Genomic DNA, 115,343 nt, shown 5'->3' on the forward strand with positions numbered 1-115,343 from the left:
GGCAAGCGATATGCTGTTCCCGATATTTTCTTCAATGTAGTCAATGAGCAGCCTGCGTTGCGCCCGCGACAGTCCGTCATTGCGATCCTGTTGGCGGAAACTGACAGTGGCATAGCTGCGCAGGATGTGGACGGATATCTGGCAACGCAAGGCTTCCACGTAGAGACAGCCACCGAGGCTTTTTGCTCTGGTTTCTTCGGCGAGGCGAAAGGCCGCTTCCGTGAGGATCGAGTCATCTATTGCAAGAAAATTCTTGAGCTCTATGTCTTCAATATCCCGGTCGAAGACATCTTGGGCTGTTCCGGCGAGTGCTTCAAATGGCAGGTAGATGTGGGACGCCTCGATCGCGCCATCCCATCGCCAATCAGAAACGTCGGATCGTGTTACAACAGATACGGAACCGGGGCCTACAGCTTCAGTTTGCCAAGGGCCATCCTGGCGTCGCCGGTTGATCACCCCGCGGTTGAGATAGACGACGACCGAGAAGTCCGTGAGTGCCGGGGCGCTGATTTCTTGAGGTGGGGTACGGTATCGCCTGAACTTGATGCCGCTCCAGCCCAACGGAATGCTATCGAGAACCAGAGAGCCGGCCATCCATTGTGGCAGGCTGTCTGGAGATATCATGTCCTTCACATTGCCCTCCCATGTTCGCAGACAGTATGGTTCATGACTGTGACGTTGGTGGACTTTCTCGAAGTGTTTCCTTGGGCTGGGGTGCATGAAATGCCCAGGTAAAGAAGGCCTCTTCACGGATGGTTCCGAGAAGGGCGGCAATGCCCGCCGAGGCGATCACTGCGAAAACAAGGCGTCCAATCAGAATGCCACCAACATCTGCGCCAAGTGCGATGAAAATCAGTGTGTCTTCAACGATGCTGTGCGCGAAGCCCATGAATACGCAGGAGATGAAAATCTGACGCGGGGATATTGATCCCGAGCGCGCTTCGCGGATCAATAGTCCCGCACCGTAGGAAATACCGAGAAACAAACCAACCGCAGTGAAATGCTGTGCTTCTCCCTTGATGCCCGAAAGGCGCAGAAACGGCGCGAGCAGGCTCATCATCAGCTTCAGGATGCCGGTGACCTTCAGGATCTCAAGCCCCCAGGACAAAAACAGCAGGGTGAAAAGCATGACCACCATCGTCTCCAGAAGGCCTATGAAAAAGCCGACCCAGTCGCTTGTCGCATTCATGGGGGTCCAGACAGGTTCGATAGGTGACGAAAGCCACCCCGTGGCAGTGAAGAGATGGTGGAGAAGGAAGGCATAGAGCAGGCCACCGGCAATACGCAGAAGCGTGGTCAGGATCATGCTTGGCCCTGCCTTCTGGATGATTTTCTGCTCAATCGGCAGACCATGTGCGAAAAGGAGCAGCGCCGAGAGAATGGTGATGTCCGCCACGCTCAAAGAGGATGCCGGCACAAGGGTAAAGACGAGGGGAACTGCTCCCCATATCCCGACGAGCATGCCGCTCAACCATGCCAACGCCAGCTCCGGTGGCAAGCCGACGAACCCCATCAAGGGTGCAAAGGCGGGTGCAATCGCTTCGATGACACCTATTCGCGAAAGACACTCTGCGAGAATCGTAATGGGCACCATGATTCGTGCAAGTACCCAATAGATTTCGATCGTTTCCCGGGCGTTGCGCAACGCGGATACGAAGACTGACATCACAATTCTCTCTGATAGAACCTCATTCTGACATCCCGATCCAGTTCGCAGATTTGGTCAGAGGTCGCGAGGAATCAGCCTTGGACGCCCGACGCGATGTCACCAGTGATTCCAAGGGGTGGTAGATGCCGGTTCGAGTAGGGTCTGATGTCGAGACGCGACGAAGGGTCAGGGCAATGAACCCGACAATCCTCCATCGGCATGAACTCGTTCGGGCCCGAGTGAATAGAGCCCAAGACGTCGGCGACCTGGCTATCATGAGTGTTGATCACCGAGATCATCTGACCGCGCTTTAGGGGAAACGCCGAGGCCGTCTTGGACTCAAGGTGCCTCATTGCATCGGGCCTGAAGACGCCAGCAGAACTGTGTAGAGGCTGCTGCTGGCGGTGATGTAGAGCCGGTTGCGCTTCGGCCCGCCGAATGTCAGGTTCGAGACCTCTTCCGGAACGAATATCTTGCCGAGCAGGGTCCCGTCCGGGTGGTAGACGTGCACGCCTTCTCCGGTCGATGTCCAGATGCGCCCCTGCGCATCCAGCCGGAACCCGTCGAACACACCGGCCTCACAGGTGGCGAAGACGTCGCCTCCTTTAAGTTTGTCACCTTCGACTTCGAAGGCGCGGATGTGGCGCGGACCATCGGGAGAACGCGTGCCGCCGGAATCGACGACATAGAGAATGCTCTCGTCCAGCGAGAAGGCGAGACCGTTGGGGCAGACGAAATCGGTCGCGACGCACGACACCTGTCCGGTCGGGGAGATGCGGTAGACATGCTGTCCATCCAGCTCGGGTTCGGCTGCGAAGCCTTCATAGTCGGTCTCGATGCCATAGGTTGGGTCTGTGAACCAGATGGAGCCGTCGGACCTCACCACCACGTCGTTGGGTGAATTGAAGCGCTTGCCTTCATAGCGATCAGCCAAGACGGTCAGACGACCGTCATGCTCGATCCTGGTTACCGCGCGCGTGCCGTGATTACACATGACCAAACGGCCTTCCCGGTCGAGCGTGCTTCCATTGGTGTATGCGCCAAGGCCGGAGCGGTGGTCGCCCACTGCTCCGGTCAATTCGTCATAGCGCAGCCGCCGGTCATTCGGAATGTCGCTGAAGATCACCGACCGCCAAAGCGCTGAATAGACCGGCCCTTCCGTCCAGCGCCCGCCGGTCCAGATGTTTTCCACCGGTTCAGCAAGCTGCACCGATCGTTTGAATCGCGCATCGCAGATCTCATAGCTGCTGTCATTCATGGTCTGTTCCTGTCACTGAAAAGTGTGCTACAAAATAAATAGCACACCATCCGAATAATTGCTATGGAATTTGTAGCATGCAGCAGAAAACCAGAACACCCATTCCCAAGCCCGGTCAGCCCGTGCGCGGATCGCGATCCGGCGCGCCGGTGATGGCCCTGTTCGACCTTCTTGGCCGACGCTGGGCCATGGGGGCCTTGTGGTCTCTGGCAGAAGGCGGTCCGACAACGTTTCGTGGCCTGCAGGAGCGGTGCGAAACCATTTCGCCCGCGGCGCTGAACCAGCGGCTGAAGGAGTTGCAGGAGGCGATGCTGGTGCATCGGGTGCCGGAGGGCTATGCGGTAACGCCACTCGGCCTTGCCATCTATGACAAGCTCGTGCCGTTGGGGGCTCTGGCCAAGGAATGGGGCAGGGCGCTTGAAGTTGGGGGAGGCGATGAGGCACATGATTGAGCTCTCGGTCAGTTCGCCTCCCGCAAGTGATCATTTTCCGACGGAGACAATGGTTCCTTGCCCCAGCGCGCAGAGAATTTTTTGCGCACTTTCGATCGAATAGATCTCGCAACGGCAGACAGCTTGGCGCCGCCCGACGCTTTGGGCTTCCGCCCTTGCTTCAAGACGGCTGCCCTTCGCGGGCTTGAGGTAGTTCAGCTTGAATTCGGACGTTAGCGCATCACCACCCAATGCCAGCCCGCCGGCAAAGGTGAGTGAATTGTCAGCGAGAAAACTGATAACGCCGCCATGAACATATCCATGCTGCTGCTTGTGATGATCTGCGACAGTCAGACTCAGGGTAACACCATCCGATGATGCCCGTGTAAGCTCGGCGCCGAGAAACATGGAGAAGGGCTGTGCTTCAAACACTTGCCGCGAGAGTTGGTACAAATCATCCATGATCTTTCCCAAGTGTCATTGCGCGTTCAAGCCAGTTCCTGAACAATTCTGTCGCCGGGGTGAATGCACACCATCTGAAGCGGCTCGGTGCCGATGTTAATGTAACGGTGAGGAACATTCGATGGGGCGATGATGATGTCGCCCGCCGAACCGACAATCCGTTCCGCCCCCACAGTGAACTCGGCGGTTCCGGAACGCAGAACCCATGTTTCGGCATAGGGATGTGTGTGCAGATCCGACCCCTTTCCGGGATCGGTGTCGATCAGAAAGAAGGAGACCGGGCTGCCATGGTCGCGCCCTTCAAAGCGGATGGAGCGACTTTCTGGCGACAGGGTGGGGAATGAGCGAAGTATTGTCGTCATCGATGAACTCCGTTGACCAAGCTCATGTCGGGTGCCGCATCAGGCTTCCTTACCCGACCTGACTGGGTGGATCGCGTGGAAGGCTATGCAAAGCCGATTGAAGATGTTCATCATCCCCAGAGCAATCGTGAGCTTTGTCAGCTCGCCTTTGCTGAAATGGCTGAGTGCTTCTTCAAACAAGGCATCGGGAACGCCGCCTTCCGAGATCAGTGTCACCTGCTCTGTCCAGGCGAGTGCTGCGCGTTCGCGCGCCGAAAACAGCGGGGACTCTTTCCACGCGGAGACAAGAAACACCCGTTGCTCGCTTTCGCCGTCTTCGCGGGCTTCCCGGCTGTGCATGTCGACGCAATAGGAGCAGCCATTGATCTGCGAGGTGCGCAGATTGATCAGATGAATCAGTCCTTTCTCCAGCCCGCAATCGTCTACGGCCTTCTTCAGCTCCATCTGAGTGTTCATCAATTCAGGGGCTTCTTTGTAGAAATTGAGCCTGGGTTCCACGGGGTGGTCCTCTTCGTTTGCTGCTATGGATCGGGCGTGCTGTCTGATCGATGCACTGTCTGCAAAGACGTAGAAGGTGGCCCGCCTGTGACAGCCCGCCCTAAATTTTTTGACAAGTGCGGAAGATTGGGATGCAGACAAAACGAAGAAATCGAAAAGCTGCGACTGCGCTGACTTCGATCTGTCGGGAGCACTCCTGATGATTCTGCAAAGGCTGTCTCTCCCTGAAAGCTTGTTTGACTGTGATGCGATGGGAGGCGGCAGCCTCAGTTCGGCCCTGGTGCGCAACATGCAGTCGTCAACCGGCTGGCCGTGTCCGCGGCGCTGGTTGGCGGCTTTCTGGGTGGCTCCGTTGGCCTCGGCATCACGCCGATCAACGCCATCGTGATAACCTTCATACTGTATGCAGGCGGCTCGGTCATGCTGCACAGTGCAGGGTTCGATCCAAAGATTGGCAAGACCGTTGAGGACCAGGCGGGTTTTTAGCAAGCGCCGTTCAGTGTCGAAACTATTCTCAGCGCTGCGCCGGTAACCTCAACTTACCCGGCGCAATTGCCTGCATGTTTTAAAATTGTGCGGAGGCAGAGCAAGAGAATTAAAGCAGCAAATTCAGTTGCTTGTACGGGTGGTCACAGAATGATTCCGACAAAAATCAAGGAGCGTTGATACGGCTTTCCCGTTGGGCTGAACCGAAGCTGGATCCGTGCCGATGAGGGTAATCGCGCATTGAGCCTCACCCTGCCAGTCCAGGACCGGCGCTGCTATTGCCACCAGCCCCGGTATGAAGCGTCCGTCGACAGATGCGTAGCCGGCCGCCCGGATGCTTTCACGCAGGGCCAGAACAGACGCTTCGTTGAAATCTTCCCGGTGAGCAAGCGTTGGGTTTGATTTGGCAAGCTCAAGTTCCTTTGCAAGCCGTTCCCTGATGGCACTGGGGGGCGACCATCCGATGAAGACACGCCCCGATGCAGACGTCAGAAGTGGCAGGGTGGTTCCAAGCCCCATCGAGGTTATGACTGGTGCCGGTGCGCGCTCCCAGCGCACAACGGTCGCGCCGTCGGTACCCCATACGGAGAGAAGTGCTGTCATGCCGGTTGCATCGCGGAGCTCGGGCAGCGAGTCGGCTGAGCGGTTGACAAAGTCATGGCGTGCGAGTGCGGCGAGACCAATATCCATTGCCGCCGGACCGAGGTCGTATTTTCCTGAGCGTCCGGCCTGCACCACCAGCCCCGCAGCGATGAAAGACGCCAGATAGCGGTGGGCCTTGCTCGGTGGCATTCCGGCGCGCCGCGCTAGATCGGAAAGGGTAACCGGGCCATCACAGCGCGCAAGTTCCCCTACGAGATGAAGTGCAATGTCGACGGACTGGATGCCGCCGGCAACGCCCGCGGTCTTCGCCTTTTTATCCAGCATCCATCAATTCCTTCAGTCTCAGTATGTCGCCGGCAACGATGCGCTTGCCATTTTGCAGAAAGAGCCTGCGCTGTTCAATGCCCGATGCAATGAGTCTGTCGCCACAGTGAACCTGATAGTCAAGCGAAAGCTGACGGGCATTCCACTCGGCGATGGCTAGCGAGATTGTGAGCAGGTCTCCTTCCCGGGCCGGACTTTGGAAGCGCGCATCTGCAGCCGTCAGCCCGAACCCCACTGCATTCAGGCGCACGCACAGGGCCCGATGTCCACCATGAACCAAAAGCCAGTCATGAAAGGCTCTGTCGAACCAGACGAAGAACCGCGGATAATAGACGATCCCAGCGGGATCGCAGTCGCCGAAAAGCACACGATAGGCGTATCGATGAGGCATCTTGGTTTATTCCTTAATATAAAATCTATTGCATAATACGTAAAATTTAGGTTAGGGTCCAGATGTCGGGTTTCGTTTCGACCGGGAGGAAAAATGGGAACGCTTCGAAATGTCGAGATTGTTGGTGGTGGACCGGCAGGCCTTTACACCGCCATCTTGCTCCGTCGCCGGATGCCGCAAACGCATGTTCGTGTGACGGAGCAGAATCCGATGGGCGCGACATTCGGCTTTGGCGTAGTGTTTTCGGATCAGGCGCTCGATTTTCTGCGTGCCGACGACCCTGAAACCTACGAAGTCATCACCCCCAATATGGAGCGGTGGCGGAACATGACGCTAAACCATCCCGCAGAACGTGTGGTTCTGGACGGGATCGGGTTTTCCGCAATCGGCCGCCTTGAACTGATCGAGATCCTGCGCAAGCGCGCACAGTCGCTCGGTGCCGAGATTCGTTTTGAAACGCGGCTCAAAGGCCTGGATCCGACGCTGGAAGAAAATGCCGATCTTGTAATCGGGGCTGACGGACTGAACTCGGTTGTACGCGCAAGCGATCCTGCGGGTTTTGGCGAAAGGCTCGACCATTTCGGCAACCGCTTCGCGTGGTTCGGTGCCGAACGGACGTTCGAAACGCTGACGCAGACCTTTATCCGCACCATCGCCGGCCCAATGAACGCTCATCACTATCGTTACGCGCCGGGGCGCAGCACCTTCATCGTCGAATGCGGGGAGGAAGCGTATCGTGCGGCCGGCTTCGACGAGATGGGCGAGGAGGATAGCCGCCGTGCCTGCGAGGCGTATTTCGCCGGAGTTCTGGAAGGTGCCAATCTCATAACCAATAAATCGAACTGGCGCCGGTTTCCCAAACTCTGGTGCGATAACTGGGTCTCGGGCCGCAAGGTTCTGCTTGGCGACGCCGCACATACAGCGCACTTCTCCGTGGGGTCTGGAACAAGGCTTGCCATGGAAGATGCAATCGCCCTTGTCGCGGCGCTTGTCGATCATTCCGATGTGGATGCCGCGCTTGCAGCGTTTGAAGCGGCGCGCAAACCTATCGCAAAAAAGATTGTCGACGCTGCCAATGTATCGGCGCTGTGGTACGAAGGTTTTGGCAGGAAGATAGAGCATGCGCCCCTCGATTTTGCCTTCGACTACATCACTCGCTCAGGCCGCGTTGATATGGACAGGCTGCGCAGGATGTCTCCTGAGTTCATGGCGCGCTACGAAGCCGCGAATGACACTCCACGGATCGTTGACCCGGTGGCAAGGGAAGTGGATGGAGCCGCCGAAATCGGCTTCGATCCAGATGCGCATCCAAATTGTTCAGAGATTCTCTGGGGCAATCTTCCGCACAATGCTGATCGGCTTGCGGTTACGGGCCCGGCCGGCGATCGCACCTACGGCGAACTCGTCCGCGAAGCGGCGCGCTGGGGCAATGCCTTCGTCGCGGCGGGGCTTGAGCGCGGCGCGCGCATACCCTTCTTCCTGGACGACACGCCCGCCTATCCGGCTGCGTTCTTCGGTGCAGTGCGCGCGGGTTTTGTTCCCGTTCTGCTCAACGTCCAGACCAACGCCGATACACTCAATTTTTTCCTGAAAGACACGGGTGCTGCCATCGCCCTGTGCGAGGCAGATCTGGCTGAAAAGTTCTCCCGTGAGGTGTTGAAGGATACACAGATTGGCAGGGTCGTGCTGGTCAATGCCGGAAATGGCGGGCCGCGGGAGGGTGTTTTTGAACCCTCCACCGAATTTCTGGAGAGTCAGCCAGAAACCTTGGAATGCGCGGATACGAGCACCTACGACATGGCGTTCTGGATGTATTCCTCGGGTTCCACCGGCCGACCCAAGGGTATCGTGCATCTGCATCACGATATGGCCTTTTCGCAACAGAGCTTCGGACGCCATATCCTCGATCTGACGGCAGACGATGTCTGCTTCTCCGTTCCGAAGATGTATTTCGCCTACGGCTTCGGAAACTCAATCACCTTTCCATTCTCTGTCGGGGCCACCGCGGTGCTGATGCCGGGGCAGCCGCGCGCCGAAGCAGTGCTCGACACGATCGAGACTTACCGACCCACTGTGCTCTTTGGGCTGCCCACGCTCTACACCGCCCTTTGTCGCAGCGCCCGTATTGAGGAGCGCGATATGGCCTCCCTGCGACAGTCAATGTCGGCCGCCGAGATACTGTCGGAGGATGTCTACAATGGCTGGAAGGCGCTGACCGGCCACGGTCCGACGGAAGGTCTGGGCTCGACCGAAATGCTCCATATCTACCTCTCCAACCGGTTGGACGACCATCGTCTGGGCGCCGCTGGTGCCCGGGTGCCGGGCTATGAAATTCGCCTGGAAACGCCGGAAGGAAAGCTCGCTGAGCCAGGTGAGGAAGGGGTGATGCTCGTGCGCGGCCATTCCTCCGCCCCGTGCTATTGGAACCGTCCGGACAAGACCCGGGAAACCATGAGAGGCGACTGGCTCTATACCGGAGACCGGTTCATCGAGCGCGACGGTTATTACTATTTCCAGGGCCGGGCCGATGAACTCATCAAGGTGTCCGGTCAATGGGTCTGGCCGCTTGAGGTGGAACGCTGCCTCAACGACCATCCCGACGTGCATGAATGCGCGGTTCTGGCCCACGAACTACCGGATCGCCGAGTAACTCTGCGAGCTGTCGTGCGGTTGCGCTCCGGCAGCGGCAATGACGAAGAGCGCGCTCGGCTTCAAGCGCATGTGAAGACTGTTCTGCAACCCCACAAATATCCGCGCATCGTCGAGTTTGTGAGTGAATTGCCAAAGACGGGAACAGGAAAGATCGACCGGCAGGCTTTGATGACACCACAAAAGGTTGCCTGACCGGGCCGGGAAACCACGCGATCCAGATCGACGATAGACGGGTGGCAGCCGCCACCTGTTTGGCCGAACGCGGCCTTGTGCAAGGGGGCAAGGCCAGAGAAATGCCGGCCATCGGCCGGAACCAGAAAACAAACGGGAGGAAGCAGATGAACCGCTTACTTATTGCAGCAATCGCTGCCCTTGGCATGTCAGTCCCGGCTGCCGCGCAGGTCAGTTCCATCTCCACACCGCCGCAGGGCTCTGTATGGAACACGATGGCATCGGTGATGGCGGGCGAGGTCCGCAACACCACCAAGATGCGGGTGGTGGTGCAGCCCTATGGCGGCAATGCGCAGATGATGCAGGCGCTTGACCAGCAGCTTGCAGAATTCTCGCTGAATGACGTCAACGATGTGATCTCGGCGGTCGAGGGCAGCGGCGAATACGACCAGCCAATGCCCAATCTGCGCGCGGTGGCCAGGATAAATCCGTTCCCCGTCGGGCTTTATGTGAAAGCTACGTCGGGACTGGAAAACGTCTCCGATCTTTCGGGCCGCTCGGTGCCCTCCGGCTGGGATGCCTTCCCCATAGCGCGCTCGCATATTAGCGCCATCCTTGCCGCTGGTGGCCTCGACTGGAACGACGTCACGCAGGTGCCGGTGCCGGAACTCATTCGCGGATCGGACGACATGGCCTCGGGTCGGGTCGACAGCGCCTTCTTTGCGGTCGGCGGACCGAAGGTTGCAGAGGTCGATGCTTCCGTGGGCGGTGTGCGCTTCCTGAAAGTGAATGCGAGTGAAGAGACGCTGGCGAAGATCCAGGCCGTCCGTCCGGCCTTCTACTTCTCCAAGGTGGAGCCGGCGCCGGTGCGTGTCGGTGTAGAGGAGCCGATGATGTTTGTCACCTGGGACAACATTCTGGTCGTCGGAAGTCATGTCTCCGACGATGTGGTCGAGCGCTTTCTGGCAGCGATATTCGATGGTCGCGAAGCCATCGGCGAAGCCTATCCGCCATTGCGCGCGCTCAATCTCGAAACCGCATACAAGGCCTATCCCGGTCTGGAATATCACCCTGGCGCTGTTTCGTTCTTCGCCGATCGCGGAGTTTCTCTGCAACCGGCTGAGTGAGTTCTGAAGGCGCGGACCATGTCCGCGCCATTCTGCTGCAAGCACTGCAATGCGTGAGAACGAAATGGCACAACCAGAACGTCCTGCACACAGCGAAATTACGCTGGTCGACGAGAGCGCCGAAACTCTGCCCGCTCCGGTCTGGCAACGCACCATCATGGCGGCGCTCGCCGGTGGGCTGACGCTGATCTCCATCGCCCAGGCCGCCGATCTGCCTTCACGGCTCGGCTATTCTTATTACACCGAGCAGTTCCTGGCGATTGTACTCGGATTGAGTCTCGGTCTCGTTTTCCTGGTGCGCAGGACGGGGCCGCAGGCCGCAGGTCTGCTCGATCTTGCGTTTTCCGGCCTGGGCCTCGGTCTGTCCCTCTATGTGGCGTGGGCTTACCCGACGCTCGTTTCCTCGGCGATGATGCTGCCCTGGGATGCGATGATTGCCGGCATTGCGCTGTTTCTGCTGGTTCTCGAAGGATTGCGTCGCACTGTTGGCTGGACGCTTGTTGTGGTCGTTCTCGCCATCTGCGGCTACGGGCTGGTCGGCCATCTCGTCCCCGGCGTGCTGCAGACGCGCGCAGTCGCCGCGGACCGGATGGTGGTCTATCTCTCCTTCGATCCCAACGGCCTGTTGGGTGTCACGCTCAACGTTGCGGCAACGGTGGTCGTCGCCTTCGTGTTCTTTGGGCAATTGCTGCTGCGTTCGGGTGGCGGCGATTTCTTCAACGATATTGCGCTCGCCACCATGGGGCGCAGGCGGGGCGGGGCGTCAAAAATCTCGATCGTCGCCTCGGGGCTTTTCGGCTCGATCTCTGGCGTGGTTGTTTCCAACATCGTTGCGACCGGCATCGTCACTATCCGGTTGATGATCAATTCCGGTTTCCGCCGGACCACGGCCGCTGCGATCGAGGCGGTGGCATCTACCGGCGGACAGATTGCGCCTCCGGTCATGGGGGCCGTCGCCTTCCTGATGGCCGATATCCTGCAAAAACCCTATTCCGAGATCGTCGTCGCCGCACTCGTTCCGGCACTGCTCTACTATGTCTCATTGTTCGTGCAAGCCGATCTTCTGGCAGCGAAGCAGAACATACGCCCCGTGGAACGCGAGGATGTCCCGCCTGTTGCTGGCGTCATGCGTCGTGGCTGGGTGTTTGTCGTGCCCTTTGCCGCAATCGTTGTGGCGCTGTTCTGGTTCAACCAGCGTGCGGAGACTGCTGCGCTCTGGGGTGGGCTAGCAACAATCGTGATCGGCTTCATCGCCGGTTATGGCAAGGTCCGCATGCGGCTCGGCGACCTGTGGCGCTGCGCGGTCGAGACAGGGCAGTCGATCACCGAAATCATCATGATCTCGGCCGCTGCCGGTTTCATCATCGGTGTTCTGAACGTCACCGGGCTCGGGTTTGCGGTCACCTTTGCCCTGGTCGATCTTGGGCAGGGCAGCCTCTTCCTGCTGTTGCTGATTTCGGCCGCCGTCTGCCTCATCCTCGGCATGGGCATGCCCACGGTCGGTGTCTATTTGCTGCTCGCCGTCCTAGTCGCGCCGTCGCTGGTGGAAACGGGCGTCGAACCCATCGCGGCGCATCTGTTCATTTTCTATCTCGGCATGATGTCGATGGTGACACCTCCGATCGGTATCGGCGCGTTCTTTGCTGCATCGATCGCCAAGGCATCGCCCCTGCCAACAGCGCTGGAAGCCATGCGCTTCGGCTGGACTGCATACATCGTCCCGTTCCTGTTCGTCTTTTCGCCGGCTCTGCTTCTGATCGGCGATCCGCTGGACATCGCACTGGCGGTTATCACCGCAGTGCTGGGTGTTTACGCGATCTCGGCAGCGTTTATCGGCTGGTTCGCTGGTCCTGCGAGCGCGCCGCGGCGAATCCTCATTGGCGTTGCCGGTGTTGCGCTGCTTCTGCCACCGGGTATCGGCGGTGGATCGACACTCTGGGTGAACGCGGCTGGCTTTCTGCTGCTCCTTGTCCAGTGGCTGGCCGCCATCAGGCCTTCCGGCATCGCGCCACACCCGCACACACGAGAAATGGAGAGTTGAATGAGTTTTGTTTTTCCCCCAGTCGCGATCCCGGGTCTTGCGGTCGCCGATCGAGAGGAGCGGATACCCGTACGCCGCATCTTCTGCGTCGGACGCAATTATGCCGCCCATGCACGTGAGATGGGAAAGGACCCTGAGCGAGACCCACCCTTTTTCTTCATGAAGCCGGCCGATGCGGTGGTGGATGATGGTGAAACGGTGACCTATCCGCCCCTGACGGAAAACCTCCACTTTGAGGCGGAACTCGTGGTGGTGATCGGCAGGGAGGCGGCGGGAATCGACCGGGCCGCAGCCAATGATTGCATATGGGGTTACGCTGTTGGCAACGATCTCACCCGTCGCGACCTGCAACTGGAGGCACGCGACAGGGGCCGGCCATGGGACATGGGCAAGGGTTTCGACCGCTCGGCGGTAATCGGCCCGGTCCATCCGGCAAGCGCGGTCGGGCATCCGTCATCCGGGACTATCCGCCTCACGGTGAACGGCGAGACGAAGCAGGATGCCGACCTTTCCGAATTGATCTGGTCCGTTCCCGAGATCGTGTCGATCCTGTCGAGCTCCGTGACCCTCAAGCCCGGCGATGTCATCATGACCGGCACACCCGCCGGTGTTGGCCCTCTGGTAGAGGGTGACGAGTGCGTGGTTTCCATTGAGGGGTTGGGGCAGATCAGCACCTGGATCGGGCCTCGGGTATGACCTTTCGTCTGCACAATTTCTTTCGCTCGTCCACCTCGATCAGATTGCGCACGGCTCTCAACCTCAAGGGGCTGGGCTACGACTATGTCGCCTATGCGCTGCGGAAAGGCGAAACACGGACGCCGGCTTATCGTTCAATCAATCCGGCTGGTCTTGTTCCCGCCCTTGAGCGTGAGGACGGGCAGGCAATGACCCAGTCGCTCGCCATCATGGAATGGCTGGATGAGACACATCCCGAACCGCCGCTTCTGCCGGTCGATCCCGATGGCCGGGCACGTGTGCGGGCGCTGGCACTCATGATCGCGTGCGAAATCCATCCGCTCAACAATCTGCGGGTGCTGAACTATCTGGGCGAAACATTCGGTGCCGATGAGGGCGCGCTGAAGACGTGGTTCACACATTGGGTACGCACTACGTTCGATGCACTTGAAACCGCGCTTGCGCGCGATGCGGCCACGGTACGCTTTTGTCATGGCGACACACCCGGCCTTGCCGACATCTGTCTCTACGCTCAGGTATTGAACAACCGCCGCTTCGATATCAACACACAGGATTGGCCGACGATCGCCGCGATTTTCGGTGAACTGGAGGCCCTGCCGGCCTTTTCGGATGCAGCGCCGCACAATCAGCCGGATGCGGCTTGAATGGTATCAAAGGACCCTCCCATGCACGATATGGACCTCAAGGACGCCCTGCCTGAAGGAACGGGACAGCCGGAAGAATCGGCGGAACTGCGTGATCTCTATGCGGCGTTCGAGCGCGAGCATATCATGCCGTTGTGGACCCAGCGCGACGACCTGATGCCGTTCACACCGCAACCCAAAGCAGTGCCGCATGTCTGGAGGTGGGCCGATATACTGCCGATGGCCGAACGATCGGGCGAACTTGTGCCGGTCGGTCGCGGCGGCGAGCGCCGGGCGTTGGGACTGGCCAATCCCGGCCTGGGCGGCAACGCCTATGTCGCGCCCACCCTTTGGGCGGCGATCCAGTATCTGGGGCCACGCGAGACCGCACCTGAACATCGTCATTCGCAAAACGCCTTTCGTTTCGTGGTCGAGGGCGAGGGGGTGTGGACGGTCGTTAATGGTGACCCGGTGCGGATGAGCCGCGGCGACCTGTTGCTCACGCCCGGCTGGCACTTTCATGGGCATCACAACGATACGGATCATCCGATGGCATGGATCGACGGGCTCGATATCCCGTTCTGCCAACAGAACGACGTGGGCTTTTTCGAGTTCGGTTCAGATCGCGTCACCGACTATGCGACACCGCGCTTCTCACGTTCGGAGCGGCTTTGGGCACATCCGGGACTACGCCCGCTTTCGGGATTGCGCGATACGGTCAGTTCGCCGATTGGGGCTTATCGCTGGGAGTACACGGACCGGGCGCTGACCGAGCAATTGCTTCTGGAGGAGGAGGGGCAGCCAGCGACAGCGGAGCCGGGGCACGCGGCTGTCCGCTTCGTCAATCCGACAACCGGCGGCGACGTCATGTCCACCATTCGCTGCGAGTTTCACCGGCTGCGCGCGGGGACAAAAACACCGGATCGGCAGGAAGTGGGCTCCAGCGTTTTCCAGGTATTCGAGGGACGGGGGAGTGTCGTCCTAAACGGTAAGGCTCACAGGCTTGAGAAAGGCGATCTTTTCGTCGTTCCGTCCTGGGTCGCGTGGTCTCTGGAAGCTGAGAGCGAGTTCGATCTTTTCCGCTTTTCGGATGCGCCCATCATCGAGCGGCTCGATTTCGCAAGGACCTTTATCGGAGGCCGTGAGGCGTGAGCGATCTCGATCTTCGCAGGCGCGAACTGCGCGAGCGTCAGGGGGCTGGCGCGCGCTACGATGCGCCGGAGGCTCCCGCGGAAGCGCTCGACCTCATGCGCCGCGGCACCGCCAATTTCGCGCGCATACTCAATGACCTGCCGGATGCAGCGCTGTATGAGACAGTACCGCGATGGTCGACCCGTGCCCATATCGTGGCGATAGTCGGCCTTCAGGCGCGCCGCATGAGTACCGCGCTAGCGGCCCTCCAGCGCGGCGGGAATGCGTCGGGCGACAATGCCTGGAGCGTTGCCCGGTCAGCGGTTGACGTTACGGCCTCCCTGCCGCCACGCGCGCTGCGCAATCTGTTCGCACATTCGCAGATACATCTGAATGTGGTGCTTCGCGATCTCCGAGGGGAAGATTGGGGGATTGCATTGGAGAATGAAGCCGGCCAGTCATGGACGATTGCGGATATTCCGCATCACCGGGCCACTACCCTGTGGCAGGCTGCTGCGGATTTGGAGAATAGCGGAGTGCTTGGGCGTGATCGTTCACCCTGGTCGTGAGAAGGCAATGCGCACTGCGCTATGATGTTTCTGATGCCTTATCTGGGATCTGGCCCCTGCTCAAAGCTGCGAAGCCAATTGCGGTATTCAGAAACATCCGTTATGGAACCAGCCAAAATCTGATTAACTGGTGTTCGTAATGGAAAGCTCCAAGTCAGCAGATAGATAAGCCGCAACGACATTCTTGTTGTTGCGGCGCTGGTCAAACCTAAAATCTGGAAACACTGACGAGCTGCCGCCGCCCTTCATCTCCTGAAAGAGCGGTATATTCTCATGACTATAAAACACCCTCGGTGGGCTCTTACGCTGCCGGCGGCACTGTTGCTGTTGGCGCCTTTCGATATTCTGGCCTCTTTGGCAATGGATATCTATCTTCCCATCGTGCCGGCCATGCCGGCGATCCTGAAGACGACCCCAGCCATCATCCAGCTCACCTTGAGCCTTTACATGGTTATGCTCGGTCTCGGGCAGGTGATCTTCGGTCCGATTTCCGACCGCATTGGTCGACGGCCGGTCTTGTTGGCCGGTGCCGTGGTTTTCGTTTTCGCCTCATTCGTTGCGGCATTGGCGGAGACTGCGCTCGTCTTCGTCGCGCTCCGTGCAGCGCAGGCGATTGGGGCTTCGGCCATGCTTGTGGCGATGTTCGCCACAGTTCGCGATGTCTATGCCCAGAAGCCGGAGGGAGCCGTAATCTATGGCCTCTTGAGTTCAATGCTGGCCTTTGTGCCGGCGATTGGCCCCATTGCCGGAGCGCTTATCGACAGGCAGTTCGGCTGGCGGGCAATCTTCATCACGCTTGGCTTGTTGGCGCTGCTCGCCACGTTCCAGGCGGCTTGGCGATGGCAGGAAACACGGCCCAACGATCAGGCTCAAATACGGCGTTCGGCCATGCCCATACTCCGCAGTCTGCCCTTCTGGGTCTATACGCTGGGGTTCAGTGCAGGCATGGGGAGTTTCTTCGTGTTCTTTTCGACAGCACCCCGGGTTCTTATCGGTCAAGCCGGCTATTCCGAGCTTTCCTTCAGTCTTGTCTTTTCAAGTGTTGCGCTCGTCATGATCGCGACGACCCGGTTTGCAAGGCGCTTCATCGAGACATGGGGTGTCGCGGGATGTGTTGCGCGGGGCATGGCTTTGCTCGCGGCCGGATCGCTTCTTCTGGGAATAGGTCAGATCTTCGCGCCGCCATCCTTCGCCAGTTTCATCGTACCGATGTGGGTTGTCGCCGTGGGGATCGTCTTTACGGTGTCGGTCACTGCAAACGGGGCGCTTGCCGAGTTCGACGATATCGCCGGCTCGGCGGTCGCGTTCTACTTCTGCGTTCAAAGCCTCATCGTCAGTGTGTTTGGCACGCTGGTTGTCGCGGTGTTGAATGGTGATACGGCTTGGCCGGTGATTTGCTACGCAGCAACAATGGCGGTTCTTGTCTCTGCTGGTCTGTTCCTGCTTTGGGTTCGGCGTGACGCTGAATCACAGGTGAAGGAGTCCTGACCGGTATAGATCAGACACTCAGCGGCACCCGTTTTGCTGGGTGCCGCCACCCGACCTCATTCGTCTTCATGCATCGGGTGACAACACGCGTGACATCCCCAGGAATACAAGTGCCGTGAGGCTGAACCCGGCACCGAGCATCGACACGGCCGTCCAGCCGAACGCCTCGTAAATGGTGGTGGAAGCGATGGCGCCGACCGCGCTGCCAAGGGAATAGAATGCCATATAGCCGCCCACCAGCCGACTGTGCGAGCCGGCATGGGCGGCAAAGATGAGGCTCTGGTTGGTAACGTGAACAGCCTGCACCGTAAGGTCCAGAAGCACAACGCCCAGAGCCAGCAGGACCAGGGACGACGACAAGAGACTGATTGGAAGCCATGACACAGTGAGAAGCACAAGCGCTGCCACAGTTGTCCAGTTCCTCAATCCACGGTCGGCCAGCCGCCCGGCGCCGCTCGCTGCCAGCGCGCCGGCGAGCCCCGCAAAACCGAAGAGCCCGATCTGTGTGTGTGACAGTGATTGCGCGCTCAAGGGCAGAACCATCGCTGTCCAGAGCGTGCTGAAGCTGGCGAAGACAAGGAAGGCCAGAATGGCGCGGCTTCTCAACAACGGGTCGCGGAGAAAAAGTCCGGGCATCGACCTCAGGATTGCGAGATAGTTCTCCGAGTGAGCACGCTGGACGTGCCTTGGGAGAACCCGCATGAGGAGCAGGGAGAGGCAGAGCATGAGCCCCGCTGACACCAGATAGACGAGACGCCAGCCGCCCATATCCGCCAGCGCGCCCGAGATGAATCGGGCTCCGAGAATACCAGTGATCACCCCAGCCGTTACAAAGCCCACAGACTGCCCGCGCTCGTGCGGTGAGGCCAGCGTTGCGGTCAAGGCCACCAGAGACTGGACGACGACGCTAAGCAGGCCGACCGCGATCATGCCGATGAGAAAGATCGTGGCCGTTGGAGCTGTGCCAACAATTGCAAGAGCTCCGGTCGAGAGGAGTGTCTGTCCGATAATCAGTTTTCTGCGATCAAGCATATCCCCAAGCGGTACAAGAAACAGAAGGCCCAGGACATAACCCACATGAGTAAGGGTTACGACGATACCGATGCGCCCTGGCTCGATTGCGAAGGATGCCGCAATCGCATCCAGCAATGGCTGGGCATAATAGATATTCGCGACGCTGACGCCGCATGTGACAGCGAACAGAGAAAGCGAGAGCCGGGACAGGTTGGTTCTTTCCCGCGCGCGCTGTGTACCTGTACTGGCAAGGCATATGTTGTCTGCGGATTGGGTTCCAGTGGTCATCACGCCTCGCATTCTTTTTGGTCCTATAATGAGACCACTTGGCAGAAGCGAAATCCAGTTCTAATTTAGAACCATCCGAGTGATGAGAGGAGTGCCATCATGAAGCGCAAGAGTTTTCGGGAAGCGGAATGTCCGGTTGCGCGGGCGTTGGATGCAATTGGTGACTGGTGGTCGTTGCTCATCATCCGCGATGCGTTCGACGGGCTTCGACGCTTTAGCGAAATTCAGCAGAATCTCGGGATCGCCAAAGGCATGCTGGCAAGCCGTCTGCAAGAGTTCGTGAAGCTGGGCATCCTTGAGCTTGTGCCGGCATCCGATGGCAGCGCGTACAAGGAATATGTCTTGACAGAGAAGGGACGGGGTCTGTTCCTTGTCATTGTCGCCCTTCGTCAATGGGGGGAAGAGCACCTCTATCGGGAAGGGGAGCAACGTTCCTGGCTCATTGATGCCGAGAGGCGGCGCCCAGTAGCGCGCCTCCAACTGCATGCATTCGATGGGCGCTCGCTTGACTGGCCCGATACTCTGGTCTCAAAAATGATCTAGGCCTTTGACTTTGATGGATCCTCCGGCTCGCTAAGCATCCCGGATTCCGCAAGGCGGAACTCATCAACACCGCTGTTCGAAGCGCTGGCGGAGACGAACGCGTATGACCGCAACGGCTCCAAAAAAGGGGATCGTTTGCCCTGCCTGTTACTTCGATGTTCGGCTTGAACGGGAGATCCTACCCACTACCCTTGCACTGTTTAGACAACCCAGACGACATCGCCGATGCGGTGTTGTTCCTGCTCAGTAACGTGCCGTCATGGATTGCAGGACAAGCCACTGAGGCCGCAGGTGGTCACGTGCTTTGACGGACCTTCTTGCAGAAGCTAGCGCGGCAGTTCGCACGCGTTTGCTCCAACCATGTTGCACGGACTTCAGCCGAACTTCCGTTCACCGGTCGAAAAATTAGCCGCCTGTAGTCCTCGACCCCGCAATAGGGCAGAACGCATTTGCCCCAGATGAGCTCGAGCGGGTCACCGAGATCATTGGCCTCACGTTCGGCTTCTGTATCTGACGTGTTGATTATCAATGCACTCTTCATCGCCAAGAGCCCCTCTGGCAAACCAGCAGCAGATTGCAGTCGATAGGCGACACCGGGCACCAATATGCGATCCAGCCAGCCGGCAAGTATGGCCGGTGGCTTTCCCCACCAATTTGGATGCACGACCAGCAGTCCTTGAGCTCTGCCAACCCCTTCACGATGTCGTTGAATTAGAGGATCGGCAGCACGAGCCAATACATCTTCGAATGTGTCACCGATCGTATAAGCCTCATCGGGCGACAGACACGGATCGAACTTTTCAGCATAAAGATCGTGATGCTCAATGGTGTGTCCTGCGGCCTGTAGTGCGGAGCGCGCAGTTGCAGAAATTGAGTGACAAAAGCTGTTCGATCGAGGATGCGCCAGGAGAGAGAAGATGTGCATTTGGAGTTTTCCTTTGCAAAGGGGATCTGCGGCGGACACGCAAGAAGCACCCTCGGATGCACGTCAATACCGTCGCGGTTGGGTGGCGATATGTACAAGGCGAGGGCGCACATCAGGTGGATTAGGACTATGAGGTGCTCTTGGCCTACCGACCGCCGACGACTGTTCCTTCCAGAAACAGGTTCAGCATGGTCTCGAACTCGGCGTTCAGGTCAGGCGTCTTGCCGGACAGCCATCGCAGCAGAACGCCAAGATACATGTGTGCCAGAAACTCAGCCAGTTGTTCCGCAGGGAGGTCATCGCGTAGTTCGCCATCGTTTTGAGCTTCATCTATGAGCTCTGCAAAAGTCCAACCCACTCCATCCAGTGTGTGCATCCCACCGCCCGGTACAGTGGCTCCCAGATCCAGAAGTCGGTATCGAAGATAGGCTGGCAGATAGGCTTTGTTTGCCTCGCACCACCCCCGTGAGGCCGCCAGAAACACCAGAATTCGACTTCTGAACCGTCGATGCGTTCTGACCTCAGTGAGCAGTTTCTCCCGACTATGCTCGATCTCCTCATGAACCCATGCCGCAATCAAGGCTTCCTTGATTGGGAAATGGTTGTAGAGCGTGCCCTTTGCGACATCTGCGCTGTTTGCGATCTGTTCCATCGTTACGCTGTCGTAGCCGTGGGCTTCGAACAACTCCATTGCCACGGCGGTCAGCTTTTGCCGCATTTGTTTCTGCTTGCGGATTCGACGGCTTGGTGCGCTGTCGGCTTGGTTGTCTCTTTTCATTGAACGTCGTACATTTTTGTGCATAGTCTATTTCGAGTCGACGTTCAGTATGCGCGTGCCCGCAAGGTCGTGCAAGTGAGTATGTGAGCGTGCCAAGCCATGAGATGGAGAGCGTTAAGGGAGAAGGCCGTGCGCGCGCCGCCGACAGAAAATTTCATCAGTGAACTCAGTGATCGAAGGTGGTTGATTACTAAGTTAGACGCTCTTGTTCAGTGGGCAAGGACTGGCTCGCTGATGTGGAACCAGTTTGGGCTGGCCTGCTGCGGCGTCGAAATGATGCATTTCGCCATGCCTCGCTATGACGCGGAGCGTTTTGGGTTTGCTCCGCGAGCATCGCCACGGCAGGCTGATGTCATGATCATTGCCGGTACGGTAACCAACAAGATGGCGCCAGCGCTGCGCAAGATCTACGATCAGATGCCTGAACCTCGTTATGTGATTTCGATGGGCTCGTGTGCGAATGGGGGCGGCTATTATCACTACAGTTACGCAGTGGTCAGAGGTGCGGATCGGTTGCTTCCGGTTGATGTGTATGTGCCAGGCTGTCCACCAACCGCAGAAGCGTTGCTCTATGGCGTTCTCCTGCTCCAGAAAAAGATCCGGAGGACGGGCACGATCGAAAGGTAAAGGCGCTTAGGGTTGCCAATGCTATATGTTCCGGCACCGTTTGTTCTTAACTCACCACTAGAATTACCCCGGCGACATGAATTGCAGATCCTGCCAGGAAGATGATCGTCATGCCTACGGATCGGCGATCTCGCATGGAGAACAAAACCGGTTGCAAGACGGTGCGAAGAAGCCAGAATCCTGCGCCGGAAATCAATATGAATGGATGCGGATCGATAGATCCCACGGCGGCCCAAGCAAGCGCCCCACCATATACTAGGAAGCAATACGTCAGAACGATGTTGAGTGTCTGGGTGATGGCGGCGTTGATCGTCCCGGAAGGTCGCAGCCTGGCAGGCCATTCAAATAGGCTCCAGAAAGCAGCATGAAAGGCCGCGAATCCTAAATTGTAGAATCCGCAGATCAGGAGAGTCGTTACTTCGAGATTGAGGAGACTGGTAGCCATGTTTACAGTGTCCAATGGATGAATTCTGGTCCTTGTCGTCGACCGTTGGTGCCATGGCATCGGTAGGCGCAGAGTTGCCGGTTTCGATGAGCTAGCCATAGCTGCAGGGCGTCCCTGCTGTGCATCTCGATGCAGTAGAAGCAGCCATTGATCTGCGCGATGCGCAGATTCACCAGATGAGGCAGCCCGTTCTCGAGCCTGCAATTGTCGAAGACCTACTGTGAGTCCATCTGGGCGTGTATCAGTTCAGGTCTTCCATGTAGAAATTTCAACTTGGGTTCCACGGCAGGACTCCCTCGTTAGTTTCGAGCCATTGGGCTTATTGCTTGCCCAATGGCGCTATCTACAAAGGCGGACGCGCCACGCTGTTGTGACAGCTGCACACTAATATATTCGTTCTTGCTGCAAAAATCGCGGTTGCCTGTCACAGCCCCCCAGCCGGCCACGTCTATTCCCTTGGGCGCGATTTTTAAGCGGAAGGCCGACATGCAGGACAACACGGAAATTGAAAGGCTGAGGCCGCGACTGTTTGGCCTCGCTTACCGCATGCTTGGGTCCCGATTGGAGGCCGAGGATGTCGTGCAGGAGGCGTTCTTGCGCTGGCACCAAGCCGGGCCAGAAGAAATTCGTTCTGCTGAGGCGTGGCTTGTCACCGTGTTGTCGCGGCTTTGCCTTGACCGGCTGCGAGCTATGCAAGCGGAGCGCCAGAGATATGTCGGTCCCTGGTTGCCCGAACCCTTGCTCTCTGTCGAGCAATCACCCGCTCACACATCGGAACTCGCCTCTGATCTATCCATGGCTCTTCTGGTCGTCTTGCAAAGATTGTCGGCTGAGGAGCGGGTGGGGTTTTTGATGCACGATGTTTTCGACTGCGGCTATTCAGACGTCGCAATCGCACTAGGCAAGAGCGAGGCGGCTTGCCGTCAACTCGTACATCGCGCGCGTCAGCGTGTAAGGCAGGACAAGCCGCGGTTCGAGGTTTCGAGCGTCGCACACAGTCAGCTCGTAGCGCGATATGTGCAGGCCGTGCAAGAGCGCGACGCTGACCGTATTGCGGAACTGCTGGCGCAGGATGCGGTTTTTGTTAGCGATGGCGGTGGGAAGACCTGGGCGGCGCTTCGCCCCGTCGTGGGTGCAGACAGGATCGCGCGCATGGAAGTCGGGGTGCTGGCAAAGCTACCGCAGAACTTTGCCTTGGAACTATTGGAGGTCAACGGGCAGGCCGGCATGATCGGCAGAGTGGACGACCGTATTCATGCCGTCACTTCGTTCGCGACAAATGGCCTGCGAATACTGTCGATCATGCGCGTACTCAATCCGGACAAGCTGTCTGACTGTGAGCAGACACGCCAGCCTCCGACCGGGTGAAGAGATGGCGATGCGCTTTTCCATTCATACGCTTGGCACTCGCGGCGATGTTCAGCCCTATCTTGCGCTGGCGCGAGGGCTGATGGCGCGCGGTCACCAGGTCCTTCTCGTGGCGCCGGCCCAGTTCTCCGACGTAATCGAGGCTCAAGGTGTGGGTTTCGCGCCGCTGCCGGAAGAGTTTCTCGCATTGTTGGAGAGCCCTGAAACCAAGAAGGTTATCGGCGGCTCGGGTACCGGCTTTGGAGCAGGCTTCAAGTTGATCAAGCACTACAGGCACCTCATGCGAGGCTTGCTCGATGCCGAGTGGGAAGCGGCGCGCGCCTTTGACCCCGATGCGATATTGCATCATCCCAAAGCCCTTGGTGCTCCCCACATCGCCGCAAAGCTCAACGTGCCGCTGTTTCTTGCATCTCCCTTGCCCGGCTTTACGCCCACCGCTGCGTTCCCGACGCCGATTCTGCCCTTCGCGTCGCTTGGCCCGCTGAATCGCCTGAGTCATGGGCTGATGATCCACGGCGGTGGTTTCATTTTCTCGAAGGCAGTACGACAGTGGCGTAGCGAGTCACTCTCGCTCTCTCCTCGAGGTAAAGCTGCGCCGCTTGCCGGAACGCTCTATGGCTATAGTCCGCAAGTGATCCCAAAGCCTTCCGATTGGGGAGGGGATGTTGCGGTGACCGGTTACTGGTTCCTGGATATGCTCGACTGGCGCCCGGATGCCGAACTTGCAGCGTTTCTCAAGGCCGGCGACGCACCGGTTTATGTCGGCTTCGGCAGCATGCCGGGGACTGACCCCGAGCGTTTGACCGACATCGTCATTGCCGGTCTGCGGCAGGCGGGCAAACGGGGGCTCATCGCAACAGCTGGAGGGGCCCTCGGCAAGGCCGCTAAGTCTGTCGATATCCATGTGATTGCGGGTGCACCGCATGACCAGCTCTTTCCGCTCGTCCACTCGACGCTCCATCACGGCGGAGCGGGCACCACAGGTGCGGCGCTGCGTGCGGGAAAGCCGACGGCTGTCTGCCCGTTTCTCGGCGACCAACCCTTTTGGGCGCGCCGCATTGTCAGGCTGGGTGTCGGGCCAAAACCGATCAACAAAAGAAACATCACTGCCGATGTTCTCGCCGCTACGCTCCGAGCCATGGACGACGAGAAAATGCGGATGCGGGCGTCAGTCATTGCCCACGAAATACAGAAAGAGGATGGTGTCGGAAATGCCATCTCCTTTATCGAAGAGCGTTTGGCCGAAACGCTTTAGGGATGGACTGGCCCTGTTGCTTGCCTGTTAGCAAGGGAAGGCTAGTCAGGTGCCTGAGGGTTTTCCCAGGGGCGACCGGCAGAGAAGCCCCGCCCGTCGGCTCCGGGTGTGATCAACTTTAGCGTATTTGATCAACGAGCTTGTTGATGATCTCCGCGACCCTTCAGTTCGTGGAGCGCAGTTTACTCGCCTCCTGAACGAAAGGAGCGAACAGTGCCGTCATAGGTTCAGAGACTTCCCTGGGAGTCGTTGAAAGGGTTCCACCTTCGAAGGGTGGTTCCGGATGATACTCTGCCGTGAGCATCGATGCGGCCGCATAGGGCTGACCTCGCAAACGAGCAACGATCGACAGGCCGAAATCCAGCCCGGCAGATACGCCGGCACCCGTGATCAGGTCGCCATCTTGAACGACACGTGCATCGACAGGCTCAGCACCGAATTGGCTGAGGAGAGGAAGGACAGACCAGTGTGTGGTCGCGCGCTTGCCCTGAAGTAACCCAGCGGTTCCAAGAAGGAGCGCGCCCGTACAAACGCTGGTAATGAACTGCGCACGTGATGCGCGGTCGCGGAGGAAGTCAATTGTTGCAGGATCTCGTGCTGCGGCAAGCGTACCGTCGGTGCCGCCAGGGGTAAATATGATCGTTAGAGCCTTCGGGCAATCCGCCAGCGTGACGGTCGGCTCCACAGCCAAGCCCATGTCGCTTTTGACGGGACGAAGGTCCGCCTGATTGGAAACCAGATGGACGCGTGCGCCCATCATCCCAGCAAAAAAGTGGTACGGACCAACCAAGTCCAGCGCTGTGAAACCAGGATAAAGGAGCATACCAATATCTTCGTCACCCATGAGCTTGACGCCAGGCAAGTTGGCGAAATCGTTTTGCCAGTCATTTCTTCGTCCGTCGGTGGCCTTGGCTGATCGCACAAACTCAGTCCTAAAAAGGGTGCCATAGGCCAACCCCATCAGTATCTCTCTCCGGTGCAACATTCGCTGTCCTCATAAACCAGTTGGTATTTCCTTGCCGGGCCCAATTTTCGTGGTGACCTCTCTTGGCAGCAATGACATAGTTCCGCTAAATACGGCCATGGTTCATCGTGTCGGAATTCTTCTGCTTCCGGATTATCAATTGCTCGATGCCGCCGGGCCGATGGCAGTGTTGGAGTCAGCGGCGAGCGATCCGGGAAAGCCCGAGTATCGGATCGAATTGTTGTCAGCAGAGGGCGGCGGCGTAACGAGTTCAGGCGGGGCAACGCTTCAAACTCAGAGCTTTTTCACCGCTGGCGCGTTCGATACGGTCCTCGTATGCGGTGGTCTAGGAGCTGTCACCGCGCAGATCGATGATCAGACCACGGGGTCTCTTATTCGTCACTTCGAAAGCGGTCAGCGCACAGGAAGCGTGTGCACTGGTGCGTTCATCTTGGCGCATGCAGGATGCTTGCGTGGGAAGCGCGTCACGACACACTGGCGCTATGCAAGCGTGTTGGCGCAACGTTACCCCGATGTGACTGTTGAAGCCGATCGGATCTGGGTTCGCGACGGAGCGATTTGGACCTCGGCGGGGGTTAGCGCTGGCATGGATTTAGCTATGGCTATCGTCGCTGAAGATCATGGTGCTTCGGTTGCCCGCCAGATCGCTCAGGAACTGGTCATCTATTATCGGCGCCCCGGTGGCCAATCGCAATTCTCCGCCTTGCTTGAGAAAGGAGAAGCGAGCGGCCGGTTCTCGGATCTGCTAGGTTGGATACGAGAGAATATCGGCGCCAGGCACTCCGTTGAGAGCCTAGCTGAAAGGGTCGCTATGAGCCCGCGGCATTTTTCGCGCACGTTCCTTAGTGAAACGGGGGTCACGCCTGCACGCGCAGTCGAGCAAATCCGACTTGAAACTGCGAGGGAGTGGGTGGAACGCGGGACACATTCGCTTGCCCATATTGCCCGTGAGACAGGCTATGGATCGACAGACCGAATGCGGCAATCTTTCCTGCGCAGTTTTGGTGTAACTCCACAATCGCTCCGCCGGGTTTACTGAAGAAGACATCAACTTGGTTTATGGCTTCTTCCGACCATTGCCGCGATGATCTCATACATCTCGGCTTTCGCCTGTTCCGTAGTGATCTTCCCTGGTAGCGGCGGTATGGGACAAGGCTTCAGAAGCACCAAGCATCCCCCTGAACTGGCTGGCAGTATACCCCTTCGTCCAGTGAAAGGGATCAGGGCATTCCGGCATTTTTCGATGAACCCAAATTGATAGCCGCATTTCACTGCCTCTAGATCAGGCGAGCCGGCAATGAGCCTCCCCCACTGAAGTGGTCCTCCGCTATGTTTAGGAAAACGGAGGAAACACATGGCAAACAAGCGACCAGCGCCTGAAGAGATTGTCACGAAGTTACGGCAGGTTGAGGTTCTGATGGGGCAAGGCATGCCGCGTCTGGATGCTATCCGACAGATTGGCGTGACTGAACAGACGTTCTATCGCTGGAAGAAGAAGTACGGCGGAATGGGCACAGACCAGTTGAGGGAACTGAAGCGCCTACAAAAAGAGAACGAACGATTGCGCAAGGCCGTTTCTGATCTGACACTGGACAAGCTGATCCTGGCGGAGGCAGCAAAGGGAAACTTCTAAGCCCTTCACGTCGCCGTGCTTGCATTGATCGTGTTCGTGCTGATCTGAATGTCTCGGAACGCCGCGCTTGCCGCGTTCTGAGGCAACATCGATCCACGCAGCGTAAGATGCCTGTCGGTCGTCCTGATGAAGATCTGTTGGTGGCCGATATGATCGAACTGGCCCGGCAATATGGACGCTACGGCTATCGTCGGATCGCGGCACTGCTGAGATATGCTGGCTGGCATGTGAATGACAAGCGGGTCGAGAGACTGTGGCGACGCGAGGGGCTTAAAGTGCCGATGAAACAACCAAAGAAAGGGCGGCTCTGGCTCAATGACGGATCGTGTGTTCGGCTTCGCCCTGAGCATCGCAATCATGTTTGGTCATATGACTTCGTGCATTGCCGCACTGACGATGGAACGGCGTTCCGGACGCTGAACATCATCGACGAATACAGCCGAGAATGTCTGGCCATCCGTGTGGATCGTAAACTGAACTCAGGCAGTGTCATTGATGCCTTAAGCGACCTGTTCATCCTGCGCGGTATCCCGTCGTTCATTCGTTCGGACAACGGTCCAGAATTCGTTGCTCAGGCGGTGCAGGACTGGATCAAAGCTGTTGGCGCCAAGACAGCTTACATCGAACCGGGCAGCCCATGGGAGAACGGATACTGCGAAAGCTTCAATGCGCGCTTCCGGGACGAGTTCCTGAACGGCGAAACCTTCTACAGCCTGCGCGAGGCCCAAGTCCTGATCGAAGAATGGAGGAAACACTACAATACGAAAAGACCACACAGTGCTCTGGGCTACCGCCCTCCGGCTCCGGAAACCATCGTCCAGATGGACCAGAGGCCAATCATGCACCAACAATCAGATTGGGCCACCAAGGTGGGGCTGACCACCCTCGCTACAGGCATGTTAAAGTCATCTAAAGATGGGATACGATTGGCCAATAGACATGCGACAGTGATTACCCTCGCCAGGGTCGACGCAAGCACCCGACTGGATGGCGATGACCAGGATTGCAAAGCCCGGTCGAGGGCGATCCAGCTAGAATCCCCAACTATGGCTTTGGCAGCCTAGCTGATACCGTTCCGTATCTTCAGGGCGGGGATGATCCCACAAAAACTTGTCAGCTAGCCCTCTGTCATATCGCACGGCTTGCCGTGACCGACCCAACCCCAACCTTTCGGGTTATGTAGGGCGTCCACGAAACTCGGGGCTATTCACAGCGCAGTCTGGCCCTATGCCGGGGCGATGGCCTCTGAGGAGAAGAGATAGCCGTCGAATTCAGGATCATCGACGTCAGAGAGCGCCATAAGAGTGAGGCGGACGTTCTCCAGATGCTGCCACATTGCCTGACGCGCCGCCGGTGCATCCTTCATCTGCAGGGCATTCAGGATCGCGTGGTGATCCGACAGCCAGTTGGAACGGTAGGTCTTATCGAAAATTCGATTGTGTAGCCGCGCCCACATCCGGCTTTGCGCGCGTTTGCGCCACAGCTCCTCGACCATGTCGACGAGAACGGCGTTCTGGGTAGCTTCGGCAATCAGTCGATGAAAAAGTTCATCACCAGAATAATCGTCGTCGCCAGCTTCAATGGCCTTGTTCTCTAAAGCGAGCGCCTGACGCATCTGCATGATGTCCGCCTTGGTGACGGTGACGGCGGCAAGCGCTGCGATGCTGCTTTCCAATAGCTGGCGCGCTTGCAGCAGTTCAAAGGGGCCAAAGTCGACCGCCGTTTCATTAGGGCACGCATGGGGCAGGCGCGCCAGATAGATGCCGGAGCCCTTGCGTACCTCCACCAGCCCTTCGATCTCAAGCATGATGACGGCTTCACGGACGACGGAACGGCTGACGCCCATGTCTTCGGAAATCTGGCGTTCCGTCCGCAGGCGGTCGCCCACCGCACAGCCGCGCGCGACGATGTCCTGCTTCAGTGCTTCGGCCACATCCTGATAGCGTCGTTTGGCCGTTGCAGCCATTTCTAGTCCTCCTCGCGTTCTCCGGCTGCCAGCTCATGATACCAGGCCGCCAGAATGGAAAACGCCTCCTTGCGCGTTTCCTTGTCCGCGTGGATCAGCCCTTTCCGGTTGAAGCCAGCCTGATAGATATTCTGCCGGCGCTCAATGCGGAAATCATAGAGTATCCACGGGGATATGCCCTTCACATAGGGAAGGCGACGCAGCATCGCGATCTGGTCGCGATAGACGTCAGCCATGTAGCTTTCGCTGAAGAAGCCTTTCTTCGGCGCCCCTTCGCCGATGGCAGCATCGGCACCTGTCTCGGAAATGACAACCGGACGGTCGGGCGCGGAGTTGCGGCCGATCACTTCCAGGTCGTCGATGTTCTCATCGTACCAGCCGTAATATTCGTTGATGCCGATCACGTCGATGTGGTCGGCGAGGCGATCCTCGATCTTGCGCCTGGCGTGATTGATGAGGCAGGCCGCGGAAGTGAGGCGCGTCGGATCTGCCTCCTTGGCGGTCTCGGCGAGCCGGCGCATGAAGGACAGCCGCGCATCGGTGTCGGGGTTCTCATTGCCGACCGACCAGATGATCACGCTGGCGCGGTTGCGGTCGCGCTTGATCAGTTCGAGAAGTTGGTTCTGCGCATCCTTGAAGGTTGCCGGGTTCTCGAAATCGATTGCCCAGTAGACAGGGATTTCCTCCCAGAGCATGAAGCCGAGCTCGTCGGCCATCTGTGCCGCGCGCTCGTGATGGGGATAATGCGCAAGGCGCAGATAGTTGCAGCCCAGTTCACGCGCATGTTCGAAACGGCGGCGCAGGTCGTCCTCACCCGTCACCTTGCCGTGCTTCAGATCATCTTCGTGTACGGAGATGCCGCGCAGGAAAACCGGCTTTCCGTTGAGCAGGATGTCGGTTCCGCTGCGCTCGATGCGCCGGAAGCCCACACGGTCCTGGACGAGGTCACCGCCCGCTTCCAGCGTGACATCGTAGAGACGGGGCGAGGCGGGCGACCAGAGTTCCGGTCGGGCGTCGAGAAGCGCGTGGAAACGGCTATCCTGAATTGGCAGGGTCGCATCAATGCCGAGTGCGGGAATGGTCAGCCGCGCGCTTTGGGCGTTGCCATCGACGTCGCCCGACACCTCGATGCGTTCGTAACCCGTGTCGCCGGCAAGGCGCACGAACAGGTCGCGAATGACGGTCTTCGGCGTTTCGTAGAGCTCCACTTCGCGGTAGATGCCGCCATAGTTGAACCAGTCGGTGTTGCGCATCGGTACGCGGTCCAGCGTACGGGTGTTGTTGACGCAGAACATCAGCCAGTTGCGGCCTTCGCGCAGATGATCGGTCAGTTCCAGGAAAAAGGGTGTCGACCCACCGTAATGATTGCCGAGGAATTCGCCGTTGAGGAACACCTTGCAATCGTATTGTGCCGCGCCGACGCGCAGGAAGTAACGGCGATCGGCGCTCAGCTCTTCCATGTCGAGCGGGCGCGTGTACCAGGCGCTGCCCTCAAAGAAGTACCACTTATCCTTGAGCATTGCCCAGCATGATGGAACCGGAACCGTCTCGCCCTCATAGGGATCGTAATCCCAGGGCTCGGTTTTTTCCTCCTGCGGCTGCGGCAGCATGGAAAACCATTTCTGCCGCAGCCCCGTGTCGAGGAGATCGACGCAGAAATTATACGCGCCGTCGAGCGAGCGCGCCTGCCGCCCACCGGTGAAGATCATGGTGGTGTGGTTCAGCGATTGCGTATTGAAGGGGACGTCATAGTCCTCGTCATGCAGCGCTGTCAGCGCGTTTTCGGCCAGGTGAGATCGCTCGAGCACGTCTTTTCTCCGTCGGTCGGGTGTGGCTTATTCGCCGGCAGCCTTGATGCGGTCGATCAGGTCGGAGACCTTCTCGGACTTCGCGGCGGTTTCCTCGTGCATCGGCGCGACGGCTTCTGCGAAGGCAGCCTTGTCGACCTCGTGGAACTCGACATTGAGCTCCTTCTTGGCCTGCTCGATGGAGGCTTCGCTGGCCTTGTTCCACTGTTCGCGGTGGAACTGGGCGGATTCGGTCGCAGCCTGCTTGAGCGCCTTCTGCTGCTCTTCGCTCAGTTCGTCCCAGACCTTGGTGGAGATCACGACAATCGACGGGATCATGGTGTGCTCGTCGAAGGAGAAGTGCTTGGAGACTTCGCCGTGCCGGGCGCTCGTGAGCGCGGTCGGGTTGTTTTCCGCACCGTCGACGACGCCCTGCTGCAGCGCGCTGTAGAGCTCGCCCCAGCTGATCGGGGTCGGGTTGCCGCCAAGGAGCTCGACCATGCGGATCGCCGACGGGCTCGGCTGGACGCGAACCTTCATTCCCTTCAGGTCGGCCGGCGTCTTGACCGGCTTGTTGGCGTAGAAGGAGCGCGCGCCCTCGGTGTAGTAGGTCAGGCCGATGAAACCCTTGTCGCGCGACGCCATCAAAACCTCGTCGCCGATCTCGCCGAGCAGAACGTCGAAGAGATGATCTTCATCCCTGAAGATGTAGGGCAGGTTCAGCGCGCTGTAGGAGTCCTCGAAAGCCTCGAGCTCGCTGGCATTGGACTTGGCCATGTCGAGCTGGCCGTTCTGCACGAGCTCCATGGATTCGCGCTGGGTGCCGAGCTGGGCGTTGGCGTAGACCCGGATCTTGATCTCGCCGTCGGTCAGTTCTTCGACCCGGTCGCCCATGAACTCCATGCTCTTGTGGAGCGGATGGTCGTCCGGGTTGTTGTGGTTGAGCTTGAGCGTCTTGGCATAAGCGGTCCCGGCCATGAGCATGGCGATTGCACCAGCAAGCGCGCCGATAGCGGACATCTTCTTCATCGAGGAAACCCTCCCTGTTGAAATTAGGTACGCAAGGGAGCAGCCGGCAAAATGGTGCGCCAATAGTTCTCCCTGGTCGCAAACTTTCCAAATTGGGCGACCAAAAGTCAATGCATAACTGAAATTTGGTTGACCAATTTTGCAAAACAGGGAATCCTGACCGGAAATGCGCCGCCGAGGCGCCGAAACTGTCGGGGAGGATTCATGAACGAGTCCGCTGGAAGGCCGGCCAGGACTGGTGGCCTGGAACGGATGCACCGTGTCATCGACGCATCGCTGCGCGCGATCATCGGCATCATCTTTGCCGTTCTGGTCGTCTGTGTGGTCTGGCAGGTGGTCAGCCGCTACGTGTTCGGTACACCAAGCACGGTGACCGACGAACTGGCGCGGTTTCTGTTCATGTGGCTGGCGCTGATCGGCGGGGCTTACACGCTTGGCCTGAAACGGCATCTCGCCATCGACCTTCTGCCGCTCAGTCTGAAGGGCGCTGCGGAGCGCAACCTGCGCCTGGTGATCGTCGGCATGGTTGCCGCCTTCGCGGGGCTGGTCATGGTCTATGGCGGCGGGCAGCTTCTCCTGGGTGTGCTGCAGACGGGGCAGGTTTCGCCGGTGCTGCGGGTGCAGATGGGCTACGTCTATGGCGCCATACCGTTCTCCGGCCTGGTCATGCTGTTCTATTGCGGGCTGTCGGCGCGCGACATCCTGATGGGGCACGACGTTGCCCCGCTGATGGGCGACTAGGAGACGATCATGGAAGACTATTTCAACGCCATCGTCCTGTTCGGTTCCTTCGCCTTCTTCATGGTGCTGGGCGTGCCCATTGCCTTTGCCATCGGCCTTGCGTCTGTGGTGACGTTCATGACGTTCATGACCTTCAACCAGTCGGTCTTCATCGTCGCCCAGCAGATCGCCTCGGGTCTAGACAGTTTCACGCTTCTTGCCATCCCCTTCTTTATCCTGGCGGGGCACATCATGAATCGCGGCGGCATTGCCATGCGACTCATCGATTTCGCCAAGGTGCTGGGCGGGCGGCTGCCCGGCGCGCTGGCACACTGCAATGTTCTGGCCAACATGATGTTCGGTTCGATCTCCGGCTCCGCCGTCGCGTCGGCTGCCGCCGTGGGCGGCGTCATGGCGCCGCTGCAGGAGAAGGAGGGTTATGACAAGTCGTTTTCGGCGGCGGTGAACATCGCCTCCTGCCCGACCGGCCTTCTGATTCCGCCAAGCGCGACCTTCATCGTCTATTCGCTGATCACCGGCGGCACGTCGATCGCCGCTCTCTTCGTGGCCGGCTATGTGCCCGGCATTCTGATGGGCCTTTCCCTGATGCTGGTTGCCGGCATCATCGCCAAGCGGCGGGGGTATCCGGTGGCCGAGCGGTCGTCTTGGCGCGAAGTCGTCGATACGGGGTTGCGCGCGCTGCCGCCGCTCGGCCTTATCGTGATCGTCATGGGCGGCATCATCGCCGGCATCTTCACCGCAACGGAAGCGTCCGCCATCGCGGTCGTCTACACGCTGTTCCTGGCGCTGTTCTGGTATCGTGAAATCACCATTCGCGACCTGCCGTCCGTGCTCATCGAGGCGGCCGTCACCACCTCGATCGTCCTTTTGATGATTGGCGCGTCGATTGCCATGTCCAAGGCCATGGCCTTTGCCGACATTCCCTACATGATCTCGGATGCGCTTCTGGCGCTGTCGGAGAACCCGATCGTCATTCTGCTCATCATCAACCTGGCTCTGCTCGTCATCGGAACCTTCATGGACATGACGCCGGCACTGTTGATCTTCACGCCGATCTTCCTGCCGGTGGTGAAGGATCTCGGCATGGACCCGGTGCATTTCGGTGTGATGATGACCTTCAACCTGTGCATCGGCATCTGTACGCCGCCGGTCGGTTCGGCGCTTTTCGTCGGCTGCTCCGTCGGCAAGACGTCGATCGCCTCGGTGCTGCGGCCTCTTCTGCCCTTCTATGCCGTGCTTTTCGCCCTGCTGCTCGCCGTTACCTACATTCCCGCGCTCAGCCTGTGGCTGCCGCGTCTGCTTCTGAATTATTGAGCTCGCAAAGATGAAGACGCTGAAAAACTGGTCCTTCATCGAACGGAGTGAAACCGGCCTGACGCTTCTTGTCGATGGCCGGCATCACTTCAGGGTCGATGTGCTGGAAGAGGCGCTGTTCAGGATTTCGCTCAAACGCGATGGCGTCTGGCGGCTCGACCGGAGCTGGAGCATCGCGCCCGGGGGCAAGGCCCCGTGGGAAGGGCGCAGACGCGATGATCTCTCCGGTTTCACTTGTCCGGGCTTCGTTTTCGAGGAGCGCGGAACAAGTCTGGTTCTCACCACGCCGCAACTGCGCCTGACCATTCGCCGGCCGCTGGCGCTGGAGTGGGAGGCGAGCGACGGGGCGGGCGGTTATCGCCCGCTTGCTGCCGATCGCGCCACCAGCGCCTACATGGCCGGTGTGCGTGACAGTCGCAACGCGCATTTCCTGGCCTACCGGCCGGAAGATCTCGTCTACGGCCTCGGCGAGAAGGCGGGTGACCTGAAGCGCAATGGACGCCGTTTCGAGATGCGCAATCTCGATGCCATGGGCTATGATGCCAAGAGCACGGATCCGCTTTACAAGGTTCTGCCCTTTACAGTGACACGCACGCCGGAAGCCGGTTCCTACGGTCTGTTCTATGACAATCTGGCGGGCAGCTGGTTCGACATTGGCAATGAGTACGACAATTACCATGGTCGCTTCCGCGCCTACCGCGCTCTTGATGGCGATCTGGATTTCTATTTTAGCTGGGCACCGACCGTCCTCGACGTGGTCAAGACGCAGAACTGGCTGACAGGCGGCACGGCGTTTCCGCCGCGCTGGACGCTTGGCTATTCCGGGTCGACCATGTCCTATACGGATGCCGGGAATGCGCAGGAGCAGCTTCAGGGGTTCGTGGACCTGTGCGCTGAACACGAGATCCCCTGCGATAGTTTCCAGATGTCATCCGGCTACACGGCCATTGGTCACAAGCGCTACGTGTTCAACTGGAATCATGACCGCGTGCCCGAGCCGAAACGGCTTTCGAAACATTTCCGCGATGCGGGCATGCACTTGGCGGCCAACATCAAGCCGTGTCTTCTTCAGGATCACCCGCTTTACGAGGATGTCGCCGCCCGCGGACTGTTCATCCGCGACAGCGAAAGCGATGCGCCGGAGCGCTCCAGCTTCTGGGACGACGAGGGCTCGCATCTCGATTTCACCAACCCGGCGACCATCGACTGGTGGAAGGAAAACGTCACCACAAAACTGCTCGACCAGGGCATCGAATGCACCTGGAACGACAACAACGAATACGAAATCTGGGACGATGAAGCGCGCTGCCACGGTTTTGGCGAACCGATACCGGTCGGTCTGATCCGCCCGCTCTTTTCACTTCTGATGACGCGCGCTTCTTTCGAGGCCCAGCTTGAAGACAGGCCGCACGAGCGCCCCTATCTTATTTGCCGGGCCGGCGCGCCGGGCCTGCAGCGTTACGCGCAGACCTGGTCGGGTGACAATTACACATCCTGGGAGACGCTGCGCTACAATATCTCCATGGGACTCGGCATGAGCCTTAGCGGGTTCTACAATATCGGTCACGATGTGGGCGGTTTTGCCGGCCCGCGGCCCGAACCCGAACTGTTCGTGCGCTGGGTCCAGAACGGCATCTTCCATCCGCGTTTCACGATCCATTCGTGGAATGACGATGGCACCGTCAACGAGCCGTGGATGTACCCTGAGGTTACACCGCTCATTCGCGCGGCGATCCGTTTTCGCTATCGGCTTTTGCCTTATCTTTACACGCTGTTGCGTGCGGCGGTGGCATTGCGCGAACCGATCATCCGGCCAACCTTTCTCGACCATGAACACGATGCACGCTGCTTTGAGGAGACGTCCGATTTCATGCTCGGACGCGATCTTCTCGTTGCAGGCGTGGTAGAGCCGGGCGCGTGCGAACGCTGCATCTACCTGCCGGACAATGGCGCTGGCTGGTGGGATTTCTGGACCGGAAACTGGCATGCGGGCGGGCAGGAAATCACCATTCCCGTAACACTGGAAAGCATGCCGCTCTTCGTGCGCGCCGGATGCGTTCTTCCGCTCGGCGATGCCGTCGACCGCGCCGACGCCGCCAGCGACACGGCGCGAACGCTGGCTGTTTTTCCGTCGAGGGGCGAGGGGGAAGGCGAAAGCTGCGAATATGAGGATGACGGTATTGGCATCGACGCGGCGCAAAACGCCTTCCGTATCAGCACCTATCGGCTGAAATGCACCGGGGCGCAGATCGCGCTTTCCATAAGCAGCGAAGGTGCTTTCGAGCCCCATTATGACAGGCTGCGCATAACATTGCCCGCGGGCGAGACGCGCCCACTTGCGGTCAATGGCAGACCGTTCGCCCCGGGCGACTATCTGGAGAAAGACTGACGCATGGCCGAAATCGTTCGTGAACGCTACGCCTACGACCGTTCGAAGCTGAAGCCGCGTGTGCTTCATATCGGCTTTGGCGCGTTCTCGCGGGCGCACACGCTGCGCTATCTTGACGACGCGCTGGACACGGCGGGCGGTGACTTCGGTGCGGTGGTCGCGCGTCTCAATTCCGGCGCCGACGAACTCAGCGAACTCGACGCGCAGGGCCGCGAATATCTGGTTATCGAGGCCGATGACACAGCTATGCGCGCACGCACCATCGGTTGTGTCGTGGGTACGTTGAACCCGCAGCGCGACGGTGTAGACGCGGTGCCGGACCTGATCGCCAGCGCGGCGCTCTGCCTCGTGACGCTCACCATCACCGAGAAGGGCTATTGCCTGCGCAACGGACAGCTTGACCGGAGCAATCCAGCCATCAGCGTCGATCTGGAGAATGCGCGCGCCCCGCGTTCGGCAATTGGTGTTCTGGTGGAAGGTCTGCGGCGCAGGCGCGAGGCGGGAGCTGGCGGGCTGACTCTGATGGCCTGCGATAACCTTCCGGAAAACGGGACGGCCCTGCGCGCAGCCGTCATTGCCTACGCCGGGGCGGTCGAGAACGATCTGGCGGACTGGATCGTCGGCAATGTCGCATTCCCCTCCACCATGGTGGATCGCATCGTGCCGGCGCTCGACGCTGCGGGGCGGGAACTGGTGACGAAAGCTGCCGGGGATGAGAACGCGATGGGCATCGTTTGCGAGCCCTTCCGCCAGTGGGTGATTGAAAACAGTTTTTCTGCCGCCCATCCCGATTTTGCTGCGGCCGGTGCGATGCTGGTCGAGGATGTGCGGCCCTATGAGGAAATGAAGCTGCGCATGCTCAATGGCAGCCATTCCTTTCTCGCCTATCTCGGTGCGCTTGCCGGGCACGAGACCGTGGCCGACTGCATGGCGGACCCCGTGTTCGGCCGTGCTGCACAGATGCTGATGCTGCAGGAGCAGGCACCGACCCTGTCGGTGCCTGCCGATGTAGATCTTGACGCTTATGCGAAGGCGTTGATGCAGCGTTTCTCCAATTCGCGCCTTGGCCATCGCACGCAGCAGATCGCCATGGACGGCAGCCAAAAGCTGCCGCAGCGTCTTCTCGCGCCCATCGCCGCGCACCTGCAAACAGGCGCGCAATGGCCTCTGTCGGCGCTCGGCGTTGCCGGCTGGATGGCCTATCTGCGCGGCAAAAGCGAAACAGGCGAAGCGCTGTCGCTTTCAGATCCGCTTGCCGGGCGTCTCCTGGAAATCGCTGGCGGTGAAGACGGCGCGGCCTATGTCGACGCTCTTCTCGGCGTGGAGGCGGTTTTCCCGCAGCCACTGGCGAAAGATCCACGTTTCAGACAGGCGATCCATGAAGCCTACCGCGCCCTTCGCGGAACAGGTGTCCGCGCTGCCATCGGCGCGGCTTGCGACAGACACGATCTGGCCAACGGGTAAAACGGGTAGAAAAATGCAGCCTTTTCTCGGACCGGACTTCCTGCTGCCGAACGAGCCGGCGCGGCGGCTTTATCACGAAGTGGCGGTGGATCTTCCGATCATCGATTATCACAATCATCTGCCGCCGCAGGAGATTGCGGAGAACCGCACCTGGGACAATATCGGCGAGCTCTGGCTCGGACATGACCACTACAAGTGGCGGCTCATGCGCTGGGCGGGCATTGAGGAAGAGCGCATCACGGGCAAGGCCGGATGGCGCGCAAAGTTTGATGCGTTCGCCGAAACCATGCCGCAATGCATCGGCAACCCGATGTACCACTGGTCGCACCTGGAGCTCTGGCGCTATTTCGGCCTTGAGGGCACGGTGTTTTCGCCCGCCACTGCAGATGAATGCTGGGAAGCGGCCAATGCTCAGCTTTCCCGGCCCGCGTTTTCGGCGCGCGGTCTTCTGGAGCGGATGAAGGTCGAGCTGGTCGGCACCACCGACGACCCGACCGACACGCTGGAACATCACGAGGCGATGCTCGACGCGGGATTGCCTTTCAAGGTGGTTCCGAGCTTTCGTCCCGACAGGGCAATCAAGATCGAGGCGGAAGGCTTTGCGACCTATGTCGAAAAGCTGGCCACCGTGAGCGGGACGCCGGTAAGGCGCTTTGACGATCTCGTGGGCGCGCTGAACAATCGGCTCACGCGTTTCGTGGCGCTGGGTTGCCGCGCGAGCGATCATGGGCTTGAGGTTTTGCGGGCCGGACAGTACGCGACGGCCGCACGTCTCGACGCCATCCTGCGGAAGCGCCTGGATGGCGGAACCCTGGATGAGGATGAGATTGCCGATTTCCAGACCGCGCTGCTCGTTGAGCTTGGCCGTGCCTATGCGAAGCACGACCTTGTGATGCAGCTCCACATCGGACCGTTGCGCAACACGCGCACGCGTCTGTTCGACGCGCTGGGGGCGGATTCGGGCGGCGATTCCATGAACGATCTGGCCGTTGCCGGTGCGCTCAACGCGTTTCTTGACCGGCTCGACCGGACGGATGAGCTGCCGCGCACCATCCTCTACTGCCTCGACCCCACGAAAAACGCGATGATCGCCGCGACTGCCGGCAATTTTCAGGACGGCAGCACGGCGGGCAAGGTGCAGGCGGGCGCGGCCTGGTGGTTCAACGATCAGCTGGACGGCATGGAGCATCAGCTGACGCAGCTCGCACAGATGGGCCTTCTGTCGCGTTTTGTCGGAATGCTGACTGACAGCCGCTCCTTCCTGTCCTTTCCACGGCACGAATACTACCGGCGGCTTGTCTGCCGCATGGTGGGCGGCTGGATGGAAGAGGGGGCCATGCCCCCTGACCATGACCTCGCCGCGGGGATCATTGAAGACATCTGTTACCGCAATGCGCGGCGGTGGTTTCTCTAGAGCTCTTCCCGAGCATTGATCGGTTTTCCGGCGGGAATTGCGAGAACAAGAACTCCTGGATCGCTTCACCGCATGCGTGAAACGATGAAGCGGTCCAGCATTTGCATGCGGCGCTCCACTGGCGCTGTGACAGGGTGACGAGGATAGTATGCGACAGACATGGCGATGGTTCGGGCCGAATGATCTGGTTTCGACGGACGACATGCTACAGGCCGGGGTGGAGGGCGTGGTTTCCGCGCTCCATCAGGTGCCGACCGGTGACGTCTGGACCCCCGAGGCCATCGCCGCGCGGCAAGGGGAGATCGGAACGCGCCGTGACGGCTCTCCGTCCGGCCTGTCCTGGGAGGTCGTGGAAAGTCTGCCGGTCTCCGAGGCCATCAAGAAGCAGAAGGGCGACTGGCGCCAGCATATCGAGAACTACAGGCAGAGCCTGCGCCATCTGGCCGGGGCCGGCATCGAGATTGTCTGCTACAATTTCATGCCGATCCTTGACTGGACGCGCACCGATCTCGCCTACCGGGTGTCTCATGGCGGCACCTGCATGCGTTTCGACATCGTGGATTTCGCGGCTTTCGACATCCACATCCTGAGGCGCCCGGGCGCGGTTGAAGACTTTCCGGAAGACGTGGTCGCCGCTGCGGCAGAGCGCTTTTCCGGTATGGGCGCGAAGCGGCGGGAAGAGCTGACCCGCAATGTGATTTCGGGTCTTCCCGGCGCAACGGAGAGTTTGACGCTGGACGGTCTCCAGGCGCACCTCGACGAATACGGAACGATCTCGCCGGATGAGCTTCGCGGCAATTTCATTGCATTTCTGGAAGAAGTCGTGCCGCTGGCGCAGGAGTTGGGTATCCGCATGTGCTGTCATCCGGACGATCCGCCGTTCCCTCTGCTCGGCCTGCCGCGCATCATGTCGACGGAAGCTGATTACAAGGCGATGATGGATGCGGTGGATGTACCGGAAAACGGCATCACCCTTTGCTCTGGTTCGCTCGGTGTCAGACCAGATAACGACCTGCCCGGCATGATGCGCCGGCTCGGCGAGCGGGTGCACTTCCTGCATCTGCGCAATGTGCAGCGTGAGAGCGACCAGGTCGCCTGTTCTTTCCATGAGGCCGAACATCTTGGCGGGTGCACGGACATGGTGGATCTTGTCGCTGCCGTGGTGCAGGAAGAAGCGCGCCGCCGGGCCGCCGGGCGCACGGATGTGTCTATTCCGTTCCGTCCCGATCACGGGCAAGACATTCTCGACGATCTCGGACGTCGCTCCCAGCCGGGGTACCCGGCAATCGGTCGCCTGAAGGGGCTGGCGGAGCTGCGCGGCATCATCGCTACCCTGGAGCACCGCACGCGTGGTCTGGGGGCAAGCTAAACGGGGGCATTGTAAACTGACCTGCTCCCCGGAAAGCGGACACTGACGTAAGCTGCGATTTGTTGTCTGCTGGTCTTCGAGAACAGGAGATCAGAGATGCAGAAACGCAAGCAGCGCTCGCCGGAATTTACGGCGACAGTCGCTCTTGAAGCGTTGAAGGGCGAGATGAACCTCGCCCTGATGCGCCAGACCGATCAACAGTTTCTGGAGACGCCGTTTTTCGATGTGCGCAGACGATTTTGCACCGGAAGAACGAAGGTCATCCGGTGAACGAGAAGCGGATAGGGCGAGTGATGCCGGCCGTCGGCGCAGGAAACCTATGTACCGATGAACCAAAGACCGGTCATGCACGAACAATCAAACTGGGCCACTCATGTGGTGCTGATCAATCGGCAATTGAAAACAGCATCACAATTCCATCTGCATTCACACGCCCATTGCCTGACATGATGTCATTGCACATCGATGGACCCTTAAAATGGATCTATGCACCAAAGTCATCCTACTAATCGTACTGCGGTGGAACCGGGGTTATCACAGGTTTCTCGAATGTTCGATGCAGCTTGCCCCAGCCGGGCTCGTGCATGTGGTCTTGCAGTCCCGCGCGCTCGACCAGTGCGCGGGCTTCCTTTTCGCCTTCATCGAGCGCCGACTGCACATCTGCCGTCAGAACCCGGCCATCTTCCATGAGCACTTTTCCATCCACGATCACCGTGTCCACATCGCTGCCCAGAACCTGATGAGCCAGTCTGTGGACCGGCATCCAGTTGGGTGTGAGATGCGGCTTGCGCATGTCGATCACGGCAATATCGGCTTTCTTGCCGATCTCCAGCGAGCCAATTTCATGATCCATGCCGATGGCGCGCGCGGCATCGATGGTAATCATCTCGAACAATTTGCCGGGTGGCAGCAGATAGCGGTCGTGATTATGCAATATGTGCTGGGTCTGCTGCGCGATGCGCGCCACCTGGAACATATCGAAATGGCGGCTGGGCGCTGCGCCGTCCGAGGTGATTGCGACCGGCACCCCGCGCGCCATCATGTCCATGATCGGGGTTGAGCGTCCGGGCGGTGCATGGGTGACGAAGGTTCCCGTCTCCGCCAGAATGTCGATCTCTTCATGCGAAATACCCCAGCAGTGCTGTAGGTGGACGTCTGGTCCCAGAAGCGCGTTCTCCTTGTCTTGAAACGCCATCCGTATTTGCCCTGCGAAAGCGTCTGAATGAATGCGAACGCCCCATTTCCGGGCTGTTTCGCGAACGCGTCGCGCTTGCATGCGGTCGTCCGCTGTCAGGTTGACAGCCATGTCGGGGGACGATGCGTTGGAGGGCTCGACCGAGGGCACGATCGTGAATGGCGTGAGAAAGACGTTGATGCGACCGTCTCCGCTGCCATTGACCGCGTCGATGACGGCCTCGGCTCCTTCGATCATTTCCTCAAAGGAGATCTGGCGTCGTTCCGGCTGGCCGCTCTCCCAGCGCGTAACGGTTTGCGGCCAGGGCAATCCCGCCGGGCCGACACAAACGATCTCCCGAAGTCCGATTTCATCATAGGCGCGCGCATGATTGATGGCGAAGGCCGGATCGTCGCTGCGCGGCATGGAGGTGATGATGCTCGCTCCTGTCGTCACGCCGGCGCGCAGTCGCTCAAGGCCGGAAACGAGCCCGTCCGCATACCAGTAGTCGCGTGTCACATAATGATAATAGGCAGGTGTGACGATGCGCATCCACAAGGCGTTGGTGTCGGCGCCGATGCTGCGGATCAGCGCATGACCGGCATGGCCATGCGCGTCGATCAGGCCGGGGATCAGCATCTTGCCCTTGCAGTCCAGCACCTTCTTGCCTTCGTGTCGCTGCGCCAGCTCGTCGGCGGTGCCGATGTCGACGATCCTGTCGTCAACAATGGCGAGGCCGCCATCCTCGATGATGCGGCGGGTTCCATCGACGGTGACGATTGTCCCGTGCAGTAGAAGAAGCTCACTCATATCTCACTCCCGGCTTGGTTGCGCGGCAATCTACCCGACGCATTGGCTGACATTTTTTACAATAATTGCCGACAATATAATTGACAATTGCTGTTTTGGCCGTGAGTGTTCCATCAACTCGTTCCTGAAAGCGACCAAGCGGGAGGCATCAGCATGCGCTTCAAACGAACAATCCTATCGGCCTTGATGGCGACGGCGCTTGCGCTGCCCGCCGGTGCGGCAACCCTTAAATGGGGCAGCCGCGCCGACATCTATTCGCTCGACCCCGTCTCGGTGGCGTCGACATCGAACCTTGCATTCCTCAATCACATTTATGAAGGGCTGGTCCGCTATGGTCCGGACTTCCAGATCGAGCCGGCACTTGCGACCAAGTGGGAGCTCATTGACGATAAATACTGGCGCTTCACGCTCCGCGAAGGTGTGAAATTCCATGACGGAGACGCGTTCAATGCGGATGATGTGATCGCTTCGCTCAAGCGCGTGAGCGATCCGGAATCGCCCCTGCGCGGCAACATCCCGCTTTATGCTGGCATCAAGAAAGTCGACGATTACACGGTTGATATCGAAGTCTCTGCGCCGACATCCCTGTTCCTGAACGACATGACGAACATCTTCATGTTCAGTGGCGAATGGCTGAAGGAGCACAACAGCGAAAAGCCCACGAACCTCGCATCCAATGTCGAAGGCTATGCCACGCACAACACAAATGGCACGGGGCCGTTCAAACTGGAAAGCCGGGTGCCGGACAGCCAGACGATCCTGGTCGTCAACGATCAGTGGTGGGATGAGAAGAAGCACAATCTCGACCGCATCGAGTTCATGCCCATTGCATCGCCGGCTACCCGAGTTGCCGCGCTCCTTTCGGGTGAGGTCGATCTGGTCGATTCCGCACCAATCCAGGATCTGCCGCGTCTAGAGGCTGCGCCGGACATTCAGGTTAACAAGCGAACCGAGCTGCGCACCGTTTTTGTCGGGTTCAACCGCCGCGAAACGCTGGAAGATGGCCGCCCGAACCCGTTCAACGACATCCGCGTCCGTCAGGCTGTGGAAGCGGCAATCGATCGTGACCTGATTAATGCCAAGGTGATGCGAAAGCTGGCGCGTCCTTCCGGCTCCCTGATCGCACCGGAGGTCGCTGGCTATGCCAAGGCGCTCGATGTTTACGAGCCGGCAGACCCGGAAAAGGCGAAGGCGCTTCTTGCCGAAGCGGGGCAGGAAGGACTGTCGTTCAACTATATGTGCATGAACGATGAGAGCATCAACGAAGAGGAGTTCTGCACCGGCATCGCGAATATGCTGGAGCGTGTGGGTTTCAAGCCGACCATTGATATGGGGCCGCGTGCGGTGCAGTCTCCCAAAAGAACCAACGGCAAGGCGGACATGTTCAATATGAGCTGGGCAAACGAGCCGACGCTGGATGCCTACTCCTTGCTTTCTCAGATTCTTTCCACGCGTAGCGAGTCGACCGGCGTGTCTAACTACGGTGGCTGGAGCTATCCCGAGATCGACGAGCTGGTCGGTAAGGCGGCACAGGAACCGGACAATGAGAAGCGTCTCGCCTTGGAAGAGGCAGCTTTGAAGATTGCAAAGGATGATACTCTTCTCATACCGCTTCATCAGCAGCCCATCGCCTGGGCCATGATGGACACGGTGCAGGACGTCGACTTCCGGGCCGACAACAAAGCGCGCCATTGGCTGACACGCATGGCCGAGTAACGGCCCCAGGCACTATACGCAAAAAAGGGCGTTTCATCTCTCCGATGAAGCGCCCTTCTTCTTGCGCTGTGCCGCCCGGCTTCGAGGGTTTGGTTGCATGTTTGTCGACATTTTCAATCTTAGATTCGGGAAAAATTGTAGACAATATAGTTGACACAATTCTGGCCTCCTCCATAATGCCTATGGGTCTGACGGGAGGCAATGCGTTCAGACGGGAGAGTAGCGTGGCGGCCGCAGAAGAGGCCCCCCAAGTGGGGTTTTCTGGATTGCCGGGGCGTTCAACCGGTCGCATGCGCGGCAGTCGCTTCCTGAAATTCCTGTCCTGCCGGTTTGCGCTTTCGCAATCGTGAGACGCATCCCTCGTGGTTGGCCACGATTTCCGGTGGGTTGAAGCGAAGCAGACCTCCGTCAAGGAGGCGCAACTCTCTAGGAGTGGAACAAACCAATGTTGAAGCAAATCGGAGTGGCGGCGACCATTGCCCTGGGCTTGAGCGGAGCCCTGACCGGAGTGGCGTCGGCGGAGACCCTGAAATGGGGCGCCGCGCGGGATATCTATTCGCTGGACCCATATTCCTATGGCGACAGCTACACGCTTTCCTTTCTGAATCACGTATACGAGGGGCTGGTTCGCTACGACGCCGATCTTCAGATCGAGCCCGCACTGGCCGCGTCCTGGGAGCAGGTTTCGGACACGGTTTGGCGTTTTCATCTGCGCGAGGGCGTGACATTTCACGATGGCGCTGAATTCACGGCCGACGACGTTCTGGCCTCGCTGAAGCGTGTCAGTGATCCGGTTTCGCCGCTGCGCGGAAATCTGCCAGCCTATAAGTCGTCGAAAAAGGTGGACGATTACACGGTCGATATCGAAATGACCGGCCCGTATCCGCTCCTGCTCAACGACCTGACAAACATTCACATCTTCGATGCGGGCTGGTTGGTCGACAACGATTCCGAAAAGCCAACGGATGTCGGCGCACAGATCGAGGGCTACGCCACTTATCATACCAACGGCACCGGTCCCTTCAGGCTGGAAAGCCGTGTTCCGGATAGCAAAACGGTCCTTCTCGTGAACGAAAACTGGTGGGATGAGGCGGCCCACAACATCGATCGCATCGAGTTCGTGCCGATCACCTCTGCCGCGACCCGCGTGGCAGCACTTCTCTCCGGCGAGATCGACTTCAGCGAGGAAGCGCCGGCGCAGGATGTGCCGCGCCTTTCCGCGCAGCCCGAACTGAAGGTCATGGAGCGCACAAACCTTCGCACGGTCATGCTCGGCTTCAACCGCAAGCCGACCCTGGACAATGGTTCGGAGAACAAGTTCAACGACCTGCGCGTGCGCCAGGCGTTCGCCCACGCGCTTGATCCGAAACTCATCCAGCAGCGCATCATGCGCGGCAAGTCGCGAACTGCCGGAACAATCGTAGCGCCGGACATTCCTGGTTACTCCACTGAACTGGACACGCCCTACCTGTATGATCCAGAGCAATCCCGCAGGCTCCTGCAGGAGGCCGGTGCGGCCGATTACCCGTTCACGCTGGTTTGCACGACCGACGCCTACGTGAACGAGGAAGAGCTTTGCCAGGGCATTGTCAACATGCTCAGCCGTGGCGGGTTCAAGCCTCAGCTCGACATCGCACCGACAGCCGCTCAGGCGCCGAAGCGTACCGGTGGCAAGGCTGATGTCTATCTGATCGGCTGGGCCAATGAGCCGATGCTGGACAGCTATTCGATCCTCGTTCAGATGATCAAGTCCAGGTCTGACACCGCCGGCGTGTTCAACTGGGGCGGCTGGAGCTACCCGGAAATCGATGATCTGATCGAACAGGCATCGACTGAAATGGATCGGGAAAAGCGGCTTGATCTACAGACCCGCGCGCTTGAATTGGTCAAGGAAGAGATCGTTATGCTCCCGCTGCACCAGCAGCCCATGGCGTGGGTGATGGACAAGAAGATCGACAAGATCGCGCAGGCTGCGGACAACAAGGTCCGCCACTGGCTGACGCACGTCTCCGAGTAACAGCCACGACAGCTGGCCCGGAGCAAGCCTCCGGGCCGCGATCTAGCCAAAGGTTACCTGAATGCTGGTTTTTATCATCAAGCGCACGGCCAACGCCATCATGGTCATGCTTGCCGTCGCCATGCTCGCCTTCCTCATCTTCCGGCTGGCGGGCGACCCGGTCGAGATGATGGCCAACGAACAGATGACCCAGGCCGACCGGGACGAACTGCGCGAGCGGCTTGGCCTCAACGACGGCGTCCTGACGCAATACACACGCTTTGTGGTCAACGCGGCACAGGGCAATTTCGGCATTTCCTACCGAAACGGGCAGGATGTCCTGAAGCTCATTGCCGAACGCTTTCCGGCCACGCTCGAACTCGTTTTTCTTGCGACGCTGATTTCCCTGCTCGTGGGCATACCCCTTGGCGTTTTGACGGCGATCAAACGCGGGCAATGGTATTCGGAGAGTTTGCAGTTCGTGTCCATCATCGGGGTGTCGTTGCCAAGCTTCGTGGTTGGCATCGTCCTGATCCTGGTGTTCTCGGTCGTTCTTGGCTGGCTGCCCGCCTTCGGGCGCGGCGAGGTTGTGCAGATCGGGTGGTGGTCCACGGGCCTGCTCACGCCTTCGGGCCGTGCCGCGCTGTTGCTGCCGGCGCTTTCCCTTTCGCTTTATCAGGTCACACTGGTGATGCGCCTCGTGCGCGCCGAAATGCTGGAAGTGCTGCGCTCCGACTATGTCAAATTCGCCCGCGCCCGCGGCATTCCACGCTGGCGCATCTATTTTCGCCACGCGCTGCGCAATTGCCTGATGCCAGTGGTGACGATGACGGCCATGAACATCGGTTCGCTGATCGCTTTCGCGCTCATCACCGAGACTGTCTTCCAGTGGCCGGGAATGGGGCTCTTGTTCATCCAGGCGGTGACATTCCTCGATATCCCCGTGATGGCCGCGTATCTGTGCATCATCGCCTTCATCTTTGTCCTCCTGAACACCGCAGTGGACATTGCCTATGCGGTAATCGACCCACGCCTGCGCACCGCGCAGTGAACGAACGAAGAGATGAGTTCGATGTCCACACAGCAGATTTCCGAAGTATCGAAACCAGTGGCGCCGGTTAAGACAGCGCGACGCTCAATGTTCTCGCGCATGCGTGACAGCGCGGTCTGGTGGTCCTTCACTCACAGCAAGGCGGCTATGGTCAGCGCCGCGCTTCTGGCGATCCTTGTGCTGACGGCCGTTTTCGCGCCGCTCATCGCGCCGCAGAACCCCTATGATGGCGCCCAGCTCGACATGTGGAAAGCAGAGCTTCCGCCGATCTGGGAGGCGGGCAGCGAGTGGCCCTACCTTCTCGGAACGGATACGCAGGGGCGCGACATGCTCTCGGCGATCCTTTACGGAACGCGCATCTCGATCATCATCGGCGTCGGCTCCGTTGCGCTGTCGCTCCTGATCGGAATGAGCGCTGGTCTGATTTCCGGCTATTTCGGTGGCTTCATCGACAATCTGCTGATGCGGTTCGGCGACATAACGCTTTCGCTGCCCACAATCCTGGTCGCCATTCTGGTCTCGGCCGTGATCCGGCAGATGTTGCCGCTTTCTCTGCGCGAGATCGGCGCGTCTGCGGTGCTCATCTTCGCAATCGCACTGTCCGCCTGGGTACAGTATGCGCGCACGGCGCGCGCTCAGGCCATCGTCGAGGCGGGCAAGGATTATGTGCAGGCGGCCAGGCTGATCGGTGTTCCCGCCCGCCGCATCATGGTCAAACACATCCTGCCCAACACACTTACCCCCATCCTGGTCGCGGCGACGCTTAACTTCGGCATGGCGATCCTGACCGAAGCGACTCTTTCTTTCCTCGGCATCGGCATGCCACCCAGCCAGCCTTCGCTGGGCACACTGATCCGTATCGGCAACCAGTACCTGTTCTCCGGTTCCTGGTGGATCGTGCTGTTCCCCGTGGTCCAGCTCTGTCTTCTGGTCGTCTCGGTCAACGTGCTCGGCGACTGGCTCCGTGACGCCCTCAATCCAAAACTCAGGTAGCATCCATGACCAACCTTCTCCTTCGCAATGTTCGCCCGCTGGCTGACGAAGCGTGCGACATCCTCATCGAGAACGGCAGGATCGCCGGTTTCGGCCAGTTCGAGCCTGTGGCCGGGATGCCTGTAGAAGAGGGTGGCGGCGCCATCGTCATTCCGGGACTGATCGATGCGCACACCCATCTGGACAAGACCACATGGGGCATGCCCTGGCACGTCAACAACCGCGCCGCCATCCTGCGCGAGCGCATCGATTTCGAGCGGGAAAACCGCAAGGAAATCGGCATCGATCCCCATCGCCAGTCAATGCGCCATGCAATTGGCCTTGTCGCGCACGGCAGCACGCACATCCGTAGCCATGTGGATATTGACCCAACCCATGGCCTGTCTCTGGTCGAGGGCATCTGGGAGACCCGTGAGAAGCTCCGCGGCGTGATTGACATCGAAGTGGTCGCTTTCCCGCAATCGGGGCTCATGGTCATGCCAGGAACGGCCGAACTGCTCGACGAAGCCCTGAAGCAGGGTTGCGAAGTGCTGGGCGGGATCGATCCCTGCGGCATCGACCGCGACCCGAAAGGGCAGCTTGATCTTCTTTTCGCACTCGCCGTCAGACATGGGGTGCCAATCGACATCCATCTGCACGAAGCCGGTGAGCTCGGCGCTTTCACCATGGAGCTCATTTTCGAACGGGTACGCGCCAACGGCATGGAAGGCCAGGTTGCGATCAGCCACGCCTTCGCACTGGGCATGAACGATCATCTGCGCGTCGGCCGTCTGATAGAGGAGATCGCAGCGCTCGATGTCGCCATCGTCACCACCGGCGCGCCATCGGCCACGGTGCCCTCAATTCGTCAGCTCAAGGCGGCCGGGGTGCGCGTTGCCGCCGGTTGCGACGGCATTCGCGACACCTGGGGGCCATGGGGGCAACCCGACATGATGGACCGCGCGCGGGTGATCGGCATGAAAAACGGCGTGCGCTCCGACATTGAACTGGAGCATGTACTGCACATCGTCTCGCAGGGCGGGGCCGATGTGATGGGCATCGAAGGGTATGGCCTTGCCGAAGGCTGCGCTGCGGATTTCACGCTTGTTGCCGGCGAAACGCTCGCTCATGCGGTGGTGGAAACCGCGCCGCGCCCGATGGTGGTGAAAGGCGGTCGGGTAACCGCGCGTGATGGTAAAGCGCTGGTGGAGATGCCTTGATGAACCCCACGTCTCAAAAACGGCCTGAAGGTCTGCCCCAGGATTTGCCATTGGGCCACCGGCCGGAAGGTCCAACGCTTCTTACCGCGCGGTGGGTCGTCGGGCACTGGGATGGTAGCCACCGTCTTCTGCGCGATGGCGAAGTGGTGATCGAGGGCGGCAAGATACTCTTTGTCGGCCATGGCTTTCCCGGCACGGTCGCCCGCCGGATCGATTTCGGCGAGGCGCTCATCAGCCCTGGTTTCATCGATCTCGATGCGCTTTCGGATCTCGACACGACGATCCTGGGCGTCGATCATCATCCCGGCTGGGCAAAGGGCCGCGTCTGGCCTCGGTCCTATGTGGAAGCCGGGCCTTATGAGATGTACTCAGCCGAAGAACTGGCGTTTCAGAAGCGCTTTGCATTCGGGCAGCTTCTCCAGAACGGCATAACCACGGCTGCACCCATCGCCTCGCTCTTCTACCGTGAATGGGGCGAGACCGTCGCCGAGTTCGATGCCGCGGCAGACGCCGCTGGCGATCTTGGCATGCGTGTCTATCTGAGCCCCGCCTATCGCTCCGGCGGCATGGTTCTTGAAAGCCCGGACAAGATCGTTCCCGTCTTCGACGAGGAGCGCGGCTTTCAGGGACTGCGCGACGCAATCGCCTATATCGAACGCCAGAACGGGCGTCATGGCGATCTGGTTCGCGGCATGCTTGCGCCCGATCGCGTGGAAACCTGCACACCCGACCTGTTGAAGCGGACGGATGCTGCCGCACGCGATCTGGATTGCCGGTTCCGCCTGCACATGGCGCAGGGCACGATGGAGGTCGACACGGTGCGGGCGCTGCATGGCAGCACGGCGCCGGTCTGGCTGGCGAAGGCCGGTCTCTTGAGTGAAAGAATGATCGCACCGCATGCCACAAACGCCACCGACGAGGATCTGGCGCTCTACACGGACAACGGCGTTTCCATCGTCCATTGCCCGCTGGTTTCCGGCCGCAGCGGTGGCGCGCTCAACTCATTCTCGAAGTGCCGCGCGCGCGGCATCAACATCGCCATGGGAACCGACACTGCCCCGCCCGACATGCTGATGAACCTCCTGGTCGGCCTCATCACCTGCCGAATGAGTGACGGTGCGCCTGACCGGGTGCGCTGCGCGGACCTTTTCGACGCTGCGACACTCGGCGGTGCAAAAGCGCTTGGCCGCGACGACATCGGGCATCTCTCGGCCGGCGCACGCGCGGATATTGCCGTCTTCCGGCTTGACGACACGGCCATGGCGCCCTCGGTCGACCCGATCACAACCCTTGTGACCGGCGGTTCGGGCAAGGTCACGCAGGCGGTCTTCGTGGACGGGCGTGTCTCCATGTGGAACCGCGCCGTTGCCGGGATCGACATGCAGGCGGCGCGCGCCCGCGCGCAGGCGCAGTACGACGGGCTCATCGCCAAATATCCGGAGCGAAGCTGGGGGCATCCAGCGGTCTCCGAGATATTTCCCCCTAGCTATCCGATAGAGGTGGAAGATCATGGGTGAAGCGGACAAACCAGTCATCGATGTTCGCGAGTTGCGGGTCGAGTTTCCTGGCCGCCGGGGAAGCGTAACCGCATTGTCGGACGTTTCGCTTTCCATCAAGGCGGGTGAGATATTGGGCGTGGTCGGTGAATCGGGTGCCGGCAAGTCCATGACGGGCCTGGCGATCCAGGGGCTGCTGGAACGTCCCGGTCATATTTCCGGCGGGGAAATCTGGCTCTCAGGACGGCGCATTGATCAGTTGAACGACCAGGCGATGGAGCAGATACGCGGCCGTGAAATCGGTGCGATCTTCCAGGATCCCCTGACCTCGCTCAACCCGCTGTTCACCGTTGGCGCGCAACTGGGGGAAACGATCCGCCAGCATCTGCCTGTTTCGAAGCGTGAGGCGAAACTGCGGGCAATCCAGCTTCTGCGGGATGTCGGCATCCCCTCACCGGAAGAGCGGGTCAAGCAGTATCCGCATCAGTTCTCCGGGGGCATGCGGCAGCGTGTCGTTATTGCGCTTGCATTGGCGGCGTCGCCGAAGCTGGTGATTGCCGATGAGCCGACGACGGCGCTCGATGTTTCCATCCAGGCGCAGGTGATTTCCCTTCTGCGCAAGCTCTGCAAGGAGAAGCAGACGGCCGTGTTGCTCGTGACCCATGATATGGGCGTCATCGCCGAGGCGGCAGACCGTGTTGCGGTCATGTATGCCGGGCGTCTCATCGAGCTTGGCCCGGTGGAGCAGGTGCTCCACGCTCCGCGTCACCCTTATACGCAGGGCCTGATGGCGTCGATCCCCTCTCTTGACGGTCGCGTGGAGAAACTGAGCCAGATCGACGGCTCCATGCCGCGTCTGGATGCGATCCCGATCGGCTGTGCCTTCAGCCCGCGCTGCAGCCATGCCGGCCCGCGTTGCCTGAAGGAACGGCCCGAACTCACTTTTGCAGGCGAAGGCGCAAGCGCCTGCTGGCTCAACGCGGGAGGAACCGCATGACGATGCAAACGGGCGAAACGGCCGCATTGACGGTCTCGCGGCTGACCAAAACCTTCGATGTTTCGGCTCCCTGGCTCAACCGGGTTGTGGAGCGCAAGCCACGGCAATTGCTACAGGCGGTCGATGATGTGAGTTTCAGTGTGCCCGCCGGCGGCTGCCTTGCGATTGTCGGCGAAAGCGGGTGCGGAAAGTCGACGGTCGCCCGTCTGGTCACCGGTCTTTACAGACCGAGCGCCGGCGATCTGAACTTTGCCAATGGGCGCGATGGAAAGACCCTCAGAGCGCAGATGATCTTTCAGGATCCCTACGCCTCGCTCAATCCACGCTGGTCGGTGAAGAACATAATTGCGGAGCCGTTGCGGGAACTGAAGCTGCGCACCGGCGCTGCGGAAATCACCGAGCGTGTTGAGGAACTCCTGCGGATTGTCGGTCTTTCACCGTCGGATGGCGAAAAGTACCCGCATGAGTTTTCCGGCGGCCAGCGGCAGCGCATCTCCATTGCACGTGCGCTTGCAAGTGAGCCCGAATTCCTGGTCTGCGACGAGCCGACATCGGCACTCGATGTTTCGGTGCAGGCGCAGGTTCTGAACCTGATGCGCGAGTTGCAGGATCGGCTGGGACTGACTTACCTGTTCATCAGCCACGATATGAGTGTGGTCCATCATATGTCCGACCGGGTGGCCGTGATGTATCTGGGGCGCATCGTGGAGGAGGGCGATACGGAAGAAATTTTCGCGCGCCCCCTGCATCCCTACACGCAGCTTCTGTTGCAGACGATCCCGAACGTGCGAACCCCGAACCGGGATCGCGAGCCGGCCAATGGCGAGGTGCCAAGCCCTCTCAACCCGCCGTCCGGCTGCACGTTTCACCCGCGCTGCCCGCTTGCGACCGCCCGGTGCTCAAGCGAGGCCCCGAAGATCAGGACCTCTTCGAGCGGAGCGCGCATAGCCTGCCATATGGTCGATGTTGAGGAGTAGAGGGGAAGCCCCTGCTGCGCGGTCCGCGGGAGCAGGGCGATCCGTGCGGTGAATTATGAAAGGGCAGCTTTCAGATCGTGTGACAGGTCGCGGATCTCAGTCAGGTCGAGTTCGGATTCGACGTGTTCCAGATGATGCCCCATCAGGTCAGAGGCCTTGCGGGTGTCACCTTTCGAAATGGCCTTCACGATCTCGATATGTTCGTCCGGGCCGCAATTGAAACGGGAGGTGTTGCGGTAGACGGCGGTTATCAGCGAGGACCGAGCAATGAGGTCCCGCATGGTCGTGAAGAGAAAGTCAGAGCCGGTGATTTCGGCAAGCAGCAAGTGAAAGCCGCCAGACAGTTTGATGATATCCGTCGTCTGGTCCTTTGCATTCGCTTCGCGCTCCAGGGCGACGTGGTCGCGCAGGCGCTTGGTGTCGGCCTTGCTGATGTGGCTGCAAAGCCGTTCGACGATCCGGTGCTCGACGGTGCGGCGTATGAAGAAGACGTCTTTGGCTTCGTCTACGGTCGGTTTGTAGACGAACGCCCCCCGGTTGGGGATGATCGTCACAAGCCCGTCACGCTCCAGAAGCGTCAACGCCTGGCGAATGCGGGCACGGCTTACGCTGAAGATCGAAGCCAGTTGACCTTCTTTCAACTGAACGCCGGGCCGCAGTCTGCGCTCGGCGATCGACAGCCAGATTCTTTCAACGATCTGATGCGTCGATACTCCAGTCTGCTCACTCATGCCGCTCCCTCCATTGTGCGGGTAGACAAGCGTGATGCGGAGCAAAAAGTCAACTTGTGAGCGTGTTTTTCATTGCAATATTGTCAACAATGTTGGATGATATTGTATATTATAATGACACCCATCGAGAGCGGTATGGAATTTGATTTCGAGCAGTTGGAGCCGCAGAGCCGTTACCGGCTGCTGACGAATTTCATTGGTCCGCGTCCTATCGCGCTGGTCTCGACCCGCTCTGAAACGGGGCGGAACAATGCCGCTCCCATGAGCTTCTTCAATGTCTTCTCGCACGATCCGGCCATTGTCGTGCTGGGCATTCAGCCGCGCCTTGGCGGGGCGGAGAAGGACACGATGGTCAACATCCGCCGCACCGGCGCTTTTGCCGTCAATATGGTGGATATGACCATTTCCCGGCAGATGCTGGTCTGTGGCCTGGGCTTTGAAAGCGGGGTGGATGAGCTGGAGGTCTCCGGGCTTACGGCGGTTGAATGCCGCAAGGTGGAGGCGAGCTACGCGCAGGAGGCGCCGTGCGTTTTCGAATGCCGGGTGGAGCGTCTGATCGACTATCCCCGGCGTACGCTCGTTCTGGGCGAGGTTGTTCACATGCATGTGCGCCAGGACTGTCTCGACGCCGAAAGCCGCTATGTGGACCCGGAACGATATCAACCCATCGCCCGCCTCCATGCCGATAATTACATCGTTTCCGATCGTCAGTTCGTTTTGAAGGCGCCAGACATTGACGACTTTTCAAAGCCGCCTTGCGATTAATCCCTTCCGAAGGTTGCCGTAATGCATATTCGCATCATCAATCCAAACTCCACAGCGTCGATGACCAGACAAGCTCTGGAGCGCGCGCTGGTCGTCAAGAATGCGGATACGCAGGTTTCCGCCGTCAACCCGCTCGATACGCCATTGAGCATCGAGGGCGGCGCCGACGAGGCCATGGCCGTTCCCGGTCTGCTGTCCGAAATTATCAGGGGCGAGGCTTTGGGGGTGGATGCCTACATAATCGCCTGTTTCGACGATCCGGGCCTGCATGCAGCCCGTGAAGTTGCGCGAGGCCCGGTCCTGGGCATCTGTCAGGCTGCGGTGCAGGTTGCGATGACCATCAGCAGGCGCTTCTCGGTCATTACCACTTTGCCGCGCTCAGTACCCATTATTGAGGAGCTGGTCAGCGCATACGGTGCTGATCGCCATTGCCGCAAGGTGCGATCCATAAACTTGCCGGTCCTGAGCCTGGAGGAAAGTCCGGTTGAGGCAGAAGCGCTGCTCCTCCGGGAGATTGAGCGATCCACCCTGGAGGATGGTGCCGAAGCGGTTATCCTGGGTTGTGCTGGCATGAGCACACTTTGTGACCGATTGACGGAGGTATCGGGCGTGCCCGTGATCGATGGTGTGACGGCGGCAATGAAGCTTGCCGAAGCGCTTGTCGTTGCCGGTTACACGACGTCGAAAGTGAATTCTTACAACTACCCTCGCGAAAAGAGTGCCGGCTGCGTGGTTTGCGCCTGAAGACAGCGGAGTTTGTCGGCTTTCACCTGCGTGTTTGGCGATGCCAAGACGACCACGACCACAGCCCCGACACATACCTAAACGGCGGTTCAATTCTCGGTGGAAACACCGGGTTGGTTCTCGGTGGCAGTCAGCAGAAATGGTTTGGAAATCTGCCACACTTGAAGGGGGGCGGCGCCCTTTGGTCTATTCTCCCGGCTCTGCTCTTTGCCAGCCCCGGTGCAGCAGCCTCAAGATATCCGCCTCTCCTCTGGCGCCGGTTTTGGCATACAGACTTTTAAATTGGGACCTTATGGTCTCGCGCGACAATCCGGCTTCCAAGGCAACTTCACTCATTGACCTCCCGTCAACTATGCCGGCCATTGCACGCATTTCTCCCTTGGACAACTTGAAGTCTGCGCCGAACAACTTCTGATCATAGTCGGTTGACCGTTGCCTGAAATGCCTGACCAGAACCACCGCTGTAGCGCCTTCGAAGTACAAGCTGGAGGGATCCTTGTTCAAGCGAACGAGGGAGAGTTTCGTTCCGTGCGAAAAAAAATCCTGCATGACGGGTCCGGAATAATAGCGGTTCAGCATCGCGCTACACGCTGTTTGGACTTCCTGCTGTCGAAAACGGATTCGGCCATCCGCCAGGATTCTGAGTGGCCCAGCCTCGTCCAGAATGTTGTTTGCCATATTTGATGCGGATCGGACCCGCTGCTCCCGATCGAGGATCAGGGCGTCAACATTTACCGCACCCATTAGTGCTGGAATGCAGCGCTCAACAGCAGCATCGACCCGGGAACGCATGGTCAATGCGCGTCGCAGATGAGGCGAAATCTTGGCCAGCATTCCTAATGAATCCTGAAGCGCGTCCGCAGATAAGTGCGCGCCACATCCAATTATGAGACTGAAAATTTCGTCGTTGGATTTTGCAAAATTCAGCCAGGCAATCCGCCGCATCCGGTTCGCCAGAAGGATGTCGTTATAAAGCTCAGTCTGTTCGGTATTTGTTCCCAGGGAAAAATGGGCGTCGCTTCCAATGAAGCCGACTGGCTTTGATGCCAGAATGGGTTGCAGTGGATTTATTCTTATAGAGTATTGATTGTAGTCATTGTCTATTCTGTCTCCGTCCGAGAATAGTGCGTATCCATCGATGTTTCGTGAACTGTGGACGACCAGGGCTGCTCGCCCTTCTGGCATTTCCGACACCAGCTTTTCCAGAAAATATTCCCACGTTGCTTTTCCAGCGGCGGCCGCATGTATGGCTTCAGTCAACTGCTCTATCAATTCCAGCACCTGCACGACGTGAATGCAAAAACAGCGACTTATCATATATTTCCCGCTGACATTCACCCTGTGAGGTGAAGTAAGTGTGTTAAAAATGTGATTTCAATATTTTCCACAACAAGTTTGGCATTGCAGTGATCACCGTTGTGAAAGACGGAAGCGGCGGTCGTGCAGACCGGCCGTGAGTAATCACTTCGGGAGAGGTCGTGAAGGATGCATATTTTCTTGAGAAAGCTTTTTAAGCGAACTCGAGCAGTAAATCTCTATGCGTCGGAAGGTAATTGCAAGTTACATCTGGATGCAGAAACTATAGCGGAAACCGCCCCCTCTCTGCGAAAGTATGTGGTTAGATCAGCGTCTTCGTTGCCGAGCGCGGGCCTTCACCCTGCACTCGCATCATTATTCGCCATTGCTGCCTGGTCGTACATCGGCGGGCCCTCCGAGGCTTACGCTCAGTCAGTTCCCACCATTGGATGTTCGACCAATGGAGCAATCTTCAATACAGCGTACGATGGCGATAACGGTCCTCCTCTCTCATCAGGTCAGGATCCAAGTTGGGGGGTTGCGGTTACCGGAGCCGATGTGTCTGGCCCGCCGCCAGCAGGACTTAGTTATGGCAACGCATCAGTTGTAAGCAATCCTCCCCCGGCTTGGATTACTTCACCGTTCGGAAATGCCCAGTGGATCGCACATAATGCGACTGGGAGCCAAGCAACCAATTTAGACGGATTCTTCCGATATCAGTTTAATCTCGATCCAGCAGTCGACCCGAGCACATTCAGGTTGAGCATTGATCTGTATTCAGACAATTCTGTTTGGGAAGTATGGGTGAACGGCCAAGCGCAGGGTATTCGTTCTCCGTACACCGGCGATCCCTATTATCACAATGGTTTTTCCGCCGGAGCTCAATTCAACGCAACCTTGAACTCGGACTGGCAGACCGGCCTCAACACCATCATTGTCCACGTGAAATCAGCACCAACGGCGATGGGGTTTCTTGGGCAGGTCACATCAGAAGGTTTGTGTCCGGCGCTGTCACTCAATAAGACCGGTGTGCTCAACGATCTCAACGGCAATGACCTGATCGATCTGGGTGAGACGATCACCTATTCGTTCCTGGTGACCAACACGGGCACGGTCACGATGACCGGTGTCACGGTTGACGATCCGCTGCTGACCAATGCGGGCGTGGCGCTTGATCAGGGACCGCAGGTGCTTGCGCCGGGCGCAAGCTTCACCTTCACCGCGACCTATACGCCGGTGCAGGCCGACATTGATCTCGGCAAGGTGGAGAACACCGCGACCGGCACCGGCACACCGCCGTCCGGCCCTCCGGTGGACTCGCCGCCTGACACGGTGACGGTGCCGCCTGCGCAGACCCCGGCTCTGTCCATCGACAAGACCGGTGTGCTCAACGATCTCAACGGCAATGACCTGATCGATCTGGGTGAGACGATCACCTATTCGTTCCTGGTGACCAACACGGGCACGGTCACGATGACCGATGTCACGGTTGACGATCCGCTGCTGACCAATGCGGGCGTGGCGCTTGATCAGGGACCGCAGGTGCTTGCGCCGGGCGCAAGCTTCACCTTCACCGCGACCTATACGCCGGTGCAGGCCGACATTGATCTCGGCAAGGTGGAGAACACCGCGACCGGCACCGGCACACCGCCGTCCGGCCCACCGGTGGACTCGCCGCCTGACACGGTGACGGTGCCGCCTGCGCAGACCCCGGCTCTGTCCATCGACAAGACCGGTGTGCTCAACGATCTCAACGGCAATGACCTGATCGATCTGGGTGAGACGATCACCTATTCGTTCCTGGTGACCAACACGGGCACGGTCACGATGACCGGTGTCACGGTTGACGATCCGCTGCTGACCAATGCGGGCGTGGCGCTTGATCAGGGACCGCAGGTGCTTGCGCCGGGCGCAAGCTTCACCTTCACCGCGACCTATACGCCGGTGCAGGCCGACATTGATCTCGGCAAGGTGGAGAACACCGCGACCGGCACCGGCACACCGCCGTCCGGCCCTCCGGTGGACTCGCCGCCTGACACGGTGACGGTGCCGCCTGCGCAGACCCCGGCTCTGTCCATCGACAAGACCGGTGTGCTCAACGATCTCAACGGCAATGACCTGATCGATCTGGGTGAGACGATCACCTATTCGTTCCTGGTGACCAACACGGGCACGGTCACGATGACCGATGTCACGGTTGACGATCCGCTGCTGACCAATGCGGGCGTGGCGCTTGATCAGGGACCGCAGGTGCTTGCGCCGGGCGCAAGCTTCACCTTCACCGCGACCTATACGCCGGTGCAGGCCGACATTGATCTCGGCAAGGTGGAGAACACCGCGACCGGCACCGGCACACCGCCGTCCGGCCCACCGGTGGACTCGCCGCCTGACACGGTGACGGTGCCGCCTGCGCAGACCCCGGCTCTGTCCATCGACAAGACCGGTGTGCTCAACGATCTCAACGGCAATGACCTGATCGATCTGGGTGAGACGATCACCTATTCGTTCCTGGTGACCAACACGGGCACGGTCACGATGACCGGTGTCACGGTTGACGATCCGCTGCTGACCAATGCGGGCGTGGCGCTTGATCAGGGACCGCAGGTGCTTGCGCCGGGCGCAAGCTTCACCTTCACCGCGACCTATACGCCGGTGCAGGCCGACATTGATCTCGGCAAGGTGGAGAACACCGCGACCGGCACCGGCACACCGCCGTCCGGCCCTCCGGTGGACTCGCCGCCTGACACGGTGACGGTGCCGCCTGCGCAGACCCCGGCTCTGTCCATCGACAAGACCGGTGTGCTCAACGATCTCAACGGCAATGACCTGATCGATCTGGGTGAGACGATCACCTATTCGTTCCTGGTGACCAACACGGGCACGGTCACGATGACCGATGTCACGGTTGACGATCCGCTGCTGACCAATGCGGGCGTGGCGCTTGATCAGGGACCGCAGGTGCTTGCGCCGGGCGCAAGCTTCACCTTCACCGCGACCTATACGCCGGTGCAGGCCGACATTGATCTCGGCAAGGTGGAGAACACCGCGACCGGCACCGGCACACCGCCGTCCGGCCCACCGGTGGACTCGCCGCCTGACACGGTGACGGTGCCGCCTGCGCAGACCCCGGCTCTGTCCATCGACAAGACCGGTGTGCTCAACGATCTCAACGGCAATGACCTGATCGATCTGGGTGAGACGATCACCTATTCGTTCCTGGTGACCAACACGGGCACGGTCACGATGACCGGTGTCACGGTTGACGATCCGCTGCTGACCAATGCGGGCGTGGCGCTCGATCAGGGACCGCAGGTGCTTGCGCCGGGCGCAAGCTTCACCTTCACCGCGACCTATACGCCGGTGCAGGCCGACATTGATCTCGGCAAGGTGGAGAACACCGCGACCGGCACCGGCACACCGCCGTCCGGCCCACCGGTGGACTCGCCGCCTGACACGGTGACGGTGCCGCCTGCGCAGACCCCGGCTCTGTCCATCGACAAGACCGGTGTGCTCAACGATCTCAACGGCAATGACCTGATCGATCTGGGTGAGACGATCACCTATTCGTTCCTGGTGACCAACACGGGCACGGTCACGATGACCGGTGTCACGGTTGACGATCCGCTGCTGACCAATGCGGGCGTGGCGCTTGATCAGGGACCGCAGGTGCTTGCGCCGGGCGCAAGCTTCACCTTCACCGCGACCTATACGCCGGTGCAGGCCGACATTGATCTCGGCAAGGTGGAGAACACCGCGACCGGCACCGGCACACCGCCGTCCGGCCCACCGGTGGACTCGCCGCCTGACACGGTGACGGTGCCGCCTGCGCAGACCCCGGCTCTGTCCATCGACAAGACCGGTGTGCTCAACGACCTCAACGGCAATGACCTGATCGATCTGGGTGAGACGATCACCTATTCGTTCCTGGTGACCAACACGGGCACGGTCACGATGACCGGTGTCACGGTTGACGATCCGCTGCTGACCAATGCGGGCGTGGCGCTCGATCAGGGACCGCAGGTGCTTGCGCCGGGCGCAAGCTTCACCTTCACCGCGACCTACACGCCGGTGCAGGCCGACATTGATCTCGGCAAGGTGGAGAACACCGCGACCGGCACCGGCACACCGCCGTCCGGCCCACCGGTGGACTCGCCGCCTGACACGGTGACGGTGCCGCCTGCGCAGACCCCGGCTCTGTCCATCGACAAGACCGGTGTGCTCAACGACCTCAACGGCAATGACCTGATCGATCTGGGTGAGACGATCACCTATTCGTTCCTGGTGACCAACACGGGCACGGTCACGATGACCGATGTCACGGTTGACGATCCGCTGCTGACCAATGCGGGCGTGGCGCTTGATCAGGGACCGCAGGTGCTTGCGCCGGGCGCAAGCTTCACCTTCACCGCGACCTATACGCCGGTGCAGGCCGACATTGATCTCGGCAAGGTGGAGAACACCGCGACCGGCACCGGCACACCGCCGTCCGGCCCACCGGTGGACTCGCCGCCTGACACGGTGACGGTGCCGCCTGCGCAGACCCCGGCTCTGTCCATCGACAAGACCGGTGTGCTCAACGATCTCAACGGCAATGACCTGATCGATCTGGGTGAGACGATCACCTATTCGTTCCTGGTGACCAACACGGGCACGGTCACGATGACCGGTGTCACGGTTGACGATCCGCTGCTGACCAATGCGGGCGTGGCGCTTGATCAGGGACCGCAGGTGCTTGCGCCGGGCGCAAGCTTCACCTTCACCGCGACCTATACGCCGGTGCAGGCCGACATTGATCTCGGCAAGGTGGAGAACACCGCGACCGGCACCGGCACACCGCCGTCCGGCCCACCGGTGGACTCGCCGCCTGACACGGTGACGGTGCCGCCTGCGCAGACCCCGGCTCTGTCCATCGACAAGACCGGTGTGCTCAACGACCTCAACGGCAATGACCTGATCGATCTGGGTGAGACGATCACCTATTCGTTCCTGGTGACCAACACGGGCACGGTCACGATGACCGGTGTCACGGTTGACGATCCGCTGCTGACCAATGCGGGCGTGGCGCTCGATCAGGGACCGCAGGTGCTTGCGCCGGGCGCAAGCTTCACCTTCACCGCGACCTACACGCCGGTGCAGGCCGACATTGATCTCGGCAAGGTGGAGAACACCGCGACCGGCACCGGCACACCGCCGTCCGGCCCGCCGGTGGACTCGCCGCCTGACACGGTGACGGTGCCGCCGGTTCGGCCCAGCCTGCATATCGAGAAGAAAGGTGTCTTCAATGATATGAACGGCGACGGTTACGCAAGCCTTGGCGACAGCATCACTTATACCTTCACCATCACCAACAATGGTGGTGTGACGGTAACGGATGTGTGGCCGCTGGATCCGGGGCCGACCTTTAACGGTCGCCCGGGGGGCAGCATCCTGACGTCGTTCCAGCCGTCAGCGGTTACTTTGGCGCCGGGTTCTTCGCAGGCTTTTACCGCGATTTACACCCTGTCGCAGGGCGATATCGACAATGCCGCAGGGATCAAGGACGCGGTCTCGAACTCCGCCACGGCACAAGGTTTGGCACAGGGGGGGAATGTTCCATCGAACACGTCTACCCATGTCATCACGCCGCCGGCCGCATCGCCATCCGATATCAGTATCGTGAAGCAGTCGTTGTTGCGCACCATCCGGCGTGGCGAACGTGCGCCCTATGCCATTCGTGTGACCAACAACGCAAACAGCACTGTCAGCGGCATCACCGTTACAGATACGCTGCCCTCCGGCTTCCGTTATGTGGAAGGTTCGGCAACGGTTGACGGCGTCAAGGTCGCGCCTGAGGTCAACGGCCTGCGGGTGAAGTTCGACAAGCTGACGGTCGGACCGAAGTCCGAACTGGTCATCCGTCTCCAGACATTGGCGCTGAGTTCGGCTGGCCCCGGCCAACACGTCAACCGGGCTGTGGTCATGGACGAGACCGGGAGTCCGCTTGCCCCGGAAGCGCGGGCAACGGTGGAGATTCTGGCCGAGCCGGTCTTCGATTGCGGTGAAATCATCGGAAGGGTGTTCGATGACGTCAACCGTAACGGATATCAGGATGAGGGGGAGCCCGGTCTTCCTGGCGTTCGGGTTGCGACGGTAAAGGGTTGGTTGATCACGACCGACAGGTATGGCCGTTTCCATGTACCGTGCGCGGCGCTTCCCGATCAGCGCATCGGTTCGAACTTCATCATGAAGCTCGACACTAGAACATTGCCGCTCGGCTATCGCCTTACAACCGAAAACCCGCGCGTGGTGCGCCTCACAGCCGGCAAGATGACCAAGCTCAACTTTGGAGCCTCGATCGGGCGCGTGGTGCGTCTCGACCTCAAGGATGCCGCGTTTGATGGCACCAGCACAAAACTGAAAGAGCAGTGGGCGAAGGGGATCGATCAACTCATCGCCGTGCTTGGCAAGGAGGAGTCTGTCCTGCGTTTGAGCTACATCGACGCGGGAGCCGACCCGCAACTGGCAAAGGAACGCATCAAAGAACTCAGAAAGCTCATCGGTGAGCGCTGGCAGAAGGACGGTGCACGTTACCGATTGGAAATCGAGACCCGCATGGAGGTGGGACAATGAGTTCGACAGTGTTTCTCGGCACAGCAACGCCCTTGATCATCAAGCGCTGCTCCACCCTCCTTGCCAGCACAGCTCTTGTCGGCATTACGTTCTTCGCGATCCCTGACACTTCTCTCGCGGAGGAAGGTTGCAAGGGCGATGCCTGCTTTGCGAAACTGCGTGGCAAGATGCCTGATGACGGATCGTCATCCAGGCTGACCATCGGTGCAAACACCGAACGTGAAACGCCTGGCGATGAAGGCAGCATCCCCTTTGCCATCAGCGTAGACGGTGAAACGCTTGAAATAAGCGAGCCGAAACCAGCCAAGGGTGCGCGTGTCACCGCGACGGAAGAAATGCCGTCCAACAGTCCGGCGAAGCCCGTCGATCTGCAGCGAAGGGCAGATGTGGGACTGCATGGTGTAGACATTCAGATCAAATATGACGGCCTGGAAAGCGAGCCGATCCTGAATCTCTCCACGATGCCTGTTCGCCGTAGCTTCAGGGCAGGGGAACCGGTCCGTTTTCTGGCAACGTCCAACTATCCGGCGTTCATCGAACGCTCGGAAATCCGGATTTATGCGCAGGACGGCAATCGCGCAAAAGAAAAGCCCGTTGCGGTTATTCCAATCCAGGTCAACAGCGAAGCGGGCTGGACAATCCCTGCGAAAGAGGGCGCGGCGGAATACCGTTATGTCCTCCGCGTCTATGATGCAAAAGGGCGTTATGACGAGACGGAAGCGCTGACACTTGCCCGTAGCGAAAACCACCTGAAACCGGCCGCTAAGCCTGAGGCGATTGCGCCCGGCATGGGAGAGGATCGGACTGCGCTGCGCAACATCCCGATCAGGGGCGGCGCCGTCACGATCCATGGGCGCAGTGTCCCTCCGGGCTTCGAGGTCGAGGCACTCGGTGAACGGGTTCCCGTTGACCGCGACAATGCCTTTGTTGTGCAACGGATCCTGCCAGCGGGCGATCACGATGTCGATGTGTCTGTGAACGGCGCATCCAAGAGCGGCGGCGGGCTGCACTTCAATCGCGCCGTCAACATCCCGGACAATGACTGGTTCTATGTTGCTCTCGCCGATCTGACAGTTGGCAAGCGCATGGGCGACAAGAACATCGAGACGGTGCGGCCGGGCGAATATGACGAAGTCTATTCCAAGGGACGCGTTGCCTTTTATCTGAAAGGCAAGATCAAGGGAAAGTATCTGCTGACGGCTGCCGCCGACACCGGCGAGGACGATGTCGAGAACATGTTCCGCAATCTCGACGGGAAGGATCCGCGACGCCTTTTGCGTCGACTGGACCCGGATGACTATTATCCGGTCTATGGTGACGATTCCACCTTTGTCGAGGATGCGCCGACCAACGGCAAATTTTATGTCCGCCTCGAAAAGGGCGACAGCCACGTGATGTGGGGCAACTACAAGACCAGTATCACCGGTACGGAATTCCTGCGCCAGGAGCGCGGACTCTACGGAGCCCACGGTGTTTATCGTTCGGAGGAGAATACGTCGTTCGGCGAGCGACGCACGGAAGTAACGGCTTACGCTGCCCAACCCGATACCTTGCCGCAGCTCGATGAATTTCTTGCCACCGGCGGATCCGCCTATTTCCTCAAGCGGCAGGATATCGTGGAAGGATCAGAAACGCTGACCGTTGAGATCCGTGACGAAATCACCGGTCGCGTGATCGAGCGCATGACCCTGCAATATGGTGAGGGTTACAGCATCGATTACATGCAAGGTGTCGTGATCCTCAGGCGGCCCTTGTCATCGACCACTGGCACGAATGCACCCGTCCGCAACGGCGCGCTTGGCGGCAATAAGGTCTATCTTCTGGCTCAGTATGAATATGAGCCGGTCGCTGGCGAAGCCGACGGCTATGTTTATGGCGGACGGGCCCAGCACTGGATCAATGACAAGGTGCGCGTCGGCGTCACCGGGATGGACGAAAGCACCGGACTGGCGGACCAGAAAGCCTATGGTGCCGACATCAAGATCCGGCACTCCGAAACCACCTTCCTCGACGCTGAAGTTGCACATTCAAAGGGGCCAGGCTTTGGCATGTCGCGGTCTACCGATGGCGGCCTGACAACAAGCGAAACCGGTATCGCCGGTAATCGCGACCGCGCCGCGACAGCCTGGCTTGTCCGCGGTCAGGTTGATCTGGAAGACATTCCTGCGGCCGGGATGAAAGGTACGGTCGGGGGCTATTATGAGGAGAAACAGGCCGGTTTCTCGACGCTTTACGACCAGGTCTATGCTGACAAGCGCATCTGGGGTGCTCATGCAAATCTCGAAGTCACGAACCAGATTGGGTTGAACCTGACTTATGACGACTTCAACGATGACACAGGACAGATCAAACGGGATGGCACCTCCAGCGTCAGCTGGCAGATAGACGAATATTGGAAAGTATCTTTCGGTGTGACCTACACCGAATTGGTGTCCCCGATCGCCATCCGGTCGGGCAAGAGCGGTTACGACGGTTCGCGTCTCGATGCCGGTGTCCGGGTGGACTATAAGTGGAGTAAGGATCTCTCGCTCTACGTCTTCGGCCAGGGAACGCTCGACCGGTCTGGTGATATCGATCGCAATGATCTGATTGGCGTCGGCTCGAAGTTCAGGATCACTGACAAGATCGGCGCTGAGGCGGAAGTATCCTATGGCACACACGGGCTGGGCGGCCTGGCCGCCCTGACCTACGATCCAACGGCGGATGACCACTATTATATCGGATACCGGCTCGATCCCGACCGGGCCTTTGACCTGGACAGAAGTGACAATCTGGTTGGCACGGACAAGGGCGTGATCGTTGGCGGTATGCGCCGCCGTCTGAGTGATCTCGCAACCGCTTATGCCGAAAACAGCTATGACATGTTCGGCCGCAGGACCTCGCTCACACAGACCTATGGCGTCGTCTATACACCTGACGACACCTGGACCATCAATGGCGGCTTCGAGGGAGGGCGAGTGCGCGACGATACCGTAGATCGCTTCGGTGTTCAGCGTTCCGATTTCGATCGTTACGCACCGTCGTTATCGATCGCCTATAAGGACGAGGAAGCCGGAATTGCTGCGCGTGTTCGAGGTGAAGTCCGCATCGAAGATTCTGATGACGGCACGCGAGATCAGAACACCTATCTGTTCGCGGCGGGTGTATCCTGGAAAACCAGTGAAGACTGGCGTCTTCTGGGTAATATCGACACGGTAATATCCGACTCAAATTCAACGAATACATCGTTTCAGGACACCGATTACGTCGAAGCTTCCCTGGGCTATGCCTATCGGCCGGTCGACAATGACCGCTTGAACGCTCTGTTCAAGTATACCTGGCTCTATGATATGCCGGGCAATGATCAGCTGATCAGCGGCTCCACAGGCGATCTCCTGGCGCCGGCGCAACGGAGCCACATCCTATCCGCCGATTTCACATATGATCTGATGCCCTGGCTTTCGGTCGGCGGTAAATACGGCTTCCGCCATGGTGAGGTCAGATATCGTACAGACGGTGGCGTCGGTCGCACCTTCGAGGACGCATGGCAGCGCTCAACGGCCCATCTCGGTATCGTCCGCGCTGATCTTCACGTTATCAAGAAATGGGATGTCCTGCTGGAAGGCCGGGTGCTTTACATGCCGGAAGCCGATACAACCGATTACGGCGCGCTCGCTGCCGTCTATCGGCATGTCGGAAACAACTTCAAGGTCGGCGTGGGCTACAATTTCGGTATCTTCTCCGACGACCTGCGCGATCTCACGCTGGATGACAGGGGTGTCTTCCTCAATGTCGTCGGAAAATTCTAGGGTGCCGTCACGTTTTTTGAATATGGCCTCGTGAAGGCGATGTCGCGCTTTTCAGGCGGGCCGTTTACGATGGTTTGCCACTCTGCCATGGCCTGACGTCGATGATCTCGAACCTGTGCCGGCGCGGTCCTGCTCATGCGCCGGAACAAACTTGATAATCCTTGCCCGGAAAACAGTCTGACAGCACCCCGTAAATTCAATTCAATGTGTCCTGCACCCAGGGGGCGATCCGGGTGCAGAGCTACCCTTTCGGCGGTTCGCCCCCGAGGTCTTCTCGCCACCGAAGTTGGACCTCGTGGCCTGATACTGCGGCACGGTTATTCCTCTTTTCTCACGACAACTGGAATTCCATTCCTAGGCCTCCCCGGTATGCGGTGCGATAAGCACGGGGCAAGTTGTCATGCCGCGGCAGGCAAGGGTTTGATCAGGTGAATGTAAAGATGCTAATGCGGTGCCAAACCGTCCGAATGTGGACTTTGAGCTGACTTACCGGCGCTTGTGCGTCGTCTCCGCATGTGCGGCATTCACCACAGAGAATTAAATGACCTACCCGCTCACACCCCGTGAAGCTTCCCTGCGAGGCCTCCGATGAACCGCGTCGCCCCCCCTCAGACTCCGGTTGCCGTTCCCATGGTCACGTTCGAGAACGTCATCAAGCGCTTCGGCGGAACGGGGAACCAGCCCGAATTTACCGCGCTTGACGGCGTGAACATGGTTGCACCCCGTGGCGCGATCACCGGCATCATCGGCAGGTCGGGCGCTGGCAAGTCGACGCTTATCCGGCTGGTCAATGGTCTGGAGAAAACGACTTCGGGACGGGTCGTCGTTGACGGCGTCGACGTGGGCGATCTTCCGGAAACGGGCCTGCGCGATCTGCGCCGCCAGGTTGGAATGATCTTCCAGCACTTCAATCTTCTCTCGTCGCGTACCGCCTTCGACAATGTGTCGCTGCCGCTCGAGATCGCGGGGATGGACCGCAAGACGATCCGCAATCGCGTCGCACCGCTCCTCGACCTCGTCGGTCTTGGTGACAAATCCGACCGCTATCCGGCAGAGCTTTCCGGTGGACAGAAACAGCGTATCGGAATTGCCCGGGCGCTCGCGACGGAACCGAAGCTCCTGCTGTCGGATGAGGCAACATCAGCTCTCGACCCGGAGACGACGCAGTCGATCCTCGAGCTCCTCAAGACAATCAATCGTGACCTCGGCCTCACCGTTCTCCTCATCACACATGAGATGGAGGTGGTGAAGACGATTGCCTCGCAGGTCGCGGTAATCGACAAGGGCAAGATTGTCGAAAATGGAAGCACATTCGACGTGTTCACCGCGCCCAAACACGAGACCACCCGTTCGCTCCTGTCGGCTGTGATCGGCGCCAAGCTGCCTGAATGGATCAGCGCCGATCTGAAGCAGGCGCCGGCGGAAGGTGCGCGCGCGCTGGTGCGGCTGGTCTTCTTCGGGGACACGGCCTTCCAGCCGCTGACCGCGCGTCTGGTGGCCGAGATCGGACCGGACGTGAACATCCTGGCCGGCGCGATCGACGAGATCGCCGGTGAGCCCTACGGATCTCTTGTCGTTTCCTATCCCGCCGATCCGGATACGCTCAGAAGGGCCGACGACTTCTATCGGCAGACCGGACTTTACACGGAGGTGCTCGGCTATGGCGCCTGACATGCTCGTTTCCCTTCTCTGGAAGGCTTTCCTGCAGACCATGTACATGGTGGCTGCTGCGGGTTTCATCGGGTCGCTCATTGGCCTGCCGATCGGCATCTTTCTCGCGACCAGCGGGAAGGGCGAATTGTTCCCTGCGCCGACCGTCAACAAGATCGTCGGCGCGATCGTCAACGCTGCACGGTCCACGCCGTTCATTATCCTCGTTGTGGCGATCATTCCCTTCACGCGACTGATCGCCGGGACCTCGATCGGAACCGCTGCGGCAATCGTGCCGCTGACGATCGCGACCATTCCCTTCGTCGCGCGGCTGATCGAAACCTCGATCCGCGAAGTCGACAAGGGCTTGATCGAGGCGGCAAGGGCCATGGGCGCGACGCCGTTCCAGATCGTCACAAAGGTCCTGCTGGCGGAAGCTCGCCCAGGAATTATCCTCGGCCTTACGCTGACGCTCGTAAGCCTTGTGGGCTATTCCGCCATGGTCGGTGCGGTTGGCGGTGGTGGTCTCGGTGACCTTGGCATCCGCTACGGTTACCAGCGCTTCATGCCGGAAGTCATGCTTGCTGTCGTGGTCGTGCTGATCGTGGTCGTCCAGGCGATCCAGAGCGCAGGCGACATGCTCGCCCGCCACTTCGACAAGCGGACCCGCAAAAACTGAATTTCGTGTACTTTGAGAAGGAAAGAACCATGAAGAAGATCATACTTGCGGCTGCGCTCACTGTCTTTGCCGCCGGCTCAGCGCTTGCAGAGGACATCAAGGTCGGCGTCACCCCCGGCCCGCATGCCCAGATCATGGAGAAGGTCAAGGAAATCGCCGCGACCAAGGGTCTGAACATCGAGATCCTCGAATTTTCCGACTATGTCGTGCCGAACCAGGCGCTGGCCGATGGCGACCTCCACGCCAATTCCTTCCAGCACCAGCCCTATCTCGACAATCAGGTCACTGATCGCGGCTTCGGCATCGTCAGCGTCGCCTCGAACGTCAATTTCCCGATGGGCATCTATTCCAAGAAGGTGAAGAGCCTCGACGAACTTAAGGATGGCGCTTCCGTCGCCATTCCGAACGACCCGACGAACGGTGGACGCGCGCTGTTGCTGCTCGCGGACAAGGGGCTCATCAAGGTCGACGAGGCCAAGGGCGTTAAGGTCACCATTGCCGACGTGACCGAAAACCCCAAGAACATCCAGATCATCGAACTGGACGCCGCCCAACTGCCGCGCTCTCTCGATGATGTCGACGCGTCTGCCATCAACACCAACTACGCCATCGAAGCCGGGATGAACCCGAAGACGGACTCGATTGCGCTGGAAGGCGAGAAGGCTCCCTACGTGAACGTCATCGCCGTTCGCCTGGAAGACCAGGATACCGAGTGGCTGAAGACGCTGATCGCTTCCTACCACAATGACGACGTGAAGGCCTTCATCGCCGAAGAGTTCAAGGGCGCTGTGATCCCCAGTTGGTGATACCTGCTGAGGAAATTTAAAGAAGGCCGCGTTCCCTGAGCGCGGCCTTATGGCCTTGTCGGGTGTCAGGTCGGCGACGATCTTCCTCACCCGGTTGTTCTCATCCTAAAGCTGACCCAGGCGTTTGACCTCCGACGGCGTCAACCCGCCATAACGCTTGCGCCAGTTGTAGAAGGTCGCGTCACTGATGCCCGCCTTTCGGCACACCTCCGCGACCGACGCGCCTTCATCCGCCTGACGCAGAATGAAAGCGATCGGCGCCTCCGAAAACTTCGACTTCTTCATGGAACTCTCCTTCTCCCAGAGCAGGGATCATAATTGGAAGATTCCAGATCAGAACGCTCCGAAAATCGGGGAGCAGCTCTGACCCTACGCGCCGTCAACATTCGAAGGCCGGGCGGAAATCGCAAGCACAGGCAAACGGCGTGGGGCATGCCCCAGAATTGAGCAGGGATGCCGCCACACCGCTTTCCGATCGAAATCGTAGTCCGGGCGTGCGGCATCCGCCGGAGGACGGGAGCCCGACGCCGGCAGGAGAGCGCATCGATCCATTCAAGACTTCAATTTTGAAGATGGTTAGAACCGTTTGCCGACTTTCAGCCCGAACGTGTGATCCTGGCGCGCATTTCCGAAGGCGGTTCGATAGTCGAAGCCAAGCGTCCACGCCTGCGAAAGCTCCGCATCGAGTGACAGGCCCAGCGTCACGTAACTCCTGTTGGAGGCTTCGACGTCGAGCCAGTAGGGCAGGTGATCCAGGTCGATATAGCCCAGGTGCGCCCGGCTCGACCCGGCGAAGTCGTGAGTGTATTCGACCCGCGCTCCTGGTGTCAGCGTGCCCCAGCTCCTTTTGAACGCATATTCTGCACGAAGACCGATCACGCCGGAAACCGTGTCGATGGTCTGGTCTCCGTAGCGTAGGCCGAAAGCGCCTCCGCCTTCCTCAGCGAAGCCGTCGAGCCATGTCCGGGACATCTCGATGCGGCCGTAGGGCGAAAGGAGCCATGTTTCGTCGCGTAACTCGTAAGCTGCGCTCAACGATCCGAAGACCTGTTGCCCAGACCTGCTGCCGGTGGCGAAATCGCCGGTGGCGGTGACATAGCGTTGGCTGTCGAAGTCGAGCCAGCTTGCACCGATGAGCCCGTCGATGAAAAAATTGTTGGCGGGCTTGTAGCTTCCATAGAGTGCGGCGCTGTAGGCGAGCCCTGTATTTTCGGTGCCGTTTCTGCCGATATCGGTATGGTCGCGGCCGAACCCGACGCCGAACCCGGCGATGAACCTGTCGGAAAAGCGGTAATCGATGCCGGCGCTCACCCCAACGAGCGTGCCGTCGAGATCAATGCCGCCCTTGTCGCTTTGGCTGAAATCGACGAAGCCGCCGGTCCAGATTGCATAGGGTCCGAGATCCATGCCACGGCCATCCGAAGCGCCCGGTCCATTCGACTGGCCCTTGGCCAGCGCCCCATTGCCAGACCCGCCGGAAGATTGCGAAGCATAGCCGAGAAGACCGGGCACATCGGCTCCTGCCTCGTTCAGTGCATGGGCCGCTTGGTCGCCGCGCTGCCCGTTTTCATTATAGCCCAACCGCACGTTCAGGCTGTTTCTGCGACGGTCGCCCTCGTCGTGCAACTGCTCGAGCCGGCCGTTGAAATTGCCTGTCTGCACCCGCGCGAAGCGCTTTGCGGTATCGGTCTGAGCCCTCAGCAACCCAAGGACTTCGGCATCCAGCGTGGGGTCGGGCCGTGCAAGAACGGTGAAGGAGATTGTTCCGGGAGCCGAAGTGCCATGAACGCTTGAAAGCGTGAACCGGATGTCCGCGCCCCCTGAAAAGGTCGGGCTGGAAGCGAAGACGAGCAGGAAACTCTGCCCGTTCTGTTCGATATGGGCGGAACCGGCGCTGCTGTCGGATATGTCGATCATCGCCGCGCTGGTAAACGGACCTCCGGTCGCGCCGTCCGTGAGTTCGACGGACGCCGTCTGGCCCGCGTTGATCGCGACGGTGCGGGACATCACGGTCGGGGCAGAAGACGCCCGCGTGACCGTGACCGTATAGGTGCGTGTGGTTGTGCCGTCCTGTGCCGTGACCACCACAGGGATCGCCGTTGCTCCGACTGCGAGGGCGAGCGGCTGGCTGGTGCTGCCGGATGCAACCGTCGTGCCGTTAACGGTGATCGTCGCATTGGCGTTGTCGGCGGTCGGCGTTAGGGTGAGGTTGGTAACGGAATTGGCGACCGCAACGGCATAGTCGAACGTGGCCGGATCGAAAGCGGGATCGAGGGCGCTGGCGCTCGGCGCAAGGCTGGCCAGCGACGCGTTGGAGGATCCGCTGCGCACCCAGGGCGTTCCGGCGGCGTAGGCTGCGGTCAGCGGATTGCCGGGCGTGTCGGTGATCGACCCGTCCGCCAGAACATCGAGCCGCAACGAACCGGTTCCGGAAATACCGGTGACACTGACCGTATATGTCATGTTGTCCGAGGTGGCGACGCCAGAGATCGCGCCCATGGCGCTCCCCGTGGTCGTCAGGACGAAATCCGATGAGTCGACGCCATTCACCGGCTTCGAGAATGTCACCAGGAAATCAATGGCGACCGCATCCGGCGCCGGACTGGCGCTCACCGCGCTGGAGGTTACCGTTGGCGCCATTGTGTCAACGAGGACACCGGTGGTGCTGCCTATGCTGTTGAGGGCCAGATCGGCAGGCGTTCCGAAGACGTTTGCAATTGCGCCGCCGTTGAGACCGATGGCACTGCCGACCTGAATGCCGTTCAGGTCCAGATCGCCCGGATTGACGGCATATTGGAAGACAAGCGCATTCGATCCGCTTCCGGACACATAGCCGGCATCGACCGTTGCGGCGCCGATCACCACGGGAAGACCCGGTGAACCGCCAGATGTGTCGACCAGAACGGTTTCATTGAAGTTGACAGTGAAGGAAAGAACCTCCCCCGCGCGATAATATCCGTTGGCGGGAACACTCACGGAACCGACCACCGGCGGAGCAACGGCGCTTATCTGAAACGAATAGGCCCGGCTGTCGCTGTAGGGGCCGCTGCCAGTGCTGCTATCGGTGGCGGTGACGGTGAAGTTGAATGTTCCGTTTACCGTCGGCGAGCCGGAGAGCACACCAGAGCTGCTCAGGTTGATTCCTGAAGGCAAGGCACCGGCGGTAGTCGAGTAAGTATAAGGCGGGGTGCCGCCGCTGGCGGTTATGGTCTGGGCGTAGGGGACGCCCTGGGTGGCGGGTGGCAGCGTGGCGGGGCTCAATGCGATGACGGGCGCGGCAACGGTAAGCGTATAGGCCCTGCTTCCGCTGTATGGCCCGGTTCCGCCGCTGCTGTCGGTGGCGCTGATGGTGAAATTGAACGTGCCCTCATCCGTTGGCGTTCCGGAAAGCACGCCTGAAGAAGTCAACGTCAGGCCGTCAGGCAAGACGCCGGCGGTGGCGGCATAGGTGTATGGACCCGTCCCGCCGCTGGCGGTCAGGGTTTCACTATAGGACGCTCCGACTGTTGTTGCGGAAAGGCTGGCAGGAGCCAGAGTGATCGTGGGTACGGGGTCGTCGTTGACGATGGTGCCCACGCCCTGGCCATCGCCCAAGATAGCGTTTGTTACGTTGGTGATGTTGACGAAAAACCACTCATTGGGTTCGTTGGACGTATCACCGTAGACATTAACAGAGAAGAAATAAGTGCTCTCCCCTGGCGCGATGGTGGCGCCCACGATGCTTTTCGCTTGATAGTCCTCGCCTGCCGTCGATGTGCCATTGGCGGTTGCGATGTCGAACGTTACACCACCGGGTCCGGCAGGCTGGCTGAGCGATATTGTGAACGATATCGCTTGAGTTCCGGAGCCACCCTCGGGAAAGGTGGCATTGTTGATCGTCAGAACCCCAAGGTCGTCGTTCAGGATCGTGCCTGTGGCAGAGGAAGGCGCACCGATGGTATAGCCTGAGCCACTCTGTATGCTAACGATTACAGTCTCGTCCGCCTCCACGGTGACATCGGCAGACGGGTTTATCACCACGATGCCGCTCGTCGAGCCGGACGGAATGGTCACGGTCAAGGTCTCACCGGTATAGTCGCTGGCATCCGCGCTGCCCGTGTAACCGAGATTGACGATCGTGGATGACGACAGGTTCTGGCTGCGCGTGACCGTGTAAACCAAATTGCCTGCGCTGTCCTCACCCATCCAGGCCGGGCTGACGCTGATGGACACGGAGGGCGTCGCTGTCACCGTCAGAGTGAAGCTCTCAAGCTCGAAATAGACACCCGGTCCGGTGCTGGAATCCGTGACCCGCAGCGTCAGAGGATAAGATCCGGGCGCGCTGGAGGTGGTGCCGCTGAGAAGGCCGCTGCTGGACAGGGATATCCCCGCCGGCAAAGTGCCGCTCTCCACTGCAAACGTATACGGGCCGACACCGCCGCTGGCGGTGATGGTCTGTGAGAACGAGACGCCCTGAACGGCCGTCGCCGATGTCGGGGCAATGGAGATCGACGGGTTCAGCACCGTACCGGTGTAGCCCTTGTCGACAAACTGGCCGATGTTGTCGGTCGCCCTCACGGTGAAAGCGTAGCCACCGCGCTGGGTTGGCGCTCCGCTCAGCACCCCCCCGGAGGTCAGGGTGATTCCGACAGGGAGCGATCCTGACTGCACACTGTAGGTGTAAGGCGCCGTACCGCCAGTTGCCGACAGCGACTGGCTGAACGCGGTTCCTGCGGTCATACTTGGGAGCGCGCCTGGCGAAACTGTGATCGGCGAGGCCGGCGGATCGATGGTTATGTTGACAGTCACGACACCCAGGTCGTTGTCTTCAAGGGCGAACTGATCGCTCGTCGCCGCATCGCCACTATGCGCATAGGTCACGAACTGCGTGCCGCCGGTGTTAGAGCCGATGGTCACCGTGCCGTGCTGGGCAAAAGGCGCGATCGGCCCGCTCATGCCGCCATCTGGCGGTCCATCACATGAGCTGACATCGATGGCCACCGATCCGCCATTGGCGACAGTGGCGTTCAAGGTCGGGCAGTAGTCAGATGGCGCGGCGAAAGCCGTCGCTGGCGAGACCAGCACGCCAATCAGAAGCGCAAGACCCGACAGGATGATATGGCTCACGGCGAACATCCGCGTAAACCAAGTTTGAGCCTTGGTCCATAGATGGTGCCATCGAAAATGACAGGCACAGGTGGGCAGTTTGGAACTGGTGTCGAGCGCCGTCTTCTGGATCACTGCCAAAAGGACGAGCAGGGAAGAGCCTACGAACAGACCTAATCGATACACCAATAGCGTAAAACCTGCCATCGCGGGTTTTCCCCTCGTCTGGCGAATGCATCCATTTGGATACTATCGCTCTGCATTATCCCCCGCCCGTTTGGAAGGGGGCATCTATCCAACCCTTCCTCTAATAAAGAAAGTTGTGCAGTAGATTCCATCATTCAATTCTGATGAATTCTGACTAATTCTGACGGTTCTGGAGCGAATATTAGAATGGACGACATGCATGGTTCCGCTGGGCAGATTTCAGCTCGAACTATTCCGTGAGTGATGGGGCCGGGTTGTCGGCAAAGCCGGCTTGGCAATTACGCTTCATGTGAGCCATTTCGATGCTAGGCGCGACCGATCTTGCAAGCGGTTCTCGGCATCGCAGGAATTGATCGCTTCCCGGGTGTTCAGCCTTCCAACAATGACGATACGGTGGGGTCGGCCATGGCGCTGGAAACGCTTTTCCACTGGTAAATCAGGGTGTTCGCTGAACCAGAATTCAACGGTGTTGCCGACGCTGTCGATGGCTCAATCGAGGTACATTCAGCGGCCGCAGGCCTTGATGCAGGTCCCATCGACTTCCCTTTGCGCGCTGTTTTTCACTGCTTCACCTTCAATGCAAGGTTGTGCGACGTTGAGGAGGTGATGCTTGAACGCGGTGTCATTTTACGTGCCGCGTGCGTTGAACCGGTTGATCCAGATTCTTAGGCTTTCGAGGCACCCCCTGAGCGGAGATGTCATTTCCGCCGAACCAGATTCTAAGTAGCTTCAACCAGGTATCCGCACCTTGGTGCATGGGGATGACGTCATCCGTCACCATCATGCCGTGATCGGTGTGTTCGAATATTCAAACCACGAAGAAGGGGCTTCGGACTGAGCGAGCTCGGTCCGATACGCACGAGCGCTTGTGATCGCATCGACGTAGGCGACATGTGATCCGAACAGCGCGAGCACTGGCATGCCGATTTTACGCAGATCGGCCCGGCCATCAGCGTGAACAGCCCCACTTGGACGATCCAATTTGATTCTAAGTGCATGATTGGTCTTTGGTCCATTTGGTGGATGGCTTCCGGGGCCGGAGGGCGAGAGCCCAGTGTGCCGACGCCAAGAAAATCGAAGTGAGATTACGCATGTCACCGCTGTGTATCAGCTGAACCGGTCAGACAGCGATGCGTCGATCGCTGGTTTGTTTTGCGGTGCCGGTGCGATTAGCAGCTCAATTTAAGCCAGATTCCGTTCAACCGTGGGCGAGCAGCGCAGCTTCACCAATTTGACTTTTTAGTTCGTCATATTTTGGATGCACGCATACATTTTTCGCATTTCGATGACTTGATCAAACCAAAGTATAATGGGAGCCTATTTCAAAAGTTCGACACAGGTAGCTTAGGGAGGGGTCGCTTGATGTCATCGCAGCAGACCGTTGTAGCCGACACGATATTGCACAACGGCAAGATCTGGTGTGGCCATGCTGAAGGTGTTTCGGAAGCATTGGCAATTTGGAACGGCAAGGTTATCGCCCGCGGAGACTCCCGCGAAATATTAAAGCTGGAAGGGGAAGGCACCCGTATCATCGACCTAGATGGCAAGTTCGCCACGCCGGGTCTGAATGATTCGCATCTGCATCTCATCTCGCTTGGCCTAACGCTGTCGTGGATCGATGCGACTCCGCAGAAGGCGCCGACGCTGGATGCGCTGCTGGATGCCATACGCGTCCAGGCTGCCGTCTGCCCGCCCGGCACATGGATACGCGCCCGGGGCTACGACCAGACGAAACTTGATATTGGCCGGCACCCGTACAAACACGAACTTGATTCCGCTGCCCCGGACCACCCGGTCATGCTGGTGCGTGCTTGCGGCCATGTCTCGATTTTCAATTCGAAGGCCTTCGCCCTGGCAGGGGTCGATGAAGACACGCCTGTGCCCGAGGGAGGTGTGATCGAGCAGCAGGATGGCGCATTGACCGGTATGGTGGCAGAGACTGCGCAGCGACTTATCCGTCGCGCCATTCCTAGGGCCACCACCGATGAAATGATCAATGCCATCCAGTCCGCCGGTGACATGCTGTTATCCTACGGTATCACCAGCGTCATGGATGCCGCCGTTGGCCAAGTTGGCGGTTTCGATGAGATGCGCGCCTACAACCTTGCAAAATTGTCCGGCCGTCTTCCGGTCCGGACGTGGCTCGTTCTTCTGGGCGATCCCGGCAACTCCATCGTCGACCAGTGCCATGCTGCCGGGCTTATCTCGGGCGTTGGCGATGATATGCTCAGGGTTGGCGCCGTTAAGATTTTCCTGGACGGCTCCGCCGGTGGAAAGACCGCCTGGATGTTTGAGCCCTATCTGGGAGAGGAACTAACCACTGGCGTCCAAATACTCCATGACGAGGAGCTCGAAGCGCTCGTCATGGACACCCATGAAAAGGGCTATCAACTGGCTTGCCACGCCATTGGCGATGCCGCGATCGGACAGTTGATAACCGCTTATGAAAAGGCGCTGGCGGCCATGCCGGACGCAGACCGGCGACACAGGATTGAACATTGTGGCTTTTCCAGCCCGGCGCAGCATGAGCGTATGAAGAAGGCCGGCATCTATCCTTGCCCGCAGCAGGTCTTCATCTACGATTTCGGTGACGCCTATGTCTCCGTGCTGGGCGAGGAGAGGGCGCTTTCCAGCTACCCGCTGAAAACCTGGCGGGATCTGGGCTTCAGACCTGCCACCGGCAGCGATGCGCCGGTCTGCCACCCCAACCCGTTTCCCAACATCTATTCCATGCTCACGCGCAAGACCTGGAAGGGGACGGTGATGGACGAACGCGAACGCGTGACCATCGAGGAAGCGCTTCAGAGCTATACGGAATACGGCGCTTTCTCGCAGAAAATGGAGAACGAGAAGGGGCGGCTCGTTCCGGGGCAGGTGGCCGATATAGCGGTGTTCTCACGTGACATGCTGACGGCTGCGCCGGAGGATATTCTCAACGACACAGAGTGTGTCATGACCCTTCGTGGAGGCGAGGTGGTTTTCGTAAGGCAATAAACAAAGGGAGGCGACGCCCGGGGACAGTCGTCAAGCCGGCTTCGCGCCTGCACAAGGAGGAGGGAACATGTTAAGCAAACTTGCAATTGTCTCGGCAGTGGCGGTGTCGCTGCTCACCAGCGTGGCGCCTGGTGCGCTTGCCGCGGAGCCGATGTCTGGTGGCACCATCAACTTTGTGGCTCCGTATGGCTCGAGCTTCTCGTCGCTCGATATCCAGGCATCTCCACAGACGCAGGACATCTTCTGGGCCAAGGCCATTCATAGAAGTCTCTACGATTGGGATGCCAGTGCGGGCAAGCCGGTCTTGGCTCTGGCGAGCGACGTGTCGGTATCCGATGACAGTCTGGTCTACACCTACACCCTGCGCGATGGCGTGCAGTTCCACGACGGAAAACCGCTGACCGTGGATGACATCATCTGGAGCTACACCCGGATGATGGACCCGGAGAAGGCGTTTCCGCCAGCGCGGTACATCGCCAGCGTGAAAGGTGCTGTCGAATACAATGAAGGCAAGGCGGAGGCTATCTCGGGCCTGCGCAAAGTGGACGACAGAACACTGGAAATCACGCTGACCGTTCCCATCGATCCCGGTTTTCTGTTCATGCGCACCAACACCGCGATCTACCCGGCTGGCGCGACGGACGATGCCGGCTTCATGAGCCATCCCGTCGGCCTCGGACCCTATGCTTTTGGCGAATACGTTCCCGGATCACGGCTGACCGTCAACAAGTTCGACAAGTACTACGAAGAAGGACAGCCCTACGCCGACACAATCAACATCATGATCATGGGCGATGCATCGGCGCGCGATGTCGCATTCCGTAACAAGGAAATCGATGTTTCCGTGCTTGGCCCGTCGCAATACGTTGCCTACCGCGCTGACCCCGAATTGTCCAAGAACATCATCGAAGTTGCCGAGGTCTATACGCGCTATGTGGGCTTCAATCCCGACTACGAGCCCTTCAAGGACAAGCGTGTCCGTCAGGCCATCAATTACGCGATCAACTCTGATCTGATCATCAAGCGCCTTGCCAAGGACAAGGCCTACCGCGCCAGCGGTTGGCTTCCGCTCTCCTCGCCCGCCTACGACGAGAATGCGAAACCCTATGCTTACGATCCGGAAAAGGCCAAGGAACTGCTCGCCGAGGCAGGCTATGCTGACGGGTTCGAATTCGAGCTGACGGCGACCCAGAACGAGAGCTGGGGGCTGACCATCGTAGAGGCCATCATTCCGATGCTGGCGCAGGTTGGCGTGACGGTGAAGGCAAGGCCGGTCGAAAGCTCCGTCCTTTCCGAGGTCGTGCCGGCGGGCGACTTCCAGGCGTTCATGTGGTCGTCGGAAACCGGTCCGGATTCGCTAACGGCGCTGCGCTGCTTCCACTCATCGACGCCGCAGTCCTCGTGCAACTACCAGAAGTTCGACAATGCGGAATTCGACAAGCTGATCGATGCGGCCAGCCGGGCAAAGGTTGAAGACGAGAAGAATGATTTGCTCCGGCAGGCGAACAATCTGCTCCAGGAAGAAGCGCCGGTCTGGTTCTTCAACTACAACAAGGCGGTGATGGCCCATCAGCCTTGGCTCCATGGTGTCCAGCCGAATGCCATGGAGATGGCCATCCAGGCCTATGAGAAGCTCTGGGTGGATGACACAGCCCCATCGCGCTAGCCGCCGCACATGACCCGGGGGCGCAATTGCGCTCCCGGTTCCCCATAGGCGGAACGCCCGAAACAACGATGCGCCAGTCACTGCCAGTGTCGGCGCATCCACGCCGCGCGATGGCTCTGGCCATGCATCTTACTGGAGGAGAAGGGGACCGGTGTTACGCTTCGTCCTGCGCCGCATTCTGCAGATGATCCCGACGATCATCGCCGTATCTCTCTTGATCTTCGTGATCTTCAGTGTTGTTCCCGGCAGCATCGCCTCGAGCATGATCGCGGACGGTCGCGGAACCAACGACCCGCGAATGGTCGAAAAAATCAATGAGGAATTCGGCCTCGACAAGCCGTTATATGTGCGTTTTGGCGAATATATGCTGAACCTTGCCCAGTTCGATCTCGGCACGTCGTTCAGGACACGCCAGCCAGTGGCCGAGATGATTGGTGAACGTCTGTTTCCAACCCTGAAGCTTGCCTTTGCGGCCATGATCATCGCCATCGTGCTGGGGCTACCGCTCGGCTTCGTCGCTGCGCTGAAACCGGGTAGTCTGCTCGATAGCCTTACCATGGTGGGGGCGATATCGGGGCTTTCGCTGCCGCAGTTCTGGCTCGGCCTGCTCTTAATGTACTTCTTCGCGCTGACACTGGGCTGGCTTCCCAGCTTCGGTTACGGCGACGGCGGCTTGCGCAATCTAATCCTGCCGGCGCTCACGCTGGGGGTGGCCCCGCTCGCACTGCTTGCAAGAACGACCCGTGCGGCCGTTCTCGAAGTAATGAACGCCGATTTCATCCGTACCGCGCGTTCCAAGGGGATGAACAGTTTCCGTCTCGTCAAATGGCATGTGGTGCGCAACGCACTCGTGCTTGTCATCACGACGCTTGGTTTGCAGTTCGGATCCATGATGGGGCAGGCTGTCGTGGTGGAGAAGCTCTTCTCCTGGCCTGGTCTCGGGTCGCTTCTGGTCGACAGCGTGGCGCTCCGCGACATTCCCGTCGTTCAGGGCAGCATCCTGATACTTGTGCTCTGCTTTCTCGTCGTCAACACGCTGGTTGACGTTCTCTATGGGGTGATCGATCCCCGCATCAGCCACGGGTGAGCGCCATGTTTCACCGTTTGAACTTCGTCATTGGCGGCTTCCTGTGCATCGTCATAATCAGCGGCGCCGTGCTGGCGCGCTGGATCACGCCATTTGATCCGATCCTCGACGCCAACCTCCTATATGCCGAGCTGCCGCCGGATGCGGAATTCTGGTTCGGCACGGATGCCCAGGGCCGCGATATTTTCACCCGGATTCTTTACGGCGCTCAGGTCTCGCTCACCGTCGGTATCGGCTCGCAGGTCATCAACACCACGATCGGGCTGATCCTCGGCATCTCGGCCGGCTATTTCGGCGGCTGGTGGGACGATTTCGTCAACGGGTTGACCAACCTCATGCTCAGCATCCCCTCACTCATCTTCGCACTTGCGATCATGGCGGTGCTTGGGCCCGGGCTCGTCAGCCTTCTAATCGCCCTTGGTCTGACGAACTGGTCCTGGACTTGCCGCATCGCGCGTAGTTCCACACTCTCACTCCGCAGTCAGGGCTATGTTCAGGCTGCCAAGACGTTGGGCTACAGCGACACGCGGATAATGGTCACCCAGATCCTGCCCAACATGATCGGGCCTGTTCTGGTGATTGCAACTCTGGGCATGGGGGACGCCATTCTCGCCGAGGCGGCGTTGTCCTATCTCGGGCTTGGCATCCGTCCACCGCAGCCTAGCTGGGGCAACATGCTCACCGATGCTCGCGAACTGATCGTCATTGCGCCATGGGCAGCCATTTTCCCCGGCGTGGCAATCTTCCTGACGGTGCTGGGCCTCAACCTGTTTGGCGATGGGCTGCGGGACTGGCTGGACCCGCATATGAGGACACGCCGGTCATGAAAGCCATGCAAGACACGCTTCTTGAAGTGCGCGACCTGCGCCTGAACATCGCCGGTGGTGGTCGACAGAACAATGTGGTCGAGGAAGTCTCTTTCTCCATCGCAAGAGGTGAAACGTTTGGCCTGGTCGGAGAATCGGGCTGTGGCAAGAGCATCACCGCACTCGCCATGATCGGGCTTCTCAAGCCGCCGCTTTCCATCGCTGGCGGGAGCATTCTCTTCAAGGGAGAGGACCTGACGGAGCTTTCAGCCCGCGCGATGCGTCGGCTTCGTGGTGATCGGATCGCGATGATCTTTCAGGAACCGATGACCGCACTTAATCCCCTTTCGCCGGTTGGTCGGCAGATCGCGGAAATGTTCGTTTTGCATCAGGGGGCGGGCTGGCATGAGGCAGAGCGCAAGGCTGTCGAGGCGCTTGGCGCTGTCCAGGTGCCAGCACCCGAACAGCGGGTGAAAGCCTATCCACACCAGATGTCGGGCGGTATGCGCCAGCGGGTGATGATCGCCATCGCGCTTGCCTGCAATCCCGACCTCCTGATCGCCGACGAACCGACCACCGCACTTGACGTGACGGTGCAGGCGGAAATTCTTAAACTGATGATGGAGTTGTGCCAGGCGCGGGGCACGGCGGTGTTGATGATCAGCCACGATCTGGGCGTGATCGCCAAGATGTGCCGGCGCGTCGGCGTGATGTATGCTGGCCACTTGGTTGAGGAACGGCCTGTGGCCGAGATATTCAAGGCGCCGGCGCATCCCTACACGAAGGGTCTGATCAATTCGCTGCCGAGACTGGGGTCGCGCGCGAAACATGGGCGTCAGCGGCTACAGGAAGTGGAAGGTGTGGTGCCGTCGATCGCGGAGTTCCCCGCCGGTTGTCGGTTCCAGCCGCGCTGCGACCGCGCGACGGACATCTGTAGCCGGCAGAAGCCGCCGCCCGTTGAAGCAGGACAGTGGGGAACCGTGAGGTGTTTTCATCATGAGTGAAGGGACACAACCGCTCCTGAGTGTTGAAGAGCTGAGCGTGCATTTTCCCATTCAAGGCAGCATGTTCAGGCGAACCAACAGGCTGCTCAGGGCCGTAAACCGGGTCAGCCTGACACTGAACGAGGGGGAGTGCCTCTCGGTGGTCGGTGAATCGGGCTGCGGGAAGTCCACGCTTGCGCTGTCGATCGTCGGATTGCAGGAGCCGACATCGGGAACGATCTATTTTCAGGGCAGGCCGATATCAGGCGATGCGCACCCGTCACGGGTTGAGCGCGCCCGTATGGCGCAGATCGTGTTTCAGGACCCGTACGCCTCGCTTAACCCGCGCCAGTCAGTGTTCGCATCGCTCGCCGGCCCGCTGCGCCTGCATGGCGTTACCGACAGGGCGGAAATTGCTGCGCGGGTCGAGCGCATCATGACGCTTGTCGGCCTCAAGCCGGATCAGGCCCGGCGCTTTCCGCACGAATTTTCCGGCGGCCAGAGGCAACGGATCGGCATTGCCCGCGCACTGATCCTTGACCCGAAGGTCGTGGTTCTTGATGAGCCTGTCTCGGCGCTTGATGTGTCCATCCGCGCGCAGATCATCAATCTTCTGCTGGAACTCAAGGACGCGCTCGGTCTGTCCTACATCATGATCAGCCACGATCTGAGCGTGGTGGAGCACATGAGCGACCGGGTGGCTGTGATGTATTTCGGACAATTGGTGGAGACGGGCCCCTGGGACATGGTTTTCGCCAATCCGCGGCACCCTTACACGCGTCGCCTGATTGGCGCCATTCCAGATCCCTTTGCGGAACTTTCTGGTCGTCCGTTGCTCCAGCTGGAAGATGTGCCGCCTCCAGACGGATTTCGGTATTACCCCGACACGTTCGGCAAGCATGACATCTATTCAAGCCCGCCCGATTCCGAACTCACGCAGGTGGACGGTGGGCATATGGTGCGGCTGATGCCGATAGCCATTTGAGTTCGACTTCACTTGATGGGTTAGCGCTGTCGTCTACAGTTCGCAGCGCCAAAGTGCTGGGTGTTTGACCGCTGAGGCTGCCCGATCCTCATCGCGTAAATAATCGCCACTCAGCGGCCAACGACGTATTTGGTTGCTCTGGAAAGTGAGAAGCATCAGGCGTGTGTAGTGGTCACACGGCTGATGCTTGTGATCCGTTTCCCCTTAAGCCTGCGCATGGCCGCAAACATGCTGTCCGACGGTGATGACATCATCACCGAGCCGGTGGTTCGCAGTCGGGAGAAAATCGAGCACGAGTTCGCCAGCAGCACCATCCGATTTGGTTTCAAACATGGTTCCTAAATGGGGATCAACAATCGGGCTGAAAATTTTCACCAGCCAGCCCAAGGATAAGCACGGACCATGCGCGTTTGACATCAACGCGAGAATGCCAGCGTCTTTTCTCAATCCAGGATGCAATTGCCAGCACTGTTTCAATGCCCAGCTTGTCTGGCTGCCTATTCCTTTGTCGACTGAAACCTTTGCGCTTCTTCATTGGACATCGATTGCCGCCGCATCGACAGTATTCGGCAGAAGCACGATTGAGACAGCGGGAAATCAACATGCAAAATGCCGATCCGATCTGGCAGCACGTGGAAAACCACCAGGACGATCTGGTGGGTCTTTCAGACCGGGTGTGGGGAATGCCTGAAACGCTTTATGCCGAATTCCGGTCTTGTGCGGAACATACGGCGATGTTGCGCGACAAGGGATTTGCCGTGACTGAGGAAATCGCAGGCATCCCAACCGCTGTTTTGGGCGAAGCGGGCAAGGGGGGAGCGGTGATTGCCATCCTCGGTGAGTATGACGCATTGCCCGGGCTAAGTCAGGAGGCGAATATCGCCGAACCCCGTCCCATCGAAGCAGGGGGAAACGGTCATGGATGCGGGCACAATCTTCTGGGTTCCGCTGCGCTTCTGGCCGCCTGTGCACTCAAGGACTGGCTGGAGGAAACCGGTACGCCGGGGCGGGTCCGGTATTATGGCTGCCCAGCCGAAGAAGGCGGCGCGGCCAAGGCCTTCATGGTGCGGGATGGCGTTTTCGACGACGTGGATGCCGCCATCACCTGGCATCCTGCGGGAATGACCAGGGTGGATGAGGCCGCGAGTCTTGCCAATACCCGCATGGATTTCGAGTTTACGGGTCGGGCGAGCCATGCTGCGGCAGCGCCGCATCTGGGCCGCTCGGCGCTGGACGCGGCCGAACTGATGAATGTGGGCGTGCAGTATCTTCGCGAGCATATACCACAGGAAAGCCGCATCCATTATGCTTACCTTGATGCTGGGGGCACTGCACCCAACGTGGTGCAGGGTAAGGCCAAGACACGTTATGCCATTCGGTCCACCAGTCTGTCGGGGATGATGGCGCTGAATGAACGCGTGCGCCGGATCGCCGAAGGGGCAGCCCTGATGACCGAGACCAGGGTGGATATCTCGATCATGTCCGCAGTCTCCAACATGCTGGGCAATATACCGCTGGAAGAGACAATGCAGGCGGCGATGGACACTCTGGGCGGGGTGCCCTTTGATGCAGCCGACCGCGAGTATGCCGCCGAAATACAGGCAACGCTCTCAAGCGAAGATATCGCGGCCAATTACAAATCAGTCGGCCTGAAAGCCCGCTCCGGAGAACCCCTTTGCGATTACGTGGTTCCGTTGGAGAGCCGCGGGGACAAGATGATGGGCTCCACCGATGTAGCCGATGTTTCATGGGCCGTGCCCACTGTACAGGCCCGCGTCGCGACCCATGCCATCGGAACTCCGGGGCATAGCTGGCAGATTACGGCGCAGGGCAAGGCACCTGCAGCGCACAAGGGCATGATCCATGCCGCCAAAATCATGGGCGCGACGGCGCGGATGCTGTTTGCGGATGACAACCTGATCGCGCGCGCCAAGGAAGATCATCAAAATCGTCTGACATCGGAACCCTATATCTGTCCGATTCCCGATGACATACGCCCGCCACTCAAATCCCGTCCAGCGGCCGATTAACACCTCAGGGCCGACAGAGCGGCAAGCCTGGATGCCGCGAAACGCTGTTTGTGCAGTTTTGGGCCGAGGGCGTCAGATGCAGAATTGGGAAGGGGCAGGCCAGATGAGGCATAGCCGGTTCTTGGAGAACCTTGATCACCATGAAAACCGAGTTTGCGGCAGTCGCCGTACAATAGGCGCCTGCGCTTTTCACGATTTGGCGTGCAGCTGATGGCAGATACGGGAAGCATGACCGAACCGCGTTTCGCGGCTGCCCGCAACAGGGGTATTCTTCAGCTGCAGATGGCGGGAATCTTCAAGCGGCTCGCCTCGGTAATGGTGACGCTGATCGGGTTGGCGGCGCTGACCTTCATGATCGGACGGATGCTGCCGATTGATCCGGTTCTGGCGATACTTGGCGATAACGCCACGCAAGAGGCCTATGATGCGTTGTCGGCAAAGATGGGTCTGGACCGACCCATTCCAGTGCAGTTCGCAGACTACCTCTGGAACTTGCTGCATCTCGACCTCGGCAACTCGCTGCTGTCGGGACGACCCGTGGCGGAAGAAATCATCCGCGTGTTTCCTGCAACGATGGAGCTTGCCACGCTCGCCATGCTGATCGGCACTGCCATCGGCGTGCCATTGGGCATCGTGGCTGCTGTCTACCGCAATTCCTTTATCGACCATGTGGCGCGCATCGTTTCCTTGCTGGGTTACTCTGCTCCGAATTTCTGGCTGGGCCTTATGGGGCTTGTGCTGTTCTACTCAGTTCTGGGATGGGTCGGCGGGCCGGGCCGGATCGACATGATTTATGAGTTCGACCTGCAACCGGTCACAGGTTTCTATCTGGTCGATGCGGCGCTTAACGGCAATTGGGAGGTGTTCGGGAATGTCTTCAGCCATCTGATCCTGCCGGCACTGATCCTTGCCCTGAGTGCGCTGGCCTATATCAGCCGGATGACCCGAACCTTCATGATCGACCAGCTCGAGCAGGAATATGTGATTGCTGCACGGGCCAAGGGTATCGGGCGCTGGCGCATCGTTTGGACCCATGTTTTCCGAAACATCGCAGTGCAGGTGATTACCGTCGTTGCGCTGTCCTACGCCTTTCTTCTTGAGGGGGCCGTGCTGACTGAAACGGTCTTCGCCTGGCCGGGCTTCGGGCGATATCTGACCAACTCCCTGCTGTCTGGAGACATGAACTCGGTGGTTGGCTGTACGCTTGTGATCGGCGTGATCTTTGTCGTGCTGAACCTGATCTGCGATCTGCTTTATCGCGTGATCGATCCACGCACCCGCTGAATCGAAAGGGCCAAACAATGACAGATGCTTCTCCAGTTTCGCAGTCTGGCTCTTGGCGCCACTGGCTGGCGGATCCGCATCCCACATCGCCTTTTCAGGCCAGGATGCACCAAAGCTGGCGTATGTGGCGGAAGCTCAAGCGCAATGGATCGGCCTTGCTGGGGCTGGCAATCCTGTTCGTGATTGTGATCGCCGCAGTTTTTGCGCCGCTGCTTTCTACTCATGATATTTTCGCGCAGGATTTGGGCAATCGCCTGTCGCTGCCCTCTGCCGAGCATTGGTTTGGCACCGACGAACTGGGCCGCGATATCTATTCCCGACTGCTCTATGGCGCGCGCATCACACTTTACATTGCTGCTCTTACTGCGGTCATTTCAGCGCCGGTCGGGCTCGTCGTGGGAGCGGTTTCGGGCTATTTCGGTGGCTGGATCGACACGGTTTTGATGCGTGTAACCGAAGTGTTCCTGGCCTTTCCTTCGCTCATCTTGGCGCTGGCCTTCGTTTCGGCTCTGGGACCGGGGATCAACAATGCGATCATCGCCATTTCCCTGACCGCCTGGCCACCCATCGCGCGGCTGGCGCGCGCCGAGACAATGATCATCCGCCGATCTGATTATATCTCGGTCGTGCGATTGCAGGGTGCCTCGGCGCTGCGGATCATCACCCGCCATGTCGTGCCCATGTGCGTCCCATCAGTCATTGCCCGTGTCACTTTGAACATGGCCTCGATCATACTTTCGGCGGCTGGGCTGGGGTTTCTTGGTCTTGGGGCGCAACCGCCGAGTCCGGAGTGGGGCGCAATGCTGTCGTCGGCCCGCCAGTTCATTTTGTCGAACGGCTTCGTCGCCGCTGCCCCCGGCATGGCTATCCTGCTGACTTCGATCGCTTTCAATCTCGTGGGTGATGGCCTGCGGGATGTATTGGACCCGCGCCATGACTGACATCAACGCAGTTGAAGATCCCGTCCTCAGTGTTCGGAAACTCAACATTCACTTCAGGGGCGATGACCGCGTTACCCATGCAGTGCGTGATGTTTCCTTCGATCTTGGGGCCGAGAAACTGGGCATCGTGGGGGAATCCGGGTCTGGTAAAAGCCAGACTGGTCGAGCCCTGATGCGCCTTTCGCCGCCTTCAGCGCGAATAACCGCTGAGCGGGTGCAGTTTGGAGCGACCGATCTTTTGGTAGCCTCCGAACGGCAGATGATGCGCCTGCGCGGCAACGATATGGCGATGATCCTTCAGGACCCCAAGTATTCGTTGAACCCGCTGATGAAGGTTGGACAGCAAATCTCCGAGGCGTATCGCGTGCATTATCGCGTCAGCCGGGCGGTGGCGCGAACCCGGTCCCTCGCGATGCTGGAAAGTGTCCATATCCGCGATCCTGAAAGGGTTTATGAGCTTTTCCCGTATCAGGTATCCGGCGGTATGGGGCAGCGGATCATGATTGCAATGATGCTTATCGCCGAGCCCAGGTTGATTATCGCAGATGAACCGACCTCCGCGCTTGATGTTACTGTGCGTCGTCAGGTGCTCGCGGTATTGCAGGAGCTGGTGGATCGCGCCGGCGCCAGTCTGATCTTCATCAGCCACGATCTCAACCTTGTCGCGGATTTCTGCGACCGGGTGCTGGTGATGTACAGCGGGCGGGTGCTTGAGGATCTGCCTGCTGGGCAACTGGGCATGGCGAAGCACCCCTATACACGCGGCCTGCTCGATAGCTTGCCGCGGCTCGATGCCCCTTGTCACGAACTCGCTGTGCTCAAGCGCGACCGCGCGTGGCTCAACGGGCCGGCGGCCTGAGACGAACGAGACAAACATGGAAAATCCAAAACTTGAGGCGGCGGATCTGAACATCGGCTTCGGATACGGCAGCCATCGTCTGGAAGTGGTGAAACAGGTTGGGTTCCGAATTGCCAGGGGCGAAAGCTATGGCCTGATCGGGGAGTCCGGTTGCGGGAAATCCACCATCCTGTCGGTGATTGCCGGTTTGAACCATAACCATGAGGGCAGGTTGCTGCTTGAAGGCGCCGAACTGCCGCGCCGACGCAGCAAGGCATTTTTTCGCAAGGTGCAAATGGTGTTTCAGGACCCTTATGCTTCGCTGCACCCCCGCAAGATGGTGCAGGAAGTTCTGGCCGAGACCCTGAAAATCATGAAGCTGGACCGGGTGCAGGAACGGATAGATTCAATTCTTGCCGATGTCGGGCTCGATGTAACATTCAGGTTTCGTTTTCCTCACGAACTCTCAGGGGGACAGCGGCAGCGCATCGCAATCGCTCGTGCACTGATCGTGGAGCCCGAGCTGGTGCTTCTTGATGAGCCTACTTCGGCTCTGGATGTGTCAGTTCAGGCTGAGATTCTGAATTTGCTTAACCGCATGCGACGGGAAAGGGGCCTGACCTATCTGATGGTCAGCCACGACATCGCGGTCATCGCCCATATGTGTGACAATCTGGCGATCATGAAAGACGGGCGCATTTTGGAGAAACTGACCCCCGCCCAGCTGCGAAGCGGTGATGTGAGCCAAACCTATACGCGTGATTTTCTGGCGGCCTCGGCACCTGCAGTGGTGCGTTCGTAGAAAGGTTCGGGACGGTGACTGAGACTCTACTTGAGAAGATCGCAGCCAGAGCCGCCGGCACTGCACCGGTGACCGCGGCCAACCGACAGGCGGCACAACGCGCCATTGCCGACACGCTGGCCTGCATGGTGGCGGGACAGGACGATATGGCCACATCTTCTGTGCGGCAGGCGGTCGTAACTCGACACATGCCGGGGCCGGCGGCCCTTGTTGGAGGGGGCACAGCGGCGCCTTCGACAGCAGCGCTGGTGAACGGCACTGCAGCCCATGCGCTGGATTTCGATGACAATTTCACTCCTGGCATGAGCCACGCGTCTGCAGTTCTGGTGCCCGCACTTCTGGCGCTTGGGCAATCCGTGCAGGCAAGCGGAGCTCAACTGGTAGACGCCTATTTGATTGGCCTCGAAGCACAGGCCCTTGTTGGCAGAGGCGTTGTGCCCGAGCATTACGTGGCCGGGTGGCATGGAACTTCCACCGTTGGGACCATCGGCACGGCTGCCGGTTGCGCGGCGCTTCTGGGCCATGATCGGTCAGGACTGGTTCAGGCAATGTCTCTGGCGGTTAGCATGGCTTCCGGGACGAAAGGCCAGTTCGGTACGCCCGCAAAGCCTTTTCATGCGGGCATGGCTGCGCGCAATGCGGTGGAGGCGGCGTTGCTGGCGGGAGCCGGACTGTTCGGCCGGAGTGACATTCTGGAGCGGGCGCAGGGTTTCGGTGACCTGATGAGCGGCGGACAGGAGGCTGACTGGAACCTGCCAGAAAACGGTGCGCCTCATGTGATAGAGACTGACGGGTTGATGCCCAAAATTCACCCCTGCTGCGGGTCGACCCATAACTCGGTAGATATGGTTCTGGCGCTACGTCACAAGCATGGCTTTGCGCCCATGGATGTGGTCGAGATTGTGCTGACGGTGGGACGAGCGAACTACAGTAATTTGGCCTATCCAGAGCCTGTGACGCCGATGGAAGCGCGTTTCTCAATGCAATATTGTGTGGCGCTTGCCCTCACGCAGGATGGTCTCTCCTTGTCCGACTTCACGCCGACTGCGGTCGGACGATCACATTTGCGGGCGCTGTTTGATCGCATCTCGATGCGCGTAATGCCGCTGGACAAGGAAGCGGGGGCGAAACGTCCGCCCCATCATGCGTTGATCCGCCTTGCCGACGGGCGTGAACTGACTGCCGAGCTGGCGAATGCACGGGGCAGCCTTTCGGCTCCATTGGACGAAACTACCCGCGTTGCAAAACTGCGGGACTGTTTTGATTATGCGGGGGTGACGCTGGATATGCGCGGGCTGGCCCTGCTTGAAGGGATCGATGAACTCCCAAACTTGTCCGGTCTTGCTGCGCTGATCGGCACCCAGGCGGAACAGCCAGCAAAGATTGGCTAGACTCTGGAAGCCATTCTTGCTGCAAAATGAAATCTCTTCTTTCCGCGTGCCCCAAAAATTCTCATCCTTCACCATCCACCTGCCATGGCTTGACGGCTATAAATATGTATCGGGCGCTCCCAGCACTCCGATTTCAATGGGTTATAGATGAAGAGGAATGCGCCTGATCATAAGCCGCCTGCCACAGTTTATTGACCACTGCACGATGTTGCCGCTTCTTTCGATAAAGGGCGATCTTGAGGTCTATGACCCAGTGAGATTTTCCGGCAATGACCAGGTTCCCTGCTTCAAGCTCGTCTCGTGCAAGACTTTCCGGCACCCAGGCGAGGCCGGTGCCAACGATAGCCAAAGACTGGAGCGCAAAGCTCATCGGGTTCGAATCGACGACATCAAGGGACACTGACTTCTCATGCATAGACGGGGTCAGGACCTGGGCGAAAAAGCTCTGAGACCCATAGCTGAGGAAGCGGATCGCGTCGTCGCGGTCAAGATCGTAGAGAGGACGGCCACTCTCGTCGGGAGTGCTGACTGGCACTAACCGGTCAGAACCCAGTATGATGCATTCAAGTTCGTCCGTTCCGAATCCCAATTCGACCGACGGGTGAATATAGGTCAGCAAAATATCGCTTTCGCCATCACGGAACTGGCGAATGGTTTCTCTATAAGACGAACTGGCGGGATTGAGACGCCTGTCGAAGCTGCCAATCTGCTCCTCAATGGCTTCCAGCCACTTTGGTAAAAAAGTCATACGCAATGTGTGCATTGCCAGTATCTCGACCCGGTCACGAGCCTGTATCGCAAGCTGACGCACGCCACTGCGCAGTTCATTAATCTGCTGAACCAGATCTCGCGATTTTCGTACCATTACCCGCCCTTCGGCGGTTAGGTTTACCGGGTAGGTTGAACGGTCAACCAAGGGTGTGCCCAGCCAGTGCTCCAAATTCCGTATGCGTTTGGAGAAGGTTGACTGGCTTACATTTCGGATTTCTGCCGCGCGTGAAAAATTGCGTACCTCAGCCAAGCAGACAAAATCTTCAAGCAAGTTCAATTCCACTAGCAGAGGTCCCCGAGAACGTTTCGCTCCTCTTATGAAATGGCAACTTGGTCGTGTCTGTCAATTGCAACACCGGTCGATCACGGGGCGTCTTTTGCTCGAATATGTGCCAGATGCTTGCGCTGTTTCAGCCTTGGGCAGCCGAAAAAAGAGCCTTTAGCAGAGCGCCGAATTCAATCTGGTTCACTGCACGTCCTTCTTGATCCGTGTCGACCCGGTGCACCAACACCATATCGAGTGCCGGTATTATCATGCAGTAGTGTCCACCTGCCCCTTGTGCGGCATAAGATCCTGGCGGTGTGCGGACGCCCGACACAAAGACTCCATCACGCTCCAGCCACCAGCAATAGCCATACGCGCCATGCGGCCCGGCATAAGAATAGGGCATGACATTTTCTTCTGCCCAGCCGTCGGGCAGGATCATCTTTCCAGACCAGCGTCCATTTTGAAGAAACAACTGACCAAACCGGGCGAGGTCGCGGCTGGACAGACGGAACGGATAGGCGGGATGCCGAGAAACTTCAAATTGCTCCACCCAGCCATCAGGGGTCTCACCCGATAACGAGAAATCCTCCATTTCTAGTGGAGTGGCGAGGCGTTTCTGGAAGGCCTCGGCAACGCTTTCCCCAGTCAACTGCGTGAAGATGCTGCCAAGCGCGTTGAAGTCCCAGTTGTTGTAACACCAGAACGTCCCCGGCGCGTGGCTGCCCCGTTTTTCTTTAATCCGCTGCATCCACTCGGTTTCATACCCCGCCGGATGGTAGATTCCCGATCGCGCCATCAAAAGGTCGAGTATGGTGGCCTGACGCTCGGTCTGGCTAAGCGGTTTTAGATCATCGATCCCCAAGTCTTCCATCGTGGCGCTCAGATCGATACGGCCGGAGGCCACATCTTCACCCAGCATCGCGGCGAGAAAGCTTTTGCGCATCGAATGACACAAGAACTTATGGGAGATATCACCGTGAGTGAAAACGATGCGTCCTCCCTGGACGACCACAACACAGTCTGAACTCTGACGAGAAATTACCTCTTGGAGACGGTTCGTGCCCTCGGCCGACCAGCCTGCGTCCTCCGGCGAGCCGCCCAAATCCCAACTTGCGCCGGGGTTGGTGTCGATAGTGGTCATATAGCCCCCCATTTCAATATTCGGCCCCGCACACCGCGTTGTGCAGGGCCTTGGCTCGCGTTACTTGGACGCGAGATCGTAATAGACGCGGAAACCGTTGGAGGTCCAATTCTTGACCTCTTTGCGGACGCCCGTGCCGCCGAGGGTTTGCATAATGTAAGCCATCGGTCCCTCCTGCATCATGTCGATTTGCAGATCATGGTACAATTGCATGCGCTCCTCGGGATCTACTTCGAAAAGAGCCTCCTCGACCCGAGAGTTCATTGTTTCATCGTAATATGCCGCGCGCCAAGACGGGTACTGTGTGTTCTTTGCTTCAAGCGCATTGTCTGGATTGAATACGAAACGCGATGACATGCCGTGTGCGTCCGGGACGCCCGCCTTGTAAGCAAGGAGCGCTGCATCGAAGTCACGTGCGCGGTTTCGGGCATAAAGCTGTGCATTGGCCATTGGCTCGATTTCAAGCGTGACGCCCACCTGCGAGGCGGCTTCCTGAACTGATTGCGCGATCGAGTTGGAGTAGGGTTGCGTGCCGATTATGAGCGATGCCTTGAATCCGTCTGGATACCCGGCCTCGACCAGCAGCTCTTTTGCTTTTCCGAGATTCTGCTTGAAAGGCAGTCCATCCTCCTCGCTCAAGGCACCAAAGGCACCAAGTTGCACATAGGAATTGCGCGGGATCCCGATGCCCTTCATCACGGTATCGGCCAGACCCTGATAGTCGATGACATGTCGCATCGCGAGCCGTACCTTGGGGTCATCGAAAGGCGCTTTGCTGACGTTCATTCCCATGTAGAAGAGCGAAGGGTTAAGCTTGCGCACTACTTCGACCTGATCGTTGGCTTCCAGATCAGTCAGATATTGCGATGTAAGGTCGCGAGCTACGTCGACCTCACCGTTCTCCAACAACAATCTCTGAGTACCCGGTTCAGCGACGTGACGAATTAGAATTCGAGAAAGCTTCGGAGCGGGGCCATCATAGATTTCGTTCGCCTGCAACAGCACGCTTTCACCGGGATTCCAGCGCGCAAGCTGATATGGGCCCACGCAGGCAGTCTTGTCTTTCAGATATCCGTTGCCCAAGTCGCCGTCGGTTTCGTTCTCTTCCAAGACTGCTCGATTCAGCATGGAGGACACACGGTTCGCGCCGATCGCGGCAAGGACGAGGCCGACCGGATAGGCCTTGTCCAACTGCATCGTGATGGTCTTGTCGTCCAGCGCTTTGATCCGTTCATCTATTGAATCTTCGGTGAACCCGTACTCGATCAAAGCCGCAGCATTGCCAAACCCGAGTTTCACGACGCGCTGCATGGACCAAACCAGGTCTGCTGCCGTTCCTGGTGTGCCATCCGGGAACACGATGCCGTCACGCAGATGGAAGGTAATCACTCTCCCGTCTTCAGAGACGTCCCAGCTCTTGGCTAGATTAGGTACAACCGTCGCTTCATCGTCTGTCTTGTTGTCAACGAGCGCATCACAGGTATTCATGATGATCTCATTGGTAACCGCCTCGGCGATCTGTGCTGGGTCGAAGCTGGAGATGGCGTCAATATTATACGCCATGACGAGCGCATTATCGGGCGTCTCCGCCTGTGCGTTTGCAGTAATGCTTCCGATAAAGACGCCGGCTATTAGTGCTTTTCTCACCTTCACGTCTAACCTCCATTGTCGGATTATGGGTTTTTCTGCCGGCACGATGCCCGCATGGTTGAGGGCCTCAATCGCGCGTTAAATCTGGTCGCTCGCCAGCTGGTGCGGTTGTAAATTTGCGTTCGAACGCGCTGACGGATTTGCAATGAAGACAGCTCATTTTTTGGAATAGAGCTCAATGCAAGCGGCAGTTCCAACGACTGTTTGGAAACGTTCTAGTCACACATCGCATAAGCAGGGGAGTGAACCGATCCGGGTTTACCGGAGGCTGATTGATATAAGCTACGCAGCCATTTCAGAAGTTTCCATAGCTGTGTAGGAGGTTGCCTCGGCCTTTGCTGGCGGCGTGTTGCCGATGGGGTCTAGAAAGCGGCGGTGGTTGAACCAGTTGACCCATTCGAGTGTGGCATGTTCCACCACGTTGAAGCTGCGCCATGGCCCACGGCAATGGATGACCTCTGCCTTGAAGAGGCAGTCGCTCAGTGTATTTGATCGACAGGTATTGGAATCCTCGATCCGAGTGATGCACCAATTCCGCTCCCCGCTGTCGTTGCTGAACGGCCTATTCCAGGACGAATCCGGCATGGGCCGTGCGGCTCACTCGCCATCCCACAATGCGGCGCGCGAAGGCATCAATGACGAAGGCGACGTAGACGAAGCCCCGCCAATTGGCGACATTGGTGAAATCGCAAACCCAATGTGTGTCCGACGCCGGCACACGGAACTGCCGGCTCACCTTGTCCCGCGGGCATTGCTGGGCCTTGTCGGGAGCTTGGTCTTGATCTTCTTGCTGCGAAGGACGCCTTCGAGGCCCATGTCCTTCATCAGTCGCTCGACGGTGCATCGGGCTACGTCGAGCCCTTCCCGGCGCACCTGGCGCCAGACTTTACTCACGCTGTGGACGTTGAAATTGGCGCTCAAAAGCGCGCTGTGTCTCAGGACACAGTTCGCCATGGCGTTTGGTCCCAGGGGCACTGGCAAGACGCACATCGCCTCAGTCTCGGCTTGGCCGCATGCCAGAAGGGGCTGTCCGTCGACTTCACGACTGCCGCCGGACCGGTCAACGAGATTATGGAGGCCCGCGACGAACGGTGTCTGCTCCGGTTCCAGAAACAGATGGCCGTCTGCAAGCGTCTCATTATCGCTGAGATGGGCTTCGTGCCGCTCTCAAAGACCGGGGCGGAGTTGCTGTTCGAACTGATCTCGCAACGCTACGAACGCGGAGCGACCCTGATCACCAGCAATCCTCCCTTTTACGAATGGACGAAAACCCCGGAATCTGAACGTCTGACAGGCGCGCTGCCCGATCAGGTCACCCACCACGTCGATATCCTCCAATGACACGGTCGCAGCAAGCGAACAGTTCGCAACAGAACCGACCAGATATGGGGTGAACGCAACAGCCGCTTACACGGATCAGAGCGCCCAAATAGCCTGGCAATACCGGCCTTTCACGACAAGGCCCCATAGGAGAATGAAAAAGGGGGCGGGAATATCCCGCCCCCTCTGCCTTGAAAAGCTTACTGCCAGGAGGCGACGAGCTCGTCGTAAGAGACGGTTTTGGGCGCCTCGCGCTCGTTCTCGATAGCCGGTTTTGGTGCGCCTTCTGCCGCAATCCAATCCGCAGCGTCGGTTTCTTCGTTCATAACCGGGCCAAGGTCGCCCTGGATGCCAGCGCGCTCCAGACGCTCCATCACACGCTCCATATCGGCACAGAGGCTGTCGAGCGCATCTTGAGCCGACTTCGCGCCGGACATGGCATCACCGATGTTCTGCCACCACAGCTGAGCGAGCTTCGGGTAATCCGGGACGTTGGTGCCTGTGGGCGACCAACGCACACGGTCCGGGGAGCGGTAGAACTCGACGAGACCGCCAAGTTTCGGCGCACGATCCGTAAAGCTCTCATGCTGGATGGAGGATTCTCGGGTGAACGTCAGGCCAACGTGGGATTTCTTCACGTCGACGGTCTTGGAACCCACGAATTGCGCGTAGAGCCATGCGGCTTTGGCGCGGTCTTCAGGAGTGGACTTCATCAGCGTCCAGGAGCCCACATCCTGATAGCCGACCTTCATGCCATCTTCCCAGTAAACCCCATGCGGGCTGGGTGCGAGACGCCATTTCGGCGTGCCGTCCTCGTTCATCACCGCCGGGCTGTCGACCAGAGGCGCCACGAAGGTGGTATACATGAACATTTGCTGAGCGATGTTGCCCTGTCCCGGAACCGGGCCAGCCTCAGAGAAGGTCATGCCCATGGCGGATGGCGGGGAGTATTTGTTCAGCCAATCGATGGCTTTTTCCACCGCATAGACTGCTGCCGGAGAGTTCGCCGCCCCGCCACGCGCCATACAGGCGCCGACCGGCTGGGAGTTCTCGTTCACGCGGATGCCCCATTCATCAACCGGAAGGCCATTGGGTTCGCCCTTGTCGCCCATACCCGCCATGGACATCCATGCGTCGGTGTAACGCCAGCCGAGCGAGGGGTCTTTTTTGCCGTAATCCATCGAACCGTAGACTTTGACACCGTCGATCTCGCGCCCGGTGAAGAATTCGGCGATGTCCTCATAGGCCGACCAGTTGACCGGAACACCGAGATCGTACCCGTATTTCTCTTTGAACTCGGCCATGATCGCGGGATCGTTGAACCAGTCGTAGCGGAACCAGTATAGGTTCGCGAACTGCTGGTCGGGAAGCTGATAGAGCTTGCCATCGGGCGCGGTGGTGAACTGGGTGCCAATGTAATCATCGAGATCGAGACCAGGATTGGTCACATCCGCACCTTCGTTCGCCATGAAGTCGGTCAGGTTGCGCACCTGTTGATAGCGCCAGTGCGTGCCAATCAGGTCGGAGTCGTTGACATAGGCGTCATAGATATTCTCGCCCGACTGCATCTGGGTCTGAAGCTTCTCGACGACGTCGCCTTCGCCGATTAGATCGTGCGTGATCTTGATGCCGGTGATGGCCTCGAACGCCGGCGCAAGCACCTGAGATTCATATTCATGCGTGGTGATGGTCTCGGAGACCACTTTGATCTCCATGCCCGCAAAGGGCTGAGCGGCGTCGATGAACCACTGCATTTCGGCTTCTTGATCAGCGCGAGACAGCGCGGACATATCGCCGATTTCAGCATCCAGGAAGGCCTTCGCGGCATCCATGTCGGCAGAAGCCGGCACCGACCAAAGGCCGAGGCACAGCGCCAGTGCGGTGGTTGTCTTGAGACGGTGGTTCATTGGTTTCCTCCCTAAGTGAACCTTTGGTTTTGGGTTTCGGTCAGTCGCGGGGCCTCCTCAGACCCAGCGAAATACGACGGCTGCAAAAATCAGGCAGACGACAAGCGCGAGCGCCTGGTTCGCGCTGACCAGGCCGAGCCACGCAAGATTGATGAAGGCTGAGCCAAGAAGGGTGATGAACAAACGATCCCCCCGCGTGGTCTCGATGCCCAGAACGCCAACCCGCGGCGTTTCGGGAAATTTGATCGCCAGAATGGTGAAGATCACCAAAAGCGTTGCAATGGTTCCGAAAAAGGCGGCAGTCGGCCACGTCCATGCCATCCAGTCCATGTCTAGATCCTCCTGTCAGACCCGGCCGAGCGCGAAGCCCTTGGCGATGTAGTTGCGCACGAAGTAGATAACGAGCGCGCCCGGTACGATGGTGAGCACGCCTGCGGCGGCCAGCACGCCCCAGTCGACACCTGCCGCACCCACCGTGCGGGTCATGGTGGCGGCGATGGGTTTGGCTTCCACAGAGGTCAGCGTACGTGACAGCAAGAGCTCGACCCACGAAAACATGAAGCAAAAGAATGCGGCCACACCGATCCCGCTGGCGATCAGCGGCATGAAGATTTTTACGAAGAAATGCCCAAAGCTGTAGCCGTCGATATAGGCGGTCTCGTCGATCTCTTTCGGCACACCACGCATGAAACCTTCGAGGATCCAAACGGCGAGCGGCACGTTGAAGAGACAATGCGCCAAAGCCACGGCGATATGCGTGTCAAAGAGCCCGATCGAGGAGTAGAGCTGAAAGAACGGCAGCGCGAATACTGCAGGCGGCGCCATTCGGTTGGTCAAAAGCCAGAAGAAAAGATGCTTGTCGCCCAGGAAGTTGTAGCGCGAAAACGCATAGGCGGCAGGCAAAGCCACGGCGAGCGAGATCACCGTGTTCATCACCACGTAGATCATCGAATTGACATAGCCCATATACCACGCCTCATCGGTGAGGATCGTGATGTAGTTGGCAAATGTCAGATCGCGCGGCCAAAGCGAGAAGCCCCCAAGAATTTCTGCGTTGGTCTTGAGGCTCATGCTCAACAGCCAGTAGATCGGCAACATGAGGAACAGAAGATAGAGCGTCATCACCACGGTGCCGCCCTTCACCCTCGGGAAGCTGCGGGATTTGACGGCGGCGGGGGACTGTGCGGCTGCATCCGTCATCTCAGGCGCCCTTTCTGTCGAGGTTGACCATCACGGTGTAGAAGACCCAGGAGATCGACAGGATCACGAGGAAGTACATCAGCGAAAAGGCCGCAGCTGGTCCAAGATCGAACTGGCCCAGAGCCATCTTCACGAGGTCGATGGACAAAAGCGTCGTCGCATTTCCCGGACCACCGCCCGTCACCACGAAGGGTTCGGTATAGATCATGAAACTGTCCATGAAGCGCAGCAAGATCGCGATCATCAACACGCCCGTCATCTTGGGCAGTTCGATGAACCGGAACACTTTCCAGCGGCTGGCCTGATCGATCCGTGCGGCCTGATAATAGGCGTCGGGGATGGATTTGAGACCGGCAAAGGCCAAGAGCGCTACCAGCGAGGTCCAGTGCCAGACATCCATCACGATGATGGTGATCCACGCAGAAATCGTGTCCTGGGTGTAGTTGTAATGAATGCCCAGCGCGTCGAGCGTGTAGCCCAGAAGTCCGATGTCTACGCGACCGAATATCTGCCAGATCGTGCCGACCACGTTCCAGGGGATCAGCAGAGGCAGGGACATGACCACGAGGCAGAAAGAGGACCAAAAGCCTGATTTCGGCATGTTCAGAGCCACGAGAATGCCCAGCGGAATTTCGATGGCAAGGATGATGCCTGAGAACATCAACTGACGTTGCAGCGCATTCCACATGCGCTCGTCGGAGAGCATTTCCTCGAACCACTCGAGCCCCGCCCAGAAGAACTGGTTGTTGCCGAACGTGTCCTGTACAGAATAGTTGACCACCGTCATGAGCGGGATCACGGCCGAAAAGGCAACGAGCACCAGCATCGGCAGCACAAGGAACCATGCTTTGTGATTGGTTGTTTTCTGTTGCATCACGCGGCCTCCGCGCTTTCGGGCGCCACGCGCCAATCATTCGCATAGACATTCACCCGCGATGGGTCGAAGGTGACGCGTGTCATGTCCGCGCGCACCGGATCGTCCTCGTCCGCGATGATGTTGATGTCCTGTCCAAAGAACTCGGCGCGTATGATCTTGTGACGCCCCGCATCCTCTACGCGGCGCACTCTCACAGGAAGGCCGTCCGTCTCGCTAAGCCGCGCGAACTCGGGTCGCACGCCGATCTCTACCTTGCCGTCCAGGGGCGCATAACCTGCGCCAAGCGCGATTTCGCAGCCGTTGATATAGGCTTTCGCGCCCTCGACCTTGGCCGGGATGACATTCATGCCTGGCGAGCCGATGAAATAGCCCACAAAGGTATGCGCGGGACGTTCGAACAGCTCCTCTGGCGAGCCGATCTGAACCACGCGGCCGTCATACATCACCACCACTTTGTCAGCGAAGGTCAGCGCCTCCGTCTGGTCATGGGTCACGTAAATCATGGTGTGACCGAAATCGTGATGCAGTTTCTTCAGCTGGGTGCGCAGCTCCCACTTCATATGGGGGTCGATGACGGTCAGAGGCTCATCGAACAAGAGTGCGTTCACGTCCTTGCGCACCATGCCGCGGCCCAGAGAAATCTTTTGCTTGGCGTCAGCGCCAAGGCCCCGTGCCTTTTTGCGCAGCATGTCCTCCATGCCGATCATCCGCGCGATTTCCTGTACGCGCTCTGCAACATAGGTCTCATTATGGCCCCGATTCCTGAGCGGAAAGGCCAGATTGTCATGCACGGTCATCGTGTCGTAGACCACCGGGAACTGGAAAACCTGCGCGATGTTGCGCTCTGCCGTGGGGGCGCCGGTGACGTCGATGCCATCGAACAAGATACGCCCCTGTGACGGCATCAACAGACCCGAAATGATATTGAGAAGCGTGGACTTGCCGCAGCCCGACGAGCCCAGAAGCGCATAGGCCGCGCCGTCTTCCCATTCGTAATTGAGTTCCTTGAGCGCATAGTCACGTTCCGAAGCGGCATTCGGATTGTAGGAATGCGCAAGGTTGTCGAGTGTAATCCTGGCCATGATCGCGCCTCCTCACGCCGCCGCGGCGTAGGCAGCAGGCGCAACAAGCCCGCCGTCTTCGCTGAATACATAGACATGACGGGGATCAAGCCAGACATCGAGCGCGGCGCCGATCTCAAGATCATGCACTCCGTGAATCAACCCCACCCAACGCGCGCGATCGTGGTCGAGATGGACAAAGGTTTCCGAACCGGTCAGCTCTGTCACATGCAGCTGTGTGGTGAATTTCATCGCGTTTTCGGAATGCTGCACGATTTCGAGATGGTTCGGACGGAATCCCGCCGTGTAACGCCCATCCGCCAGTTCAGCGAGCTTGCCGGTCGCAACGGCGCTTTGTCCGTCGCCGAACATCAATCGATCACCGGTCTTGGAGATCTGCAGGAAATTCATCGGTGGATCGGAGAAAACCCGCGCCGTTGTCGCATCGACAGGCTTGCGATAGACCTCGGGCGTCGGCCCGAACTGCGTGATGCGTCCCTCCCAGAGCGTCGCGGTGTTGCCTCCCAGCAAGAGCGCTTCTTCGGGTTCCGTCGTCGCATAGACGAAGATCGATCCGGACGCCGCGAAAATCTTCGGGATCTCCACCCGCAGCTCTTCGCGCAGTTTGTAGTCAAGGTTCGCCAAAGGCTCATCCAGCAGCACAAGCCCGGCGTTCTTGACCAAAGCCCGTGCCAGAGCACAGCGCTGTTGCTGCCCGCCCGAGAGTTCCAGAGGCTTGCGGTCCAGCATCGGCGTCAGCTTCATCAACTCCGCCGTTTCCCGCACCCGGCGGTCGATCTCCGCCTTGTCCACTCCCATGAGCTTTATCGGAGAGGCGATGTTTTCATAAACGCTCATCGACGGGTAGTTGATGAATTGCTGGTACACCATCGCGACCTTGCGATCCTGCACCCGCATCCCGGTCACGTCTTTGCTGTCCCAGAAAATCCGCCCTGTGCTCGGTTGATCGAGCCCTGCCATCAGACGCATCAGCGAGGTCTTGCCCGACAGGGTCGGCCCCAGCAGAACGTTCATGGTCGCCTTTTCGAGCGTCAGATCGGTCGCGGCAATATGGGTCTGCCCCTCCACGATCTTCGACACGCCCTTCAGTTCCAGCGTCATAAGGTCCTCCTCCCCGCGCTTTATTGAATTTGGCCACTGGCTTTATTCAGCTGCGGTATTCTCCCGCACGGTGGTTGTTCATCCAGTCACCCAGGCGCAGCCTGCCATAGAACCGTTTCGAAGAGAAAGAAGGGGACGCAAACGCAAGGTCGCCCTTTTCAGCAAGCGTTACGAAATGGCCGCATCCCGTTGTGTCATGCACAATCCGGCAGCCATGGATGCCGCCGCCGGTCGCAAAAAGAGCGACCGGATAAACACTCTCGTTTCCGCGCACAGACAACCTCCCGAGTTATCGTCCCAACGTAAAAACGAAACAAAGCGAAAATCAAGCGAATTATGTTCGAATATTCAAAATCAGTGACTTAGCCTGCGATTTTCTGCCGCTTTGGAAAAATGCTCACGACACAAGAACGGTAATCGCGATAATTATTCAGGATTTGACGCGTGTTTTGATGTTTTTCGGGGGAGCGCAAAAAAACGAAGAAAACCGAACATCGTGACCAACACCTTTTCGTCGCGCCCGTGTCTGAACTGGTCGAGAGGGGCGTCTGGAGCGGGTTGCGGATTGGTCGGGACGTTGGCCGCAGAGGCCATTCGTAAGTTCAAATTCGATCTGGCCGTGATCGGCTGTTCCGCGCTCGAGCGCGACGACGACCTGCTCGATTTCGACACTCAGGAAGTCTGCGTGAGTGATGAGATACTGGATCAATCCCGCAAGACGTTTCTCACTGCGGATCACACCAAGTCCTCCCTCAGGGCTATTCCAGGTCCGCGCTGAATGCCGGACTGAGCCGGGTTGAAGAAAATCCAACCCTCGCACACCTGCTGCTGGTGAACATCAAGGACGGACTGAAGATGACTTCGGTCATTCTGCCGACCGGTGTGTCGGTTGGCCTGCTCAGTGCGTATACGCCTGTCTTCGATTGGCTGGGCATGATTTTCTACCCGCTGCTTGCCGTTCTGCAGGTGCCAGAGGCGATGCTGACGGCCAAAGCCATGGCGGCAGCGCTTGCCGAGATGTTCTTTCCTACCGGCATGCTGGGCGATGCGCCGGTGCTGTCTCGCTACATCTTCGGTGTAACATCGGTCTCGGGTGTCTTGTTCTTTGCAGGTTCCATCCCCTGCATTCTGGCCACCGAGATCCCGGTGAAAGTTCCGCATCTGGTGCTCATCTGGATCATCCGCGTTCTTCTGAGCATCCCACTTGCAGTACTGGTGGCTCATCTCGGACAAATTGTCTGAACGTCAACTACAGGCGGTCGCGCAATTTGCCGACCGCCTGCACTGCTCTTCCAGAGGCAGGGCCCGCCAAACCTGTCTGATTGGTGAGCGATGGGCACAGAGATGCAACGAGAGACGTGCCGGGCGGTCTGACTATGGACAGCCACGAAGCTCTTTTTTGCTTATGACTATCCGTCTTCCAGTCGGCGTACCCCGTGTGGATCGCAAAGTCCGACGAGGACTTCGTGAAGGCGGGCGACGACTTCAGCACGCGGTGAGACGATCCGCTCAACGATCCCGATCTGCCGCGTAACCTGCGGATTGCCAAAGGCCAACTTCAGCTGCTTTAGTTCATCGGGTTTTCATCGAAACAAGACGCGTGGAAGCGTCTGAGTGATACACCATGGCAGCGCCACGTCCATGCACGCAAACCCGCCTGACGCTTCTCTGTGTCACCAGCCCTTCTCGATGTGAATTACTTCACAAGGGTGGCCTGTTTTTAGAAAAATCACACTGTCACGCAAGTTTTGGCGCGGACCCGACTAAACGAACGGGGCGGCGTACCAGAACCGGTGTTAGAGCCTTCCGTCACGAACACTGGCATCAGAAGGGCAGCGACGATGAGTTCATCGCAAAGAGCGTTCGGGCGGTTTGCCTGTACTTTTTTTACAGCTCTTTTTCTTTCAGGCGCGGCGTGGGCCCAGACTACGGTGCCGATCGGTACGGTCGAGGCCAACATCGATGGTGCGTCCTATCGCGGGGAAACGTTGCATGTGCCCTCGGAGGGGACGGCTACTGCGGAGGTGCGCGACTTTGGCCCTCTCCGCATGGTGGATATCCAGGCGCATGACCCCGACGCCGCGAGTATTATGCGCGGCGTGCTGAGTGTGGAGTTTGGTCTCATCAGCGGCGCAGATGCATCAGCCACCGACGCGTCGGTGAGTTATTTTCCCGAAGGAATGCGGAACTTCTATGTCAGCGATGAAGAGCCCGCTCATGCCTCGGTTATCCTGGAGAGCCTGCTCATCGACGGCGCGCAGGGAAATGCACGCGGCACGTTCTCTTCGCTTCTGTGCAAGCGCGAAGGCATGATGTCTGAGATCGATACCGAAGATTGCATCACTGTCGAAGGAACCTTCGATACCGTGCTTCATCTCGCGGACTGAGCTGCATCAGGAGACACAAGCGAAACGATGCAATCGGTTCGGTGTGGTCGCTGTGACGTGACTGGTGCAACTCCATTTCGAGATCACAGAGAGCCGCGCGCCCAGCTTCGAATGGGAAACTCAAGGAACACTCGTTGGCTCGGGGAGGGCGCCCTTCAGCGTCTTCTGCCGGCAACGAGCCAGCAAAAGCAAAATCGGGGAACCAATATGAAAGCGCTAATGGCTGTTTCGGCTCTGGGCATCTCGCTTCTGGCCACCACAACACTGCAAGCCGGCGATGTGATGGTCGTCTATGATGCCTCGGGTTCCATGTGGGGCCAGATCGACGGCGTGCCCAAGATCGAGATCGCCCGGGAGGCGATGAGCGATTTGCTGGCGACCTGGCCAGCTTCCACGAATCTGGGGCTTGTCGCCTATGGCCATCGTGAGAAGGGCCTCTGCTCTGACATCGAAACGGCGATGCCTGTGGGCCCGGTGGATCGCGATGCTTTCCAGCAGGTCGTCAACGGGATCATGCCCTTGGGACGCACGCCTCTTTCGGCAGCGGTGCAGCACGCTGCCGAGGAACTCTCGTGGCGTGACACGCCAGCGACCGTGGTTCTGATTTCTGATGGGGTCGAAAACTGTGACGCAGATCCGTGCGCGTTGTCGGAGCAGCTTGCCAGGCAGGGCGTGGCGTTCACCACCCATGTCATCGGCTTCGATCTGGCCACTGACGAGCACCAACACCTCGCCTGCATCGCCAAGAACACGGGAGGAATGTTCCTGCCTGCTCAAGATGCCGCCCAACTCGCCGCCGCCGTCAAGCAGGTTGGAGAAACCATAGCGAAACCGGCCCCTGAACCGGAACCGCTCCCCGAACCGGAAGCCGAATTGCCGGCAATGTCGATCAGCGCGCCCGAAACGGCGATGGCGGGCAGCAGCTTCGCCGTGTCCTGGTCTGACCCTGTTCATCCGCGCGACTGGGTGACCATTGTTCCCGTGGGCGCTGATGAGGGCACCTATACGGCTTTCCATCGCGTCGGTTCGGACGGTGGGCGTGACATTGTAGCGCCGGCCGAACCGGGTCTCTACGAGGTGCGCTATGTGCTGAACGATGGGGATGTCACGCTTGCCCGTGCGCCGATCGAAGTCATGGCGGCTGAGGCGTCGATAAGCGCGCCGGAAACGGCGATGGCGGGCAGCAGCTTTGGCGTCACCTGGTCCGACCCTGTTCATCCGCGCGACTGGGTGACCATTGTTCCCGTGGTTGCCGATGAGGGAACCTACACGGCTTTCCATCGCGTTGGCTCGGACGATGGGCGTGACCTTGTAGCGCCGGCCGAACCAGGTCTCTACGAGGTGCGCTACGTGCTCAATGAAGGCGGTGTCACGCTTGCCCGCGCGCCGATCGAAGTCATGGCGGCTGAGGCGTCGATAAGCGCGCCGGAAACGGCGATGGCGGGCAGCAGCTTTGGCGTCACCTGGTCCGACCCTGTTCATCCGCGCGACTGGGTGACCATTGTTCCCGTGGGTGCCGATGAGGGCACCTACACGGCTTTCCATCGCGTTGGCTCGGACGATGGGCGTGACCTTGTAGCGCCGGCCGATCCGGGTCTCTACGAGATTCGCTACGTTCTCAATGAAGGCGGTGTCACGCTTGCCCGCGCGCCGATAGAAGTCATGGGGGCTGAGGCGTCGATAAGCGCGCCGGAAACGGCGATGGCGGGCAGCAGCTTTGGCGTCACCTGGTCCGACCCCGTTCATCCGCGCGACTGGGTGACCATTGTTCCGGTGGGGGCCGATGAGGGGACCTACACGGCTTTCCATCGGGTGGGCTCGGACGATGGGCGTGACCTTGTAGCGCCGGCCGAACCAGGTCTCTACGAGGTTCGCTACGTTCTCAATGAAGGCGGTGTCACGCTGGCTCGCGCTCCGATAGAAATCACCGGTGCCGAGGCATCCATCACGGGGCCGGAAAGGGTTCGCGCCGGGAACACTCTGCGGTTCTCCTGGTCTGTTCCTGTCCATCCACGTGACTGGGTGACCATTGTTCCGGTGGGTGCCGATGAGGGAGCCTATACGATTTTCCACCGCGTGGGCGCAGATACGCAGCGCGACATAGCTGCTCCCGATGAGCCGGGCCTCTATGAATTGCGCTATGTGCTCAATGAAGGTGGGGTCACGCTCGGTCGGCATGTCGTTGAGGTGGTTGAAGCCACGGCCAGCCTCGATGAAGGCGCGGGCCTGTCGGCCCCTCGGGCTGCCGCACCGGGCGAAACCGTGACTGTTACATGGACCGGAGGTTCGGACGGCGCGGATCAGCGTATTGCGCTGGCTCGGGAAGATCAGGCGCTGTTTGCGTGGATCTCCGCACAACCGATCGATCCGGAGGGGGCATTGACCTTCGTCATGCCCGAGCAGCCTGGTCGCTACGAGTTCCGTTATCTTGACATCTCTGGCCAGGCGGTGCTCGGTCGCGCCATCATTGATGTGGAGTAAGCGAAGCAATGCAGCAAGCTGACCTATCTTCGAGCAGTTCCGGAGGCACGATGAAAACCACAATCGCAATTGCCCTTTTCTCGGCGGCAATGATGACGGGCCTTGTTCCGCGTGCCGTACATGCGGATCCACATGCGCAGTTCGTAAACGAGAGCGGCTACGCTGCAGTTGACCCGGACCGGTTGTGGGACGAAATCAACGGGGCTCTTTCCCCTGCCAATCCGCGATCTGCCTTTTTGCCCGCCGCTGATATTGGTCCGATACCCCTGTCTGTTTTTGCTCTTGAGATATCTGAACAAGCGCTGGAAAGAGTGCGCTATCGGCTTCGTTACGCGACGAACTGGATTGAGGCGGAGCCGGGCGGCGCACCTCTTCCCATCAGCTATATCGAAGTGGTTCGCTTCAATCTCGGACCAGCCATTCACCAAAACCTCGTTGATACGCTGGGTCGTGAAAACGTGGCGAATGCCAGTGAATTCGGTGTTGGCCCACATGCGGGGTGGCGGTTGATTACCAGGCCGGTGATGGGCAACAGGGCCATGATTTTGGCCGCTGGACGCATGGAAATGGACGAGAAGGTCGCACAGGGCGAAGAGTGCTTTGGTGCCCTCTGCCTCGACCTTGGTTCGCCGATCGAGACGGCAGCCGCGTGGGGAGAAATGGAGCCTGTCAGCGCCGTTTCCGAAAACCCATGGCCGGTTTCCTCGGACAATGTCGTGACTTCGGTGGTGGCCACCGATCTGCTGCTGGGCGAGGTCGACAGTATTGAGTCAGACATGGCTCCTTCCGACCCGCAGATTCCCGCGTGGGCGATTGAAGCCGTCATTGATGTGAACCTTGGGCAGGACGAAGGAATGGATGCCGCCTATCGCTGGGGTGGACTGCTCGATGACTCGGTTGCAGCGATCTGGAAAAGGCTGGCGTCGTTTTCGGGGATCGACGGGCAACCGGCAGTGTTTGGGGCCAGCGCTTACGAATGTGCGCGCGGGCCGGAATTTGCTGCACCGGGCGAGTTTTGCCCCTGAGCTTACGCAATGCGGCGCGGGGGCCTCTCCCTTGGGGCAATCATGGGACGGGAAGCCGCCGGCGATGGTCTATTGGCAGAGAAATGACATCGACCAACCCGGTCAGGACGCCACCGTGTCCGCTATATTGCCGTGCCGTTCAGTGTGTTTGAGTGCGACTGTTCTCGTGAAACGACAAACCACTCAGGTGGGGGCGTCTCTACAAGGTGCGCAGGCTGTCCCTCAGCACCAGCTTTGGCTCGAACGTGACGGTGTGGGCCTCTTCGTGGTCCACAGCAGCCTGCATCGCTCTGTGAATGATACTCTCAATGTCAGTGCGGATGGTGGTCAGCGGCGGCACGGAAAACTGTACCTCGTCCATATCGTCGCAACCGATTACCGAGACGTTTTCGCCGGGACGCCGGCCCATTTTGTGACAGGCCGAGATCACCCCAAGCGCGATCAGATCGCTGAAGCAAAGCAGGGCGATATCATCGGACCTGTCTTCGGAGAGAATGCGCGTTGCCGCCTCGAACCCGAAAGCGCGTGAGGTCGGGCCGTGGAGAATGCCGACGGGCTCAAGCCCCGCTTGACGAAACTCGGATACCGCGCCCGCTTCGCGTTGCCGGGAGGCGCTGGTTTCCTGCCCGCCGCCGATCCAGTACATGCGCCGATGCCCGGCATCCATCGCTGCGCGCGCCGACAATTGCCCGGCATGAAATTCGTTGCTCACCACCTGGGGTGCGGCGAAGCCGTCGATTGAACGGAAGAAAAGCACCGTCGGCAGGAGCAGCCGGCCGTTTCTCACAAGGATCTCATCCAGATCGGAGCGTGTGGTTCCATAGGCCGGGCAGAGAAGCAGGGCTTCACAGCCTATCTGTAAGGCCTGCCGCAAAAAGTCGGCCTGACGCTCGCGCGATTCCCGCGTGATGCCCAGGAGAAGCCGCCGGTCGCGACGGTGGATTTCACGCTCTGCGGAAATCAGCATGTCGTTGAATATCGGGTTTGAAAGCTCGCCGAGACAGACGGCAATCGTATTGTTGCGTGACATGCGCAGATCGGCCGCGCCCTGATTGTAGATATAGCCAAGGTGATCTGCCGCTGTGCGTACGCGATCAAGCGTCTCCTTTGGAAAGCGCCTGTCGCCGCGCAGTGCGAGCGAGACGGCTGAGACGGAGAGCCCCGTCGCCGCAGCGATGTCTTTCAGCGTTACGCGTGCCTTCATCGTGGTCCGCTGTTGTTTGTTCCCCTGCCTGTCAGCTTGTTGCCTGATATGGGGCATACGTCAATCACTCATCGGTTGAAGTCAATCGTTTTACTAAAACGATTGACTAGGCTCCAATACCCGTGTCATGCTTTTGAAGGATGGAGAGGGTTTCGACCCGCAAATCTTGGGAGAGAGATCATGAAAAGGACAATTGTGTCTGTGGTCGCGCTTGCGGCGACAGCCTGGACTTCTGCGGCTTATGCGGCGTGCGACTGGAAGCCGGAACGACCGGTGAGCGTCATCGTCCCGTGGGGCGCAGGCGGCACGACGGACACCAATACGCGCCAGCTCGCAACCATGCTTCAGCAGAAGTTTGGCGTTCCCTTCAACGTCGTCAACCGCACGGGCGGCAACGGTGTCGTGGGGCATTCGGCCATCTCCCGCGCGAAGCCGGATGGCTATACGATCGGCGCCGCAACGGTCGAGATCAACACGATGCACTGGTTCGGTCTCACCGATCTGACCTATAACGACATAACCCCGATCGCGCTCATCAATCAGCCTGCGGCCAGTGTGCTGGTTTCCAAGGACAGCCCGTTCGGCTCTCTCGAGGAGCTGCTGGATCACGCACGCGAGAACCCCGGCACACTGACGGCATCGGGAACGGCGCTCGGCGGTATCTGGCATCTGGCGCTTGCCGGCATGCTTAACGCCGAAGGGCTTGAAGCCGAGACCATCCGCTGGGTTCCCTCCGAAGGTTCGGCGAGCGCATTGCAGGAGCTTTTGGCCGGAGGCGTCGACATGGTCACGCCATCGCTTCTGGAAGGAAAGACGCTCATCGATGCCGGCGAAGTCAAGGCTCTTGCCTATATGAGCGACAAGCCGAGTGAGGCGTATCCCGATGTGCCGCTCACGGCCAAGGAACTGCCGAGCGGCTGGACCCTGTCTGCCTACACGACCATCTCGGCACCGGCCAACATGCCGGAAGACATTGCTTGCAGCTATGAAGCGGCTCTCAAGGACATCGTGGAAACGAAGGAATGGGCAGAGTTCCGCGCCGGCCTTGGCGCCCCGGTGGTCTGGGGTGGCAGCAAGGAACTGCTCGACCTCATGACGCAGTATGACGAAGGCCTCGGCAGCACCGTCAAGGCAATCGGGATGGCCAAGGGTCAGTAACATGCAGTTCACCCGCGATGCGGTGACAGGCTTGGCCCTGATCACCGCCGGCGCGGCCATGTTTGCAGGCGCGTGGGGGTTCGATCCCCCGCGGGCACTGCTTTCGGAGCCGGCTTCTTTCCAAAGATCGTTTCTTTCGGGATGGCCCTGTCCGGCCTGCTCATATTTTTCGGTCGTGAAAAGAGCAGCCGCGCAGTGGCAATGCGGATCGATCGCCGGGGTGTCGTTCGCGTGGCGCTGCTCGTCGCCATGATCGTGCTCTACGCTCTGGCGCTGGACCCGGTCGGGTTCCACATTTCCACCGTCGCGCTGCTTTTCGCCGCGACCCTGTTTTTCGGCGGTTCGCTGCCTGCAGCGCTTCTGCTTTCGGTGTTGGCGACAGGAGTGTTCCACTTCATCTTCTATTCGATCATGAAGGTTGCTCTCCCCTGGGGCCTTCTCCTGCCGGTTGCCTGGTAAGGCGAAAGTGTAGGGAGGTTGATCCATGGACTTTACAGCGGTCCTTTCGCAGCTCGCAGACCCGGCACTTCTGCTGACAATCGTGCTTTGCACACTCTACGGTGCGCTGGTTGGCGCGCTGCCCGGTCTCTCGGCAACCATGGCGGTGGCGCTGCTTGTGCCGTTCACCTTCTTCATGGATCCGGTGCCGGCCATTGCCGCTATCGTGGCAACGACGTCAACGGGCATCTTCGCTGGCGACATAAGCGGCGCATTGCTGCGCATTCCCGGAACTCCGGCGTCAGCGGCCTATGTGGCCGACAGTTCCACCATCGCCCATGCGGGCAAGCCGCGCACTGTTCTTTTCGTCTCGCTGTTTTCCGGTGCGGCCGGCGGGGTGATCGGCGTGATTGCACTCAGTCTCGCCGCACCGATGCTGGCCGGTTTCGCGACCAGTTTCTCAAGCTATGAGATGTTCTGGCTCGCGGCGCTGGGCCTGAGCTGCGCCGTTTTCGTGTCGGACGCGCCGCCGGCGAAGACCTTCGCCAGCCTGTTTATCGGCCTGGCGATTGCCTGTGTCGGCATTGATGTCGCGGTCGGCATGCCGCGCTACACATTCGGCCTCTACGATCTTTATGACGGCGTCAATTTCATCTCGGCAATGATCGGCTTTTTTGCGCTTACAGAGCTGTTCCGTGCAGCGCTGGAGCCCAGGACCCCGCGTTCTGAAGCGAAATCGTTAAAAATGGAGCCGCTGCGGCAGGCTATCGGCGATGCGTTCAAGGTGGTGTGCCAGCGCTGGGTCAGTGTGATCCGCTCCGGGCCTCTGGGTGTTTTCATCGGTGTTTTGCCGGGGGCCGGTTCTGATGTCGCTGCATGGATTGCCTATGCGGTCTCACGCCGGTTTTCGAAAACACCGGAGAAATACGGCAAGGGGCATTATGAGGGCATCGTCGATGGCGGCGCTTCCAACAATGCCGCAGTCAGCGGCGCCTGGACGCCCGCGCTCATCTTTGGCATTCCCGGAGACAGCGTAACGGCCATCGCCATCGGCGTTCTGATGATGAAAGGGCTGAACCCCGGACCCGACATCTTCGAGCGCAGCGGCGATCTCGTCTACACGCTTTTCGGTGCATTCCTGCTGGCGAATGTGGCGATGGTCTTCACCGGCGCGGTGGCCATCCTGCTTGCCAGCCAGCTCATGCGCATGTCCAAAAGCCTGCTCATGCCGCTGATCCTCGGCCTGTCTCTGATTGGCGGTTTCGCAGTGATGAACTCCGCCTTTTCGATCTGGATCATCATCACGCTCGGCATAGTCGGATTTGCCATGACGCTGGGGGGCATCCCGCTTGCGCCGGCAATTCTCGGCGTCGTGCTGGGCAAGGTGCTGGAGCGGAACTTCATGACCTCGATGATTAAATCCCAGGGCGAGTTTCTGCCCTTCTTCTCGCGCGATATCTCGCTGGTTCTCGGCGTCGCGGCGATCCTGATCTGGGGCCTGTGCCTCTACCGTGCAATCCGGGCGATCATCCGCCCGGACAAAACTCCGCGAACCATGGAAAACGACGCATGACCAACCTTCTGAAACAACGCCTCATGGCCGGTGAGACCATCGCCGCCACCTGGATCAACACCGGATCGCCGGAGGCTTGCGACATTGTCGTGAACGCGGGCTGGGATGTCGTGGTAATCGACTGTGAACATGGGGCCGCGCCGCTGGAAGATGGTCTCAGCCTGATACGCGCCGTGCAGGCCGCGGGCGGTCAAGCCGTGCTGCGGGTGCCGGATTCCTCCGATACCACGCTGAAGCGCGCACTGGATCGCGGTGCGCAGTCCATCATCGTGCCGATGGTCAATTCCGTTGAACAGGCCAGGGCCATTGCCCGGTCCTGCCTTTATCCGCCACGCGGTGCGCGCGGTTATGCAGCACCCATCGTGCGCGGCTCCCTTTATGGGCGCAACGCCGATTATGCGCAGAAGGCGCATGAAGATCTGCTGGTGATGGTGCAGTGCGAGCATGTCGATGCGGTGGCGCGTCTGAAGGACATCGCCGCTGTTGACGGGATCGACATGGCCTTTGTTGGCCCCAACGATCTGTCGGGCTCCATTGGCCTTCTGGAGCAGCTTGAACACCACGAACTGAAGAAGCTGAAGGAGCAGATCGAGGAGACCGCACGCGATGTCGGACTGCGCCTCGGAACCATCACCGGCGGTGGTCGCAGCTATGCCGCGCTTCGTGACGCCGGCTACCAGTTCATTGTCGGCCCGAGCGATGTGGGCCTTCTGTTCGGTGCTTCGCGCCTGGCGCACCAGCAGATGCTGGCGGAACTCTCGCCGGAAGCCGGAACTGACTCCCCAAGCCTGACCTATTGAGGAAAATCATGAAGAAGATCCTGAACGATCCGCAGAACTATGTTGACGAAATGCTCGATGGGCTCGTCGCGGCGCATCCTGAAATCTATTCCAAACCGGCGCACCGGATCATCGTGCGCTCCGGTGAAAGGACCAAGGGCAAGGTAGGTATCGTGACCGGAGGCGGCTCCGGGCATCTGCCGGTTTTCACGGGCTATGTGGGCACGGGATTGCTGGATGGCTGCGCCATCGGCAACGTCTTCGCCAGCCCGTCGGCGGACCAGATGGCGGAAACCATCCGGGCAGTCGATGCCGGGGCAGGGGTTCTCTGCCTTTACGGCAATTACGGCGGCGATGTCATGAACTTCGACATGGCGGCGGAGATGGTGTCCTTCGAAGATGACATTCGCACCGCCTCTCACGCGGTCAGTGACGATGTAGCCTCCGCGTCGCGCGACGAGGTGGAGAAGCGCAGGGGCGTTGCCGGCATGATCTATGCCTTCAAGATCGCCGGCGCAGCTGCCGAGCGCATGGCGGATCTCGACGAGGTTGCCCGGCTGGCCAAAAAGGCTTCCGACAATGTCGTGTCGATGGGCATGGCGATGACGCCTTGCATCATCCCGCAGCTCGGAAAGCCGAGCTCCGTCATCGGCGAGGACGAGATGGAAATGGGCATGGGCATCCACGGGGAGCCTGGTACCTGGCGTGGTCCGATCAAGCCTGCGGACGACATCCTCGATGAGATGTTCGACACATTGCAGGCAGATCGTCCGCTCGCAAAGGGGGATCGTGTCTCCGTTTTGGTCAATTCGCTGGGCGCCACGCCCCATGAGGAGCTGTACATTCTCTACCGCCGCCTTGCCGGGCGTCTCTCGGAGATCGGCGTGGAGGTGGTCATGCCTCTGGTCGGGCGCTATGCCACCTCGATGGAGATGACGGGCGCGTCACTGAGCATTCTCAAGCTCGACGAGGAACTGGAAGACCTTCTTCTGGCTCCGGCCAACTGCGCGTTCTGGAAGGTCTGACATGCCGATCACGTCCAGTGAACTGAAGGCGGCTCTCGCACGCATCGCCGACCATGCCCGAGAGAACCGCGACTTCCTGTGTGAAGCTGATGCGCAACTGGGCGATGGCGATCTGGGCATCACCGTCGCCGAGGGTTTCGCAGCCTGCGCAAAGCTTGATCTGAACGAGGATGCCGGTCGTGCATTTTTCGAAATGGCCAAAACCTTCCAGCAGGCGTCTTCCTCCTCCTTCGGCACGCTTGTATCCACCGGCATGATGGCGGCAGCGAAGACGCTCAGGGACAGAAAAGAGTTCGAGGCCGACGAGATCGCCGGGCTGCTGGCTCAGGCGCGTGACGCAATGCTGGCGCGGGGCAAATCTTCCCTTGGCGAGAAAACCGTTCTGGATGGGCTGGACGCACAGGCTCGCGCGCTTGAGGTGACACAGTCCGGCGCTTTGATCGATGTTGCCCTCAAGGCTGCGAAGGATACGGTTGAAGAGTTCACGCAAAAGCCAAATAAGGCGGGGCGCGCGCGCATCTTTGCGGAAAAATCCATAGGCCTTCCTGACCCCGGACAACTAGCTCTCGTGGTTATCACGGAGGGGCTGCGCTAAGGCGGATCTACGCACCCCGCTCCATCTGATGTCACGAACCGATCAGCCCGGGTCGTGACTTACTTCGCCACTTCGTGCTGTTTCGAGGGCATCGATTTGATCTGTCGACGTTCGAATGCGGCTTGCGGGATGAGTGGCGGAGCGAAGCTGTCTGCGTTGGCGCGCTCCCAACGGCTATACCATTCGGCAAGTTCTGGAATTTCCGTTTGAGCAGAAAGAAATCCATCGGGGAGATAGGGATAGACCTCATTGCCATCGAGGAACTCATTGTCTTTCTGCCGGAACATGAAGTGGTAAGGCATGAAGTTGCTGGGGTGGCTCAGGCCCGCTGCCCCTGCAAGTTCACCCAGCGCCTTCATGGAGTTTTTGTGGAAGCGGGCAACGCGTTCGCTCTTGTCGGCAACATCGACGCCGCGCTGACGCACCGGGTCCTGGGTGGCGATGCCAACGGGGCACTTGTTGGTGTGGCATGCCTGTGCCTGGATACATC

At 59.3% G+C, this 115,343-nt stretch carries 90 protein-coding genes and 8 pseudogenes (2 of these 98 cut by a window edge); 62 read left to right on the plus strand and 36 right to left on the minus strand.

Annotated elements, in window-relative coordinates:
- From DEJ54_RS19690 to DEJ54_RS19705, 3 genes are all read right to left on the minus strand, one after another.
- Positions 1-624, minus strand: the 5' portion of a protein-coding gene (locus DEJ54_RS19690) for a helix-turn-helix domain-containing protein (protein WP_245447864.1). Its footprint begins 258 nt before the window's first position; 624 of the gene's 882 nt are visible here — the first part of the coding sequence; the start codon lies at positions 622-624; its stop codon lies off the left edge, out of view.
- A gap of 40 nt (positions 625-664) precedes the next feature.
- Complete coding sequence (locus DEJ54_RS19695; RefSeq protein ID WP_113156486.1) at positions 665-1,666, minus strand: nucleoside recognition domain-containing protein; 1,002 nt, start codon at positions 1,664-1,666, stop codon at positions 665-667.
- Positions 1,667-1,997: 331 nt separating this feature from the next.
- Positions 1,998-2,906: an SMP-30/gluconolactonase/LRE family protein gene (locus tag DEJ54_RS19705; protein WP_113156488.1), complete on the minus strand. Its 909-nt coding sequence runs from the start codon at positions 2,904-2,906 to the stop codon at positions 1,998-2,000.
- 77 nt (positions 2,907-2,983) lie between these two features.
- On the opposite strand from DEJ54_RS19705, the gene DEJ54_RS19710 reads away from it, so the two are divergent.
- A complete protein-coding gene (locus DEJ54_RS19710; protein WP_113156489.1) occupies positions 2,984-3,358 on the plus strand; it encodes a helix-turn-helix domain-containing protein in 375 nt (124 codons plus the stop codon).
- A gap of 30 nt (positions 3,359-3,388) precedes the next feature.
- Here the strand turns inward: DEJ54_RS19710 and DEJ54_RS19715 are convergent, their stop codons facing one another.
- The 5 genes from DEJ54_RS19715 to DEJ54_RS19735 all read right to left on the minus strand — a co-directional run bounded on the left by DEJ54_RS19715 (position 3,389) and on the right by DEJ54_RS19735 (position 6,463).
- Positions 3,389-3,799, minus strand: coding sequence for a PaaI family thioesterase (locus DEJ54_RS19715; protein WP_113156490.1), 411 nt, complete (start codon positions 3,797-3,799; stop codon positions 3,389-3,391).
- Positions 3,800-3,825: 26 nt separating this feature from the next.
- Positions 3,826-4,161 carry a cupin domain-containing protein gene (locus DEJ54_RS19720; protein WP_113156491.1) on the minus strand — a complete coding sequence of 112 codons (336 nt, stop codon included), beginning with the start codon at positions 4,159-4,161 and terminating at the stop codon, positions 3,826-3,828.
- Positions 4,162-4,200: 39 nt separating this feature from the next.
- Positions 4,201-4,659: a carboxymuconolactone decarboxylase family protein gene (locus DEJ54_RS19725; protein ID WP_113156492.1), complete on the minus strand. Its 459-nt coding sequence runs from the start codon at positions 4,657-4,659 to the stop codon at positions 4,201-4,203.
- Between the two features lie 609 nt (positions 4,660-5,268).
- Positions 5,269-6,072 (minus strand): IclR family transcriptional regulator, encoded by an 804-nt coding sequence (locus DEJ54_RS19730; RefSeq protein ID WP_113156493.1) that lies wholly within the window; start codon positions 6,070-6,072, stop codon positions 5,269-5,271.
- Positions 6,062-6,463 carry an acyl-CoA thioesterase gene (locus DEJ54_RS19735; RefSeq protein WP_113156494.1) on the minus strand — a complete coding sequence of 134 codons (402 nt, stop codon included), beginning with the start codon at positions 6,461-6,463 and terminating at the stop codon, positions 6,062-6,064. The genes DEJ54_RS19730 and DEJ54_RS19735 overlap by 11 nt, the downstream gene beginning before the upstream one ends.
- A gap of 93 nt (positions 6,464-6,556) precedes the next feature.
- Between DEJ54_RS19735 and DEJ54_RS23660 the strand changes: the two genes are divergently transcribed.
- The 8 genes from DEJ54_RS23660 to cml all read left to right on the plus strand — a co-directional run bounded on the left by DEJ54_RS23660 (position 6,557) and on the right by cml (position 16,961).
- Positions 6,557-9,307, plus strand: coding sequence for a benzoate-CoA ligase family protein (locus DEJ54_RS23660; RefSeq protein WP_113156495.1), 2,751 nt, complete (start codon positions 6,557-6,559; stop codon positions 9,305-9,307).
- Positions 9,308-9,453: 146 nt separating this feature from the next.
- A complete protein-coding gene (locus DEJ54_RS19745; RefSeq protein ID WP_113156496.1) occupies positions 9,454-10,413 on the plus strand; it encodes a TAXI family TRAP transporter solute-binding subunit in 960 nt (319 codons plus the stop codon).
- 64 nt (positions 10,414-10,477) lie between these two features.
- Positions 10,478-12,454: a TRAP transporter fused permease subunit gene (locus DEJ54_RS19750; RefSeq protein WP_113156497.1), complete on the plus strand. Its 1,977-nt coding sequence runs from the start codon at positions 10,478-10,480 to the stop codon at positions 12,452-12,454.
- Positions 12,455-13,150: a fumarylacetoacetate hydrolase family protein gene (locus tag DEJ54_RS19755; RefSeq protein ID WP_113156498.1), complete on the plus strand. Its 696-nt coding sequence runs from the start codon at positions 12,455-12,457 to the stop codon at positions 13,148-13,150. It abuts the gene before it with no gap.
- Positions 13,147-13,794 (plus strand): maleylacetoacetate isomerase, encoded by a 648-nt coding sequence (gene maiA, locus DEJ54_RS19760; protein ID WP_113156499.1) that lies wholly within the window; start codon positions 13,147-13,149, stop codon positions 13,792-13,794. The genes DEJ54_RS19755 and maiA overlap by 4 nt, the downstream gene beginning before the upstream one ends.
- 30 nt (positions 13,795-13,824) lie before the next feature.
- The gene (locus tag DEJ54_RS19765; protein ID WP_371686003.1) at positions 13,825-14,925 is read left to right on the plus strand and encodes a cupin domain-containing protein; all 1,101 of its coding nucleotides are present in this window, start codon (positions 13,825-13,827) and stop codon (positions 14,923-14,925) included.
- Positions 14,922-15,473, plus strand: a complete 552-nt coding sequence (locus DEJ54_RS19770) for a maleylpyruvate isomerase (protein WP_113156501.1) — start codon at positions 14,922-14,924, stop codon at positions 15,471-15,473. The genes DEJ54_RS19765 and DEJ54_RS19770 overlap by 4 nt, the downstream gene beginning before the upstream one ends.
- Positions 15,474-15,746: 273 nt before the next feature.
- A complete protein-coding gene (gene cml / locus DEJ54_RS19775; RefSeq protein WP_113156502.1) occupies positions 15,747-16,961 on the plus strand; it encodes a CmlA/FloR family chloramphenicol efflux MFS transporter in 1,215 nt (404 codons plus the stop codon).
- Positions 16,962-17,027: 66 nt separating this feature from the next.
- On the opposite strand, the gene DEJ54_RS19780 is transcribed toward cml, so the two are convergent.
- Positions 17,028-18,263 (minus strand): MFS transporter, encoded by a 1,236-nt coding sequence (locus tag DEJ54_RS19780; protein ID WP_245447839.1) that lies wholly within the window; start codon positions 18,261-18,263, stop codon positions 17,028-17,030.
- 96 nt (positions 18,264-18,359) lie between these two features.
- On the opposite strand from DEJ54_RS19780, the gene DEJ54_RS19785 reads away from it, so the two are divergent.
- Positions 18,360-18,806 carry a helix-turn-helix domain-containing protein gene (locus DEJ54_RS19785; RefSeq protein ID WP_113156503.1) on the plus strand — a complete coding sequence of 149 codons (447 nt, stop codon included), beginning with the start codon at positions 18,360-18,362 and terminating at the stop codon, positions 18,804-18,806.
- Between the two features lie 295 nt (positions 18,807-19,101).
- Here the strand turns inward: DEJ54_RS19785 and DEJ54_RS19790 are convergent, their stop codons facing one another.
- Entirely contained in the window at positions 19,102-19,731 is a 630-nt protein-coding gene (locus DEJ54_RS19790) for an NAD(P)H-dependent oxidoreductase (protein ID WP_113156504.1), read from the minus strand.
- A 145-nt stretch (positions 19,732-19,876) separates the two neighbouring features.
- Positions 19,877-20,509, minus strand: coding sequence for a TetR/AcrR family transcriptional regulator (locus tag DEJ54_RS19795; RefSeq protein ID WP_162742399.1), 633 nt, complete (start codon positions 20,507-20,509; stop codon positions 19,877-19,879).
- 159 nt (positions 20,510-20,668) lie between these two features.
- Here DEJ54_RS19795 and DEJ54_RS19800 point away from each other — a divergent pair.
- Positions 20,669-21,136, plus strand: a pseudogene (locus DEJ54_RS19800) (NADH-quinone oxidoreductase subunit B family protein); the annotation flags it as partial.
- Positions 21,137-21,182: 46 nt separating this feature from the next.
- Here DEJ54_RS19800 and DEJ54_RS19805 read toward each other — a convergent pair.
- Positions 21,183-21,581 carry a hypothetical protein gene (locus DEJ54_RS19805; protein WP_113156507.1) on the minus strand — a complete coding sequence of 133 codons (399 nt, stop codon included), beginning with the start codon at positions 21,579-21,581 and terminating at the stop codon, positions 21,183-21,185.
- Positions 21,582-21,583: 2 nt separating this feature from the next.
- Complete coding sequence (locus DEJ54_RS23765) at positions 21,584-21,766, minus strand: carboxymuconolactone decarboxylase family protein (RefSeq protein WP_113156508.1); 183 nt, start codon at positions 21,764-21,766, stop codon at positions 21,584-21,586.
- A 301-nt stretch (positions 21,767-22,067) separates the two neighbouring features.
- On the opposite strand from DEJ54_RS23765, the gene DEJ54_RS19815 reads away from it, so the two are divergent.
- Entirely contained in the window at positions 22,068-22,949 is an 882-nt protein-coding gene (locus tag DEJ54_RS19815) for an RNA polymerase sigma-70 factor (protein ID WP_113157098.1), read from the plus strand.
- A gap of 10 nt (positions 22,950-22,959) precedes the next feature.
- The gene (locus tag DEJ54_RS19820) at positions 22,960-24,204 is read left to right on the plus strand and encodes a glycosyltransferase (protein WP_113157099.1); all 1,245 of its coding nucleotides are present in this window, start codon (positions 22,960-22,962) and stop codon (positions 24,202-24,204) included.
- Positions 24,205-24,367: 163 nt separating this feature from the next.
- On the opposite strand, the gene DEJ54_RS19825 is transcribed toward DEJ54_RS19820, so the two are convergent.
- Positions 24,368-25,165: a DJ-1/PfpI family protein gene (locus DEJ54_RS19825; RefSeq protein ID WP_245447841.1), complete on the minus strand. Its 798-nt coding sequence runs from the start codon at positions 25,163-25,165 to the stop codon at positions 24,368-24,370.
- 121 nt (positions 25,166-25,286) lie between these two features.
- Here DEJ54_RS19825 and DEJ54_RS19830 point away from each other — a divergent pair, with 121 nt between their 5' ends.
- Positions 25,287-26,228, plus strand: coding sequence for a GlxA family transcriptional regulator (locus DEJ54_RS19830; RefSeq protein ID WP_113156510.1), 942 nt, complete (start codon positions 25,287-25,289; stop codon positions 26,226-26,228).
- A gap of 8 nt (positions 26,229-26,236) precedes the next feature.
- On the opposite strand, the pseudogene DEJ54_RS23560 reads toward DEJ54_RS19830, so the two are convergent.
- Positions 26,237-26,488, minus strand: a pseudogene (locus DEJ54_RS23560) (TetR/AcrR family transcriptional regulator); the annotation flags it as partial.
- A gap of 55 nt (positions 26,489-26,543) precedes the next feature.
- On the opposite strand from DEJ54_RS23560, the pseudogene DEJ54_RS19840 reads away from it, so the two are divergent.
- Positions 26,544-27,640 (plus strand): annotated as a pseudogene (locus DEJ54_RS19840) (IS3 family transposase); the annotation flags it as partial.
- A 407-nt stretch (positions 27,641-28,047) separates the two neighbouring features.
- On the opposite strand, the gene DEJ54_RS19845 reads toward DEJ54_RS19840, so the two are convergent.
- The 3 genes from DEJ54_RS19845 to DEJ54_RS19855 are packed head-to-tail and all read right to left on the minus strand — an operon-like array spanning position 28,048 to position 31,595.
- On the minus strand, positions 28,048-28,788 hold the full coding sequence (locus tag DEJ54_RS19845) for an FCD domain-containing protein (RefSeq protein WP_113156511.1): 741 nt from the start codon (positions 28,786-28,788) through the stop codon (positions 28,048-28,050).
- A 2-nt stretch (positions 28,789-28,790) separates the two neighbouring features.
- Positions 28,791-30,596: a glycoside hydrolase family 2 protein gene (locus tag DEJ54_RS19850; RefSeq protein ID WP_113156512.1), complete on the minus strand. Its 1,806-nt coding sequence runs from the start codon at positions 30,594-30,596 to the stop codon at positions 28,791-28,793.
- 27 nt (positions 30,597-30,623) lie between these two features.
- A complete protein-coding gene (locus tag DEJ54_RS19855; RefSeq protein ID WP_245447866.1) occupies positions 30,624-31,595 on the minus strand; it encodes a TRAP transporter substrate-binding protein in 972 nt (323 codons plus the stop codon).
- Positions 31,596-31,808: 213 nt separating this feature from the next.
- Here DEJ54_RS19855 and DEJ54_RS19860 point away from each other — a divergent pair, with 213 nt between their 5' ends.
- From DEJ54_RS19860 to DEJ54_RS23305, 7 genes are all read left to right on the plus strand, one after another.
- Positions 31,809-32,345, plus strand: coding sequence for a TRAP transporter small permease (locus DEJ54_RS19860; RefSeq protein WP_206545155.1), 537 nt, complete (start codon positions 31,809-31,811; stop codon positions 32,343-32,345).
- 9 nt (positions 32,346-32,354) lie between these two features.
- A complete protein-coding gene (locus DEJ54_RS19865) occupies positions 32,355-33,659 on the plus strand; it encodes a TRAP transporter large permease (protein WP_113156514.1) in 1,305 nt (434 codons plus the stop codon).
- Positions 33,660-33,669: 10 nt separating this feature from the next.
- The gene (locus DEJ54_RS19870) at positions 33,670-36,048 is read left to right on the plus strand and encodes a TIM-barrel domain-containing protein (RefSeq protein WP_113156515.1); all 2,379 of its coding nucleotides are present in this window, start codon (positions 33,670-33,672) and stop codon (positions 36,046-36,048) included.
- 3 nt (positions 36,049-36,051) lie between these two features.
- The gene (locus DEJ54_RS19875) at positions 36,052-37,512 is read left to right on the plus strand and encodes a mannitol dehydrogenase family protein (RefSeq protein ID WP_113156516.1); all 1,461 of its coding nucleotides are present in this window, start codon (positions 36,052-36,054) and stop codon (positions 37,510-37,512) included.
- Positions 37,513-37,525: 13 nt separating this feature from the next.
- Complete coding sequence (gene uxaC, locus DEJ54_RS19880) at positions 37,526-38,926, plus strand: glucuronate isomerase (RefSeq protein ID WP_113156517.1); 1,401 nt, start codon at positions 37,526-37,528, stop codon at positions 38,924-38,926.
- Between the two features lie 148 nt (positions 38,927-39,074).
- Positions 39,075-40,295 (plus strand): mannonate dehydratase, encoded by a 1,221-nt coding sequence (gene uxuA / locus DEJ54_RS19885; protein WP_113156518.1) that lies wholly within the window; start codon positions 39,075-39,077, stop codon positions 40,293-40,295.
- A 96-nt stretch (positions 40,296-40,391) separates the two neighbouring features.
- Positions 40,392-40,565, plus strand: coding sequence for a hypothetical protein (locus DEJ54_RS23305; protein ID WP_162742400.1), 174 nt, complete (start codon positions 40,392-40,394; stop codon positions 40,563-40,565).
- A 235-nt stretch (positions 40,566-40,800) separates the two neighbouring features.
- Here the strand turns inward: DEJ54_RS23305 and DEJ54_RS19890 are convergent, their stop codons facing one another.
- Positions 40,801-42,279 carry an amidohydrolase family protein gene (locus DEJ54_RS19890; RefSeq protein WP_113156519.1) on the minus strand — a complete coding sequence of 493 codons (1,479 nt, stop codon included), beginning with the start codon at positions 42,277-42,279 and terminating at the stop codon, positions 40,801-40,803.
- A 153-nt stretch (positions 42,280-42,432) separates the two neighbouring features.
- Here DEJ54_RS19890 and DEJ54_RS19895 point away from each other — a divergent pair, with 153 nt between their 5' ends.
- The 8 genes from DEJ54_RS19895 to DEJ54_RS19930 all read left to right on the plus strand — a co-directional run bounded on the left by DEJ54_RS19895 (position 42,433) and on the right by DEJ54_RS19930 (position 52,704).
- Positions 42,433-43,995, plus strand: a complete 1,563-nt coding sequence (locus DEJ54_RS19895) for an ABC transporter substrate-binding protein (RefSeq protein WP_113156520.1) — start codon at positions 42,433-42,435, stop codon at positions 43,993-43,995.
- Between the two features lie 445 nt (positions 43,996-44,440).
- Complete coding sequence (locus tag DEJ54_RS19900) at positions 44,441-46,012, plus strand: ABC transporter substrate-binding protein (protein ID WP_113156521.1); 1,572 nt, start codon at positions 44,441-44,443, stop codon at positions 46,010-46,012.
- Between the two features lie 61 nt (positions 46,013-46,073).
- Entirely contained in the window at positions 46,074-47,042 is a 969-nt protein-coding gene (locus tag DEJ54_RS19905; RefSeq protein ID WP_113156522.1) for an ABC transporter permease, read from the plus strand.
- 21 nt (positions 47,043-47,063) lie between these two features.
- A complete protein-coding gene (locus DEJ54_RS19910) occupies positions 47,064-48,035 on the plus strand; it encodes an ABC transporter permease (protein ID WP_162742401.1) in 972 nt (323 codons plus the stop codon).
- Positions 48,036-48,040: 5 nt separating this feature from the next.
- On the plus strand, positions 48,041-49,234 hold the full coding sequence (locus DEJ54_RS19915; RefSeq protein WP_113156524.1) for an amidohydrolase family protein: 1,194 nt from the start codon (positions 48,041-48,043) through the stop codon (positions 49,232-49,234).
- The gene (locus tag DEJ54_RS19920; protein ID WP_113156525.1) at positions 49,234-50,751 is read left to right on the plus strand and encodes an amidohydrolase family protein; all 1,518 of its coding nucleotides are present in this window, start codon (positions 49,234-49,236) and stop codon (positions 50,749-50,751) included. Before DEJ54_RS19915 ends, DEJ54_RS19920 begins: the two co-directional genes overlap by 1 nt.
- Positions 50,744-51,727, plus strand: coding sequence for an ABC transporter ATP-binding protein (locus tag DEJ54_RS19925; protein WP_113156526.1), 984 nt, complete (start codon positions 50,744-50,746; stop codon positions 51,725-51,727). Before DEJ54_RS19920 ends, DEJ54_RS19925 begins: the two co-directional genes overlap by 8 nt.
- Positions 51,724-52,704: an ABC transporter ATP-binding protein gene (locus DEJ54_RS19930; RefSeq protein ID WP_113156527.1), complete on the plus strand. Its 981-nt coding sequence runs from the start codon at positions 51,724-51,726 to the stop codon at positions 52,702-52,704. The genes DEJ54_RS19925 and DEJ54_RS19930 overlap by 4 nt, the downstream gene beginning before the upstream one ends.
- Before the next feature lie 53 nt (positions 52,705-52,757).
- On the opposite strand, the gene DEJ54_RS19935 is transcribed toward DEJ54_RS19930, so the two are convergent.
- A complete protein-coding gene (locus DEJ54_RS19935) occupies positions 52,758-53,435 on the minus strand; it encodes a GntR family transcriptional regulator (protein ID WP_113157101.1) in 678 nt (225 codons plus the stop codon).
- Between the two features lie 135 nt (positions 53,436-53,570).
- Between DEJ54_RS19935 and DEJ54_RS19940 the strand changes: the two genes are divergently transcribed.
- Both DEJ54_RS19940 and DEJ54_RS19945 read left to right on the plus strand, forming a co-directional pair.
- Positions 53,571-54,200, plus strand: a complete 630-nt coding sequence (locus tag DEJ54_RS19940; protein WP_113157102.1) for a flavin reductase family protein — start codon at positions 53,571-53,573, stop codon at positions 54,198-54,200.
- A 21-nt stretch (positions 54,201-54,221) separates the two neighbouring features.
- Positions 54,222-54,944: an aspartate/glutamate racemase family protein gene (locus tag DEJ54_RS19945; RefSeq protein WP_113156528.1), complete on the plus strand. Its 723-nt coding sequence runs from the start codon at positions 54,222-54,224 to the stop codon at positions 54,942-54,944.
- A gap of 186 nt (positions 54,945-55,130) precedes the next feature.
- Here DEJ54_RS19945 and DEJ54_RS19950 read toward each other — a convergent pair whose 3' ends face one another.
- The gene (locus tag DEJ54_RS19950; RefSeq protein WP_162742402.1) at positions 55,131-56,231 is read right to left on the minus strand and encodes a helix-turn-helix transcriptional regulator; all 1,101 of its coding nucleotides are present in this window, start codon (positions 56,229-56,231) and stop codon (positions 55,131-55,133) included.
- Positions 56,232-57,269: 1,038 nt separating this feature from the next.
- Between DEJ54_RS19950 and DEJ54_RS19955 the strand changes: the two genes are divergently transcribed.
- From DEJ54_RS19955 to DEJ54_RS19975, 5 genes are all read left to right on the plus strand, one after another.
- The gene (locus DEJ54_RS19955; RefSeq protein WP_204360921.1) at positions 57,270-62,849 is read left to right on the plus strand and encodes a DUF11 domain-containing protein; all 5,580 of its coding nucleotides are present in this window, start codon (positions 57,270-57,272) and stop codon (positions 62,847-62,849) included.
- Positions 62,846-66,637, plus strand: coding sequence for a TonB-dependent receptor (locus DEJ54_RS19960; protein ID WP_245447842.1), 3,792 nt, complete (start codon positions 62,846-62,848; stop codon positions 66,635-66,637). The genes DEJ54_RS19955 and DEJ54_RS19960 overlap by 4 nt, the downstream gene beginning before the upstream one ends.
- 630 nt (positions 66,638-67,267) lie before the next feature.
- Positions 67,268-68,308 carry a methionine ABC transporter ATP-binding protein gene (locus DEJ54_RS19965; RefSeq protein WP_113156531.1) on the plus strand — a complete coding sequence of 347 codons (1,041 nt, stop codon included), beginning with the start codon at positions 67,268-67,270 and terminating at the stop codon, positions 68,306-68,308.
- Positions 68,298-68,966: a methionine ABC transporter permease gene (locus tag DEJ54_RS19970; protein WP_113156532.1), complete on the plus strand. Its 669-nt coding sequence runs from the start codon at positions 68,298-68,300 to the stop codon at positions 68,964-68,966. The genes DEJ54_RS19965 and DEJ54_RS19970 overlap by 11 nt, the downstream gene beginning before the upstream one ends.
- Positions 68,967-68,995: 29 nt before the next feature.
- Positions 68,996-69,772: a MetQ/NlpA family ABC transporter substrate-binding protein gene (locus tag DEJ54_RS19975; RefSeq protein ID WP_113156533.1), complete on the plus strand. Its 777-nt coding sequence runs from the start codon at positions 68,996-68,998 to the stop codon at positions 69,770-69,772.
- A 108-nt stretch (positions 69,773-69,880) separates the two neighbouring features.
- Here DEJ54_RS19975 and DEJ54_RS19980 read toward each other — a convergent pair.
- The 3 genes and pseudogenes from DEJ54_RS19980 to DEJ54_RS23770 all read right to left on the minus strand — a co-directional run.
- Positions 69,881-70,057: pseudogene (locus DEJ54_RS19980) on the minus strand (transposase); the annotation flags it as partial.
- A gap of 291 nt (positions 70,058-70,348) precedes the next feature.
- Positions 70,349-75,064, minus strand: a complete 4,716-nt coding sequence (locus tag DEJ54_RS19985; RefSeq protein ID WP_113156534.1) for an autotransporter domain-containing protein — start codon at positions 75,062-75,064, stop codon at positions 70,349-70,351.
- A 309-nt stretch (positions 75,065-75,373) separates the two neighbouring features.
- Positions 75,374-75,553 (minus strand): annotated as a pseudogene (locus DEJ54_RS23770) (IS6 family transposase); the annotation flags it as partial.
- Positions 75,554-76,426: 873 nt separating this feature from the next.
- Between DEJ54_RS23770 and DEJ54_RS19990 the strand changes: the two are divergent.
- From DEJ54_RS19990 to DEJ54_RS20045, 13 genes are all read left to right on the plus strand, one after another.
- The gene (locus tag DEJ54_RS19990) at positions 76,427-78,058 is read left to right on the plus strand and encodes an amidohydrolase (protein WP_113156535.1); all 1,632 of its coding nucleotides are present in this window, start codon (positions 76,427-76,429) and stop codon (positions 78,056-78,058) included.
- A gap of 67 nt (positions 78,059-78,125) precedes the next feature.
- Positions 78,126-79,724 carry an ABC transporter substrate-binding protein gene (locus tag DEJ54_RS19995; protein ID WP_113156536.1) on the plus strand — a complete coding sequence of 533 codons (1,599 nt, stop codon included), beginning with the start codon at positions 78,126-78,128 and terminating at the stop codon, positions 79,722-79,724.
- 151 nt (positions 79,725-79,875) lie between these two features.
- Positions 79,876-80,811 carry an ABC transporter permease gene (locus DEJ54_RS20000; protein WP_113156537.1) on the plus strand — a complete coding sequence of 312 codons (936 nt, stop codon included), beginning with the start codon at positions 79,876-79,878 and terminating at the stop codon, positions 80,809-80,811.
- A gap of 5 nt (positions 80,812-80,816) precedes the next feature.
- Entirely contained in the window at positions 80,817-81,638 is an 822-nt protein-coding gene (locus tag DEJ54_RS20005; protein ID WP_113156538.1) for an ABC transporter permease, read from the plus strand.
- Between the two features lie 5 nt (positions 81,639-81,643).
- Positions 81,644-82,621 carry an ABC transporter ATP-binding protein gene (locus tag DEJ54_RS20010; RefSeq protein WP_113157103.1) on the plus strand — a complete coding sequence of 326 codons (978 nt, stop codon included), beginning with the start codon at positions 81,644-81,646 and terminating at the stop codon, positions 82,619-82,621.
- Positions 82,614-83,585 (plus strand): ABC transporter ATP-binding protein, encoded by a 972-nt coding sequence (locus tag DEJ54_RS20015; RefSeq protein ID WP_113156539.1) that lies wholly within the window; start codon positions 82,614-82,616, stop codon positions 83,583-83,585. The genes DEJ54_RS20010 and DEJ54_RS20015 overlap by 8 nt, the downstream gene beginning before the upstream one ends.
- A gap of 168 nt (positions 83,586-83,753) precedes the next feature.
- The gene (locus DEJ54_RS23310; protein ID WP_162742404.1) at positions 83,754-83,927 is read left to right on the plus strand and encodes a hypothetical protein; all 174 of its coding nucleotides are present in this window, start codon (positions 83,754-83,756) and stop codon (positions 83,925-83,927) included.
- A gap of 260 nt (positions 83,928-84,187) precedes the next feature.
- A complete protein-coding gene (locus DEJ54_RS20020) occupies positions 84,188-85,615 on the plus strand; it encodes an amidohydrolase (RefSeq protein WP_113157104.1) in 1,428 nt (475 codons plus the stop codon).
- Between the two features lie 282 nt (positions 85,616-85,897).
- Positions 85,898-86,899 carry an ABC transporter permease gene (locus tag DEJ54_RS20025; protein WP_224873243.1) on the plus strand — a complete coding sequence of 334 codons (1,002 nt, stop codon included), beginning with the start codon at positions 85,898-85,900 and terminating at the stop codon, positions 86,897-86,899.
- Positions 86,900-86,916: 17 nt separating this feature from the next.
- Entirely contained in the window at positions 86,917-87,840 is a 924-nt protein-coding gene (locus DEJ54_RS20030) for an ABC transporter permease (protein ID WP_113156541.1), read from the plus strand.
- Positions 87,833-88,699, plus strand: a complete 867-nt coding sequence (locus tag DEJ54_RS20035) for an ABC transporter ATP-binding protein (RefSeq protein ID WP_113157105.1) — start codon at positions 87,833-87,835, stop codon at positions 88,697-88,699. Before DEJ54_RS20030 ends, DEJ54_RS20035 begins: the two co-directional genes overlap by 8 nt.
- A 16-nt stretch (positions 88,700-88,715) precedes the next feature.
- Positions 88,716-89,480 carry an ABC transporter ATP-binding protein gene (locus tag DEJ54_RS20040; protein ID WP_113156542.1) on the plus strand — a complete coding sequence of 255 codons (765 nt, stop codon included), beginning with the start codon at positions 88,716-88,718 and terminating at the stop codon, positions 89,478-89,480.
- Between the two features lie 68 nt (positions 89,481-89,548).
- Positions 89,549-90,871, plus strand: a complete 1,323-nt coding sequence (locus tag DEJ54_RS20045; RefSeq protein WP_245447843.1) for an MmgE/PrpD family protein — start codon at positions 89,549-89,551, stop codon at positions 90,869-90,871.
- 133 nt (positions 90,872-91,004) lie between these two features.
- Here the strand turns inward: DEJ54_RS20045 and DEJ54_RS20050 are convergent, their stop codons facing one another.
- The 4 genes and pseudogenes from DEJ54_RS20050 to DEJ54_RS23570 all read right to left on the minus strand — a co-directional run.
- On the minus strand, positions 91,005-91,913 hold the full coding sequence (locus tag DEJ54_RS20050; RefSeq protein WP_162742406.1) for a LysR family transcriptional regulator: 909 nt from the start codon (positions 91,911-91,913) through the stop codon (positions 91,005-91,007).
- Positions 91,914-92,052: 139 nt separating this feature from the next.
- On the minus strand, positions 92,053-93,051 hold the full coding sequence (locus DEJ54_RS20055) for a serine hydrolase (RefSeq protein WP_113157107.1): 999 nt from the start codon (positions 93,049-93,051) through the stop codon (positions 92,053-92,055).
- Positions 93,052-93,111: 60 nt separating this feature from the next.
- Positions 93,112-94,704 (minus strand): ABC transporter substrate-binding protein, encoded by a 1,593-nt coding sequence (locus DEJ54_RS20060; RefSeq protein ID WP_224873238.1) that lies wholly within the window; start codon positions 94,702-94,704, stop codon positions 93,112-93,114.
- Between the two features lie 279 nt (positions 94,705-94,983).
- Positions 94,984-95,662, minus strand: a pseudogene (locus tag DEJ54_RS23570) (DDE-type integrase/transposase/recombinase); the annotation flags it as partial.
- Here DEJ54_RS23570 and DEJ54_RS23575 point away from each other — a divergent pair.
- Positions 95,657-96,042 (plus strand): annotated as a pseudogene (locus tag DEJ54_RS23575) (ATP-binding protein); the annotation flags it as partial. The pseudogenes DEJ54_RS23570 and DEJ54_RS23575 sit on opposite strands and share 6 nt — an antisense overlap.
- A 179-nt stretch (positions 96,043-96,221) precedes the next feature.
- Here the strand turns inward: DEJ54_RS23575 and DEJ54_RS20070 are convergent.
- From DEJ54_RS20070 to DEJ54_RS20095, 6 genes are read right to left on the minus strand one after another with little or no spacing between them, the layout of a single operon-like run.
- Positions 96,222-97,928, minus strand: a complete 1,707-nt coding sequence (locus tag DEJ54_RS20070; RefSeq protein WP_113156544.1) for an ABC transporter substrate-binding protein — start codon at positions 97,926-97,928, stop codon at positions 96,222-96,224.
- A 57-nt stretch (positions 97,929-97,985) separates the two neighbouring features.
- Positions 97,986-98,258, minus strand: coding sequence for a DUF2160 domain-containing protein (locus DEJ54_RS20075; RefSeq protein ID WP_113156545.1), 273 nt, complete (start codon positions 98,256-98,258; stop codon positions 97,986-97,988).
- A 15-nt stretch (positions 98,259-98,273) separates the two neighbouring features.
- Positions 98,274-99,128: a carbohydrate ABC transporter permease gene (locus DEJ54_RS20080; protein WP_113156546.1), complete on the minus strand. Its 855-nt coding sequence runs from the start codon at positions 99,126-99,128 to the stop codon at positions 98,274-98,276.
- Position 99,129: 1 nt separating this feature from the next.
- Positions 99,130-100,002 carry a carbohydrate ABC transporter permease gene (locus DEJ54_RS20085; RefSeq protein ID WP_113156547.1) on the minus strand — a complete coding sequence of 291 codons (873 nt, stop codon included), beginning with the start codon at positions 100,000-100,002 and terminating at the stop codon, positions 99,130-99,132.
- Positions 100,002-101,087, minus strand: coding sequence for an ABC transporter ATP-binding protein (locus DEJ54_RS20090; RefSeq protein WP_113156548.1), 1,086 nt, complete (start codon positions 101,085-101,087; stop codon positions 100,002-100,004). The genes DEJ54_RS20085 and DEJ54_RS20090 overlap by 1 nt, the downstream gene beginning before the upstream one ends.
- A gap of 12 nt (positions 101,088-101,099) precedes the next feature.
- Entirely contained in the window at positions 101,100-102,188 is a 1,089-nt protein-coding gene (locus DEJ54_RS20095; protein ID WP_113156549.1) for an ABC transporter ATP-binding protein, read from the minus strand.
- A gap of 562 nt (positions 102,189-102,750) precedes the next feature.
- Between DEJ54_RS20095 and DEJ54_RS23580 the strand changes: the two are divergent.
- From DEJ54_RS23580 to DEJ54_RS20125, 5 genes and pseudogenes are all read left to right on the plus strand, one after another.
- A pseudogene (locus tag DEJ54_RS23580) lies at positions 102,751-102,933 on the plus strand (DeoR family transcriptional regulator); the annotation flags it as partial.
- Between the two features lie 86 nt (positions 102,934-103,019).
- Positions 103,020-103,430: a hypothetical protein gene (locus tag DEJ54_RS20110; protein ID WP_245447844.1), complete on the plus strand. Its 411-nt coding sequence runs from the start codon at positions 103,020-103,022 to the stop codon at positions 103,428-103,430.
- 599 nt (positions 103,431-104,029) lie between these two features.
- The gene (locus DEJ54_RS20115) at positions 104,030-104,575 is read left to right on the plus strand and encodes a hypothetical protein (protein ID WP_162742407.1); all 546 of its coding nucleotides are present in this window, start codon (positions 104,030-104,032) and stop codon (positions 104,573-104,575) included.
- Positions 104,576-104,782: 207 nt separating this feature from the next.
- The gene (locus tag DEJ54_RS20120; protein ID WP_162742408.1) at positions 104,783-107,056 is read left to right on the plus strand and encodes a VWA domain-containing protein; all 2,274 of its coding nucleotides are present in this window, start codon (positions 104,783-104,785) and stop codon (positions 107,054-107,056) included.
- 50 nt (positions 107,057-107,106) lie between these two features.
- On the plus strand, positions 107,107-108,081 hold the full coding sequence (locus tag DEJ54_RS20125) for a hypothetical protein (protein ID WP_113156555.1): 975 nt from the start codon (positions 107,107-107,109) through the stop codon (positions 108,079-108,081).
- A gap of 199 nt (positions 108,082-108,280) precedes the next feature.
- On the opposite strand, the gene DEJ54_RS20130 is transcribed toward DEJ54_RS20125, so the two are convergent.
- On the minus strand, positions 108,281-109,285 hold the full coding sequence (locus DEJ54_RS20130; RefSeq protein ID WP_162742409.1) for a LacI family DNA-binding transcriptional regulator: 1,005 nt from the start codon (positions 109,283-109,285) through the stop codon (positions 108,281-108,283).
- 180 nt (positions 109,286-109,465) lie between these two features.
- Between DEJ54_RS20130 and DEJ54_RS20135 the strand changes: the two genes are divergently transcribed.
- The 6 genes from DEJ54_RS20135 (at position 109,466) to DEJ54_RS20160 (ending at position 114,853) form a co-directional block, all read left to right on the plus strand.
- Positions 109,466-110,443, plus strand: a complete 978-nt coding sequence (locus DEJ54_RS20135; RefSeq protein ID WP_113156557.1) for a tripartite tricarboxylate transporter substrate binding protein — start codon at positions 109,466-109,468, stop codon at positions 110,441-110,443.
- A 141-nt stretch (positions 110,444-110,584) separates the two neighbouring features.
- Positions 110,585-110,902, plus strand: a complete 318-nt coding sequence (locus tag DEJ54_RS20140) for a tripartite tricarboxylate transporter TctB family protein (protein WP_245447845.1) — start codon at positions 110,585-110,587, stop codon at positions 110,900-110,902.
- A 25-nt stretch (positions 110,903-110,927) separates the two neighbouring features.
- Positions 110,928-112,454: a tripartite tricarboxylate transporter permease gene (locus DEJ54_RS20145; RefSeq protein ID WP_113156559.1), complete on the plus strand. Its 1,527-nt coding sequence runs from the start codon at positions 110,928-110,930 to the stop codon at positions 112,452-112,454.
- Complete coding sequence (locus tag DEJ54_RS20150) at positions 112,451-113,254, plus strand: HpcH/HpaI aldolase/citrate lyase family protein (protein ID WP_113156560.1); 804 nt, start codon at positions 112,451-112,453, stop codon at positions 113,252-113,254. Before DEJ54_RS20145 ends, DEJ54_RS20150 begins: the two co-directional genes overlap by 4 nt.
- An 8-nt stretch (positions 113,255-113,262) precedes the next feature.
- On the plus strand, positions 113,263-114,258 hold the full coding sequence (locus DEJ54_RS20155) for a dihydroxyacetone kinase subunit DhaK (protein ID WP_113156561.1): 996 nt from the start codon (positions 113,263-113,265) through the stop codon (positions 114,256-114,258).
- 1 nt (position 114,259) lies between these two features.
- A complete protein-coding gene (locus tag DEJ54_RS20160; RefSeq protein ID WP_113156562.1) occupies positions 114,260-114,853 on the plus strand; it encodes a dihydroxyacetone kinase subunit L in 594 nt (197 codons plus the stop codon).
- A 59-nt stretch (positions 114,854-114,912) separates the two neighbouring features.
- Here DEJ54_RS20160 and DEJ54_RS20165 read toward each other — a convergent pair whose 3' ends face one another.
- Positions 114,913-115,343: the 3' end of an FMN-binding glutamate synthase family protein gene (locus DEJ54_RS20165; protein ID WP_113156563.1), read on the minus strand. Its footprint extends 1,261 nt past the window's final position; 431 of the gene's 1,692 nt are visible here — the last part of the coding sequence; its start codon lies off the right edge, out of view; it ends in the stop codon at positions 114,913-114,915.

This window comes from Nitratireductor sp. OM-1 (assembly GCF_003296175.1).
GTDB classification, from domain to species: Bacteria; Pseudomonadota; Alphaproteobacteria; order Rhizobiales; family Rhizobiaceae; genus Nitratireductor; species Nitratireductor aquimarinus.

What these genes read in the sequence shown, in the direction of transcription:
- DEJ54_RS19695 (WP_113156486.1), bottom strand. Translation starts at nt 1,666, where the DNA reads ATGTCAGTCTTCGTATCCGCGTTGCGCAACGCCCGGGAAACGATCGAA.
- DEJ54_RS19705 (WP_113156488.1), bottom strand. Translation starts at nt 2,906, where the DNA reads ATGAATGACAGCAGCTATGAGATCTGCGATGCGCGATTCAAACGATCG.
- DEJ54_RS19710 (WP_113156489.1), top strand. Translation starts at nt 2,984, where the DNA reads ATGCAGCAGAAAACCAGAACACCCATTCCCAAGCCCGGTCAGCCCGTG.
- DEJ54_RS19715 (WP_113156490.1), bottom strand. Translation starts at nt 3,799, where the DNA reads ATGGATGATTTGTACCAACTCTCGCGGCAAGTGTTTGAAGCACAGCCC.
- DEJ54_RS19720 (WP_113156491.1), bottom strand. Translation starts at nt 4,161, where the DNA reads ATGACGACAATACTTCGCTCATTCCCCACCCTGTCGCCAGAAAGTCGC.
- DEJ54_RS19730 (WP_113156493.1), bottom strand. Translation starts at nt 6,072, where the DNA reads ATGCTGGATAAAAAGGCGAAGACCGCGGGCGTTGCCGGCGGCATCCAG.
- DEJ54_RS19735 (WP_113156494.1), bottom strand. Translation starts at nt 6,463, where the DNA reads ATGCCTCATCGATACGCCTATCGTGTGCTTTTCGGCGACTGCGATCCC.
- DEJ54_RS23660 (WP_113156495.1), top strand. Translation starts at nt 6,557, where the DNA reads ATGGGAACGCTTCGAAATGTCGAGATTGTTGGTGGTGGACCGGCAGGC.
- DEJ54_RS19745 (WP_113156496.1), top strand. Translation starts at nt 9,454, where the DNA reads ATGAACCGCTTACTTATTGCAGCAATCGCTGCCCTTGGCATGTCAGTC.
- DEJ54_RS19750 (WP_113156497.1), top strand. Translation starts at nt 10,478, where the DNA reads ATGGCACAACCAGAACGTCCTGCACACAGCGAAATTACGCTGGTCGAC.
- DEJ54_RS19755 (WP_113156498.1), top strand. Translation starts at nt 12,455, where the DNA reads ATGAGTTTTGTTTTTCCCCCAGTCGCGATCCCGGGTCTTGCGGTCGCC.
- maiA (WP_113156499.1), top strand. Translation starts at nt 13,147, where the DNA reads ATGACCTTTCGTCTGCACAATTTCTTTCGCTCGTCCACCTCGATCAGA.
- DEJ54_RS19765 (WP_371686003.1), top strand. Translation starts at nt 13,825, where the DNA reads ATGGACCTCAAGGACGCCCTGCCTGAAGGAACGGGACAGCCGGAAGAA.
- cml (WP_113156502.1), top strand. Translation starts at nt 15,747, where the DNA reads ATGACTATAAAACACCCTCGGTGGGCTCTTACGCTGCCGGCGGCACTG.
- DEJ54_RS19780 (WP_245447839.1), bottom strand. Translation starts at nt 18,263, where the DNA reads ATGACCACTGGAACCCAATCCGCAGACAACATATGCCTTGCCAGTACA.
- DEJ54_RS19790 (WP_113156504.1), bottom strand. Translation starts at nt 19,731, where the DNA reads ATGCACATCTTCTCTCTCCTGGCGCATCCTCGATCGAACAGCTTTTGT.
- DEJ54_RS19795 (WP_162742399.1), bottom strand. Translation starts at nt 20,509, where the DNA reads ATGAAAAGAGACAACCAAGCCGACAGCGCACCAAGCCGTCGAATCCGC.
- DEJ54_RS19805 (WP_113156507.1), bottom strand. Translation starts at nt 21,581, where the DNA reads ATGGCTACCAGTCTCCTCAATCTCGAAGTAACGACTCTCCTGATCTGC.
- DEJ54_RS19815 (WP_113157098.1), top strand. Translation starts at nt 22,068, where the DNA reads ATGCAGGACAACACGGAAATTGAAAGGCTGAGGCCGCGACTGTTTGGC.
- DEJ54_RS19820 (WP_113157099.1), top strand. Translation starts at nt 22,960, where the DNA reads ATGCGCTTTTCCATTCATACGCTTGGCACTCGCGGCGATGTTCAGCCC.
- DEJ54_RS19825 (WP_245447841.1), bottom strand. Translation starts at nt 25,165, where the DNA reads ATGGGGTTGGCCTATGGCACCCTTTTTAGGACTGAGTTTGTGCGATCA.
- DEJ54_RS19830 (WP_113156510.1), top strand. Translation starts at nt 25,287, where the DNA reads ATGGTTCATCGTGTCGGAATTCTTCTGCTTCCGGATTATCAATTGCTC.
- DEJ54_RS19845 (WP_113156511.1), bottom strand. Translation starts at nt 28,788, where the DNA reads ATGGCTGCAACGGCCAAACGACGCTATCAGGATGTGGCCGAAGCACTG.
- DEJ54_RS19855 (WP_245447866.1), bottom strand. Translation starts at nt 31,595, where the DNA reads ATGTCCGCTATCGGCGCGCTTGCTGGTGCAATCGCCATGCTCATGGCC.
- DEJ54_RS19860 (WP_206545155.1), top strand. Translation starts at nt 31,809, where the DNA reads ATGAACGAGTCCGCTGGAAGGCCGGCCAGGACTGGTGGCCTGGAACGG.
- DEJ54_RS19865 (WP_113156514.1), top strand. Translation starts at nt 32,355, where the DNA reads ATGGAAGACTATTTCAACGCCATCGTCCTGTTCGGTTCCTTCGCCTTC.
- DEJ54_RS19870 (WP_113156515.1), top strand. Translation starts at nt 33,670, where the DNA reads ATGAAGACGCTGAAAAACTGGTCCTTCATCGAACGGAGTGAAACCGGC.
- DEJ54_RS19875 (WP_113156516.1), top strand. Translation starts at nt 36,052, where the DNA reads ATGGCCGAAATCGTTCGTGAACGCTACGCCTACGACCGTTCGAAGCTG.
- uxaC (WP_113156517.1), top strand. Translation starts at nt 37,526, where the DNA reads ATGCAGCCTTTTCTCGGACCGGACTTCCTGCTGCCGAACGAGCCGGCG.
- uxuA (WP_113156518.1), top strand. Translation starts at nt 39,075, where the DNA reads ATGCGACAGACATGGCGATGGTTCGGGCCGAATGATCTGGTTTCGACG.
- DEJ54_RS23305 (WP_162742400.1), top strand. Translation starts at nt 40,392, where the DNA reads ATGCAGAAACGCAAGCAGCGCTCGCCGGAATTTACGGCGACAGTCGCT.
- DEJ54_RS19890 (WP_113156519.1), bottom strand. Translation starts at nt 42,279, where the DNA reads ATGAGTGAGCTTCTTCTACTGCACGGGACAATCGTCACCGTCGATGGA.
- DEJ54_RS19895 (WP_113156520.1), top strand. Translation starts at nt 42,433, where the DNA reads ATGCGCTTCAAACGAACAATCCTATCGGCCTTGATGGCGACGGCGCTT.
- DEJ54_RS19900 (WP_113156521.1), top strand. Translation starts at nt 44,441, where the DNA reads ATGTTGAAGCAAATCGGAGTGGCGGCGACCATTGCCCTGGGCTTGAGC.
- DEJ54_RS19905 (WP_113156522.1), top strand. Translation starts at nt 46,074, where the DNA reads ATGCTGGTTTTTATCATCAAGCGCACGGCCAACGCCATCATGGTCATG.
- DEJ54_RS19910 (WP_162742401.1), top strand. Translation starts at nt 47,064, where the DNA reads ATGTCCACACAGCAGATTTCCGAAGTATCGAAACCAGTGGCGCCGGTT.
- DEJ54_RS19915 (WP_113156524.1), top strand. Translation starts at nt 48,041, where the DNA reads ATGACCAACCTTCTCCTTCGCAATGTTCGCCCGCTGGCTGACGAAGCG.
- DEJ54_RS19920 (WP_113156525.1), top strand. Translation starts at nt 49,234, where the DNA reads ATGAACCCCACGTCTCAAAAACGGCCTGAAGGTCTGCCCCAGGATTTG.
- DEJ54_RS19925 (WP_113156526.1), top strand. Translation starts at nt 50,744, where the DNA reads ATGGGTGAAGCGGACAAACCAGTCATCGATGTTCGCGAGTTGCGGGTC.
- DEJ54_RS19930 (WP_113156527.1), top strand. Translation starts at nt 51,724, where the DNA reads ATGACGATGCAAACGGGCGAAACGGCCGCATTGACGGTCTCGCGGCTG.
- DEJ54_RS19935 (WP_113157101.1), bottom strand. Translation starts at nt 53,435, where the DNA reads ATGAGTGAGCAGACTGGAGTATCGACGCATCAGATCGTTGAAAGAATC.
- DEJ54_RS19940 (WP_113157102.1), top strand. Translation starts at nt 53,571, where the DNA reads ATGGAATTTGATTTCGAGCAGTTGGAGCCGCAGAGCCGTTACCGGCTG.
- DEJ54_RS19945 (WP_113156528.1), top strand. Translation starts at nt 54,222, where the DNA reads ATGCATATTCGCATCATCAATCCAAACTCCACAGCGTCGATGACCAGA.
- DEJ54_RS19960 (WP_245447842.1), top strand. Translation starts at nt 62,846, where the DNA reads ATGAGTTCGACAGTGTTTCTCGGCACAGCAACGCCCTTGATCATCAAG.
- DEJ54_RS19965 (WP_113156531.1), top strand. Translation starts at nt 67,268, where the DNA reads ATGGTCACGTTCGAGAACGTCATCAAGCGCTTCGGCGGAACGGGGAAC.
- DEJ54_RS19970 (WP_113156532.1), top strand. Translation starts at nt 68,298, where the DNA reads ATGGCGCCTGACATGCTCGTTTCCCTTCTCTGGAAGGCTTTCCTGCAG.
- DEJ54_RS19975 (WP_113156533.1), top strand. Translation starts at nt 68,996, where the DNA reads ATGAAGAAGATCATACTTGCGGCTGCGCTCACTGTCTTTGCCGCCGGC.
- DEJ54_RS19985 (WP_113156534.1), bottom strand. Translation starts at nt 75,064, where the DNA reads ATGGCAGGTTTTACGCTATTGGTGTATCGATTAGGTCTGTTCGTAGGC.
- DEJ54_RS19990 (WP_113156535.1), top strand. Translation starts at nt 76,427, where the DNA reads ATGTCATCGCAGCAGACCGTTGTAGCCGACACGATATTGCACAACGGC.
- DEJ54_RS19995 (WP_113156536.1), top strand. Translation starts at nt 78,126, where the DNA reads ATGTTAAGCAAACTTGCAATTGTCTCGGCAGTGGCGGTGTCGCTGCTC.
- DEJ54_RS20005 (WP_113156538.1), top strand. Translation starts at nt 80,817, where the DNA reads ATGTTTCACCGTTTGAACTTCGTCATTGGCGGCTTCCTGTGCATCGTC.
- DEJ54_RS20010 (WP_113157103.1), top strand. Translation starts at nt 81,644, where the DNA reads ATGCAAGACACGCTTCTTGAAGTGCGCGACCTGCGCCTGAACATCGCC.
- DEJ54_RS20015 (WP_113156539.1), top strand. Translation starts at nt 82,614, where the DNA reads ATGAGTGAAGGGACACAACCGCTCCTGAGTGTTGAAGAGCTGAGCGTG.
- DEJ54_RS20020 (WP_113157104.1), top strand. Translation starts at nt 84,188, where the DNA reads ATGCAAAATGCCGATCCGATCTGGCAGCACGTGGAAAACCACCAGGAC.
- DEJ54_RS20025 (WP_224873243.1), top strand. Translation starts at nt 85,898, where the DNA reads ATGGCGGGAATCTTCAAGCGGCTCGCCTCGGTAATGGTGACGCTGATC.
- DEJ54_RS20030 (WP_113156541.1), top strand. Translation starts at nt 86,917, where the DNA reads ATGACAGATGCTTCTCCAGTTTCGCAGTCTGGCTCTTGGCGCCACTGG.
- DEJ54_RS20035 (WP_113157105.1), top strand. Translation starts at nt 87,833, where the DNA reads ATGACTGACATCAACGCAGTTGAAGATCCCGTCCTCAGTGTTCGGAAA.
- DEJ54_RS20040 (WP_113156542.1), top strand. Translation starts at nt 88,716, where the DNA reads ATGGAAAATCCAAAACTTGAGGCGGCGGATCTGAACATCGGCTTCGGA.
- DEJ54_RS20055 (WP_113157107.1), bottom strand. Translation starts at nt 93,051, where the DNA reads ATGACCACTATCGACACCAACCCCGGCGCAAGTTGGGATTTGGGCGGC.
- DEJ54_RS20070 (WP_113156544.1), bottom strand. Translation starts at nt 97,928, where the DNA reads ATGAACCACCGTCTCAAGACAACCACCGCACTGGCGCTGTGCCTCGGC.
- DEJ54_RS20075 (WP_113156545.1), bottom strand. Translation starts at nt 98,258, where the DNA reads ATGGACTGGATGGCATGGACGTGGCCGACTGCCGCCTTTTTCGGAACC.
- DEJ54_RS20080 (WP_113156546.1), bottom strand. Translation starts at nt 99,128, where the DNA reads ATGACGGATGCAGCCGCACAGTCCCCCGCCGCCGTCAAATCCCGCAGC.
- DEJ54_RS20085 (WP_113156547.1), bottom strand. Translation starts at nt 100,002, where the DNA reads ATGCAACAGAAAACAACCAATCACAAAGCATGGTTCCTTGTGCTGCCG.
- DEJ54_RS20090 (WP_113156548.1), bottom strand. Translation starts at nt 101,087, where the DNA reads ATGGCCAGGATTACACTCGACAACCTTGCGCATTCCTACAATCCGAAT.
- DEJ54_RS20095 (WP_113156549.1), bottom strand. Translation starts at nt 102,188, where the DNA reads ATGACGCTGGAACTGAAGGGCGTGTCGAAGATCGTGGAGGGGCAGACC.
- DEJ54_RS20115 (WP_162742407.1), top strand. Translation starts at nt 104,030, where the DNA reads ATGAGTTCATCGCAAAGAGCGTTCGGGCGGTTTGCCTGTACTTTTTTT.
- DEJ54_RS20120 (WP_162742408.1), top strand. Translation starts at nt 104,783, where the DNA reads ATGAAAGCGCTAATGGCTGTTTCGGCTCTGGGCATCTCGCTTCTGGCC.
- DEJ54_RS20125 (WP_113156555.1), top strand. Translation starts at nt 107,107, where the DNA reads ATGAAAACCACAATCGCAATTGCCCTTTTCTCGGCGGCAATGATGACG.
- DEJ54_RS20130 (WP_162742409.1), bottom strand. Translation starts at nt 109,285, where the DNA reads ATGAAGGCACGCGTAACGCTGAAAGACATCGCTGCGGCGACGGGGCTC.
- DEJ54_RS20135 (WP_113156557.1), top strand. Translation starts at nt 109,466, where the DNA reads ATGAAAAGGACAATTGTGTCTGTGGTCGCGCTTGCGGCGACAGCCTGG.
- DEJ54_RS20140 (WP_245447845.1), top strand. Translation starts at nt 110,585, where the DNA reads ATGGCCCTGTCCGGCCTGCTCATATTTTTCGGTCGTGAAAAGAGCAGC.
- DEJ54_RS20145 (WP_113156559.1), top strand. Translation starts at nt 110,928, where the DNA reads ATGGACTTTACAGCGGTCCTTTCGCAGCTCGCAGACCCGGCACTTCTG.
- DEJ54_RS20150 (WP_113156560.1), top strand. Translation starts at nt 112,451, where the DNA reads ATGACCAACCTTCTGAAACAACGCCTCATGGCCGGTGAGACCATCGCC.
- DEJ54_RS20155 (WP_113156561.1), top strand. Translation starts at nt 113,263, where the DNA reads ATGAAGAAGATCCTGAACGATCCGCAGAACTATGTTGACGAAATGCTC.
- DEJ54_RS20160 (WP_113156562.1), top strand. Translation starts at nt 114,260, where the DNA reads ATGCCGATCACGTCCAGTGAACTGAAGGCGGCTCTCGCACGCATCGCC.